At 61.2% G+C, this 115,343-nt stretch carries 88 protein-coding genes and 3 pseudogenes (1 of these 91 running past the window's edge); 43 read left to right on the top strand and 48 right to left on the bottom strand.

All coding sequences use genetic code 11. The features are described 5' to 3' along the window. Window positions 1–417: the end of a glutamine-hydrolyzing GMP synthase gene (gene guaA / locus FJ492_RS13750; protein ID WP_140504550.1), read on the top strand. 1,146 nt of this gene lie to the left of the window's left edge; 417 of the gene's 1,563 nt are visible here — the last part of the coding sequence; its start codon lies off the left edge, out of view; its stop codon occupies window positions 415–417. Between the two features lie 294 nt (window positions 418–711). Continuing rightward, window positions 712–931 (top strand): annotated as a pseudogene (locus FJ492_RS13745) (Arm DNA-binding domain-containing protein); the annotation flags it as partial. A 125-nt stretch (window positions 932–1,056) separates the two neighbouring features. On the opposite strand, the gene FJ492_RS13740 reads toward FJ492_RS13745, so the two are convergent. Continuing rightward, window positions 1,057–2,091, bottom strand: coding sequence for a LacI family DNA-binding transcriptional regulator (locus tag FJ492_RS13740; protein ID WP_140748422.1), 1,035 nt, complete (start codon window positions 2,089–2,091; stop codon window positions 1,057–1,059). Between the two features lie 192 nt (window positions 2,092–2,283). Here FJ492_RS13740 and FJ492_RS13735 point away from each other — a divergent pair, with 192 nt between their 5' ends. The 12 genes from FJ492_RS13735 (at window position 2,284) to FJ492_RS13675 (ending at window position 13,405) form a co-directional block, all read left to right on the top strand. Continuing rightward, window positions 2,284–3,330: a sterol desaturase family protein gene (locus FJ492_RS13735; RefSeq protein WP_140770361.1), complete on the top strand. Its 1,047-nt coding sequence runs from the start codon at window positions 2,284–2,286 to the stop codon at window positions 3,328–3,330. 95 nt (window positions 3,331–3,425) lie between these two features. Continuing rightward, window positions 3,426–4,391 (top strand): sugar ABC transporter substrate-binding protein, encoded by a 966-nt coding sequence (locus tag FJ492_RS13730; RefSeq protein WP_181165940.1) that lies wholly within the window; start codon window positions 3,426–3,428, stop codon window positions 4,389–4,391. A gap of 211 nt (window positions 4,392–4,602) precedes the next feature. Then, window positions 4,603–5,541 carry an ABC transporter permease gene (locus tag FJ492_RS13725; protein ID WP_246676028.1) on the top strand — a complete coding sequence of 313 codons (939 nt, stop codon included), beginning with the start codon at window positions 4,603–4,605 and terminating at the stop codon, window positions 5,539–5,541. A 5-nt stretch (window positions 5,542–5,546) separates the two neighbouring features. Beyond that, the gene (locus FJ492_RS13720; protein ID WP_140770537.1) at window positions 5,547–6,566 is read left to right on the top strand and encodes an ABC transporter permease; all 1,020 of its coding nucleotides are present in this window, start codon (window positions 5,547–5,549) and stop codon (window positions 6,564–6,566) included. A gap of 78 nt (window positions 6,567–6,644) precedes the next feature. Continuing rightward, the gene (locus FJ492_RS13715; protein ID WP_140504538.1) at window positions 6,645–7,490 is read left to right on the top strand and encodes an ATP-binding cassette domain-containing protein; all 846 of its coding nucleotides are present in this window, start codon (window positions 6,645–6,647) and stop codon (window positions 7,488–7,490) included. Window positions 7,491–7,552: 62 nt separating this feature from the next. Further along, window positions 7,553–8,557, top strand: coding sequence for a Gfo/Idh/MocA family oxidoreductase (locus FJ492_RS13710; protein WP_140770357.1), 1,005 nt, complete (start codon window positions 7,553–7,555; stop codon window positions 8,555–8,557). Then, the gene (locus tag FJ492_RS13705) at window positions 8,554–9,513 is read left to right on the top strand and encodes a sugar phosphate isomerase/epimerase (protein WP_140748431.1); all 960 of its coding nucleotides are present in this window, start codon (window positions 8,554–8,556) and stop codon (window positions 9,511–9,513) included. The genes FJ492_RS13710 and FJ492_RS13705 overlap by 4 nt, the downstream gene beginning before the upstream one ends. Before the next feature lie 11 nt (window positions 9,514–9,524). Then, window positions 9,525–9,833, top strand: coding sequence for a MocE family 2Fe-2S type ferredoxin (locus FJ492_RS13700; RefSeq protein WP_140504532.1), 309 nt, complete (start codon window positions 9,525–9,527; stop codon window positions 9,831–9,833). 3 nt (window positions 9,834–9,836) lie between these two features. Next, window positions 9,837–10,622 (top strand): TIM barrel protein, encoded by a 786-nt coding sequence (locus FJ492_RS13695; RefSeq protein WP_140770355.1) that lies wholly within the window; start codon window positions 9,837–9,839, stop codon window positions 10,620–10,622. Window positions 10,623–10,626: 4 nt separating this feature from the next. Further along, window positions 10,627–11,451: a 3-methyl-2-oxobutanoate hydroxymethyltransferase gene (locus tag FJ492_RS13690; protein ID WP_140770352.1), complete on the top strand. Its 825-nt coding sequence runs from the start codon at window positions 10,627–10,629 to the stop codon at window positions 11,449–11,451. A 660-nt stretch (window positions 11,452–12,111) separates the two neighbouring features. Continuing rightward, window positions 12,112–12,996 (top strand): formyltetrahydrofolate deformylase, encoded by an 885-nt coding sequence (purU, locus tag FJ492_RS13680; protein ID WP_140770349.1) that lies wholly within the window; start codon window positions 12,112–12,114, stop codon window positions 12,994–12,996. Window positions 12,997–13,078: 82 nt separating this feature from the next. Continuing rightward, window positions 13,079–13,405 (top strand): MurR/RpiR family transcriptional regulator, encoded by a 327-nt coding sequence (locus FJ492_RS13675; RefSeq protein ID WP_140748440.1) that lies wholly within the window; start codon window positions 13,079–13,081, stop codon window positions 13,403–13,405. 388 nt (window positions 13,406–13,793) lie between these two features. Here the strand turns inward: FJ492_RS13675 and FJ492_RS13665 are convergent. Further along, a pseudogene (locus FJ492_RS13665) lies at window positions 13,794–14,081 on the bottom strand (transposase); the annotation flags it as partial. A gap of 123 nt (window positions 14,082–14,204) precedes the next feature. Here FJ492_RS13665 and FJ492_RS13660 point away from each other — a divergent pair. Further along, complete coding sequence (locus FJ492_RS13660; protein ID WP_246676025.1) at window positions 14,205–14,858, top strand: phage integrase N-terminal SAM-like domain-containing protein; 654 nt, start codon at window positions 14,205–14,207, stop codon at window positions 14,856–14,858. A 95-nt stretch (window positions 14,859–14,953) separates the two neighbouring features. Here the strand turns inward: FJ492_RS13660 and FJ492_RS13655 are convergent, their stop codons facing one another. The 4 genes from FJ492_RS13655 to FJ492_RS13640 all read right to left on the bottom strand — a co-directional run bounded on the left by FJ492_RS13655 (window position 14,954) and on the right by FJ492_RS13640 (window position 18,479). Beyond that, entirely contained in the window at window positions 14,954–15,922 is a 969-nt protein-coding gene (locus tag FJ492_RS13655; protein WP_140504520.1) for a quinone oxidoreductase, read from the bottom strand. Continuing rightward, window positions 15,919–16,710, bottom strand: coding sequence for an alpha/beta hydrolase (locus tag FJ492_RS13650; RefSeq protein WP_140504518.1), 792 nt, complete (start codon window positions 16,708–16,710; stop codon window positions 15,919–15,921). The genes FJ492_RS13655 and FJ492_RS13650 overlap by 4 nt, the downstream gene beginning before the upstream one ends. Window positions 16,711–16,930: 220 nt before the next feature. Next, window positions 16,931–17,992, bottom strand: coding sequence for an alpha/beta hydrolase (locus tag FJ492_RS13645; protein ID WP_140770347.1), 1,062 nt, complete (start codon window positions 17,990–17,992; stop codon window positions 16,931–16,933). A 70-nt stretch (window positions 17,993–18,062) separates the two neighbouring features. Continuing rightward, entirely contained in the window at window positions 18,063–18,479 is a 417-nt protein-coding gene (locus FJ492_RS13640; RefSeq protein WP_140748449.1) for an organic hydroperoxide resistance protein, read from the bottom strand. 404 nt (window positions 18,480–18,883) lie between these two features. Between FJ492_RS13640 and FJ492_RS13635 the strand changes: the two genes are divergently transcribed. Continuing rightward, the gene (locus tag FJ492_RS13635) at window positions 18,884–21,745 is read left to right on the top strand and encodes a winged helix-turn-helix domain-containing protein (RefSeq protein ID WP_140770345.1); all 2,862 of its coding nucleotides are present in this window, start codon (window positions 18,884–18,886) and stop codon (window positions 21,743–21,745) included. A gap of 142 nt (window positions 21,746–21,887) precedes the next feature. On the opposite strand, the gene FJ492_RS13630 is transcribed toward FJ492_RS13635, so the two are convergent. Next, on the bottom strand, window positions 21,888–22,967 hold the full coding sequence (locus FJ492_RS13630) for a RelA/SpoT domain-containing protein (RefSeq protein ID WP_246676024.1): 1,080 nt from the start codon (window positions 22,965–22,967) through the stop codon (window positions 21,888–21,890). A gap of 624 nt (window positions 22,968–23,591) precedes the next feature. Here FJ492_RS13630 and FJ492_RS13625 point away from each other — a divergent pair. Next, window positions 23,592–24,659, top strand: a complete 1,068-nt coding sequence (locus tag FJ492_RS13625) for a cyclic nucleotide-gated potassium channel (protein WP_140748452.1) — start codon at window positions 23,592–23,594, stop codon at window positions 24,657–24,659. 173 nt (window positions 24,660–24,832) lie between these two features. On the opposite strand, the gene FJ492_RS13620 is transcribed toward FJ492_RS13625, so the two are convergent. After that, entirely contained in the window at window positions 24,833–25,462 is a 630-nt protein-coding gene (locus FJ492_RS13620; RefSeq protein WP_181166656.1) for an antitoxin Xre/MbcA/ParS toxin-binding domain-containing protein, read from the bottom strand. A 329-nt stretch (window positions 25,463–25,791) separates the two neighbouring features. Further along, window positions 25,792–26,424 (bottom strand): annotated as a pseudogene (locus tag FJ492_RS13615) (site-specific integrase); the annotation flags it as partial. A 540-nt stretch (window positions 26,425–26,964) separates the two neighbouring features. On the opposite strand from FJ492_RS13615, the gene FJ492_RS13610 reads away from it, so the two are divergent. Then, complete coding sequence (locus FJ492_RS13610; RefSeq protein ID WP_140504500.1) at window positions 26,965–28,131, top strand: porin; 1,167 nt, start codon at window positions 26,965–26,967, stop codon at window positions 28,129–28,131. A gap of 334 nt (window positions 28,132–28,465) precedes the next feature. Here FJ492_RS13610 and FJ492_RS13605 read toward each other — a convergent pair whose 3' ends face one another. The 3 genes from FJ492_RS13605 to FJ492_RS13595 all read right to left on the bottom strand — a co-directional run bounded on the left by FJ492_RS13605 (window position 28,466) and on the right by FJ492_RS13595 (window position 35,795). Then, window positions 28,466–30,142, bottom strand: coding sequence for a sulfotransferase (locus tag FJ492_RS13605; protein ID WP_140718329.1), 1,677 nt, complete (start codon window positions 30,140–30,142; stop codon window positions 28,466–28,468). Window positions 30,143–30,237: 95 nt separating this feature from the next. Next, a complete protein-coding gene (locus FJ492_RS13600; protein WP_246676023.1) occupies window positions 30,238–32,640 on the bottom strand; it encodes a mechanosensitive ion channel family protein in 2,403 nt (800 codons plus the stop codon). Window positions 32,641–32,897: 257 nt separating this feature from the next. Further along, window positions 32,898–35,795, bottom strand: coding sequence for a glycosyltransferase (locus FJ492_RS13595; RefSeq protein WP_246676022.1), 2,898 nt, complete (start codon window positions 35,793–35,795; stop codon window positions 32,898–32,900). Window positions 35,796–36,514: 719 nt separating this feature from the next. Between FJ492_RS13595 and FJ492_RS13590 the strand changes: the two genes are divergently transcribed. Genes FJ492_RS13590 through FJ492_RS13575 form a run of 4 tightly spaced genes read left to right on the top strand, consistent with a single transcriptional unit; the run spans window position 36,515 to window position 41,832 of the window. Beyond that, complete coding sequence (locus tag FJ492_RS13590; protein ID WP_031240461.1) at window positions 36,515–37,180, top strand: hypothetical protein; 666 nt, start codon at window positions 36,515–36,517, stop codon at window positions 37,178–37,180. Between the two features lie 6 nt (window positions 37,181–37,186). After that, entirely contained in the window at window positions 37,187–40,252 is a 3,066-nt protein-coding gene (locus FJ492_RS13585) for an OmpA family protein (RefSeq protein WP_140770337.1), read from the top strand. 11 nt (window positions 40,253–40,263) lie between these two features. Next, on the top strand, window positions 40,264–40,758 hold the full coding sequence (locus FJ492_RS13580; protein WP_140504490.1) for a Rab family GTPase: 495 nt from the start codon (window positions 40,264–40,266) through the stop codon (window positions 40,756–40,758). A 3-nt stretch (window positions 40,759–40,761) separates the two neighbouring features. Further along, a complete protein-coding gene (locus FJ492_RS13575; protein WP_140748461.1) occupies window positions 40,762–41,832 on the top strand; it encodes an adenylate/guanylate cyclase domain-containing protein in 1,071 nt (356 codons plus the stop codon). Between the two features lie 126 nt (window positions 41,833–41,958). Here FJ492_RS13575 and FJ492_RS13570 read toward each other — a convergent pair whose 3' ends face one another. Further along, entirely contained in the window at window positions 41,959–42,639 is a 681-nt protein-coding gene (locus FJ492_RS13570) for a redoxin domain-containing protein (RefSeq protein WP_140748464.1), read from the bottom strand. Between the two features lie 19 nt (window positions 42,640–42,658). After that, window positions 42,659–45,958 carry an adenylate/guanylate cyclase domain-containing protein gene (locus FJ492_RS13565; RefSeq protein ID WP_181166655.1) on the bottom strand — a complete coding sequence of 1,100 codons (3,300 nt, stop codon included), beginning with the start codon at window positions 45,956–45,958 and terminating at the stop codon, window positions 42,659–42,661. Between the two features lie 237 nt (window positions 45,959–46,195). On the opposite strand from FJ492_RS13565, the gene FJ492_RS13560 reads away from it, so the two are divergent. After that, window positions 46,196–47,959 carry an adenylate/guanylate cyclase domain-containing protein gene (locus FJ492_RS13560; RefSeq protein WP_140770335.1) on the top strand — a complete coding sequence of 588 codons (1,764 nt, stop codon included), beginning with the start codon at window positions 46,196–46,198 and terminating at the stop codon, window positions 47,957–47,959. Between the two features lie 22 nt (window positions 47,960–47,981). On the opposite strand, the gene FJ492_RS13555 is transcribed toward FJ492_RS13560, so the two are convergent. The 3 genes from FJ492_RS13555 to FJ492_RS13545 form a co-directional block, all read right to left on the bottom strand. Next, window positions 47,982–49,175, bottom strand: a complete 1,194-nt coding sequence (locus tag FJ492_RS13555; protein WP_246676021.1) for a hypothetical protein — start codon at window positions 49,173–49,175, stop codon at window positions 47,982–47,984. 384 nt (window positions 49,176–49,559) lie between these two features. Continuing rightward, window positions 49,560–50,081 (bottom strand): GNAT family N-acetyltransferase, encoded by a 522-nt coding sequence (locus tag FJ492_RS13550; RefSeq protein WP_140770330.1) that lies wholly within the window; start codon window positions 50,079–50,081, stop codon window positions 49,560–49,562. Window positions 50,082–50,151: 70 nt separating this feature from the next. Then, window positions 50,152–51,147 carry a hypothetical protein gene (locus FJ492_RS13545; protein ID WP_246676020.1) on the bottom strand — a complete coding sequence of 332 codons (996 nt, stop codon included), beginning with the start codon at window positions 51,145–51,147 and terminating at the stop codon, window positions 50,152–50,154. 34 nt (window positions 51,148–51,181) lie between these two features. On the opposite strand from FJ492_RS13545, the gene FJ492_RS13540 reads away from it, so the two are divergent. Beyond that, the gene (locus tag FJ492_RS13540) at window positions 51,182–52,597 is read left to right on the top strand and encodes an adenylate/guanylate cyclase domain-containing protein (protein WP_140748476.1); all 1,416 of its coding nucleotides are present in this window, start codon (window positions 51,182–51,184) and stop codon (window positions 52,595–52,597) included. 124 nt (window positions 52,598–52,721) lie between these two features. Here FJ492_RS13540 and FJ492_RS13535 read toward each other — a convergent pair whose 3' ends face one another. The 8 genes from FJ492_RS13535 to FJ492_RS13500 form a co-directional block, all read right to left on the bottom strand. Beyond that, window positions 52,722–53,201: a class I SAM-dependent methyltransferase gene (locus FJ492_RS13535; RefSeq protein WP_140770328.1), complete on the bottom strand. Its 480-nt coding sequence runs from the start codon at window positions 53,199–53,201 to the stop codon at window positions 52,722–52,724. 203 nt (window positions 53,202–53,404) lie between these two features. Continuing rightward, on the bottom strand, window positions 53,405–54,586 hold the full coding sequence (locus tag FJ492_RS13530) for an ABC transporter permease (RefSeq protein WP_140748479.1): 1,182 nt from the start codon (window positions 54,584–54,586) through the stop codon (window positions 53,405–53,407). After that, complete coding sequence (locus tag FJ492_RS13525) at window positions 54,583–55,581, bottom strand: ABC transporter permease (protein WP_140504472.1); 999 nt, start codon at window positions 55,579–55,581, stop codon at window positions 54,583–54,585. Before FJ492_RS13525 ends, FJ492_RS13530 begins: the two co-directional genes overlap by 4 nt. 2 nt (window positions 55,582–55,583) lie before the next feature. Next, complete coding sequence (locus FJ492_RS13520; RefSeq protein ID WP_140770326.1) at window positions 55,584–57,482, bottom strand: ABC transporter substrate-binding protein; 1,899 nt, start codon at window positions 57,480–57,482, stop codon at window positions 55,584–55,586. Next, a complete protein-coding gene (locus tag FJ492_RS13515; protein WP_140717529.1) occupies window positions 57,479–59,374 on the bottom strand; it encodes an ABC transporter ATP-binding protein in 1,896 nt (631 codons plus the stop codon). Before FJ492_RS13515 ends, FJ492_RS13520 begins: the two co-directional genes overlap by 4 nt. A 161-nt stretch (window positions 59,375–59,535) precedes the next feature. Beyond that, window positions 59,536–60,876 (bottom strand): adenylate/guanylate cyclase domain-containing protein, encoded by a 1,341-nt coding sequence (locus FJ492_RS13510; protein WP_140504465.1) that lies wholly within the window; start codon window positions 60,874–60,876, stop codon window positions 59,536–59,538. A gap of 260 nt (window positions 60,877–61,136) precedes the next feature. Then, entirely contained in the window at window positions 61,137–62,480 is a 1,344-nt protein-coding gene (locus tag FJ492_RS13505; RefSeq protein ID WP_140770324.1) for a nucleotide sugar dehydrogenase, read from the bottom strand. A gap of 114 nt (window positions 62,481–62,594) precedes the next feature. Then, a complete protein-coding gene (locus FJ492_RS13500) occupies window positions 62,595–63,755 on the bottom strand; it encodes a DUF3095 domain-containing protein (protein WP_140504761.1) in 1,161 nt (386 codons plus the stop codon). 92 nt (window positions 63,756–63,847) lie between these two features. Here FJ492_RS13500 and FJ492_RS13495 point away from each other — a divergent pair, with 92 nt between their 5' ends. Both FJ492_RS13495 and FJ492_RS13490 read left to right on the top strand, forming a co-directional pair. Next, on the top strand, window positions 63,848–64,936 hold the full coding sequence (locus FJ492_RS13495) for a glycosyltransferase family 4 protein (protein ID WP_140770322.1): 1,089 nt from the start codon (window positions 63,848–63,850) through the stop codon (window positions 64,934–64,936). Next, window positions 64,933–65,718 carry a polysaccharide deacetylase family protein gene (locus FJ492_RS13490; protein ID WP_140770319.1) on the top strand — a complete coding sequence of 262 codons (786 nt, stop codon included), beginning with the start codon at window positions 64,933–64,935 and terminating at the stop codon, window positions 65,716–65,718. The genes FJ492_RS13495 and FJ492_RS13490 overlap by 4 nt, the downstream gene beginning before the upstream one ends. Here the strand turns inward: FJ492_RS13490 and FJ492_RS13485 are convergent. From FJ492_RS13485 to FJ492_RS13475, 3 genes are all read right to left on the bottom strand, one after another. Beyond that, the gene (locus FJ492_RS13485) at window positions 65,698–66,552 is read right to left on the bottom strand and encodes an MBL fold metallo-hydrolase (protein ID WP_140770317.1); all 855 of its coding nucleotides are present in this window, start codon (window positions 66,550–66,552) and stop codon (window positions 65,698–65,700) included. The genes FJ492_RS13490 and FJ492_RS13485 overlap by 21 nt on opposite strands. A gap of 168 nt (window positions 66,553–66,720) precedes the next feature. Continuing rightward, window positions 66,721–67,170 (bottom strand): cyclic nucleotide-binding domain-containing protein, encoded by a 450-nt coding sequence (locus FJ492_RS13480; RefSeq protein WP_140661343.1) that lies wholly within the window; start codon window positions 67,168–67,170, stop codon window positions 66,721–66,723. Window positions 67,171–67,249: 79 nt separating this feature from the next. Beyond that, window positions 67,250–69,964, bottom strand: a complete 2,715-nt coding sequence (locus FJ492_RS13475; protein WP_140770315.1) for an ABC transporter ATP-binding protein — start codon at window positions 69,962–69,964, stop codon at window positions 67,250–67,252. Window positions 69,965–70,140: 176 nt separating this feature from the next. On the opposite strand from FJ492_RS13475, the gene FJ492_RS13470 reads away from it, so the two are divergent. After that, window positions 70,141–70,812: a class I SAM-dependent methyltransferase gene (locus tag FJ492_RS13470; RefSeq protein ID WP_140504453.1), complete on the top strand. Its 672-nt coding sequence runs from the start codon at window positions 70,141–70,143 to the stop codon at window positions 70,810–70,812. Between the two features lie 119 nt (window positions 70,813–70,931). Here the strand turns inward: FJ492_RS13470 and FJ492_RS13465 are convergent, their stop codons facing one another. The 3 genes from FJ492_RS13465 to FJ492_RS13455 are packed head-to-tail and all read right to left on the bottom strand — an operon-like array spanning window position 70,932 to window position 74,585. Continuing rightward, on the bottom strand, window positions 70,932–72,128 hold the full coding sequence (locus FJ492_RS13465; RefSeq protein WP_140770313.1) for a glycosyltransferase family protein: 1,197 nt from the start codon (window positions 72,126–72,128) through the stop codon (window positions 70,932–70,934). Further along, window positions 72,125–73,369: a glycosyltransferase gene (locus tag FJ492_RS13460; protein WP_140770311.1), complete on the bottom strand. Its 1,245-nt coding sequence runs from the start codon at window positions 73,367–73,369 to the stop codon at window positions 72,125–72,127. Before FJ492_RS13460 ends, FJ492_RS13465 begins: the two co-directional genes overlap by 4 nt. Before the next feature lies 1 nt (window position 73,370). Next, window positions 73,371–74,585, bottom strand: coding sequence for a glycosyltransferase family protein (locus FJ492_RS13455; protein WP_140717511.1), 1,215 nt, complete (start codon window positions 74,583–74,585; stop codon window positions 73,371–73,373). 1,318 nt (window positions 74,586–75,903) lie between these two features. On the opposite strand from FJ492_RS13455, the gene FJ492_RS13450 reads away from it, so the two are divergent. The 3 genes from FJ492_RS13450 to FJ492_RS13440 all read left to right on the top strand — a co-directional run bounded on the left by FJ492_RS13450 (window position 75,904) and on the right by FJ492_RS13440 (window position 79,045). Next, complete coding sequence (locus FJ492_RS13450) at window positions 75,904–77,481, top strand: HD domain-containing phosphohydrolase (RefSeq protein WP_140770309.1); 1,578 nt, start codon at window positions 75,904–75,906, stop codon at window positions 77,479–77,481. A 90-nt stretch (window positions 77,482–77,571) separates the two neighbouring features. Beyond that, the gene (locus FJ492_RS13445; RefSeq protein ID WP_140504443.1) at window positions 77,572–77,844 is read left to right on the top strand and encodes a hypothetical protein; all 273 of its coding nucleotides are present in this window, start codon (window positions 77,572–77,574) and stop codon (window positions 77,842–77,844) included. 73 nt (window positions 77,845–77,917) lie between these two features. Further along, window positions 77,918–79,045: a substrate-binding protein gene (locus tag FJ492_RS13440; RefSeq protein WP_140770307.1), complete on the top strand. Its 1,128-nt coding sequence runs from the start codon at window positions 77,918–77,920 to the stop codon at window positions 79,043–79,045. A gap of 344 nt (window positions 79,046–79,389) precedes the next feature. Here the strand turns inward: FJ492_RS13440 and FJ492_RS29220 are convergent, their stop codons facing one another. Next, window positions 79,390–79,773, bottom strand: a complete 384-nt coding sequence (locus tag FJ492_RS29220; RefSeq protein WP_246676019.1) for a hypothetical protein — start codon at window positions 79,771–79,773, stop codon at window positions 79,390–79,392. 122 nt (window positions 79,774–79,895) lie between these two features. Between FJ492_RS29220 and FJ492_RS13435 the strand changes: the two genes are divergently transcribed. Next, window positions 79,896–80,870, top strand: coding sequence for a recombinase family protein (locus FJ492_RS13435; protein WP_246676018.1), 975 nt, complete (start codon window positions 79,896–79,898; stop codon window positions 80,868–80,870). Window positions 80,871–80,955: 85 nt separating this feature from the next. Here FJ492_RS13435 and FJ492_RS13430 read toward each other — a convergent pair whose 3' ends face one another. Beyond that, window positions 80,956–82,074 carry an FAD-binding oxidoreductase gene (locus FJ492_RS13430; RefSeq protein ID WP_140770305.1) on the bottom strand — a complete coding sequence of 373 codons (1,119 nt, stop codon included), beginning with the start codon at window positions 82,072–82,074 and terminating at the stop codon, window positions 80,956–80,958. Window positions 82,075–82,311: 237 nt separating this feature from the next. Between FJ492_RS13430 and FJ492_RS13425 the strand changes: the two genes are divergently transcribed. The 5 genes from FJ492_RS13425 (at window position 82,312) to FJ492_RS13405 (ending at window position 89,032) form a co-directional block, all read left to right on the top strand. Beyond that, the gene (locus tag FJ492_RS13425) at window positions 82,312–83,211 is read left to right on the top strand and encodes a LysR family transcriptional regulator (RefSeq protein WP_140770303.1); all 900 of its coding nucleotides are present in this window, start codon (window positions 82,312–82,314) and stop codon (window positions 83,209–83,211) included. Window positions 83,212–83,300: 89 nt separating this feature from the next. Next, window positions 83,301–85,379, top strand: a complete 2,079-nt coding sequence (locus FJ492_RS13420) for a hydantoinase/oxoprolinase family protein (protein ID WP_140770301.1) — start codon at window positions 83,301–83,303, stop codon at window positions 85,377–85,379. A 4-nt stretch (window positions 85,380–85,383) separates the two neighbouring features. Beyond that, the gene (locus FJ492_RS13415) at window positions 85,384–87,369 is read left to right on the top strand and encodes a hydantoinase B/oxoprolinase family protein (RefSeq protein ID WP_140770299.1); all 1,986 of its coding nucleotides are present in this window, start codon (window positions 85,384–85,386) and stop codon (window positions 87,367–87,369) included. Continuing rightward, complete coding sequence (locus tag FJ492_RS13410) at window positions 87,366–87,668, top strand: (2Fe-2S)-binding protein (protein ID WP_140504429.1); 303 nt, start codon at window positions 87,366–87,368, stop codon at window positions 87,666–87,668. The genes FJ492_RS13415 and FJ492_RS13410 overlap by 4 nt, the downstream gene beginning before the upstream one ends. Further along, the gene (locus FJ492_RS13405; RefSeq protein ID WP_140770297.1) at window positions 87,665–89,032 is read left to right on the top strand and encodes an FAD/NAD(P)-binding oxidoreductase; all 1,368 of its coding nucleotides are present in this window, start codon (window positions 87,665–87,667) and stop codon (window positions 89,030–89,032) included. The genes FJ492_RS13410 and FJ492_RS13405 overlap by 4 nt, the downstream gene beginning before the upstream one ends. A gap of 47 nt (window positions 89,033–89,079) precedes the next feature. Here FJ492_RS13405 and FJ492_RS13400 read toward each other — a convergent pair whose 3' ends face one another. Further along, entirely contained in the window at window positions 89,080–90,405 is a 1,326-nt protein-coding gene (locus FJ492_RS13400; RefSeq protein ID WP_140770294.1) for an FAD-binding oxidoreductase, read from the bottom strand. 223 nt (window positions 90,406–90,628) lie between these two features. Between FJ492_RS13400 and FJ492_RS13395 the strand changes: the two genes are divergently transcribed. Continuing rightward, window positions 90,629–91,105 (top strand): Lrp/AsnC family transcriptional regulator, encoded by a 477-nt coding sequence (locus FJ492_RS13395; RefSeq protein ID WP_140504424.1) that lies wholly within the window; start codon window positions 90,629–90,631, stop codon window positions 91,103–91,105. A gap of 31 nt (window positions 91,106–91,136) precedes the next feature. Here FJ492_RS13395 and FJ492_RS13390 read toward each other — a convergent pair whose 3' ends face one another. Next, window positions 91,137–92,078: a LysR substrate-binding domain-containing protein gene (locus FJ492_RS13390; RefSeq protein WP_140713557.1), complete on the bottom strand. Its 942-nt coding sequence runs from the start codon at window positions 92,076–92,078 to the stop codon at window positions 91,137–91,139. A 72-nt stretch (window positions 92,079–92,150) separates the two neighbouring features. Here FJ492_RS13390 and FJ492_RS13385 point away from each other — a divergent pair, with 72 nt between their 5' ends. After that, a complete protein-coding gene (locus FJ492_RS13385; protein WP_140770292.1) occupies window positions 92,151–94,226 on the top strand; it encodes an NADH:flavin oxidoreductase in 2,076 nt (691 codons plus the stop codon). 9 nt (window positions 94,227–94,235) lie between these two features. Continuing rightward, window positions 94,236–94,712 carry an Lrp/AsnC family transcriptional regulator gene (locus FJ492_RS13380; protein WP_140504419.1) on the top strand — a complete coding sequence of 159 codons (477 nt, stop codon included), beginning with the start codon at window positions 94,236–94,238 and terminating at the stop codon, window positions 94,710–94,712. Here the strand turns inward: FJ492_RS13380 and FJ492_RS13375 are convergent, their stop codons facing one another. The 7 genes from FJ492_RS13375 to FJ492_RS13345 all read right to left on the bottom strand — a co-directional run bounded on the left by FJ492_RS13375 (window position 94,713) and on the right by FJ492_RS13345 (window position 103,111). Continuing rightward, complete coding sequence (locus tag FJ492_RS13375; RefSeq protein ID WP_140770290.1) at window positions 94,713–96,368, bottom strand: ABC transporter ATP-binding protein; 1,656 nt, start codon at window positions 96,366–96,368, stop codon at window positions 94,713–94,715. Then, window positions 96,365–97,210 carry an ABC transporter permease gene (locus tag FJ492_RS13370; RefSeq protein WP_140770288.1) on the bottom strand — a complete coding sequence of 282 codons (846 nt, stop codon included), beginning with the start codon at window positions 97,208–97,210 and terminating at the stop codon, window positions 96,365–96,367. The genes FJ492_RS13375 and FJ492_RS13370 overlap by 4 nt, the downstream gene beginning before the upstream one ends. Before the next feature lie 2 nt (window positions 97,211–97,212). Further along, window positions 97,213–98,163, bottom strand: a complete 951-nt coding sequence (locus FJ492_RS13365) for an ABC transporter permease (RefSeq protein ID WP_140504414.1) — start codon at window positions 98,161–98,163, stop codon at window positions 97,213–97,215. Window positions 98,164–98,249: 86 nt separating this feature from the next. Beyond that, entirely contained in the window at window positions 98,250–99,860 is a 1,611-nt protein-coding gene (locus FJ492_RS13360; protein WP_140504412.1) for an ABC transporter substrate-binding protein, read from the bottom strand. Window positions 99,861–99,924: 64 nt separating this feature from the next. Continuing rightward, on the bottom strand, window positions 99,925–100,647 hold the full coding sequence (locus FJ492_RS13355) for an HAD-IA family hydrolase (RefSeq protein WP_140504411.1): 723 nt from the start codon (window positions 100,645–100,647) through the stop codon (window positions 99,925–99,927). Window positions 100,648–100,884: 237 nt separating this feature from the next. Beyond that, window positions 100,885–102,258: an aspartate aminotransferase family protein gene (locus FJ492_RS13350; RefSeq protein ID WP_140770286.1), complete on the bottom strand. Its 1,374-nt coding sequence runs from the start codon at window positions 102,256–102,258 to the stop codon at window positions 100,885–100,887. 13 nt (window positions 102,259–102,271) lie between these two features. Then, entirely contained in the window at window positions 102,272–103,111 is an 840-nt protein-coding gene (locus tag FJ492_RS13345; RefSeq protein ID WP_140770284.1) for a GNAT family N-acetyltransferase, read from the bottom strand. Window positions 103,112–103,430: 319 nt separating this feature from the next. Here FJ492_RS13345 and FJ492_RS13340 point away from each other — a divergent pair, with 319 nt between their 5' ends. After that, on the top strand, window positions 103,431–104,099 hold the full coding sequence (locus FJ492_RS13340; RefSeq protein ID WP_140770282.1) for a haloacid dehalogenase type II: 669 nt from the start codon (window positions 103,431–103,433) through the stop codon (window positions 104,097–104,099). A gap of 16 nt (window positions 104,100–104,115) precedes the next feature. Continuing rightward, window positions 104,116–105,390 carry an FAD-binding oxidoreductase gene (locus tag FJ492_RS13335; protein ID WP_140770280.1) on the top strand — a complete coding sequence of 425 codons (1,275 nt, stop codon included), beginning with the start codon at window positions 104,116–104,118 and terminating at the stop codon, window positions 105,388–105,390. A gap of 22 nt (window positions 105,391–105,412) precedes the next feature. On the opposite strand, the gene FJ492_RS13330 is transcribed toward FJ492_RS13335, so the two are convergent. From FJ492_RS13330 to argE, 6 genes are all read right to left on the bottom strand, one after another. After that, window positions 105,413–106,870, bottom strand: coding sequence for an NAD-dependent succinate-semialdehyde dehydrogenase (locus FJ492_RS13330; RefSeq protein WP_140770278.1), 1,458 nt, complete (start codon window positions 106,868–106,870; stop codon window positions 105,413–105,415). A gap of 17 nt (window positions 106,871–106,887) precedes the next feature. Next, complete coding sequence (locus FJ492_RS13325) at window positions 106,888–107,931, bottom strand: tartrate dehydrogenase (protein ID WP_140770276.1); 1,044 nt, start codon at window positions 107,929–107,931, stop codon at window positions 106,888–106,890. Between the two features lie 10 nt (window positions 107,932–107,941). After that, window positions 107,942–109,405: an aldehyde dehydrogenase family protein gene (locus FJ492_RS13320; protein ID WP_140770274.1), complete on the bottom strand. Its 1,464-nt coding sequence runs from the start codon at window positions 109,403–109,405 to the stop codon at window positions 107,942–107,944. A 138-nt stretch (window positions 109,406–109,543) separates the two neighbouring features. After that, window positions 109,544–109,897 (bottom strand): cupin domain-containing protein, encoded by a 354-nt coding sequence (locus FJ492_RS13315; protein ID WP_140713581.1) that lies wholly within the window; start codon window positions 109,895–109,897, stop codon window positions 109,544–109,546. Window positions 109,898–109,920: 23 nt separating this feature from the next. Continuing rightward, window positions 109,921–110,844, bottom strand: a complete 924-nt coding sequence (locus tag FJ492_RS13310) for a glyoxylate/hydroxypyruvate reductase A (RefSeq protein ID WP_140504395.1) — start codon at window positions 110,842–110,844, stop codon at window positions 109,921–109,923. 11 nt (window positions 110,845–110,855) lie between these two features. Continuing rightward, window positions 110,856–111,980: an acetylornithine deacetylase gene (gene argE, locus FJ492_RS13305; RefSeq protein WP_140504393.1), complete on the bottom strand. Its 1,125-nt coding sequence runs from the start codon at window positions 111,978–111,980 to the stop codon at window positions 110,856–110,858. Between the two features lie 235 nt (window positions 111,981–112,215). On the opposite strand from argE, the gene FJ492_RS13300 reads away from it, so the two are divergent. After that, window positions 112,216–113,112: a GNAT family N-acetyltransferase gene (locus tag FJ492_RS13300; RefSeq protein ID WP_140770272.1), complete on the top strand. Its 897-nt coding sequence runs from the start codon at window positions 112,216–112,218 to the stop codon at window positions 113,110–113,112. 945 nt (window positions 113,113–114,057) lie between these two features. Beyond that, the coding region (locus FJ492_RS13295; RefSeq protein ID WP_210241536.1) for a VCBS domain-containing protein at window positions 114,058–115,343 on the top strand (1,286 nt) is incomplete at its 3' end.

Below are 115,343 nucleotides of genomic sequence, written 5' to 3'. Positions count from 1 at the left end.
GGCAAGGAGCTCGGTCTGCCCGAAAGCTTCATCGGCCGCCATCCGTTCCCAGGCCCCGGTCTTGCCATCCGCTGCCCTGGCGGCATCACCCGGGAGAAGCTGGAGATCCTGCGCGAGGCCGACGCCATCTATCTCGACGAGATACGCAAGGCTGGCCTCTATGACGCGATCTGGCAGGCCTTCGCCGTGTTGTTGCCGGTGCAGACCGTCGGCGTGATGGGCGACGGCCGCACCTACGAATTCGTCTGTGCGCTGCGTGCAGTCACTTCGGTCGACGGCATGACGGCTGATTTCTATCACTACGACATGGCCTTCCTAGGTGCCGCCGCCACCCGCATCATCAACGAAGTGCGCGGCATCAACCGTGTGGTGTACGACGTGACCTCGAAGCCGCCTGGCACAATCGAGTGGGAATGATTTAGGCCGATCCGAACGCCGCCGAAAACAGGCCGCAGCACGACTCAAGCCCTTGTAATTAAAAATAAATACCATTTTAGGATATTCGGCATCTATCGGCACGCAGAGTTTGGCGTGGACGGACCGCCTGACGGACCTCGGCCATATTGCTCCGACCAATTTTTCAAAGTACCGTCACCGCCAATGAGGCTCTTGACGGTACTTTTTTCTTTTTAACCCGTTGAAGGATAATAGGAAAATCCTGCCGCAGGCCTCCGAGATTTCGCTGACGGTACTTTTCAAGAGGCTGCAGGCATGCTGACGGACACCGCCATTAAGGCATTGAGACCAAAAGACAAAATGTACAAAATTGCTGACCGCAACGGGGATGTACATTCGCGTCATGCCGAGCGGCGCAATCTCATTTCGGCTGGATTACAGGCTCAATGGCCGCCGGGAGACCGTCTATCTGGGCAAGTACGGACGCGACGGCATCTCGCTTGCCCTTGCGCGAGAGAGGTGCCTCGATGCAAGACGAGACACGACGCGAACGGCAGCCTTGCGCCCAATTTCGGACGTTGAGGTCCCTTTGTACGTCACCCGAAAGCGGACATTCCTCATCGGGTCGAAGGATGCCCGCGCCCGTAGATGACATGTACGTCAAATATTCTCCGGTGTGACAATCTCAAAAGGTATAGATCGCTGGAGGGTCGCAAATGGTGCTTGCGGTCCAATGACATCGAGCATCGTTTGGACAAGCAGGGCCGAGGTCGCTTCGAGAGGGTGGCAAAGAGCTGCGGTGATCAGGCCCTCAGAGAGCCCCTTTCGAGTTTCGGGTCCGATGTCACGGCATACCACTTTGACACCCGACCGCCGCTCAGGAGACACTTCCCTCAAGGCATGAAGTACACCGGTTATTCCGCCTCCGACGATCAGAATGCCGACAACATCGTCAGCTGATTTCAGAAGCTCGGTGACCATTCGATAGGCCTCACTGGCTTCCTCGTGGGTGGGGCGGCTTTCCTCTACCGTGAGCCGTGGAGCGTGCTCGCGCAAATAGGAACGGAAACTGGCGTCGGACACGTCTTGGCATTGATACCGATGGTTGCCGATGAAGACAGCAATCCGACCAGGACCTTGGGTCGTTTGCGTAATCAGGAAGGCCGCGGTGCGCCCAAGCTTCCAGTTATCGGTGCCAACATAGGCCGCTCTTTCCGGCGCGGATTGATCCGTGATGTAAGCAACAACCGGTTTGCCCATCTCCTTCAGCGAACGGACGGCCTGGCCAATGATCGGGTGATCCGCCGCGACCACCGCGACAGCGTCGCAGGATTCGCCGAGGGCAATGAGATGGGCCGAGATGGTCTCCGGCGTCAAAATATCTACGAAGTCGACGACGGGCTCGATGACTTCGTCCCGACGCTCGCGACAGGCGGCAACGATCTTCTTTCCGAATAGCTGATAGAGGTCACGGGTCGACTGCTGGAGCAGGAAACCCAATCGGTAATGCGGCGATATTTTACGAGCCCGATCGTCAATCGCCCCGATACCGTAAAAGCCAATTTCTTCCGCAGCACCTTGGACGCGTTGGATAGTTTTCGGCCGCACGGAAACAGTGCCGCCCAAAATTCTGTTCACAGTCGCCACCGATACGCCTGCCGCGGTAGCGAGATCTTGGATTGTCGGCCGCTTCATGAAGCCATCCCTTAGCTGTATCATCATGATTGAATCTAAATGATACAAATGCAATTTTGATGTTATTTCTGCCTTCTCCGAATATCAACCCTCCGATATGAATTGCGCCGAACAGGGGCTCGATCGGCTGAGCCCTAGGGGGTCCGAACCCCACGGACACCAGACCGATCCGGGCGAGGAGGCGCTGTTACGATGGATGACCTTCAGTATGGAACACGCGACAAGCGCGGGAATTGGGCCCCGCACCGGCGCGCCGAGCCGGCGCCGATCTGGCACCGTCCGTTCAATGCAAAGAAGGTGGTTGCATGGATTCCTGAATTTTTCTGGCCATGGAACACGTTCCATCTCGCCACCGCGCTCATTTGGGTAAATCTGCTAATCCCGAGCTGGCAGAGCCTCGCGAGCTTCTCACTACTCAACTACCTTTGGCTGTACGGCCTCAACGCCGCGGGGATTTTTCTTTTCTACGGCTTCTTCGAGCTGCGCTATTACTTCCAGCGCAAGCAACAAAACCGCTTCAAATACAATTCAAAATTCCCTTCGGACGCGCCGTCGGACGTGTTCTGGTTTCAAAGCCAGAACATCGACAATTTCACCCGCTCGTTTTTCGTCACGATACCACTGTGGACAGTGGTCGAGATCGTGATGCTGTGGGTCTATGCAAACAGCTGGGCGGTTTGGCTGCCATGGACGACGAATTGGCTTTACCTCTCGTTCCTGGTGCTTATCGCGCCGGCCATGCATGAGGTCTATTTCTTCTTCCTTCACCGGGCGATCCACTGGCCGCCGCTCTACAAATGGGTGCATTCGGTCCATCATAACTCGATCAATCCGAGTCCCTGGTCTTCACTGTCAATGCATCCGGTCGAAGGCTTCCTCTATCACGCCGAAGCCTGGCTGCACCTGCTGATCCCATCCAACCCGGTCTGCGCCTACTTCACGCTGCACGGAGCGGGATTTGGAGCAGTGAACGGCCACCTCGGCTTCGAGACATTCGAAATCACCGACAAGGTTAGCCTCGATAGCCATTCTTACGTGCATTACTTGCACCACAAGTATTTCGAGGTGAATTACGGCGGTGACGGGCTGGTACCCCTCGATAAGCTATTCGGCACTTGGCACGACGGCAGCAAAGAAGCCGATGAGGTCATGAAGGCTCGCTTCCGCAAGAAGAAGGAAAAAATGCGGGGCCGGCACGAAGGCCGCAGCGATCCCGCCTCTGGAATGCCGGCGGAATAACCAACCAAAAACTGTTTCGACTGCGCCTGTGAGGAGCGGGCTCGGGACTGCAAGACTTTTGTTGAAACCCCACGGGGTAAATTGGGAGGAAGACTATGAAGCTTTTCAAGACACTCGTGTCGACAGCGATGCTGATTGGATTCAGCGCAGGCGCGACGCTCGCCGCCAATATCTTCGTGGTCGGCGGCAAACCGGACGATCCGTTTTGGTCGATCGTCAAGCGCGGTGCAGAAGACGCCGGTAAGGTGGTCGAAGCCCAAGGCGGCAAGGTCACTTGGCTCGGACCGCAGAACTACGACAATCTCGGTGTCGACGCCGCCGAGTTGATCCGTCAGGCGATCGACCAGAAGGCCGACGCCATTGTCGGCCCAGACTGGGTGCCGGAAGCGATGGACCCTGCGTTCAAGGCAGTGAAAGATGCTGGCATTCCCCTGATCATCTACAATGCCGGCGGGCTGAAAGCGGCCGATCGTCTCGGCGCTATGAACTATGTCGGCTCGGACGACTACAAAGGCGGTGTCGCGGCTGGCGAGTACCTCACCAAGGCCGGGAACAAGAAGGGCGTCTGCATCAACACGCTGCCAGGCGCTGCCAATATCGAGGCCTTCTGCGGCGGCTTCAAGGAGGGGATGAAGAACGGCGGTGGCGAAGCCGATGTCCTGCCATTGCCCGCTACATCCTTCGGCTCGGCGACAGCCGTCGCCCAGGCAGTGAAGGCCTATCTGCTGCAGCACCAGGACGTCAACGCCGTCTTTACCATCGGCAATGTCGACGCCAACTCGGCCATGAACGGCCTTACCCAGGCCGGCAAGGTCGGGAAAGTGCAACTCTGCGGCATGAACTTTGACGAAACCATCCTGAACAACATCAAGGATGGCAAGCAGGCCTGCGCGATCGACCAGCAAGGCTACCTGCAGGGATACCTGGCCGTCGCGATTCTGAATGGCCACGTCAATTATGGCTTGGCGGTGCCCACCCGCGAGATCCTTACGGGACCAGGCATCATCGACAAGACAAACGTCGACGCCACCATCGCTGGCGTGAAAGCAGGGACGCGATAATCCTCCCGCCTGGGCCGCCCTCGCTTTACAGCGGGCGGCCCTTTTTCCCTCTCTGTGCGCGGCGGCCCCATCGCGGCCGGCCGCGTGATCGCGGATTACCCTAATGGCACATCCCGTGACATCCACTTCAACTCCGCTGGCGGATCGCAGGCAGTCCGGATTGGCTTTCGGCAGGCTGGCGCGTCGACCGGAATCGGGCTCGTTCCTTGGCATGGTCGCAGTCCTGCTTTTCTTCGGTCTGTTCGGCGGCAGTGGCTTTATGTCGGCAGCGGGCACGGCCAGCTGGTTGAATATCGCGTCTGAGATCGGGATCATCGCGCTGCCGATAGGGTTGCTTATGATCGCCGGGGAACTGGACATCTCGGTCGGTGCGGTGATCCCCGCAGCGTCTCTCACCGCTGCTATCGTGTCAGGCCACTATGGGCTGCCCGACTGGCTTGGCATAACGGCCGCGCTTGGCCTCGGCCTCGCTGTCGGCTTGCTCAATGGTCTGCTCGTGACGAGAACGACCATCCCGTCGCTCATAATCACCATTGGCACCATGTTCCTCACGATGGGTCTGACCCTAGGTCTCACCGTCAAGATCGCCGGCAGCACCGGCGTCTCGCTTGTGCCGGAGCCGCTCACCAAGGCAATCTTCGGCGACTATCTCGGCGGCATGTTCCAGGTCACGATCCTGTGGTGGGTGGTGTTCGTGATTGGCCTGTTCTGGCTGTTGCACATCTCCCCGATGGGCAACTGGATCTATGCACTCGGCGGCGACAAGGAAAGCGCGCGCAACGTTGGCATCCCGACCAAGCGGCTGACCATCGGTCTGTTCATGCTGTCTGGCTTCAGCGCTGCTTTCGTCGGAGTCAGCGAGGTGATGGTCTACCAGAGCGCGCAGGTTCTGGCGGGCCAGTCCTTCATCTTCAATTCCATCATGTGCGTGGTCATTGGCGGCGTCTTGCTCACAGGCGGCTTCGGCTCGATCGTCGGCATCGTGTTTGGCACGCTCACTTTCTCGATCGTGAACCAGGGCATCTATTTCACCAGCCTGGATCCCAATGTCGGGAGCATCATCATCGGCGCGCTTCTGCTGATTGCGGTGTTGACCAACGACACGTTCCGGCAATTGGCGCTCAGCTATTCGTCGAAGAAGGGGGGATAGTCATGATGGACGCAATCAAGCCGTTGTTGCGCCGTCCCGAAGCCGGCTCGATCCTCAGCCTCGTCGGCGTGGTGCTGTTCTTTGTTCTGTTCGGCGGCGCCAATCTGGGCACGCTGGTTGGCGCGGCGAGCTGGGTCAATTTCGCGGCTAATCTCGGCATTGTCGCCATTCCCGTCGGGCTGCTGATGATTGCTGGCGAACTCGACATTTCCATCGGCGCTTTGATCCCGGCGGGTTCGATGACCACCGCCATCCTGTCCGGTTACTACGGACTGCCCATAACGGTAGGGATCGCCGGCGCGCTGGCGGTCGGCGTCGCGGTCGGCCTGGTCAACGGCCTGCTGACCATCCGCACCTCGGTGCCCTCGCTGATCATCACCTTGGCGACGCTCGTCGCCATGCAGGGCGTGGTGCTCAGTGCTTCGGTGCTCCTGACCGGCAATGCCAGCGTGGCGCTCACCGCGCCGGACTGGGCAAAATTCCTGTTCGGACAACTACTCGCTGGCAGCCACCAGGTCACCATCGTCTGGTGGATCGCGTTCGCCGCCATCATGGGTTTCGTCCTGCACAAGACGCGTTACGGCAATTGGCTCTTTGCCATGGGCGGCGACAAGGTCAGCGCCCGCAACGCCGGCATTCCGACGAACCGCATGACAATTGCACTGTTCGTGTTGTCAGCAGTTAGTGCCACATTCGTTGGAATCTGCCAGGCGATCCTGTTCAACTCCGCCCAGGTCTCCGGCGGCATGAACTTCATCTTCAACGCCATCGTGTCCGTCGTCGTGGGCGGCGTGCTGCTGACCGGCGGATTCGGCTCGGTCCTGGGCATCTTCGTCGGCACCATCACATTCGCGATTGTGAGCCAGGGCATCTACTTCACCCAGATCGACCGAAACTGGTCGAATCTGATCATCGGCGTGATGCTCCTGCTGGCCGTGTTGATGAACCAGTCATTCCGCGACCTGGCACTGTACTTCAGACCGGGGCGCAAGCGAACCCTGCCACGGGAGCCGGCAAACCCTTGAGAGATGAATTCCTTGACAAGCCCCACTTCGGTGAACGCCACCTTCGCGCAGCCGAATTGCAGATGAAGAGATGACGCCATGAACGACAAACCTGCCATTCTCGAACTGAGGAACGTCAACAAGTCCTTCGGACCGATCGACGTCCTGCACGATATCTCGCTGAGGGTGCGCGCAGGCGAAGTGCTTTGCTTGCTCGGCGACAACGGAGCCGGCAAGTCGACCCTTATCAAAACCCTCGCCGGGGTCCACAAACCCAGCGGCGGCGAGATACTGATGGATGGTCAGCCTGTGACGTTCGTCGGTCCGAGTGACGCGCAGGGACGCGGAATCGCCACGGTGCACCAGTTCGGCGGCACGTTCCCACTGATGAGCATCGGGCGGTCTTTTTTCGTCGGCGTCGAGCCGACCAAAGGGTGGGGACCGTTCAGGATCTACGACCGCAAGCGCGCCAACGACATCGCGGTGAAAGCGGTACGGGATTTCGGTATCACCCGTATTGATGACGGTGACCGCTTGGTTGGCGGCCTGTCGGGCGGCGAGCGCCAGTCGCTCGCCATTGCCCGCGCCGTGTATTTTGGAGCGCGCGTGCTGATCCTGGATGAGCCGACAGCGGCGCTCGGCGTCAAGCAGGCCTCGCATGTGCTGCGTATCGTCAATGAGGCCAAGAGGCGCGGCCTGGCGGTGGTCTTCATCACCCACCAGGTCATGCACGCCATGGCCGTCGGCGATCATTTCGCAGTGCTGATCCGTGGCGCCATCGCCGCCGATTTCCGCAAGGGCGAAAAGTCCCGCGAGGAGATCACGGATCTAATGGCCGGCGGCGAGACCATGGCTGACCTCGAAGCCCAGGTGGAGGGTTACATGGAGACCCATGAGGGGCATCCGCCGCCCCCGCAGGTGCTCGAGGTCCCAGCGGCTCACTAGACTTTCCTTGGGAGGCTATCACAGCGGCCCCGTAAACTCGAAAAGTAAAAAGCAGGACAGAAATGACAGTTCGCATTGCAGTGATCGGCGCCGGCTTGATGGGTGCGGATCATGCCAAGATAGTTGCCGAGGAACTGCCGGGCGCAACCCTTCAATTGGTTTGCGACATGGATGAGCAACGCGCTCGTCGCGTCGCCGATGCGTGCGGGGCCTTCGACATTGCCGCCGATCCCGAGGGCGCCATCGCGCGGCAAGACGTTGACGCCGTGATCATTGCGAGTCCCGATTTCACGCATGCGCCGCTTTCGATGGCCTGCATTGCCGCCGGCAAGCGGGTTCTGTGTGAGAAGCCCCTTTCACAAGCATCGGCCGACTGCATCGGGGTGATGGAAGCCGAGCAGAAGGCCGGGGCGAAATTCGTCCAGCTCGGCTTCATGCGCCGGTACGACCGCTCCTACCAAGAGATGAAGCGGGCGCTGGAAGACGGCCGTCTCGGCCGGGCGTTGATGATGCACAATTTCCACCGCAATGTTGAAACGCCTGCGGCCGATTTCACCGGCGCTATGGCGATCACCAATTCAGCCCCACACGAATTCGATGTCGTGCGTTATGTGCTCGGGACGGAATATACCGCTATTTCCGCATTCCAGCCGAGCCGCTCGGATGCGCGTGTCGCGCCCGTCGTCATGGTGCTGGAAACAGTGGATGGCCAGCTCGTCAACATCGAGATCAACAACAACGCCGCCTACGGCTATGACGTCCGTGCCGAATTGATCGGTGAGAGGGGCAGCGTGGCGACCAACAATGTTGCCTATACCCGCACCGAGTCGGCGCTTACCCAAAGTACAGGTTACGACGCCGATTGGCGGACACGCTACTACGATGCCTACCGTCACCAGAACCGCGACTTCCTGCGCTTCGTCACGACCGGGGAGTTTCCGCTGACCGCCTCGGATTGCTGGGATGGATATTGCGCTGCCGTCGTTGCCGAGGCTGGCGTGAGGGCGTTGAAGGACGCCCGTCGAACGCCCATCCAGATGATTGCAAAGCCGGAGTTTTACGCGTGAAGCTGGGTTTCGTTTCAGACAGTCTCGGCGATTTGCCATTCGAGGCGGTGCTCGATCACGCCCAGCTCATGGGCGTATCCGGCATCGAGGTGAATACCTGTGGCTGGTCAACCGCTCCTCATTTCCGGCTTTCATCCATGCTCGGCAACAAGGAAGCCCAGAAGCGCTTCAAAGGTGCGTTCGAAGAACACGGGTTGGAGATCATCAGCCTGAACGCCAACGGCAATCCGTTGCATCCGACCGATCGCACCCAAGGCGAAGGGTTGAAAGATACGATCCGTGTCGCCGGCGAGATGGGCATTCGCACGGTCTGCACCATGAGCGGCCTGCCGGCCGGCAGTCCCAGCGATAGCATGCCGAACTGGGTTGTGTCCTCTTGGCCGCCGGAAACACAGACCATCCTCAAATATCAATGGGAAGAAAAGCTGATCCCCTTCTGGACCGAAATCGCTGCCCTGGCGAAGCAAAACGGCGTCGAGCGCATCGCGCTCGAGCTGCACGGTAATCAGTGTGTCTATAACGTGCCCTCGCTCCTGAAACTTCGAGCAGCGGTCGGACCTGTCATTGGCGCCAATCTGGACCCCTCGCATCTGTTCTGGATGGGCGCTGACCCCCTCGCTGCCGCCGAAGCGCTGGGCGCGGCCGTTTATCATGTTCATGCCAAGGACACGCTGCTCAACCGACCCGTTCAGGCAACGACTTCGTTGCTTGAGAATGGCAGCCTCATGGACATTCCAGCGCGGTCCTGGAGCTACATCACCCTTGGGTTCGGCCATGGCGAGGAGTGGTGGCGACAGTTCTGCTATCGGCTCAAGATGGCTGGCTATGACGGCTGGCTTTCCATCGAGCACGAAGACGTACTTCTCAATTCGCTGGAGGGGCTGGAGAAGTCGGTCGCGCTACTCCAGGGCGTGATGCCGTCGGCCCCCGCAGATTTCAAACCACAAGATATCTGAAGAGGTATTCAATGCCCTGGGTCGACGCTTGCGCCGCAGATGAAATCGAAGCCGAGGAAGCCAAACGCTTCGAGAACGGCGGCCGCACTTTCGCAATCTTCCGCAACGACGCGGACGAGTATTACTGCACGGACGGGCTTTGCACGCATGAGAAGATCCACCTTGCTGACGGTCTCGTCATGGGGAACACGGTGGAGTGCCCCAAGCACGCTTCTGTTTTCGACTTTACGACCGGGGAAGTAGAGACGCCACCGGCCTGCGAGAACATCAAGACCTACAAGACGAAGGTCGAGAATGGCCGCGTCATGGTCGAGGTTTAAGTCATGACAGGTCAACGCTTTCAGCTCGCTGCCTGCGCCGAGATGCTTTGGCGTGACAAGCCTATCGAATGGCGCGCCGCTCGCCTGCACGAGATGGGATTCCAAGTCGGGCTGTGGAACTGGCGAGACCATGATCTGACAAAGCTGGAGAAATCAGGGGCGACCTTCTCCATCATGAACGGTTACCTGCGCGGCCGCCTGACCGATGACGAGGGCGCGACCGAGCTGCTGAAAACCGCGCGCGAGACGGCACAGGTGGGAAAACGCCTTGGTGTCGAGCGGCTGAACCTCCACGGCACGGGCCTCGGGGAAGGTGGTCTGCCCGTCACACCGGTCGAGGTGGTCTCTGGCGCCATGTGGCTGAAGGCGCGCGATACTCTCAGCAGGATCGCGGACATGGCCGAGAAGGAGGGCGTCACCTTCACGTTGGAAAACCTCAATCTTCCTGTCGATCATCCTGGCGTGCCCTTCGGACGCGCGGAGGATACGCTGGCGCTGGTCTCATCGATCGACCATCCGCGCCTGCGCCTCAACCTGGATCTCTACCATGCGCAGATCGGCGAGGGGAACCTGATCGAACTCTGCCGAGCCTCCCTGCCGTGGATCGGCGAGGTGCAGGTCGCGGATGTACCTGGGCGCATGGAACCTGGCACCGGCGAGGTGAACTGGCACGCCATAGCCAAGGCACTGAAGGCGATGGGGTACTCAGGGCCAGTCGGGATGGAAGCCTTCGCCTCTGGCGATCCTGAAGCAGCGCTCGAAGCATTCCGCAACGCGTTCACGGTGTAAGACAATGGTCCACAGAAACACCCGCCCCACGGTCGCCGACATTCGTGCCATGAAGGCGCGAGGGCAGAAAATCTCAATGCTCTACGTTACCACCATCGAAGAGGCCGCGGCGGCGAACGCGGCAGGCATCGACATGCTCTCCATCGAGGGCCGTTTCTTCTCCGCCGAAATGCGCGAAGCGGCTGGACGTTGCTTCGTGCAGGTGGGGCTACCTTACGGCGGCTGGGGGACTTTTGACGGCCGCCCCTTGGCAACGGCCGAGGACTATCTGCGCGCAGCCTTCCACTTTGCGGCCATGGGCGGCGACTGCTTCTATTGCGCGGCCGCCTACGACATTCAAAAGGCACTCTGTGACAACCATGTGCCGATCGTTGCGCATGTCGGACTTGTCCCTTCATACATCACCTGGACCGGGTTCCGCGCCGTGGGGAAGACTGCCCAGGAAGCTCTCAAGGTCTGGCAGCAGGTGAAGCAGCTTGAAGCGATCGGCTGCTTCGGGGCCGAGCTTGAGGTCGTGCCAGACCGGATCGGCGAGTTCATTTCGAGGAACACATCGATGATCATGCTTGGCATGGGGGCCGGCCCAGGCGCCGATGCGCAATATCTGTTCGCGGAGGACATACTGGGCCACACCAATGGGCATAAGCCACGTCACGCCAAGACCTATCGCAATTTCGCGGCCGAGTTTGCACGACTCCAGCAAGAGCGGATTGCGGCATTCCAGGAATTCATCGCCGACGTCGGTTCCGGCGCATACCCGCAGCCACAGCACAATGTTTCGATCGCGGAGCCGGAATACGGTGAGTTCCTGGAGCAGGCAAAAGCTTGAACCAATTCCAGAAGCCTCTTTCAAATCGGGAGGGACGGCCTCGCCCCCATCGGTGGGCAGGTGCCTTCAAGGCTTTTCTCGCTGATTTAGAAGATCACCAGGCACAGCAAAGTTAGAGGACAACCATGCTCAAAGTCGGCCTTCTCGGTGCCGGACGTATCGCCGGCGTTCGCGCGACGGCTATCTCGTCGCATCCCGACAGCACGCTCATCGCGGTATCGGACATCAACACCGCAGCCGCGGAAAAGCTCGGCGGGCGTGACCGGGGCCAAGCCCACCTACTTCTTCCTGGAGCGCTACATGCCCGCGTAGGCGGCCGAATGGGCGGCTTTTGTCAGCGCGATCACGGAAGAAAAAGGCGCCTCCAGTTACCCTGAATGACGGTGTTGCCGCCCTGGGGATGGCCGAGGCCGCGACGCTATCGGCGAAGAGCGGCAACCCTGTCACCCTGGCGAGCGTGCTGGGCTGACGGTGTTGGCGCGTCGTCGGCAACCCGCTCGCAGGATCAAACTGACACCATCGGCCGGGCCCGCCGCACAGGCAACGCGAAGGAATGCAAGCAACTCACGTCGGCCTAATGACCATTGCATGCCTGCTTTCCAACACCTGACAGCGTCTCGCCGACGGCTTCATGCGTAACTTCGCTCAGGAACAGAGCCAATGATGAATTTTGCACTTCGCGTCGAATGCCGCTCGACCAGGGGGATCGTCGCGGCGATCTCGACCTTCCTCGCGGACCAGTCCTGCAACATTACCGACAGTGCGCAGTTCGATGATGCCGACACCGGCAACTTCTTCATGCGGGTGAGTTTCCGCTCCGAAGGCGGATCGGGGCTGGAAGGACTCCGTTCGGGCTTCAAGGCAATCGCCTCGCAGTTCGGCATGGAAGCGGAGTTCTTCGACGAGGGCGTCAAGCGCAGGGTCATCATAATGGTCTCGCGCTTTGGCCATTGCCTCAACGATCTTCTCTATCGCTGGCGGATCGGTGCGCTTCCGATCGATATCGTCGCAGTGATTTCCAATCACATGGACTACCAGAAGGTCGTGGTGAACCACGACATCCCGTTTCACCTCATCAAGGTGACGAAAGAGAATAAGGCCGAGGCCGAAGCGCAGCAAATGCGCGTCGTCGAGGAGACGGGCGCTGAACTGGTCGTGCTGGCGCGATACATGCAGGTGCTGTCGGATGAGATGTGCCGGAAAATGTCGGGCCGCATCATCAACATCCACCATTCCTTCCTGCCGTCATTTAAGGGCGCCAATCCCTACAAGCAGGCGCACGACCGGGGCGTGAAGCTGGTCGGGGCCACGTCGCATTACGTGACGGCCGATCTGGACGAGGGGCCAATCATCGAGCAAGACACGATCCGCGTGACACATGCGCAGTCAAACGAGGACTATGTCAGCCTCGGCCGCGATGTCGAGGCACAGGTGCTTGCCCGAGCAATTCACGCTCATATCCACCGTCGGGTTTTCCTAAACGGGAACAAGACCGTCGTATTTCCTGCGTCGCCGGGGTCGTTTGCCTCAGAACGCTTGGGCTGACGAGGGTCGTGATCGCCAAATGGCACGGACTGAGTTTTGCGGGCATCTGGCCGCCGGTTCTTCGAAGTGTGGGAGCTTTCGAATGAAATCGCTCGGACTTAAGGACAAACCGAAGTCTCTTCACGAAATCAAAACGGCGATCGCGAAGCGCGAGGTTCGATTGAGCCCAGCCCTGGAGAAGGTGGCTCGGCAGGCACTCGAACGACCCGAGATAGTTGCATTTGAAAGCGCAGCCGAGATTGCCAACCGTTGCTCTGTTAGCACAACCGCGCTGACAAGACTTGCCCGTTGTTTTGGCTTCTCTACTTTTCGGGAAATGAAAAAGGTGTTCCAAGACAATCTGCGCTCTGGCAGTGCAAGGTTTGCCACCCAAGCTCCGAAAATTGTCCGCAGCGTTCAACCCGGTTAGCACGCCTGCAATTGACGAAAGTGGGCCGCGCTAGACTGGGCGCAAAGGTCGGCTACTAACCTGGTCATCGCGAAACCGGACGTTCCGTTTGCGTGAAGAGTTTCGGGCGCTGGCAGGCGTACGAAAGTCCCCGAGGAAGGAACCCGCGGGCCGCAGGCGATGGCTATGGGGATTTCGATCTGCGGCTGGTGTCGGCGATGGCGCGACCGCCGCCGGGAGACGCCGCGATTGATACGGGCATGCCGCATTGTTGCGCTTGCGCGCGATGTTGCCGGCTCGGCGCAGGTCCGGACGCGCCTTTCGGCGACGGTAGTCACCATGGACTCGCGTGGATACGTCGCCGGCGGCTGAGCGCCTGCAGCTGAAGGCTCGACCATGCCATGCCGGGTCATGGGACGTTCTCCCGGTTCGTCGCCGTTGCGTCCGGCGGTCCGCGCGGTTGCCTCCACCGTTCGAACGTCTCGATGACGATCATGCGTCCGCCGCAGCAAGGGCACGGCGGGCGGAAGTTGTCCGGATCGTCGAGGTTATCGTCATCGGGCGGCGCGGCGACGTCCAGGAATTGGCGGGCGAGCGCGAGGCAGTCCTTGCGAGAGCCGCCTGCGAGCAAGCCGTAGTGACGGATGCGATGGAAGCCGCGCGGCAGGACATGGAGCAGGAACCGACGAATGAACTCGTGAGGCACGAACCCGCTTCGCGGGAGGGTGCGAGCGGTGAGGTAAGTGTGATTGTTTAAGGCTCTGGGCAGGTAGAGCGTGCGATCCGACCATGGAGTTCCCTTCAACGAGAGGAACTTGCCATGGCTACCTTGTCGACCGACGCTCCGATCACGCCGCTTCGCCAGCGCATGCAGCAGGACATGCTGATGCGGGGCTTGGGACCGCATACGCAGCAGGATTACGTTCGTCAGGTCCGGCGCTTCGTCGCGTTCCTTGGCCGCGCTCCCGACACCGCCAAGACCGAGAACATCCGGCGCTTCCAGTTGCATCAGCATGAGAGTGGCGTCGGACCGGCGACGATCAACGGCGCGGTCTCGGCGCTGCGCTTCCTGTTCACGGTGACGCTGAAGCGGCGGGATCTGGCCCGCGCGCTGGTGATCACCCGATGTCCCCGCAAGCTGCCCGACGTGCTGAGCGTGGAGGAAGCGGCGCGGCTGCTCGAAGCTGCCCCAGGCATCAAGTACAAAGCCGCCCTCGGTGTCGCCTATGGCGCGGGACTGCGCGTGTCCGAGGTCGCGCACCTCAAGGTCGACGATATCGATAGCACACGCATGCTGATCCGCGTCGAGCAGGGCAGGGACGCAGGGACCGCAACGCGATCCATCGACGCTCGCCGGCTCCGTTTCGAGCCGGCGATGCGCTTCAGCGGGTCGGGCACTCTGGGCGGCGGGCAGATGATCCGCGGTGGGTCTGGCAGGTGCGCCGGGCTCAGTTGCTTGTCCTCGACGAATTGATCGAGGCCACGGAGCCGGGTCTGACCGCCATGACCGCGCTCCTGCGCGCCCCGGTGCAAACGCGGCAGTCCTTGGGGCTGACTTCGTTCGCGGTTCTAAGGTATGAGCAGCAGCTTTCCAGTGGTCGTTCGGCTTTCCATGTCGGCATGGGCATTCGCCGCATCCGCCAGCCGATATTCGCCGCCGATCCTGATTTTGAGCTTGCCCTCGACGATCCAATGGAAGAGTCGGATCGAACGCGAGCGAAGCAGTTCCGGTGTATGGATATGATCAAAAAAGGTGGCGTAGCCGATCTTGATGCTCTTCGGCAGCGCCATAATGTCGATCGGGCCAGGACCGCCCAGGACGGGTCCGTACCAGCAGAAGGTGCCCGATCGGCGGAGCGCATCCAGCGAGCCTTGGAATGTCTTGGGACCGGAGCCATCATAGACCACATGCACCCCTTCGCCGCCCGACAGGCGAATTGCTTCGTCGGCGAATTGCCCTTCGGCATCTACAATGACGTGATCGGCGCCCGCCTCCTTGGCGATCGCCAGCTTGTCTGCCGAGGACACGCGGCCGATGACATGGCCGCCCCTCAGCTTGATGATTTGGGTAAGCAGCAGACCGACTCCACCAGCCGCGGCATGGACAAGCGCGATGTCGCCGGGCTGCACGGGATAGAAATCCGTCGCGAAATGGCTGGCTGTGAGGCCCTGCATCATCACAGCCGCCGCCGTGCGATCGTCGATCGCATCCGGTATCGGCACCAGCGCATCGGCCCGTATCACGGTCCTCTCGGCATAACTCCCCGGCGAATACACCCAGGCGACACGACGGGTCGGCCAAAGATCGCTGACCCCATCACCGACCGCGATCACGCGGCCAGCGCCCTCTACGCCCAAAATCTTCGGATCCGGCACGTCGGTCCAGGCAAGTCCGCGCCTAACGCCCGTGTCCATGAAGTTCACGCCAGCCGCAGCGACTTCAACCAGGGCTTCTCCCGGACCTGGCGTTGGCTCGAGCATGTCGACAAACTCGATGACGTCCGGCCCGCCCCATCGGTTCATCACGACGGCTTTCATCGCGATGCCTCCGCTGCTGCCTTTTCGATCAGCCGAGCGACAGGTTCAGGGTTCGAAACCATCACCGCATGCGAGGCGCCTTTGACCACCACGGTCTTGCGCGCGTGCGCTCGTTCGGCCATGAAGGCGGAAGCTTGGGGTGGGATGTTCTTGTCCTTGTTGCCGTAGATGAACCAGCTCGGAATCTTCTTCCACGCCGCCGCGGTCTGGGCCTCGTTCAGCGCCGCTTCCGTGATAGGCCGTTGCGTGGCAGCCATCAGCTTTGCCTCGGGGATAGAAACGTCGGTTGCAAACTGGTCGCGGAACTTCTCCTGCCGGATGTAGAGATCCTTGCCGCCGCCTGACAGCGGAACGGGTGGAGCGAGCGTGGGCGCAAGAGTGCTGCCTGGGAACTTGCCCGCAAGCCCGGCGGCCGTCTCGCCGACCTCCGGTGCAAACGCCGCAACATAGACGAGCGCCCTGACATTGGCATGGCCATCGGCGGTTTCGCTAATGACCGAGCCGCCGTAGGAATGTCCGACCAGAATGACAGGCGATGTAATGCCGGATACGATATCGGCAACATATTGAGCGTCAGTGGCGACACCCCGCAGGGGATTGGCAGCGGCCACAACGGGGTAACCATCCTTCTCGAGGATCTTGACGACTCCGTTCCAGCTCGATGAGTCGGCGAACGCGCCGTGAACCAGAACGATGGTGGGCTGAACAGTGGTGGGCTTTTCTGACTGCGCGTAAACGCTGCCTGATACGGACATGGCGATTGCCAATCCTGCGAGCAGTCTTGTCATCTCACATAACCTTTCGATGGTTTTGTTGGTGTAGTGCCATTGCGATGGTCGCAGGGCTAAATATTTGGGTCTTTCAGAGAGTTCTTTAGCTAAGGCTGCGGCGAGCCGACCCGCTGCGGAATATTCATCCGGCATCGCTGCGAAGACGGATTACGCAATGGTCGCAACCACACACCGCAGGCGGTGGACAGGTTTCATCGGGAAGCCGCTTGACAGGTTGTCAAAACTTGCCGACGTCGATGACCGCCTGCGCAAAGGCCTGTGGAGCCTCCTGCGGCAGGTTGTGACCGATGCCGCCTGAGATCAGCCGGTGTTCGTATTTGCCGGAGAACTTCTTGGCGTAATTTGCCGGATCCGGATGCGGCGCGCCGTTTGCGTCGCCCTCCATCGTAATCGTCGGTACACCGATCGCCGGAAACGCCGCGAGCTTTTGTTCCAAGCCATCATATTTTGGCTCACCTGGCGCCAAACCGAGTCGCCAGCGATAGTTATGGATAGAGATCGCGACGTGGTCGGGGTTGTCGAACGCGGGAGCGGAGCGTTCAAAAGTTACATCGTCGAAAGCCCATTTTGGTGAGGCGAGCGCCCAAATGAGGCGCGTGAATTCGCGGGTGTATTTCTCGTAACCCGCCCGTCCCCGTTCAGTGGCGAAGTAATATTGATACCACCATTGCAATTCGGCCTTCGGCGGCAGCGGCGCCTGGTTCACCTGCTGACTGCCGATGAGATAGCCGCTGACTGACACCATGGCCTTGCAGCGCTCAGGCCAGAGCGCGGCGATGATGTTGGCTGTGCGCGCGCCCCAGTCATAGCCGGCGATGACCGCTTTCTGGATGTCCAGCACATTCATCAACGCAACGATGTCGGACGCAAGCGCCGCCTGCTGACCTTTCCTAGGTGTTGCGTCCGACAGGAACCGCGTCGTACCGTAACCGCGCAAATATGGCACGATGACCCGGTACCCTGCGTTGGCAAGCAGCGGCGCGACATCGACATAGCTGTAAATGTCGTAGGGCCATCCGTGCAGAAGGATCACCGGCGGGCCGTCCGCAGGACCGTCCTCGGCATATCCGACGCTCAGCAGATCCGCGTCGATCTGCTTCATTGAGGAGAACGAGGTCCGTGCCTTCAGCATGGGGGAGACTGTCCTTTTAGACCCGTCGCCCTGCGCCTCCGCAACCCCGATCGCGCCAAGTTGTGCCGCGGCGATTGTCGCGGCAGCAACGCCGAAGAGGCGACGCCGATGGTGATTGATTTCTTCCGGGTTTTTGATCGCGTTCATTGGTACACCGCCCTGTCGTGATGACATTTTGCCGAGAGTGACATGCAAGATCGATCGATGTGATCGGTAGCTAAGCGAGGCTGATTGCGACTTCGATATTGCCGCGCGTGGCCTTCGAGTAGGGGCAGTTCTGATGTGCTGCCTCTACAACAGCCTTGGCAACGTCGCGGTCGAGCCCGGGTACGCTCACATTGAGGCGCGCGCCGAGGAAGAAGGCACCGTCGGCAGTGTTCAGATCCACCTCTGCGTCAATTGCGAGGTCGGCGGGCAGCCTGACGTTCATTTTGCGGGCGGCAATTGCCATTGCGCCCTCGAAGCAGGCCGACCAGCCGGCTGCGAACAGCTGCTCCGGATTGGCGCCGCCGCCCGGTCCGCCGGGCGTGGAAAGCCTGACGTCCAGTCGACCGTCGGAACTGCGGGATGTGCCGTCCCTACCGCCAGTGGTGCGGACCTTGGCGGTATACAGGAGCTTTTCAGATTGGGTCATGATGTCTGGGTCCTTCGCAAAAGGGCACTTTGAATTCGATTTGGAAATTGGCGCGTGGCTTCGCTCTCCACGAGCATGGAAAACGCACTTAAAGGGCTTGCGGCCCAAGCAAGTTTTGCGGCACGAGCGATAGCGACACTGCAAGCATGATCATTCTCCCTGGGCCGGTCAGCAAACGTTCTTGCTGCTTCCACACATAGAGAGAGATCGCCCGGAGCACCCGTTATACACTATGATGCGGTGTTAGCGCTCGCCAGTGCCGCCCGTCCTGGAACTGGGCCTGAGCTGCTTTCCTGTCCTGCCCCAATCGTCCCTCGGGGCCACGAAATCGACTTTTTGCTACATAGGTAGTGGACTTGGAACCGCGTCTGACCACCCAACAAAAAGCAATAAAGAATGATGCTATGATATCGCCAGCCGCGCAGACGAGCGACAGGATATCGTTTGGTCCCTTTACGCTGGCGGCGGGCGAGAGGCTCCTGCTGCGGCAAGGCGCGCCTGTCAATCTGGGCGCGCGCTCTTTCGACATCCTTACAGCCTTGGCTGCGCGCCCCAACGAAATCGTCAGCAAGAAGGACCTGCTGGCCCATGTCTGGCCTGACGTTACCGTCGAAGAAGGCAGTTTGCGGTTTCAAATCGCCAACCTCAGAAAGGCGTTGGGCGATGGCGCGGACGGCGCGCGCTACATCGCCACTCTGACGGGGCGCGGCTACTGCTTTGTGGCCCCGGTCTCGCGATCGGATGGTCAAGACAATGGCCAAAGGGATGTCGTCGCCAGCTATCCGCAAGCCAATCTGCCAAGCCGCCTGCTCCGGATGGTCGGCCGGACTGACGACACTGTCCGACTTTCAACTCAACTGGCCGAGACGCGTTTCATTACGATCGTCGGCACGGGTGGTGTCGGCAAGACCGCTGTTGTTGTGGCGGTGGGCCACGATCTCGTCGAAGCATTCTCGGGTGCCGTGCATTTCGTCGATCTCGGGGCGGTGAGTGATCCGGGCTTGGTTGCGACGACCGTGGCCTCGATGCTAGGGCTGTCTCTTCAGTCCGACGACGCGACCCCCAGTCTGCTCGCCTACCTTGCAGACAAGCGGATCCTCCTGATTCTTGACACTTGCGAGCATGTCATTGACGCCGCGGCGGACTTGGCGGCCCGCATCTTCGCCGCCGCACCGCAAGCCCACCTGCTGGCAACGAGCCGCGAGCCCCTTCAAGTCGAAGGGGAGCACGTTTACAAGCTGGAGCCGCTCGCATACGCGCCTAGCGATCTGGAACTCACCGCGTCCACTGCGCGCCGCTTCCCTGCGATCCAACTGTTCCTGGAACGCGCTGCCGCGAGCGGTGCCGGGCTTGATCTCCAAGATGCGGATGCCGCCATCGTGGCCGGTATCTGCCGCAAGCTCGACGGCGTGCCGCTCGCGATTGAGCTGGCGGCTGGACGGGTTGCGACTTATGGCCTGCAGAAGACCGCCGAACTTCTCAACGAACGGCTGACGCTATTGTGGCCGGGACAACGTACCGCGCCGCCGCGGCAAAAGACCCTCCAGGCCACTTTGGACTGGAGCTACGGACTGCTATCGGAGTTCGAGCGTCTTCTGCTTCGCCGCCTCGCGATCTTCGTTGGCCACTTTTCGATCGAGGCCGCCCTGGAAGTTGTGACGAGCGCAACCGTCGATGACGCACTCGTATTTGGCGCTATCGACAGCCTGGTCGCCAAGTCGATGATAGCGGCAAGGCCTGCCGGGGCAACGATGCGTTACCGCCTGCTCGACACGACGCGAGCCTACGCCCTTCAGCTCGACGTCGACGATGCCGAGCACGCGAGCCTGGCCGCGCGTCACGCGACGCATTATCTGCGCTGGCTGGAGGAGACAGGAGCCGAGTGGCCTACTTTGTCGAGCGGCGCACAACGGTCATTTCACCTAGCGGGCCTTGCCAATGTGCGAGCGGCTCTGGACTGGTGCTTCGGACTTGACGGGAACACTGACGTCGGCGTCCGTCTGGCTGCCGCGGCGGCCCCCTTTTTTCTATCGATGTCCTTGCTCACCGAATGTCATCGCTGGGCGGCGCAGGCGGTTGTTACTCTTGACGATACTACTAGAGGCGGATTGGAGGAGATGCATCTTCAGGCAGCCCTTGGGGTCTCCCTGATGTTCACGCGTGGTGGAAGAGATGCGGCGCGCGTGGCATTGAACAGAAGCCTGGTCATTGCCGACCGACGTGGCGAGGCGCTCGATCAGCTTCGGATTCTAGGCCCGCTGCAAATGTTTCACCTGCGTACGGGAGAGTTCAGGACCGCGTTGCATTATGCGGAGCGCTGTTCCGTCATTGCCGGAACGCTTGAGGATTCTGTCTCCACCACTTTGGCGCATTCCTTGATGGGGATTTCGCTTCACCTCAGCGGAGAGCTCGGCCGTGCCCAGACCGCGCTCGAAGCGGCGTTGCGATACGGGCCGTGCTCCAACCGAACCACGACGAACTATCTCGGCTTTGACGGCAAGATTCTGGCGGGATCGATTTTGGCAAGGACACTGTGGCTGCAAGGCCATCCTGATCGGGCCGCGGAGCGCGCGCTGCTGACGATTGAGGAGGCGGAAGTCCTGAACCATCCCCTGTCTCTCTCCATTGCACTTGTCTGGGCGATTTCCGTGTTCCTCTGGATCGGCAAGCTGGAGCTCGCTGAGAAACATATCAATCGTCTTTTCTCTCGTGCCGAATTTCATTCTCTCGGGCCCTATCTCGCACTGGGAGGCGGCTTCACAGGGGAGATCGCCATTCGTCGCGGCAGCCCAAGCAGCGGTGTCGAAGGCCTTCGACGCTGCCTTGCCGAACTCCACGCCGCGCCTTACGAACTGCTCACCACGCCGCTCAATATCTCGTTTGTTCTGGGCCTGGCTGCGGCGGGCCGATCCGCGGAGGCACTTTCACTGATCGAGGAGACGATCCGTGACGTCGAGGCAAGCGGCGATCTTTGCTACATGCCGGAACTGCTGCGCGTAAAGGGAACCCTTGTTCTCGCGGCCCCGCGCCCTGGCGCCGACGAAGAGGCCGAAATGTGTTTTCGGCGGTCGTTGGAACTCAGTGATCGTCAAGGCGCGCGGGCATGGGAGCTGCGGACCGCTGTCGACCTTGCTTCCCTGTTGGCCGCTCGGGGACAACACAGGGACGCACGGGCTCTTCTCCTGCCGGTTTTCGCACGATTCGGGGAAGGCTTGGAGACAGCAGACCTGCAGTCAGCCGCACGCGTGCTGGCAACACTGAAATAGGTGTGAGCTTTCGGGAGATTGTCCGTTCGGACCGGACCCAGGAGACTGTCGAGGAAGGCCAATGGTCCGGCTCCTTCAAACGGAAAGCGACGCTTGGCCAACCATAGTCGGGCGTTCCTTCGGAGCTACCATCCGGTGTGGGCTATTCTGTAGACAGTGACTTTCCCGAGCATATGGATTTCAGACTGCGGGCGAACAATGAAACGTTCCCAAAGTAATTCGGGTATATGTCGACAAGCTTTTCGACCTTATCCACCTCGACCAAGGCAACCGTCCAATCAATTCCCCTTAGCGCGATTTTCTTCTCTATTTCTTCCAATTTCCACGCCCCCATGATGAGAGTTCGGAATGGTTGAATGGTAACGTTCTGATCCGCTCTATATTGTACCAAATGATGCCGAAAATGTCCCGTTGCCTGTACTAAGCTCTCTGAGCGGAGGGTAAGATTCGTGATATCTGCCAATATACTTGTTGCACCTATACGCCTGTTGATATCCCGCAGTTCCCGCACTCGGTCATCGCGATCCGGAACACCGACATGAATGGGACACTGCTCAACCTGCGCGAATTCCGCCGACATAAGCTGGAAAAGACGTAGCCAATCCTGCTCGCCGTTTCCGTGCTTCAAATCCTGGCGCTGGAACAGCCCGACGGCCTCAACTGCAGTTGCCCATGAGTGCTGAAGTGTGGTCCGAACTTGCAATTCGATGCGTCGTCCCTCGAAAGCCTGGGTGTGGGCAGCTCTGGGTCGGTACTGGAAAACAATATGGTGACTTCGATAGCCGTCCGGCTTCGGCTCATCGATATAGTTAAATTCCCGACAGTGTATCTCATGGGGGAACTTGTCTCGCATCGATTCGAGAAGCAAGCGGACGCTTTTGATGTCGGGCATGATCGCTCGGCAGCCGCCGATATCGTTCATGGTGTCCAAATTGGTGGTGGACTCTCGAAGCTTCCGACAAATGGATGCCAGACGCTTCGGACGCGATGCCATGTCGCCCTTCAATCGCAGGGCTTTCATGTGGTGACCGACAGAGAATCGAACGCTCCGCATCGGCAGAAAGTGCGAGTCGCGCCAGCTATTGGCGATTGAGAAGATTCGCACCGTGTCCACGTACTGGCCGGCAGTGGTGTCTTGTCCGAGCTGCATAGGTTTTGCCAGCCGGTCGCCTGCCTTGCGAACGGCTTGCATACTGTATTTGAGGCGCGGGTACTCAGTCATTGGGCCACAAAGTCAAGGTAGGCCGCCTCATTCTGAACTGGGCGGGACGACCGCAGGAGAATCGGATCTCATGTATCGTACCGCTTTGTATCCCTCGAGTCCGCTCAGAGCGGCTGGATCGAAGCCACAAGACCTCGACGGTGCCTCCTTGAATTGCCTCTGCGGTGACTCACCGGCCCCGATAGCTTGGGCGCACGCAACGTCGCAACCATGCAGTTGCCGTCGCGTACTAAATGGGCCTCTCGAGTGTCCTACCTGCCGCCTGTGGTGCCGCACATGTTTTGGGTAGTGGGCGAAGGGCCGGGGGGAACTCACGCTCGTGACACCAGGCGGATTGGAGCGTTCTTCTTGGGTGTCGCCGCCGGCAGCGTCACCATTGCCGCCGACAGCCGGCCGTCTTCGAGCCGGGCATCTCTACGGCCTTGAACTCGTCGGCCCGGCTCCTTCGAACGGTTGAAACCTGTTGCAAATGCCCGGATGGGCCATTCTCGGTTGCGGCTTGTCGGTTCACGTTCAGGCCATCTGAGTTCACCTCGTGATGAACATCCCAGCGAAAGCGCCACCTTTGCGCTTGCCTTGAAGGCATCCTATTCTGGAGGAATAGCATCCGCTCGTGGGCACAGAATGTCGGTACTGCCTTTCTTGAGAATTCACGCGCCGCTAAACGCGGTGCTGGCTGCGCCTGGGCTACTGGCGGTGGCCGCGCTCACCATGCCGGACATGTCCGCACGAAGCAGGCTGGCTCTGACTGCCGTGCTGGCGGTCATTTGGGGCGCTTATCTCCTGCAGATGGCCGAGACTCTGATCAAGCACTGGGCGGGAGACCTTCGGGACAGGACGCCGGCAATCGCCATTGATATGCTCGCGGTTTTGGTTCCACTCGCTGCATTTCTGCTCGAAGGCACGCCCGACCGGAGCCTCTACTGTGCTATCTGGCTGCTCAAACCGCTGCGCGACTCGACCTTCTTCCCGGTACTGGGCAGGGTGCTGGCCAACGAAGCGCGTAACCTGATCGGCGTCACCACGCTTTTCGGCGTCGTTCTGTTCGGTGTCGCGCTCGCGGCCTTTGTCATCGAGCGCCACATCCAACCGGAAAAGTTCGGCAGCATCCCTCAGGCAATGTGGTGGGCGGTGGTCACGCTGTCCACCACCGGTTATGGCGACGCCATTCCGCAAAGTTTCGCCGGCCGCGTCCTTGCTGGGGCAGTCATGATGTGTGGCATCGGCGTCTTCGCGCTGTGGGCCGGCATTCTTGCCTCCGGCTTCTATCAAGAAATCCGTCGCGAGGATTTCGTCCGCAATTGGCAATTGGTCGCCGCTGTGCCGTTGTTTCAGAAGCTGGGCCCGGCCGCGCTGGTCGAGATCGTGCGCGCCTTGAGGCCTCGTAGTTTGCCGGCCGGCGCCGTGATCTGCCGAAGGGGCGAGACCGGGGATCGGATGTTCTTTGTTGTGGAGGGGCGGGTGAGCGTCGTGATGTCGAACCCAGTGGAGCTTGGCCCTGGCGCCTTCTTCGGCGAGATGGCGCTGATGAGCGGCGAACCGCGTACGGCGACCGTCAGCGCCGCAACGGCGGTCTCACTCCTGTCGCTGCACGCGGCGGATTTCCAGATGCTATGCAGCAGTAGCCCGGAAATCGCGGAAATAATCCGCAAGACCGCGCGCGAGCGGCACGGCACGGCACCGACGGCTTGACCGTACCAAGGTGTTCGTCAGGAGGAGGGCGCGATGGCAAGGCTGTCCAACTGCTTGTCGAGAATGGCTGGCTGGAAGGGTCGTCATTGAGACGACGGGCCGCGGGCAGCCGCTTGGGGTCATGTTGCGTTGCGCCAAGTTCTCAACTGAACGACCGCCACCAAATGCCGGGGCTAAACATCAGGTGCCTCCCCCAAGGCCAGGCGCGCGGCAGCAACAACATTGGCGAACTTACCAGTTAACAGAGTATCTATCGGGGGGTTCCCGCCAAGCTTGTCCGTCGGCGCCATCAACCATTTCCAGGCAAGCCGATGGTCGCCAAACATCGCGATCAATTCGGCTATCCCATCTGCAGGGCGAGCATCGACAAACTGCTTCAATGGAAAAACAAACCTGCTGCTTCCGGATTTAAATGCGATCACCTCATCGCGTTTCTGCCACCGAAAGAGCGTCGACCTCGGTATCCCAAAATGCCTTTCTGTCACTGTTGGCCCAGCTACCGGCCCCGCCCAATCACTCGCCGCACTGAGAGGCGCTTGGGGGACCGCCGGTGGCGGTACCGCTTTGAAACGCTGCAGTCGTGGATCAAATCGGCCTTGTGCCTCTGCCACTATATGCCCGATAAATATCTGAGCGAGGTTTTCAACGTCATCCTCAATGGTTGGGAGGGCTCGCTGAACAGCCTGAGTTTGAACAGTGATTGCTGAAGATATATACCCTGCCAATTTCGCGGCAATTCTAAGGGCCGGCTTGCCGATTGTCGGATCGTGCTCAAGAAGAATTTTCGACACGGCGGCAGCCACCGTATTTTCCAGTCTCGGTCGGCTGGCCTGCTTAACAAGGTTTCCGCCTCGTGAGAATCGCCGCCTAGTGACCATGCAGATTACCTCATTCAAATGCACCCAAGTCGCGTGACCGCTGTTTAGCCGAGGAGACCTAGTACGTCAGTGCGTTCCGGAGGTCATAGAAGGCAAACACAATGCACAATTGGCAACGTTCCGTCCAGTGGAGATGATGACGTTGCTTGGAGTAATGCTTGGCCTACATTGTGTTCGAGCACGACCAAACCTAAACTCCGCGAAAAGACCCCGGTCGCTGGCGCTTTTGCGCGCGGTTCCTGACGAGACCTTCATCATGACCCGGTTTCATTCTTGATCTCCTGCGCTGCCGGTAGCAGCCCTTCGAGCACGGTGACGCAGCCATCGAGATCGTTGACGGCCAGATGCGCGTAGCGCATCGTCATCGACAGCGTCTGATGACCCAGCCACATCTGCACACGCCTGATGTCGATGCCGCCCCGGACGAGGCGCGCAGCACAGGTGTGACGCAGGATGTGCGGCACGACCTGGTGGTCGGCGCCAAGTCCGACCTCGGCTTTCGCCTCGTTCCAGATGGCACCGAACTGTGCCTGGCTCAACTTGGTGAACGGGCCTTTCGGCCGAGAGCGTCCGTTCGGAGGCAGCTTGATCACCTCCTTGACCCGCTCGGTCATCGGGATGGTGCGGCTGCGACCGGATATGATGGTCTGGAAATTGACGCGATGTTCCTTGATGTCGTTCCAGGTCAGCCCGAGCGCTTCGCCGAGACGGCAGCCGCTATCGACCAGGAAGACGGAAAGCCTGTAAGCCTCCTCGCTGCGGCTCTTGATGGCGGCGAACAGCCGCGCCTCTTCATCCCTCTCGAGAAAACGAATCCGTCCCGCCCGCTCTTTCTGGCGGCGGAACTCGTGCAGGCTCTGGAGATCTCCCATGCTGTAAGCCTTGCGGAACAGTGGCCGGGAGTTTCGGATCAACCAAAAGATTGAGCCTCCCCTAGCAGGGCAGCGCCTTCGACCACTTGGCCGCCTCTGCGTTGCGCCGCTGGATAAAGAAAAGCGCCGGCACAATCAACAAGGCCCTTGTCACTATATGGAGAAGGGTGAGCGCGCCGAACATTTCGGCCTTTCGTCGGGTGCGGCGGATCTGCGGCAATTCCCTGGCTGGCGACTCGCGACCTCGCCATGATTCCGTCCTCCGATCGCTGGATTCGGCTGGAAACAAGCGGTTGCGGCGGCCCCGATGGTTAACGAGAGCTTTCCAAGTGAGGCCAAATCGTGACGTTTCTGCAACACAGGTCGGGGATAGCAGCCGAACGGCCCTTTCGCCGGTACGATCGTTGTTGAACGCCGCTGGCTCATGGGTAATGTCGGTTTCGAGGAAGCGGCGCGGTGCGCATCTTTTTCGGTAGTGGGGATGGGGCAGGGAACGCTGTCCTTCAGCAAAGAATACCCAGACCCGTTTTTTAACTTTTGACTGGAGGTCAGAAAATGAACATCAAGAGCCTTCTCCTCGGCTCCGCTGCGGCTCTGCTCGCAGTTTCCGGTGCGCGCGCCGCCGACGCCGTCGTCGTCGCCGAGCCGGAGCCCGCTGAATACGTCAAGATTTGCGACGTCTACGGCGCTGGCTACTTCTACATCCCCGGCACCGAAACCTGCCTGCGCATCGGCGGCTATGTCCGTTATGACATCAGCGGTGGCGACGTCGGTTCGTTCGATGGTGCGAAGTCCCGTGACGTGGAGTCCGGTGACGAACAGGAGACTTGGCGCAAGAAGGCCCGCTTCACGCTGAAGACCTGGACCGGCCAGGAAACCGAACTCGGCACCTTGAAGACCTACACCGAGACCCGCTTCAACTTCAACAATCGCAACGGCTATGCCACCTACAATGGCAATCCTGCCGGTAACTCGGGCGCCTCGCTGAACTTCGCCTGGATCCAGCTCGGCGGCCTGCGCGTCGGTAAGGACGAATCGGCCTTCAACACGTTCATCGGTTATGCCGGCAACGTGATCCAGGATACGCTTGTTCCTTACGGCGACTTCGACACCAACGTCGTGCAGTACTACTTCGACGCCGGCAACGGCTTCTCGGCGGTGGTTTCGCTTGAAGAAGGTTCGGGCGCAGGCTCTCCTGGTGCCTACGGCGTTGGCACGATCGACAGCTACGTTCCGCATGTCGTCGGCGGCGTGAAGTGGACGCAGGGTTGGGGCGCCATCACCGGTGTCGTCGCTTATGACAGCAACTACGAAGAAGTGGCCGGCAAGGTTCGCTTGGACGTGAATGTCTCCAGCGCACTGTCGCTGTGGATCATGGCTGGCTACGGCACCGACGACAATTACAACGATCCTACCTATGCGCTCCCGGCTGGCGGCCGCGGCTTCTACAAGCAGTGGGGCGGCAACTGGGCAGTGTGGGGCGGTGGCACCTACAAGTTCAACGAGAAGACCTCGTTCAACGCCCAGGCTTCGTATGACGACTGGAAGAACCTCGGCATCGCGGCGAACATTGCCTATGACATCGTTCCTGGCTTCACGGTCACGGCCGAAGTCGACTACCTGCACGCAGGTCATTTCGACGATGTGGGCTTCTCCAACTGGACGAATGCCGACAAGAAGAACAGCGTCGGCGGTATGCTCCGCTTCCAGCGCTCCTTCTAACAGGCGCTGCCTGATTGAAATCGAAGAACCCGGCGGGCAACCGCCGGGTTTTTTCATGCCGTCTGTATGGAAGTTCGGACAGCCGATGGCATGGCCGCCCGCCTGCTGCCACGCTTGCAGACGTGGAAGAGCAATCCTCGCAGCGAAAGGAAAGAAGGAGCCAAAACTGCTTGGCAAAACGACGCGCGAAGGCGGGAGGCTCTGTGGCCAGGATTACGCAGGCGGGACAGAGCGGGTGTGAAGGAACTCAGCCTGAGGAAACCCTCCCGGCGGAAAGCGTACGCCAGCGGGATAGGATGCAACCTAAGATGCGCGTAGCATCAAGCACTACCTGTCAAACCTCGGCAAGATCGCCCAAGGCTTCGATCAACGGCTGAATCTCGCTTTCGTAATTCTTCCAACGCTTGACGGACGACGTATAGATCGGCTGGCGGACCTGCCAATTGCTGTAGGTATTTACGGAGCCGCCCCTGTCAAAAAAGCGCAGGCAGGCATCGTCCCACGGCAGTCCGAGATAATCTATGAGCCGGCGCGACTGCTGCTCCTGATTTTCGATCAACGTCTCGTAGCGATTTTCGAAAATACGACCCGGGAAAACACTATCCCAATGCCGCATCAAGCGATCATATTCCCTGTAGTAAAGCCCCAGCGTCTCAAGATCGGCACTGTAGCTGTGGGCTCTATTGAACTGCAGGACGAAACAGGAGATGCAATTGTCGATGGCGTCGCGACGACAATGAATAATACGCGCTTTAGGGAAAAGAACGCCAACCAGGCCGATCATCTCGAAATTGTGAGGCATCTTGTCAACAATTCGCAGCGAGTCGGGAGCCCGCTCGCGCAGATAAGCAAGGTGCTCTTCGGCCAAAGTCCTGGTCAGATCGGGAGTAATCATCGCGATCGATTGACCGAGGCTCGCGTTGGAGCCGTCTACGACACCGAGTCCACTGGCTATTCGCCTAAGCTTGCTGAGCTCGCCTGCGCCATGAACATTGGGGTGGCTGGCACAGATCTGCTCCGTCAATGTCGTGCCCGAACGGGGCATGCCGACGACGAATACAGGCGCCTCCGAGGGATTGCCGTACGCGGCTCTTGAAGCGACCAGTTCCGGCGTGAAGGTTTCGATCATGACATCGACCCAGCGACGGTAAGATTGCAGATCGAATGTATGGCCCCCGGCTTGATTCCCCCTCTTGAAGTGATCCATCGCCTCCTTATAGCGATGGAGGTCGTTGAGAACCTTTCCCGCGGCGTGATGAAGCGCTGCCGCTCCCTCCGGTCCATGGCCCGGGTCTTGAAGCTCCGTCAGGATTGCCCCGAGTTCTGGCGGCTCTCCAGCGAATTTGCGCGTGTGTACAAGTGCATTGTGGGCAGCCGGTACCGCGATGCGCCGTTCTATTGCCTCTTTCAGATGAACCCCGGCTTCGTCCATACGGCCGAGGCTTGCGAGCGCGCGGGGCAGCCCCAACCGGGCTACGGGATGATCTCGGTCGACCCTGAGCGCCTTCTCAAAGAGCGGCAGCGCCATTTCCCCCTTGTCAAACGCATTGTATGCATCGCCCAAGGCGCAAAGCGCTTCCACCAGATCCGGCTTCAAGTCCAGGGCATACTGAAGGTGCCTGATCGCCGGCGTAAATTCGCTGACCTTCAAATAGGTCTCGCCGAGGCTGAGATGGTAGTAGGGGTTCTGCGGATCCTCTGCCACCGCCCGAGCGAAATATCGCAGTGACTTTTCGTTATCGAAACCGACCCCGAGCGTTCCCAGGATATACAGAGCTAGGGGATGGTTTGACGTGCGAGCCAGGACCCTGAGGCACAGTTCCTCAGCCTCGGACAGACGTTCGGCCTGCTGCAACTCGAGCGCCTGCCGTAAAAGCAAGTCGTCGGCGTGGCTGCGGTGGGGGCCTGCCTTAGACTGCGCTTTGAGTGGCGTAGCCTTCGGTGATGCCGCCTTCGGCGAAGGTTGGGTCTTGAGGTGCTTTGCCCATGCGGGCGGCAATCGGTTGCTCATCCTGTCTGGCTAGCAAAAGGGGCTTGGAGAATCCAGCCTAGATAGCCGTTTTGCGCAGAGCGCCGGCGTGGCCCATCGATTGACGGCGCTCTTTGCTATTCCATTGTGCTGGCTTTTTTTCGGCGACGAATGGTGTGCGATTGCGCGGCGGCCATTTTTAACGCGGGTGTGATGTCCAACGGCGCATTCTCTGCCCCATGTGGGTTCTGTAGCCCCTGGACCTGGACGGTTGGGAATGGGAGTTCGATGCCCTGCTCCTTGAAGACCTGGCGGAGGCGTACATAGAATTTGCGTTTCATAGCGAAGGCGCCTCCCGGTCTGGTTGTGGCCTTGACCCTCAATACGATGCCGTACTCGCCGAACTCCTGCACGCCCTGCATTTTGATCGGGTCGAGCACCCAGTGTTTGAACTCGGGATCTTCCGCCAATTCGAGGCCGATCCGCTTGATCAGCTTGCGAGCGAATTCGATATCGGTGTCATATCCGACGGTGATGTTGAATTTGTCGATAACCCAGTCACGGCTCTGGTTCTGGACGGCCCCGAGTTCACCGAAAGGAATCGTAAACAGCGGACCCCGATGGTGGCGCAGCTTCACCGAACGCAGCGAAAAGCTTTCTACAGTGCCCTTGTAATTGCCGGAGGAAATATATTCGCCGACACGAAACGCATCGTCGAGCAGAAAAAACACGCCCGAAATGATGTCCTTGACGATGGTTTGTGCCCCAAAGCCCACCGCCACGCCGACAACGCCAGCGCCTGCGATCAGCGGGCCGATCTGAATACCGAGCGAGGCGAGTATCATAAGCACCGCCATCACGATGATCGATGCGAGCAGAATGTTCTGGAGGATCGGCAACAGCGTGTGCAGCCGCGCCTGCTGCGGATCGAGCATCGGGGCCTCTTCGTCGCTGATGACAGGGTGTGGTGTTTCAATCCCCAGCTTTCGTTCGATCAAGGCCTTGATGATCGACCAGCCGAAATCGGCCGCGAGGGCAATGACCACAACATTAATCAGGCCGCGCAATATGAAGGTCGTCGTATCGCTGTCGCGCATGGATTGCATGTCCAGACCCCAGACACGCGCGAGAAAGTAAGCCGCCGCCAGGATAAAAATCATACGGATCCCGCGATCGATGACAGCGATCGCCACCGCCGGGATCGTAGGTCGGCCGAGATCTTCCGAACCTGGCCGCAGGACGAAATTAACTCCGCGCTGCGTCATCACGATCCCCAACGGCAGGAAGAATGCGGCGAAGGTGAACCAGAACATTACATAAAGCCCGGCGATGCGCTGCAGGAACAGGACGACCAAATAAGCCGTCAATAGCCATGTCGCTTCCGTGTGAACGCTGTGGCGCGCACCGTCTCGCTGCGTTCTTGGCCGACGCCAGATGGCCAGCAGCAAAAGCAACAGCAGCACGAAATCGGCGCCAAGCGACAGGACCATCATTCCGTCCTGATCGATGCCGAGACCTGGCAAGAGGATGAACGCGGCGGCGAAGAAGGCGAAGACGCCAACGATTCGAGGTAGCCAATAGGACCAATGGTCAGCCGCTTCGTTGGTGATCGGCAAAGCACGAACTTCTACAGCGTTCTCGACGTTCATGAAGGAAGGGACGAGTATGGCCATGACGTACATGCGCACACCCCATGTAATGACTGCCGCCATCAGAAATGTCAGTACAATCTCGCGGATAAGCATTGGCCAGTCGAACAGCATGAACGCGCCGGCGCTGCCCAGTGCGAACGAGACGATCAGCATGCTGGAATAAAGCATGCGACCGCCGATTTTCTTGGCCCGCCCAACGGGCGTACCCTTCGGTTGCGCGATAATCCAGAGACGAAATGGACGGGTCAACTTGTATGTTGCCCAAGTGAACGCCAGGCCGGCAGCGATGAACATCGCAATCAGCAAGAGTACACCGGCAGATCCCTTGCTGGACATGTCCTCCATGGTCTCTGCCCGAACGCGCGCGAACTGGCTTGGCAGCAGGGGCAAAGTGTGCACGATTATTCCGATATGATGCCTGATCATATCGAGCGTCGAGGATGCCATCGTATTCATCTGGCCTGGTGCGGTCGCTGCGCCGGACGGTGCGTCGGCCGGAGAAGCTCCTGTCTCCGCAGGCGCTCTCGTTGACCCAGCGTCCTGATTTCGCTGTTCGGCCACCCAGGCCTTCACTGACGCATCGTCGAGCAGCTCGAATAGCTGTTTGACCCTTTGAGGCGGGACGGTTGCCGGCGCCTGCGCCTGCGCTGGACCAGCCAATAAGAGAATGATGCCAAAGATGAGCGGCCTGGAAACCAGGACGAACATCGCGCCAAGGTGTCGGCGACGTTGTGCCGGGCGCGCCAGGTTCCTGGTTCCCAATCGTCGAATCATGAGTGGCATCGTGCTGTAAACTTTCCGGTCAAATCGGCAAGCGACGACATCTATGCCCGCCATTGCTCCTACCTTGAAGAAGCCGATGTTGTGGTACAAGACGTCATCGTTCAAGCTAGACCATTGCGCAGGGTCGGTCGCGCAAATCATGGATGTGATCCGTAATTCGAAGACGCTGGGCGTCACCGGGGCTTCTGGTAGAGCAGAACGTATGCCGCGTTGAGCATCGCCGACCCCATCGTGGCAGCCAAAAGCGTCACCGTGTGCGTCTATTGCCACTAGCGCAATAGACAGTCGCATCGCCCTCTACACCTGGCGTCTTTCGATCTTGCGCATTGTGAGCGGAAATACGACATGAACAAAGTTCACGTTCAATTGAGAACGGCCTCGACGATGGCAACAAAGTCATCGAGCGAGCGATCCCCACGAATCTCGATGCGCGGAAGGTCGATGGGATCGCTATTGAGCTCCGCCGGCCCGTGCCTGGCGCCGAAGCCGATCCGATAGCCGGACTCCTTCGCCAGCCTGCCGAGCCGTCGATCGGTGACAGAGAAGGGTGCCGCGAACGCCGAGGTTGGCCGGCCGGTCCACCGTTCGATGAACATACGAGACCGCAGGAGCTCGGCGGCCAATTCAGAGCTCGACAGACCATCGATGGGGCGGTGCGTCGCCAGGTGGCTGCCGAAGAAAGCACCTTCGGCGGCGAGGCGACGCACCGTCCCGGCGTCCATGAGCGGGGCCGGTGGACCAAAGTCGGCATCCCACCGCGCGCTTTCCCCCACAAGGTCCGTCACCAGGAAGACCTCCGCGGTCAAGTCGTTCGCTCGCAAGATCGGCCAGGCATGGTCGGCAAAGTTCTGGAATCCGTCATCGAAGGTGATGAGCACCGGGCGGCCAGCGAAAGGCTGACGGTTGGCGATGGACCATTCCAGTTGCTCGGACATGATCGCGTGAAAGCCATTTGCGCGCAGCCATGCCATCTGGCTTGCGAATGCAGCGGGCGTGAGCCGGAAACGGGCGAGCGCGGCCGGACCTTCATCGGCGACGCTGTGATACATGAGGACAGGGATACGTTGCCGCCGCTCGTGACGCGCGACGTCGCGGCGTAAGACCCGCGCCCCGCCCCAGACGATATTACGCGCGACGCCGATTGCCAGGGATGCGCGGACCGGCACATGATCAATCACCGGCTCCGTCGCCACGTGATCCGGCGACAGGCGGCAGAAGCGATCTATCCGATAGAGTTCGGTCTGGATCGATTGCGTAAGGACGAGGCCTTCGGTCTCTGCCAGGGTTTGCGAGATCGTTTGTGCACCGAATGTGTTCCAGTCGAAACCCGTCCTTTCAATATTGTCGCGTAGCACGAATGCGTGTGCGTTGATGAAACTCCCGCGAGGCGCCAGTGCCTCAACGAATTTTTTGGCGATGCGCCGCAACCCGGCGAGATCATCGAGGTAGTAGAGCACTTCCGAACAGACGATCAGATCCATCTCATTGGGCAGCGTGTCCGCAAAGAAATCCAGTACGCCGAACTCGACATTCGGTTGGTCGATGCAGCGCGCGCGCGCCCGCTCGATGGCTACGGCGGAAATGTCGGTGGCAGTCAAATGGCCCACTCGGGGCGCCAATTGGCGCGTGAAATGGCCTTCCGCACAGGCCAGTTCAAGCGCCCGTCCGATGGGACCGGCCGGCAGAATTTCGAGCTGCCGCTCATACTTTTCCTGTTCGTAGGGCGAGCTGTAGTTCCAGGGATCCTCTGTCGCGAAATACCGGTTCCAGAACGACGTACGATCCTTGTTGTGGCCATTCGAGGCCGGTGCACGGCGCGGCGCCGGAAGCGGCTGCGTTGCTTCGGCGCTTGACCGAACCAGTTCCCGCGCTTCCGACATCAATTGCGCGAGTTTACCGAAGTGGCTGTCCGGATCAGGCCGGCGTTCCGCTGTGGTCGACAGTGCCTCGGCGGCCAGCGTGCTTGATGTGTCGGCACCGTCGTCCTTTTGTTTTAGGAAATTCCGGATCAGTTCAATCCAATGGCGCCTTGTCACTTTCCCGAGTACGCCGAACTGCACGACAGCCTCGATCTGGCTATCCATCATCAGGTAGGCATAGATTTGATCGATTCCTTCCGGAAGCTCGGTCGAGGCTGGATTTCGAGCGTCGACGCGAATTCCGAGGGTGCGCGCCAGCCTGCGGGGAGCGGCAAGATCGTCGGCATCGAGCAGCATTTGCTCGAGATGATACTGGACCCGACGACCCGCAACCGGGTCGCCCCAGACCTTGCCGAGTTCGATGATCAACTCGGTGATGGCGCCGCCAAACCTGTCCCACAGGGCAGCCATATGGGCTGGCACCGATAAGCTTCCTACCATCAGGCCGTCGAAGGCCACCTTGGCGATCTCGCGCGCCCACTTACGCCTTGCCGGGAGCGCGCGCAGGGATTGCGGGTTGATCAAGCCGCCGTCGCTGCCGCAATCCGACGCAGCGTTCCACAAGGCAAACCACGCCAGTGCTTCGGAAGCGGTGCGGCCGTCCGCCGAGATCGCCCCATTGGCATGCGCCGGCGCGGGGTGCCTGACCCTCGGGTCGGTGGAAAAACCGCGGGCGACAACGATTTCCGCGTCTTCCAGCATTTGCTTCGCATTGCGGGTAAGCGCGTTGGGGCTGGTCCGATAAAAGGCGAGCGGCTCGTCCACCATCACCCAATTTTTGCCCAGACGTGCGACGCGCTGCCACAGATCCCATCCCTCGCAGGTGGAAAGCGACACATCAAAACCGCCCAACTCCACAACCGTCGCCCGATCGACCAGCAGCGCGTGAGTGGCGATGGCACATCGGCGGGCGAACGTTTCGAAGGGCTGGCTTGCGACCTCGGGCGCGATGCTCGCCGGGGTGAGTGCTCCATTGGGCATCACGCGCCGCGAACCGCAATAGGCGGCCACTGCATCAGGAGCGGCTTTCAGTGCGGCCAGCATTTTCGTAAGGAAGCTGGCATCCACCCAGTCGTCGGCATCCAGGAACATCAGCCAGTGGCCGCGCGCCGCCGAAATCCCATTGTTACGTGCGCCGGCGGGGCTTTTCGCGCAAGAACTCAAGGTCCGAAATCGGGCATCCTGTTCCACATAAGCGGCGATGATCGCGGGGGTGCGGTCCGTGGAGGCGTCGTCAACGATGATCGCCTCCCAATACGCGGTTTCCTGATCGAGAAGGCAATCGAGTGCGCGCGTCAGCGTTACCTCCGCGTTGTGCGCAGGAACTATGATTGAGACCAATGGACTATACGCCACGTTGTCTCACCCGCGCCCGGTTCGTAACAGGTAGAACAAGTTGCGTTGATCTTTGTCGGCGCAGGCCGGCACGATCGATGCCGATCCATTCGAGCCCAACGTCGACCATGACTATACCCAATATCCGGCAGGTCTGCCGGCGAATGCCGGCATGCATTGCGCCGATGTTTTGCTCGACATTGAACATCGGTACCACACCCTTGCGGTAGCATTATTCTGGATCATTGAGCTTTCGTTTTCTTCTGCAAGAGTTGGGAATGTCGAAACCCGATACCGGAATCGGATGGCAGCACTGCCCTGTCAAGATCGGGGCCAATTAGGGTAGCAAAAAAAGACCTGAAGACAGGCGTGAATGGCAGGCGCTCATGCCCGAGCCTTAGTGCTGCGCCGCCCGGCAACAAAAGATGGTCACGGGCGAAGACGCGAGGGCAAGCTGATCCTGATCGAACTAATCGGAACCGCGGCCGAACTGCGAGCGCGCCGCAGTTGCTAATCATAAATCCAGGGCGCCGCCAATCTACGCACATGATAACGCAAAAGGGTCTGTTCACTGGGCAGATTGTCGAGCTCGAGCCGTATGTCAAATTTACGCGTGAACCGGCTTAGGCGGAGAAGATTCCGGCTTGCGAGCCGGGTATTTTGCTGACATCTTTACTAGTTGCTAAATTAGCACGCTGGTAGCTGTTTAAATGAAGGGTATAGGGATGGCCAAGGAATCTTCGAGTACCGCTTCTCCGGCAAATAAAGCGGACGGAAATCTGACAAGTAATGCAGACGCCAACGGGCTCGCCTTCATGGCGGGCCAGGCTCGCGAGAGCGGGACCCCCGGCGACGCTGTAGGTGTCGACAAGATACGTGATCTGCTGTTCGGCAACCAGATGCAGGACTATGACCGCCGCTTTTCCAAGCTTGAAGAACGGGTCTTGCAGCGCTTCAAGGATGTCGAATCCGAGGCCAAGCGCAATCTTGAAATGTACGAGTCAAATGCGAAAAAGCAGATCGACTCGCTTGCGGCGCAGTTGCGGAACGAAAAAGACGCGCGAGCCGACGCCGACAAGGAGATTGACCGAAATCTTCGCGAACAAAATCAGGCGCTTGAAAAGCAGGTGCGCGCATTGTCGGATCAATTGAACGAGCTTGAGCGCGAGATTGCCGACCGGATAAACCGAAACGATCATTTGCTGCGTGAGGAAATCAAGCAAAAGAATGAAGGCATTCAGATGCTGATGGAAAAAATGTTTTCCGATCTCGGCAACGTCAAGACCGATCGAAATCTTTTGGCTGGCCTGTTTGTCGAGGTTGCAAAATGTCTGAATCAGGATCCCGTCGGCAGCAAGAACAACTCGGACCGTAGCTGGAAAGTGAGTTGATCGGATTTGACGTCGACCGTCGACCCAATCAGCCTTCCGCAAAGAACAGCCTCGAACGATACAGAGATTGATCGCGAGGCTCTGGCCCGTCTTTTGATCGAAATTGCCCGGAACGTTGATCCGGACTACCGTGCGCGTCTCGACGGAGTTCCATCCGCCGATCCTCGCATGGAAACGCTGCGCCAGTTGCTGGTCAGCCGCGAAATTTCAGAGCTTTCACGAGTTACGCATCTGCTCGACGAACCGGAGCAGCTTGCCGCAGCAGTGGGCGACGTGCTTCCCAGTGCGGCCGCACGAGCCCCTCATGCGCAACTCGGTGAGGCCCTTGCGCCGGCTGTCGAAAGGGCTGTGCAACGGTCGATCCAGAAGAGCCCGCGCACGCTGACGGATATATTATACCCTGTGTTTCTTCCAGCAATTCGCAAGTCAATCGGGGAAAAGATAGACCAGACGTTTCAGTCGCTGAACGAAACCTTAAGGCATATATTTACCTGGCATGGGCTCAAGTGGAGACTTGAATCTTGGAGAACTGGGGCCAGCTTCTCGGAAGTTGTGCTTAAGCATTCTCTTCTCTATCGTGTTGAACATGTCTTTCTGATTAACCGTACTTCTGGGCTTTTGATAGCGCATGTAGCTGCCGACAATGCGACGAGCGAAGATCCTCAACTGATCTCTTCTATGCTGAGTGCAATCCAAGACTTTGTGAAGGACTCATTCAACGAGAAGGAGCAGAGCGGCCTGGACACTATTCGTTTTGGCGACCTTCGTCTCTGGTCAGAAGTAGGACCGTTCGCGACCCTGGTTTCGGTGATCCGAGGAAACCCCCCAGAAGGACTGCATGACATAGTTCGCGACGTGTTGCTCCGTGTCCATGAGGACTACTCGCAGGCTTTAATGGAGTTTGACGGCGACGGGTCGCAGTTGGCCGGCATAGAGGCGCAGCTGCAGACTTGCGTCGAGCTGAAGCAGGAGGAATCAAACCAGGGATTTCCGTGGCTGGTGGTGGGCCTGGGCCTGCTGCTGTTGGTTCTGGCAGGCGGTTGGTTCTTTCTTTCATGGCAATCCGGGCAGCGCTGGCAGGCTTATGTGTCGCGACTGGAGAGCCAGCCGGGCATCATCGTTGCCGAACAAAAGATACGCAATGGCCAATTCTATATTGCCGGCCTGCGAGACCCGCTTGCCGCTGACCCGCAAGTCCTGCTGTCAGGAACGCAGGTCGATCCCGGCAGGGTCCATTCGCAGTGGCAATTTTATCAGAGCCTCGAACCGGAGTTCGTGTTGAAGCGGCTGACGGCATCGCTGGCTCCGCCGGAGTCAGTACGGCTTGCCATCATCGATGGGCGCATCGTTGCCCAGGGTGAGGCTCCCGACACCTGGATAGATCGGGCGCGCGCAGCGGCCCGACAGCTTTCGGCAGGCGGCCCGGTATTCGATATCTCAAGGGTCCGCGATGTAAGCCCCGAAGCACGCGCGGCAGAGCACTGGCAGGCCTATGTGTCGCGACTGGAGACCCAGCCGGGCATCATCGTTGCCGAACAAAAGATACGCGATGGCCAATTCTATATTGCCGGCCTGAGAGACCCGCTTGCCGCTGACCCGCAAGCCCTGCTGTCGGGAACGCAGGTCGATCCTGCCCGGGTCCATTCGCAGTGGCAATCCTATCAAAGCCTTGGACCGGAGTTCGTGCTGAAGCGGCTGACGGCGTCGCTGGCTCCGCCGGAGTCCGTACGGCTTGCCATCGTCGATGGGCGCATCGTTGCAGAGGGTGAGGCTCCTGACACCTGGATAGATCGGGCGCGCGCAGCCGCCCGACAGCTTTCGGCGGGAGGCCCGGTATTCGATGTCTCAAGGGTCCGCGATGTAAGCCCCGAAGCACGCGCGGCAGAGCACTGGCAGGCCTATGTGTCGCGCCTGGAGAGCCAGCCGGGCATGATCGTTGCCGAACAAAATATACGCGATGGCCAATTCTATATTGCCGGCCTGCGGGACCCGCTTGCCGCCGACCCGCAAGCCCTGCTGTCGGGAACGCAGGTCGATCCCGGCAAGGTCCATTCGCAATGGCAATCCTATCAGAGCCTTGAACCGGAGTTCGTGTTGAAGCGGCTGACGGCGTCGCTGTATCCGCTGAAATCGGTTCGGCTTTCGATCGTCGACAATCGCATTGTGGCCGAGGGTGAGGCTCCCGACACTTGGATAGATCGGGCGCGCGCCGCGGCCCGACAGCTTTCGGTAGGCGGACCGGAATTCGACATCTCCAAGGTTCGTGATGTGAGCCCCGAAGCACGCGAGGCGGAGCACTGGCAGTATTATGTGTCGCGACTTGAGGCCCAATCGGGGATCATCGTCGCCCAGCAGACGGTTAGGGGCGGCCAATTCTACATTTCCGGCCTGAGAGACCCGCTTGCCGCCGACCCGCAAGCCCTGCTGTCCGGAACGCAGGTTGATCCCGCCCGCGTTCATTCACAGTGGCAATTCTTTCAGAGCCTTGATCCAAAGTTCGTGGTGAAGCGGCTGACGGCGTCGCTGTCCCCGCCGAAATCGGTTCAGCTTTCGATCATCCAAGGTCGCATCCTAGTCGTGGGGGAGGCTCCTGCCGGCTGGATCAACCGGGCGCAGGCCGCCGCCGAACAGCTTTCGGCGGACGGAGTGGTTCTGGATGTCTCGCAGCTGCACGAGCTGAACCTTGCGGACCTTAATTATTTGAGAGAGGCCATCCAGACGACCGATATTTTCTTCTCTTCCGGCAAAGTTGTGCCGGGACCTGAGCAGTTGCCGGTTCTCGACAGGTTGGCGAATCAAATAAAGGAATTCGCCCAAGATGCCCGCAAGTCAGGCGTAACAGCACGGTTCATGTTGACCGGGCATTCGGACGCCACTGGCCGTGAGACGGCCAACGCGTCGATCAGTGCAGCCCGCGCCGAGACCGTTCGTGCGCTTCTCAACAAACGCGGCGTCGCTCCGGAACTGCTGCTGGTTCGGGGCGCGGGCACTTTTGAGCCGCTGGTGCCTGAAAACAGTCAAGCCGGGAGCTCCACCAATCGCCGGGTTTCGATTACGGTAAACCTGGACTAGGGGGGCCCAAGATGGTGCAAAAAAAGATCTGCATGCTGGGCGGGTTCGCTGTCGGAAAGACGAGCCTGGTTCGCAGGTTTGTGCAAAGCATCTTTTCAGAAACCTACCTGACCACGGTGGGAGTGAAAATCGACAAGAAGAATGTCGCACTCCCGGATAAAACCGTCGATCTGATTTTGTGGGACTTGGCCGGCGAAGACGACATCGGCTCATTCCGCGTCAGCTATGTTCGAGGTGCAACCGGGCTTGTGCTAGTCGTCGATGGAACCCGCGCTGCGACGCTTGCCGTGGCGCTCACGCTGCGCGAACGGGCCGAGGCCGAATTTGGCCCAATGCCGTTCGTAGTGCTGATCAACAAATCCGACCTGGCCGATCGGTGGGCAATATCGGATAGTGATATCAACGAACTCAGGCAGCGTGGATGGCAAATCTATCTCACGAGTGCGCTGTCGGGTGAGAATGTCGATGATGCGTTTCGTCAACTTGCCTTGATGGTAACCAAGTAGACCATGCGCGGATTGCCCAAAGAAGTTAGCAGTTGGATTTTCAATTTCTTCTACAATGGGAACTCCGTCGCGTATCTGAAAATCGACACTCAGCTTTGCGTGGCTGCGAAGGGCGGTAATGTTGAGCATTACGGGCTCTCATCGCTTCGCATTGGCGAGCCTGTTGCCGAGCAGCTTGAATTCATGGAAGGTTTGCTGCCTTGCCCGGAGCTTCCTTTTCACATTGCCATGGTCGAACTGCCCAGCGGGCGTGTCGCTGACCTTCATTTTTTTGCTGACAGTGCCTGCGTGTGGCTGCTCTTTCTTGACGCGACTGCCGAACGCGACAATAGGCAGCGGCTTCAACAAAAAGCTTATGAAATGACACTCCTGCAAGAGAGGGAGCGTCAACTCAACGAGAAATTACAATCGACGAACGAGGCGTTGAGGAAGAGCCAGGAGGGATTGGCGCGTGAATACCAGCGCGCCGAAACCCTGCTCCTCAACATTCTTCCGGCGTCGATCGCGGAGCGGTTAAAAGCGCACAAAAAAATTGCTGACAACCACGCAGAAGTGAGTGTGCTTTTTGCCGACATAGTCGGTTTTACAGAACGAGCGCGGAGCGTCGGAGCCGTGACGACGCTCGCTATTTTAAATTACTTCTTCAAGGCGGCGGATCGTCTCTCGGAACGATACGGCTGCGAAAAGATCAAAACAATCGGCGATTGTGTGATGGTAGTCGCTGGCCTGCCCACCGCGCGAGCCGATCATGCGAAGGCACTCGCGCGCTATGCACTTGAGCTGCGTAAGGCGGTCAAGCGCGAACGCTTCGCAGGAGAACCGCTGAGACTCAGAATTGGAATTCACTCAGGGCCAATCGTCGCCGGCGTCATAGGCAAGAGGCGGTTCGCCTATGACCTGTGGGGCGAGACGGTTAATCTTGCCTCGCGTATTCAAACCTCCGCGGAGCCCGATGAAATCCGCATTTCGGATGCAACTCGCCAAATGCTTGGACCAAATTTTGCTTGCGACCCACTCGAGGAAACGGAATTGCGTGGTACAGGTCGTGTGCGAATGTGGCGGCTCCCGGCCTGATTGCCGCGCAGCAGTACCGATCCTGGGCCCATGCATCTCAGGCCCCAAGCTGTAACGCGAAGTTTTGACCGATTGTGGCCTTCATTGTCCGCATTGCAAATGGCAGCAATCCAGTCTTCCGACAACTTATTGGACGACTTGGGACACGGCTGACATCAGCTCTTGCGGGTTTGGCGCCCCAAACATGTATCGTCCACCTTCTGGCACCTCCGTGAAGCTCCAGCGGACGATCCCTTGCCGGTCCAGTAGGAACTGACCGATCAGTTGTCCGTGTCCCGTCGCCATCATCTGCTCGTCGGCTTCGGTCACTTCGTAATTGTCCTTCTTGTCGAGGAATTCGCTGGCCGCAAAAGGATCCATGGGACCGGGCAACTCGCCTGGCATGTCGACCCGCATATCCTTTGCCGCTGCGATCGAGACCTTGTACGGCCAGTTCGTCTCGTTTTGGGTGAATTCGAGATTGGGCAGCCCAAAAGCACGATGTGAAGCGCGTTCAGGATCTGAGGCCGCAAGCAGAGTCGGCATCGGGTGGTAGCGGAAATAAAGACGCGCCCGTTCGATCGGTGTGTTGACCACCGTCAGGCTCTCCACGCCCTTTTCGCGCAGCTCCGGATCAAGCCGCGCCTGAGCGGCGATATGGCGCCGGCAAAACGCACAATGCAGACCTCGAAACAGACCAACCAGCACCGGTTTTTGTCCGCGAAAGTCGTCAAGCGCGATCTTGCCATCCTGGGTAATGGCGTCGAGGACCAAGTTCGGCGCACGGTCGCCCGGTTGAAGCGGTACCAAGTCACTACGCGCGGACATTTCCAACCTCCAACCCCGGCTAATCGAGAAAGGGCAGCACCACAAGCGTTTCCGGGTCGAGCCCGTGCTGGGCGCATATACCCTGCGCCAAGGAAAAGTAGCGTTCGGCCTCGGCAAGATTGTCGAAGTCGAGATTAAGCGTTGCCAGACCATCATAGCACGGAAACAGCAGTTGGGGCTCGCCCGTTTCGCGCGCTACCTCCAGTGCTTCGTGGAACAAGCCAAGGGCCAGTTCCGGACGGCCGTTGCATTGGTGGATTTGCCCAAGCACAATCAATGGCACCGGCAGGTGCTCTCGCTGGTCGAGTGCGCGGTCGATCTCGATGGCTTTCTCGGCAGCAGGCACGCCCTCTGTTGGACAGCGATCCGTGAAAGTACAACAAGCGACCGCCAGATTGGCGAGAAGGCGCGCCTGGAAGCCCAAATCCCCAATATGGCGCGCGACGTCAAGACCGCGTCGACAGACCTCCATCGCCTGTGCGGGATCGATGGTCGTGTAAAGCACGCCTAGATTGGTGTAGCCGCGACAGGCCGCGCCCAGCAGACCGGCGGCTTCGGCCAATTCAATGCTATGCTCGACCTGACGCACGGCTTCACGGTTTCGCCCAAGGCGAGCCAGTGCGACAGCCTTGGTATTGAGTGCCTCGGCGGTCACGAGAGTGGCATCACGCCCCACCTCGGAGACATGCTCCGTAGTCCGCGTGCGTACGCAATCCAACGCCGCGTCTGCCCATTTTGCCGCGAGAGCGTGATCTCCGCTACGGAACGCCTGTCGGCCACGTTCTTGCCAGAGATGCGCCTGCTCGACCGGAGCATCCGCTCCATCGAGGAGCGCTGCCGCTTCAGCGTAGCGGAATTCTGCTTTGTCCCGCTTGCCGACGTCCCAGAGCAGCCGACCGATTTTACGCAAAACGCGCGCAGAGGCTACGCGATCAGCCGACTCACGGTATGCCTGCAAGGCCGCCTCGTAGTGGTGGTGCGCGATCTCGCGGCGGCCCGCCGAGCCGCTCAAATCGGCAATGCGCTCGGCAATTGTCAGTTTGAGCGGTGTTTGCCCGGTCGCCTCCAACGCAGTCAGTGCTCGCTCGTAGAAACGAAGGGCGTCGTCGTTGGCGTATATCATGCGGGCGCGATCGCCGGCCGCCTGCAGGTAACGCGCGCCCTTCTCCCGCTCGGCGCTTTGTGCGAACTGGTGACCGAGCACGGTCAAGTCCTCGAGCCGTTCCGGATTATCGCCGCACAGTTGCTCCAAGGCAGCACCTATCCGCCCGTGGATTTCGGTCCGGCGTTGCCGGAGCAGATTCTGGTAGATCACGTCCTGCAGCAAGGTTTGCGTAAAGCGGTAGCTTTGCGACGAGACGGAGCCTGATCCGGCAACTTCCTCGATGATTTCCGCATCGCAAAGCAGTTCGCAGCCTGCTTCTAGCCGGGCGGGGTCGGCTGTCACGGTCTTCAGAAGGGTGGCATCGAAGCGCGCGCCGATTACCGCGGCTTCCTGGGCCAACCGACGCACCTCTTGTGGCAGCCGGTCGACGCGAGCAAGCAACATTGCCTGGATAGTGGCGGGAATGTCGGTTGCGACTTCGCCTGCTACGGTCCGCCATCGCTGCCCCTCGCGCACCAGTACACCGCGATCAACAAGGCCGCGAACAATCTCCTCTACAAAAAGAGGGTTGCCACCCGCTCGGTCGAGGATTTGATCGACGAGCCCTGCTGCGGAGCTTACCCAGCTCTCGCCGAAAAGCGCCGCCAGCAGGCTGCGTCCTTCATCGCTGTTGAGCGGCGAAAGCCTCAGCGCCGTGTGACTGACCCGACTTGAGTCGAGCTGGCCGCTCTCCGGTGCCGAGCGATGCGTGACCAGCACCATTAACCGCGTGCGTTCCAACCTGTCCATCACGAAACGTAGTGCCTCGAGCGAAACGGCGTCGGCCCAGTGCAGGTCTTCGACGACAATTAACAGCGGCGACAACGCAAGCCGTCGTTCGATGATGGTGCGGACCGCGTAGAAAATTTGCCGCCGTAGCTGCTCGGGTTCGACATGCTGCAAGGTGGCATCCGGGTCGCCAAGCCCAACCACATGGTAGAGCAAAGGCATCAGCCGCTTCGCCTCCTCGCCCTGCAGGCCGAGATCGGCAAGCAAGCCTGAGAGCTTCCCCCGCATATCGTCCCCATCGTCGTTTTGCATCATCGCGGCAGCACTGCGCACCACTGCGCCCAAGGCGCCAAATGATTGTTCGCCCAGTGGTGAGCACGTGGTCTGTCGCACGGCGACGTTGCGAAAACGGTCCTCGTCGCCGACACGGGCGACGAACTCCTTCACCAGCCGCGATTTCCCGATACCGGCTTCTCCGACGAGGCGGACAAGTTGGGCCGTGCCGCCGCACGCCTGGTCAAGGCTCGCCAGCATTCTGTTGAGCTCCGCAGCACGACCTATCATCGGCGCGCTGAGGCCGAGCGCCTCGAGCCCACGCGCTGCACGCGGCACCGCAAGCGGTGCATCCAATCGATGGACGAGCACACTGCCAGCCTTGCCGCGAAGCACGACATCACCCATCGACTCGTAAGAGAAGGCATGCCGGGTCAGCCTGTGAGTGAGTTCGCCTACCAGCACTTCACCCGGTGCGGCCAGCGATTGCAGGCGTTGTGCTGTATTCACCGTGTCGCCGGTCACGGAATAGGATTTGGCGGTGCCGATGCCTAATCGTCCAGTAACGACGGGGCCAGTGTTTATGCCAATATGAAGTAATAGAGGCGAGCCGGAGTGGGGGGTGCTTTCGCCGAGCCGCGCCGTCCGGGCGATCATGTCGAGAGCGGCGCGAAGCGCACGTTCCGGATCGTCCTCATGCGCGACCGGCGCACCGAACAAAGCGAGCAGTGCATCGCCGATGAATTTGTCGACGAACCCACCAAAATTTCGCACCGCCGCCGTCAATTCCTTGAACAGCTCGTTCTGCAGCGTTTGCATGACCTCGGGGTCGAGCTGCTCGCTGAGTGTCGTGAAGCCGCAAAGGTCGGCAAAGAGGACGGTTACCGTCCGGCGATCGGCGTCAGAGATGGGCTGCAGCCCTTCGTCGTTATCAATGTTCGCAAGCAGCGACGGAGTTCGAGAGGGCGGCACAATGGTTCGGCTTGGTGTCGGAGCAAGCCGTTCGACGGCTTTTGCGGGCGCACCGACGCTTGCCCCACATTTCGGACAGAACCCGAAATCAGATGCGCAGGGATAACCGCAACTGGCGCATGGCACGGGCTGGCGCTTGCCACACCTCGGACAGAAAGCGTAACCGCCCTCAACCTCGAAACCGCAGCCTGCGCAGTCCATCGAGCCAGACCTCACTAGGGGCCGTGACGGCGTGTTCTCCCTACGCATTTCCCGGCCGGTGTATTCACAAGCATGAACCCATAGCCGTCGATGGGCAAGCGGCAGCGCAAATGGGCATCGGCGATCGGGTGGGGCCTGTGACAGCGCGCAGCCAATTCGGTTCTGCGTGGCTGTCGATTGCGAAAGTTCCCTCTTGGTTCGGTCTTCCTGCTATCGTGAAGATAAGGAGACGGACCCTTGAGCGAGAATCGTAAGCTAGCCGCAATTCTAGCTGCGGATGTGGTCGGATATAGCCGGCTCGCGAGCGCGGACGAAGATCGTACATTGGCGAGGTTGCGGGCACTGCGCAGCGACCTGATCGATCCGATCATTGCAGTGCACCACGGCCGGGTGATCAAGCGCACTGGCGATGGGGCGCTGGTTGAGTTCCGCAGTGTGGTGGATGCCGTGCGCTGCGCCATAGAGGTTCAGAATGGTATGGTTGAGCGCAATGCAGGCGTGCCGCAAGACCGCCGTATCGAGTTCAGAATCGGCATCCATCTGGGAGATGTGGTCGAAGAAAGCGACGGCGACCTGATGGGCGACGGCGTCAACATCGCTTCGCGTTTGGAGGGACTCGCGGCGGCCGGCGCCATCTGCCTGTCCGAGGATGCCTATCGCCAGGTCAAGGCCAGGCTCGACCTCTCCGTCAGCGATCTCGGCAGCACACAGCTCAAGAACATCGCCGAGCCGATCCGGGTCTATTCGCTACAAGTTGGCAGCGCCGGGACCGCGATCCCGGAAAGCGCAACTAGCCGGCCGGCTACGGCAGTGCCGCCGAAGCTGTCGATCGCCGTGCTGCCGTTCGCCAACATGAGCGGTGACGCCGAACAGGACTACTTCGCCGACGGCATCTCCGAGGATATCATCACGGCCCTGTCCAAACTGTCGCAGCTCTTCGTCATCGCACGCAATTCGTCGTTCACCTTCAAGGGCCAGAACGTCCGTGTGCAGGAGGTGGGCACGAAACTCGGCGTGCGGTATGTTCTTGAGGGTAGCGTACGCAAGTCGGGGAACCGGGTGCGCATCACCGCGCAGCTCATCGACGCAACCTCGGGCGGCCATCTTTGGGCGGAGCGGTTCGATCGCGACCTGACCGACATATTTGCCGTGCAGGACGACGTGACGCAACAGATCGTCGGCGCGCTGTCGCTTAATCTGACCGCGGGTGATCGGCAGCGGCTGGCGCCCGAGTACCCGCGCAATACGGAGGCGTATGACTATTTCCTGCGGGGCAGGGAGCTGTGGCACCGGCTGACGAGGGAGACGAACGTCGCGGCTCGCAACCTCTTGCAACGTGCCATCGAACTGGACCCGAAATTTGCCTCTGCCCATGCATTCCTGGCCCTTACCCACGGCATCGATTACCTGAACCGGTGGGGTGCGTCGCCCCCCGAATCGATGGCGCAAGCGGAAGAGGCCGCAACGCGGGCGGTAATGCTGGACGGCAGCGATCCCTGGGCGCACTGGGCGCTTGCTATTGTCATGCTGTACACACGGCGACACGATGGGGCCATCGACGAGGCCGAGCGCGCGCTAGTCCTCAACCCGAACTTCGCCGAAGCGCACGTTGCCCTCGGCGAGGCGTTGTACTATTCGGGCAGATCCGAAGACGCCCTCGAGAGTTTTGCCCGGGGGAAAATCTTGAATCCATATTTCCCGGATGTGCTTCTCCACTTTCAGGCTTTGGCTTTGTTTCAACTTGGAAGGTACGAAGAGGCCGCTGACCTCTTGATGCAGCGGCTGGCTCGCAACGCTGTCACCGACGTCTCGCGGGCGCTTCTGGCCGCCAGCTACGGCCATCTGGGCCGTTTCGCCGAGGCCCAGGCGGCATGGCAGGAGGTGCTTCGCGTCAATCCCGACTATTCGCTGGAATACCGTCGCAAAGTCCTGCCCTACAAGAACCCTGCCGATTTCGAACTCATGGTGGAGGGGCTCCGCAAGGCCGGTATAGAGCAATGACAGGTGAGGCCATGCGGCCGGATCAGACGCTGTAGGCTTGACCGATCTTGCGCCATCGCGCATTTTCGCGAATCAGTTTCAGGTTATCGGTGGCCTCGGCAAATGTCCGCGAACGGTATTGCCGGAGCAGGTCCGCGAAGAGCGCCCCTTCCGGTAGGCGGGCAAGCTGCTCGCGGACTGAAATCTTTTCATCGATGACCCGGGTGCCCCAAGCATTTTCCCTTACCTGCAGCTCCGCAACCAGATCACGCTCTTCCGGTGTGGTTTCGTCCAACGCAGCTAGGAGGATCGAGTGGAAAAGCGCTACATAGCCAATCTGTCTCAGGCCGCCGACAACCCGGACCCGCGGCAAGATGGCGAGAACGAGGAACGTCAGGAACAAGTTCGGCAGCAGCACGCCGTCAAGCAGCGCCTGCTTGAGATGTGGCCGCTCGAACGGGATGGACAGACCATGCGGCTTGTCAAGCTCGATCAGGTTCCCGTTCTCAAGAACGAGCTTGCGCACGCGCTCCTCGCGGATGCCCCAGAAATAGTCCGTGGCATTGGGCAGGAACCTGCCGAATGGGCCCGATGCGGCCTCTTGCAAGGCATGTTCGAGACGCCGGCGTCTTGCGGGTTCGATGAGCAGCCTGGAAATAAGACTGCCGTCATATTGTAGATGCCGCGCCATGGCAGCCGCGGCGAGCCGATCATCGATGAAAACCGGTAGGGCCATGCCGGAGCGATCCCAATTGGCGACCAGATCCTCGTTGAGCGCTGTCATGGCATCGGCGGCGGTTCCAAAGACCTTATCCTGGCGGGCAAGCAGTGTACCTAGCCAGCGGCTGGCATCCGTTTCATCGCCCACCGCTTCGAGCGCGCGCTTGTTGAGGGTGACTGGACCGGCCGCGCAGGCGCTTTTGCGGCACAACTTGTGGCGCCCCATGCCAAACAGGTTGACCTTGTCGTCGCCGACATCGAGCCATCCGGGCCCCTCCCGGCCAATTGTCTCCATGGTCATCGTCGTTCCCATGAAGCCGACGAAGGCTGACAGCTCGTTTTCGACCGCGCCGAGCCAGGCGAACAGGAGGGCATCGAAGGTGATCCGGTCCATCAGAAGCAGGCAGTGCAGACCGGACTGGATCACCGGTTTGTACTCGAACTCGTCGAGGGCCTTGCCGATCTCCTCGGGCTGCATAATTGCACCGAGGCGCTGATGCAGGACTTCGCGCAGCATCGAGCGGGCAGCGATCGCCGGGCCCGACACAGGCTTTGCGACCGGCCGCCACAGATGGCGGGCGTAGTCGGAAACCGAAGCATTCCAGTTCTGCTCGATGTCACGCACGACTTCCGGGCAGAGCAGCGACAGTACAGCCAGAATTTCCGCCGGAGGCGCAGGGGTTGGATCAAAGACGTCGGTCATCGGTCCCGTCTAGCCGCTTGCGGGGCAAACGCCAAGTGAGAGCGGATCCGGCACGAATTGTCTACGTCAACGCCATAAACTGGGTTGTGGGGGACGATGCAATGAGCCTCAGATTGCGTGTTGTCGCTGTCCCGGCGCTCCGAGGATACCTGCTGTCGACCGCGCTCGTGTCGCCAGCAGCGTTGATAAAAGCGGATCTCAGAACCGCAGCCGGGCCATACTCAGGAGGTCGCGGTACTGGCCGTCGGTAAAACCGGCCTTCACATGCCGGCCTTCGACCTCGAAGCCGTGGCTGGTGTAGAGGTGGATGGCCGGTTCGTTGTCGACATAGACGCTCAATTCGACCCGCTTCAGGGCGCGCCAGTTGTCGGCCACGTCAAGCAGCGCGCCAAGGATGGCAGAGCCGATACCTTTGCCAACAAAGCCATCGTCCAGGCCGATATTGATTTCGCCGATATGTGAACGGCGCGGCGAGCTTTGTACGACCAGGCTGCCATGGCCGACGACCTTGCCGTCCAATTCGGCGACGATCCAGGTGGTTTCCTGGCCGGACTTGGCGATGCGCCGCTCAACCTGGTCCACCGTCTCGAAGGGCATCCTGAACGTGCCCCAGCGGAAGCCCGGCATGTTGAAGATCGCGCAAAGCGCCTCCGCATCGCTTGCCCGGACGGCCCGGAGCTGCGGCTGGATCTTCTCGGATGGCGAGGTCGTGCTGGTCATGGCTTCCTGGCGAAATGTATCGGCCCCGCACGATGCACCGGACGTCACCTGAAAATCCAGCCGTCTCCGCCTATGCTGTCGAATGCGAACCAAAATACCGGGAGGCGGTGTAGAGTTTGAAGGCGCCGCTGATGCCGATCCAGCCGAAAAGGGCGAGCCAGCCCAATGTAGCGGCCGCCGTCCAGTCGATCCGGTGCACCGCGGCGTTGGTGATAACGAGGCCAAGAATGGAAAGCAGGCCGACCAGAAATTGCGCCAGGCCTAGCACCAGCAATTCTTCGCGCGGCGCACTTTTCCAGACGAGATAGGTGCCGCCAGCGCCGGCGAGGAAGATGGCGCTGTAGACCTGGGCGTGGAAGGGATCGACCGGCCATGGCCAGGTGCTGCTGACCATCAGGGGAAACAGCAACATGCCGAAGCCATAGACCCCAAGGATCGCCGTTTCCGCCAACATGTAGCTGCGCCATGCGGGGCTTAGGGTCACGCCTTTTGCTGACGGACGGGCCCTTGCCCGCCACAGGAACAACCCGGATACCGCGACCGAACCAAGATAGACCAGAAACCAGAGCCAGGTCGCTTTGCGCCCAAAGTTGAAATAGCCGAGATTGATCAACGAAACCGCCGACACGATTGCGGTGAAGATGAGAGCCATGACCAGCACGAGCCTGCCCGGCGACCAGCGATTCCAGACCAAGAGCGCCGCCATCACTGCCATTTCGGCGGTGTAGAAGCCGCCGAGAAAGCGGGCACTGAATGGCGTGACGGGCCAAGGCCAGCGCGGCTTGACCAGCGCAGGCGCGAAAAACAGGCCGGCGCCGACGATCAGGACGATAATGACCCCTGCCGAGAAAAGCCGCAACGCCGCGGGAAATGGCGGGTTGTCGGGTGTCGGCACGGGAGAAAGCCCCAAAGATGAATGCGCCATGCACCCATCATAGTGTCGCTTGCGGCCGGTGAAAATCCGCCGCATGCAAATTGAGCTGTCATCAGATCTATCCATTCGAATGGCCGTTTGATTCCTTTCGGCGTAAGATGGGGTGCGCGGACCGAAGCCCGGTCCGGCCAATACGCCTCGGGGCGCATTTTCCGGAGCCTGCACGATGACCGAAGCTCAGGATCTGTTCTCACTTCTGCGGCAATCGACCGATCTCGATCCGCAGGCAATCGATGCGATCCGGCGAACCATCGCCGAGGGCAAGGACCGCGAGCTTTGCCGCATCAATGCGCTAGCCTTCGCCAGCAAGAATGGCATCGACGAGGAACGCACCATCAGCGCCTTTCTGCATGCGGCGCGGGTGGGCATCTTCGACATTTCCTGGAATGTTCTGTGCCCCGGCTGCGGCGGCGTGCTCGACACCAACGCCACGCTGAAAACCATGCAGAAGGACGAATACACCTGCGCGCTGTGCTCCGACGGCTATTCGCCAACCCTCGACGAGATGGTCGAGGTGACATTCACCGTCAGTCCACGCATACGCAAGATTGCCGCCCACACTCCACACGAACTGCCGTTGGTGGAATATTTCCGCCAGATCTACTTGGCGTCCGGCGCCGATCTGCCGGAAGAGGATTTGGCGGAGAAGATGGAAGCGTTCTCCCTGGAGGATATCGAGCTTGCGCCCGGTGAAAAGGCGGTTCTGCCCATACAGCTTCCGCCTGAATTCGTCATCGTGTTCGAGCCGGTCACGCATTCAGCGCAGTTCATCGATGCTAAGGGCGAACCAACAAAGGAGCGCCGAAGCCTCTCCTTGGTTTTCGACCGCGACCATGTCCAGAACCAGACGTTGGAGATGCAACCAGGCCCTTTGCGCATTTCCCTGGAAAACAGGACCGACACCCGCGTGCTGCCGACGGTCTTCATCGCCGGCCACGCATTGCATGATTTCCTGGGCAAGCGCCGGCCCTTCCTGACCGCCAAGCGCTTGCTCACCAACCAGACGTTTCGCGATCTCTATCGCACGGACACGCTCGATATCAACCAGCGGCTGAAGATCACCAGTCTGACCTTCCTGTTCACCGACCTGCGCGGATCGACCGAGCTTTACGAGCGGGTGGGCGATCTGTCAGCCTTCGATCTGGTGCGCGAGCATTTCCAGGTGCTGCACGAGATCGTCGCGGCCGAGGCGGGCGCGGTGGTGAAGACGATCGGTGATGCGGTGATGGCGACCTTCGCGACACCTGATCGTGCGGTGGCCGCGGCCCTCAGGATGCGCGATGCCATGCGTGGGCTCAATGGAAAAAGCGGCCGCGAGGACCTGCTGCTCAAGATCGGAGTCCATGCCGGCCCTTGCATCGCCGTGTCCATGAACGAGCGGCAGGACTATTTTGGCCAGACGGTCAACATTGCTTCACGGGTCCAGAACCTGGCCAACGCACAGGCGATCTTCGCCACCCGCGCGGTGGTCGACGACAATCTCACCGCCGATCTGTTGCGCAGGAACGCGCTGACGCCCGTGCCTCACGAAGTCTCGCTGCGCGGCATTGAGCGGGAGATCGCGGTATATACAATCCCCTGAGGAATTTCAGAGCAATTCCTGGACAAGCGTGAAATGGTTTCCCGCGAGAATGGCTACGATTTCGCTTGGCGATCGCGTTAAACAAGGAGCTGGAGCAGCGTTTCCGTGAGGCGCTCTCGGCCGCTCACAAGCGCTTACAGAGGAAATAACGATCGGCAGGCTCCGACGTCGGCGCCGGAAGGCGTTGCAGCAGCGGGTGATCGAGCGGCGTGCCACTGACCGCGAATCCGCCAACGCGAAGCAGGCTCGCAATCAGATCGGGAAGCCAGGTAGCGGTCACTGAATCGCGATCATCATAGCCGGTGCCGATGTCGGCATGAACAAGGGCGGCTTCGATGCCAATGAATTTGCGGCCGGTTTCGCGTATTTCACCGAGCACGAGGTTTTCAGCTTCGGGAATTGAGCTGGCGTGTGCGCCGACTTCGCGGTCGAACACCACGATCCGGCGCCCGGGCAGGCGCTCGCGCAGATGGTGGAATGTCCGACCATTGCCGAGGCCGAGCTCGAGCACAAGCCCCTCCATCTTCGCCACCTCGGTGCAGACGTGATCGAGAATGTCACGCTGTGCGGTCATCCTGCTGATGAAATTCTCGAGACGACTCATATGCTTTGTGTATCCTGAACCAGATCAAGAGATCGGCTATGCCCGCGACACGACCTGTTCACGAGTGCATCCCTAAGGCGACGCGCTAAGCTCGATTGAGTGTCGGCACATATAAGGGCGGACGATGAACACTGCAACAAGTACGGGCGCAGGGATCATAACGGGTGGAACAGGCGGCACAGCGTGCCGCCTGAATAGCGATCTCACTTGTAGGGGTCTGCGGCGTCCCGCAGGCCGTCGCCGAGGAAGTTGAACGCCAAGATGACGAGAACGACCGGGAGCATCGGCAAAAGCAGCCATGGATAGAACGCGATCACGCTGACGCTGCGCGCCTCGGTTAGCAGGATGCCCCAGCTGGTTGTCGGTGGCCTCAGGCCCAGCCCAAGGAAGCTCAGCGCCGTCTCGCCCAGGATCATGCCGGGTATGGAGATCGTCGCCGTCGCGATCAGATGCGACATGAAACCGGGAATGAGGTGCCGCCGGATAATGCGGCTGCTGCTGGCGCCCATCAATTGCGCGGCCAGAACGTAATCCTCCTCGCGCAAGGCCAGAAGCTTTGAACGCACGGCCCGCGCCAGTCCGGTCCAGTGGAGCAGCCCGAGGATGACGGTGATGCCGAAATAGATCAGGATTGGACTCCAGGTTATCGGCATGATCGCCGCCAGAGCCAGCCATAGCGGAATGCTGGGGATCGATTGCAGAACTTCGATTATGCGTTGAACGATCAGGTCGAAGATACCGCCGTGATAGCCAGCCAGTCCGCCTATGACAATGCCGAGCAGGAAGCTGAAACTGATGCCGACAAGGCCGATTGTCAGTGAAATGCGTGCGCCATAGATGATACGCGAGAGCACATCGCGCCCCAGCCTGTCGGTGCCGGCCAGAAAGAGCTGGCCGTTTTCGGCAGGACAGACAAAATGCCAGTCACCTTCGACCAGGCCCCAGAACCGGTAACTGTCGCCCTTGCAGAAGAAACGAATCCGCTGAACATCATCCTGTTTGTCGATGTAGTTCCGCTTGAGTGTGTCCATATCCAGCGTCATCTGGCGACCATAGACGAACGGCCCGACAAGCTGGCCGTTATGGAACAGGTGTACCCGCTGCGGCGGCGAATAGATGTAGTCCATGTTGCGCGTGTGCAGATTGTAGGGCGCCAGGAACTCGCAGATCAGTATCCCGAAATAGAGCGCTGCCAGAAATATGCCGGATACAAGGGCAAGCCGGTGCCGCCGGAATTTCCACCACATCAGCCGCAACTGCGACGCCTGAAAGACCTTCGACTGCTCCGCCGTCATCGCCTCGATCGATTGCAGGTCAAAGGGTGCGATGGAAACGAAGTGTTGCAGTGGGGCACCCGGAGCGGGCAGGGGCGATTCCTTGTTCATTTGGTGCTGCCGCCCTGCAAACGAATTCTTGGATCAAGCAGCGCCAGCGCCAGGTCGGAAATCAGCACGCCGATGACCGTCAGGAAGGCGAGGAACATCAGGAAAGACCCTGCCAGATACATGTCCTGGCTTTGCAGCGCCTTGATCAGCATCGGCCCCGTCGTTTCCAAAGACAGCACGATCGCCGTGATTTCGGCACCGGAGATGATGGCCGGCAGGATGGAGCCGATGTCGGAAATGAAGAAATTGAGCGCCATGCGCAGCGGATATTTGACGAGCGCCCTGAAGGGATGAAGGCCTTTGGCGCGCGCGGTCACGACATATTGCTTGTGAAGCTCATCGAGCAGATTGGCGCGCAGCCGCCGGATCATGCTTGCCGTGCCGCCGGTGCCGATGATCAAGACCGGGATCCAGAGATGGGCGAGGATCGACTTCGCCTTGGCCCAGCTCATCGGCTCACTGAGATATTGCGGGTCCATGAGATGGCCGATGGAGGTGCCGAACCAGATATTGGCGAAATACATCAGGATCAGTGCCAGCATGAAATTCGGAATGGCAAGGCCGAGAAGGCCGAAGAGCGTAAGGCCATAGTCGCCCCAACTGTATTGATGCGTGGCGGAGTACATGCCGATGGGAAAGGCGATGAGCCAGGTGAAGATGATCGTGACGAAGGAAACCAGCACGGTCAGCCACATTCGGTCCCCGACGACGTCGCGAACCGGCAGCTCATACTCGAAGGAATAGCCGAAATCGCCGTGCAGCATCCCGCCGACCCAGTAGAAGTAGCGAATGACCGGCGGCTGGTCGAAACCATATTCCTTCCGCATCATTTGGATGCGATCGGAATCCACCGCTTCGCCCTGAGCCCGAAGCTCGGAAACATAGCTGTCGAAATAATCGCCTGGGGGAAGTTCGATGATCGTGAACACCAGTGCCGATATGATCAGCAGCGTTGGAACCATCACAGCGATGCGCCAGACAATATATCGAAACACGCTCAGGACTCTCCAAGCCAGAATGTATCCGGCATGTAGACTCCGAAATAGGCGGTCGGGTCATAGCCGTAGAGCGCCTTGTCAGGCAGATTGCGCAGCCGTGAGGACACCAGAACCGGCTGATGCGTTCCGTTCACCGTGCCGATCGAAAATACCTGATCGGTGTAGATCGACAGCATCGAATTCCAGATCTCGGCGCGCTCCGCGGCCTCGGTCGATGCATTCCAGCGCTTGAGCAAAGCCATCAACTCGACCACAGGGGGAAGATCGGGCGCCTCACCCATCGTGCCATGGGACAGATAGTAAGTGCCCCAGAGCGGCCATTGCAACTGGTCGTCGATGGTGGGGGCCAACTGGTACGGATTCATGTCGGAGGTCGGCACGCCATTGTCGATGCCCGACCACATCGACATCATGATCTGGCCGCCAAGTGCGCGGCTGCGGAAGATGTCGCGCTGCGAAGTCCGGACGAACAGGGCGATGCCGATCTGGCGCCAGTGATCGGTGATGAGTTCGAGCGCGTCGGTTTCCAGCGTGCTTTCGCCGGCCGTTTCCACTATGATCTGCGCCGGGCGTCCATCGGGAAGTACCCGCAGGCCATCATCGTCGCGCGCTTGAAGCCCGACCTCGTCGAGCAGGGCGTTGGCCTGGTCTGGATCATGGGCGATCCATGCCTTCGCGAATTCCGGCCGGTAGAGCGGGCTCTCCGGCAGGACCGTATCGGCGCTTTCCTGCGCCAATCCGTAGAATACAGCCAAATTGATCTCGCGCCTGTCCACAGCGAGGGAAAGTGCGCGGCGCACGCGCACGTCACGAAAAAGGCTACGCCACACCTGGTCGCCACAATTCAGATTGGGCAACAGCGCCAGCCGCGAACCCTGTGTGCGTTTCCAGAGATGCATCTTCACGGGGTAACGCTTCTCCGCATCCTTCAGAAAAGAGTAATCGGCGAAGTCAATTCCCATGCTTTGCAGATCGCTCTCACCCGCACCGGTCTTGGCGGAAATGATCGCCGACGAGCTGACATTCATAACAATCCGGTCGACATAGGGCAGTTGCCGGCCATTCTCGTCTATTCTATGAAAGAACGGGTTTCGCTCGAAGATGAACTGCTCAGCCGGCGGCTTGGTCCGGTTCTGCCAGGGATCGAGCGTGGGCAGATCCGGGTTCTCCGGGCGATACTGCCGCGACATGCGGATATGCAGGAGCGTCCATTTCTGGACCCGGTTCTCCTTCATCAGGCCGGCGAGCCGGAATGGATCCTGGTATTTCTTGTGGAACTGCTTGAGATAGGCGGCCGGCAAAACAAGCGGTGTCGGCGAAGCAGCGGCAAGCTTGGGCAGGAAGTCGGGATTGGGCGCCTCCCAACTATAGCGGACAGTCAACGGATCGACGATCTCGAAACGTGGCGGCTTGCCGTCCGCCAGCAGGGCAGGGGCGAGCCCGCCTTGCGAAAGCTCATCATTCAGCCAGACATCTTCCCAGCAATAGCGAAAATCCTCCGGCGTCAGCAGGCTGCCATCGGACCATTTATGCCCTTCCCGAATCTTGAACGTGAAGACGCGATCATGCGCCACCTCGAAACTTTCGAGGATGTCGGGTTGCATTTTAAGCTTTTCGTCATAGCCGACCAGGCGGGCATATCCGTAGATCGTCATCATCCGGATATCTTTCTGACTGCCGATGATGGTACGCAGCGTGCCGCCATACTGGCCGGGTTGCCGGCCCATCGCAGCGAGGTTCAACGCGCGCGGGCTCTTGGGCAGGCGCTCTGCGAGTGCCGGCAGAGCCCTGGCTTTCAGCTGCGGCTGAAGAAAATCCGGCTCCAGATCGCCAGCGCGCGACGTGCCCGGCAGAAGTGCCGAAGCCATGAGTCCAAGGAGGGTGCGACGGCTGATCAATGGCGCAACTCACTGACATCGGCCGAACGTCGGGCCAGCACGAGGTGGCCGCCGCCAAGATCGATCGGCGACAGCACATCCTCTTCGCCCTCGTCGTGGAATTGAGGTCCCCATGCGCTGGCGTCGGAAGCGCCGCCGAGCTTCAGCGTCTTGAAATCCATCGGCCTGTCGAGATCGGGAAACGGCACTGCGGCGACCAGTGAGCGCGTGTAGGGGTGGACCGGTTTCCTGAGCAGAATTTCGCGCGGCGCAAGCTCGACGATACGCCCGCCGCACATCACTGCGATGCGGTCCGCCATGTAGTCCACCACCGCCAGATTGTGGGATATGAACAGGTAGGTCAGGCCCAGTTCCTTCTGCAGGTCCTTCAGGAGGTTCAGGATCTGCGCCTGGACAGAGACATCGAGCGCCGAAACCGGCTCGTCGCAGATCAGGAGTTCTGGCCCCAGGGCCAACGCGCGCGCGATGCCGATACGCTGACGCTGCCCGCCGGAGAAACTATGAGGATAACGCTTGATGAAGCGCGGATCGAGCCCGATTGCCTGCATCAGGCTCTTGACGGTGGCTAGTCGGGACGCGGCATTGCCACGTTGATGGATTTCCAGCGGCTCGCTCAAGATATTTTCCACCGTCATGCGAGGTGAAAGCGACGAAACCGGATCCTGAAAGACCATCTGGATTTTCGCGCGCAGCAGGCGCAGGGCGTCTCTGTCGCCTCCCAATACGTCGATCGGTCCATCGCGGCCATTGAAGATCACAGAGCCGCCGCTAGGCGTGACAGCCCGCATGAGCATCTTGCTGACGGTGGTTTTGCCGCAACCGCTTTCGCCGACCAGGCCCAGGCACTCGCCCCGCCTGATATCGAAGCTCACGCCGTCCACGGCGCGAACAGAGGTTTGACGATCCCCGCCGAACCATCCGGACTTGCGGGTGGTAAAAACCTTTGTCAGATCCCTGACCGACAACAGGATGTCGTCCGGCCCCTTCGATGCCGGCGCCGTCTGCTTGCCCAGCAGGGTGCCGACGTTCACCGGTACCTCGCGGAGCGCCTTTAGCCTCTCGCCCGGCTTCAGGTCGAAATGCGGAACGGCTGCCATCAGGCCCTTCAGGTAAGGGTGACCTGGCCGGCGGAATATCGCCTCGACAGGTCCCGCCTCCATGATCTCGCCATGATACATGACCACCACCTCGTCGGCGACATTGGCGACAACACCGAGGTCGTGCGTGATCAGCAGCATCGCCATATTCAGCTTGGCCTGAAGCCCGCGCAGCAATTGCAGGATCTGCGCCTGGATGGTGACATCCAACGCCGTCGTCGGCTCGTCGGCAATCAACAGGGCGGGCCGGCAGATAAGCGCCATGGCGATCATGGCGCGCTGACGCAATCCTCCCGAAAGTTCAAACGGATACATGTCATAGGCGCGCTTGGGATTGGGAAAGCCGACAAGGCCGAGCATTTCCTCGGTCCGCGCCTTGCGCTCTGCCCGAGCCATGGGCGTATGTATCTGCAGGGATTCGCTGACCTGGTTGCCGATCGTGTGCAGCGGCGAAAGCGATATCATCGGCTCCTGAAAGATCTTGCCGATGCGGCTGCCCCTCAACGCCCGGATTTCGGGTCCATCACGCGGCATCTGCAGGATATCCTGTGTCGTGCCGGGCTTTTCAGGATCGGAAAATAGGATACGGCCACGAACATGGGCTGTGTTCGGCAAAATGCCCATCACTGCCTGGCTAAGAACCGATTTTCCGGAACCAGACTCGCCCACAAGCGCGGTAACCTTGCCGGGAAGGACGCGAAGATTTGCACGCCTGACGGCGTGCAACGGTCCCCCGATAATGGCAAAAGAGATGCCAAGATCTTCGACCCGTAGTAGATCAACGCCCGAATTCATTCTCACACCAGCCCCACTCCTGCCGGCCTGCCCGGGCGGCAGACCCAGAAAGCGAGACTAGCGCATTGCCAGCCTAGAGCAACTTGGATTCGAAACGGTCGCCAGCGGCGAATCCGGCGACCGGACTGCTTACCAAAGGCGTTCGTATCAGATTGGGGTGGCTACTGGAGCTTCCTCGGGTCGCCCGCCGACTGCCGTGCGGCATCGCGATGAAGCAGCATGACCTGCTCGGCCTCCGATCTCCGGTCGTAAATCGGCTCCAGCGCACCGTCTTCATCGAGTGCGAGAGCGCCCGACAGATCGGGTGAAAGCACCGTCAGCTTCTGCTTGATCCCCGCCAGTTCCTCGCTGCCGAGCGTCAGCCAGCTGCTGGCGCCGCAATAGCTGGCGAAGTCTTTGCTGGCGAGAACGCGGTGCGGATATTTCTTGGTCAGGGTCTGGAGGCGCTGGACCTCGTTTACAGCCGAGCCGAAGACAGAGAATGTGAGCCGGTCGGTAAGCCCGACATTGCCGAACATCACGTTGCCGACATGCAGGCCGATGCCAAATTTTATGTCGGACAACCCCTTTTCCTTCCTTCGCAGATTGAGATCCACCATGCGCGCAGTGGCCTTGTGCGCTGCCGCCAGAGCAGACTGGCAGGCGGTCTCGGAATGCGAGCGATGTCTTTCACAAGGGTAGACGGCAATGAAGCCATCACCTATGAAACTCATGATCTGCCCGCCTTTGCGATTGAAAGGTGTAGCAATGGCATCGAAAAACTGGTTCAGCGTATCGATGTAGATTTCGCGGCCGGAAGTTTCGGCAAGCCTTGTCGACCCGCGCATATCGGCCATGACCAGTGCGGCCCGGATTGTGTCGCCCTCGCCGCGCTTGATCTGGCCGTCCAGCACGCGTCTGCCGGCGTCGCCGCCGAGATAAGTGGTCATCATGTTGTCGGCCAACTTGGTGAGCACCGCCATTTTGGTTGCGATGGCGAGATGATTTTGGATACGCAGCAGCGCCGAAATCATGCCCTCGCTGAAACCTGAAGCACTGTCGGTGGACCAGGACCCGATCATGCCCTGACTGGTATTGCCGTTGAAGGGATGGACGAAAGCCATGTAATCGGTCACGCCCATAAGCCTGAGTTCATCGAAAACAGGAAATTCCGACGGGACCGACGGGTCGAGCCGACGCCGCAGATGGTCGAGCTTGTTGCTGAGCAGATAGTAGTATGGGCTGGTCAGGAACCTGTCAGAATGAACGCCGTCCTTTTTGCGGAAGCCTTCCACTTCCATGCCTTGGCCGCGAATCCAGGTGAAGCCAAGCGCGTCATAAAGCGGATGAAGCATCGAAAAGCTCAAATGCACCCGCTTTAACGGCAGGCCGGCAGCAGCCAGCCGTTCGCAAAACCCCTTTACCAATGTTTCCAGCTCATTGCCGGCCAGCGCCGACTGAGTCAGCCAGTCGGCAACCTTATCCATGAGAATTGTGGAAATTTCTGCTTGCGCCGTGCTCATACTACCTCGAAACCCGTCGAAGACGGAGCCATTATCCTTCGATCCGCCATAACACAGTCCGCCGGCGAGCCAAAGATGCCCAAAGTCAACGGGGTCGGCTTCGGCGGCAGAACGGCGAAGGAATTGCCCGAATGACTGTCCTTGCAACCAAGGAACAGGCTTAACTGCAGTCATGTCTTGTGGCGTTATGTGGCGAAGCTGCGGCCAGAGTGCAATCTCGATCCTGACATCGGGCAAAAAATTTGCCGGCTGGGACGTCGTCAGGCCTTCACCACCGTCTCTCGGAGCAGCCCGAGACGGCCAAAAACATTGCGTGTGTCGACGATCAGAACGGCGTGATCAGCGATTGTCTGATAGTCGATCGCGTCATGGTCGGTTGCAACGACGACAGCATCGAAATCCTTCAAGGCCGCCTCGGTCAATTCGACCGAGCGGCGCCCCTTGATCGCCATATGCTCTCGTGTGGTCGGGATCTCGGGAACATGCGGATCGTGGAATTCCGCCTTGCCGCCCCATTCCTCGATGAGTTCAATGAGCCGCAATGAGGGGCTTTCGCGGATGTCGGGCACATTCTTCTTGTAGGCGAGCCCGATGATGAGAATGCGCGAGCGGCTGAGCGCCTTGCCGCAGCGCCGGTCCAACGCTTTCGCCAGTTCATCGACCACATGACGCGGCATAGCGGTGTTGATCTCTGCCGCCAGCTCGATGAAGCGGGTCGGCAGTTCATGCTCGCGCGCCTTCCACGTCAGGTAGAAGGGATCGATCGGAACGCAGTGCCCGCCCAATCCGGGGCCAGGATAGAAAGGCATGTAGCCGAAGGGCTTGCTCTTGGCCGCCTCGATCACCTCCCAGATGTCGATGCCCATCGCGCCGAGCACGACCTTCAATTCGTTGACGAGCGCTATGTTGACCGAACGGAAGATGTTTTCCGTCAGCTTGACTGCCTCGGCGGTCGCCGTGCTGGAAACCGGAACGACGGTTTTGACCACGCCTTGGTAGAAAGCCTGCACGAGCGTCGCCGCTTCAATGCCGTCACCTGCCACGACTTTGGGGATCGTCGCGACTTCAAAGCTGCGGTTGCCGGGATCCTCGCGTTCGGGCGAGAAGCCGAGGAAGAAGTCTATCTTCGACTGCAAACCGGTTTCTTCCAGTATGGGCTTGATCACGTCGTCGGTGGTGCCGGGATAGGTGGTAGATTCCAGCACGATGAGCTGGCCGAGACGCAGATGCTTTGCGATGACGCCAGTCGTGTTCCTGACAAAGGAGAGGTCCGGCTCACGGTTTTTCGTCAGCGGCGTCGGAACGCAGATGATGATGATATCGCAGACGGACAGTTCGGCAAAATCCGCCGTGGCGCGGAACCGTCCACTCGCCACGTGGCCGGCAAGGGCTGTCGACGTCACCGCCTCAATGTAGGATTGGCCGTTGTTCAGGCTCTCGACCTTCTGGGCTTCGATGTCGAAGCCGAAAACCGGGAAGCCGGCGCGTGCGACCGCAATTGCCAGCGGCAACCCGACATAGCCCAATCCAATCACGCCGACCTGCGCGGCGTGCGTCGAGATACGGTTCAGCAGACGGTCATATGCCGATCGTGAAGCGTCCAAAAATCTGCTTTCCCGTTAATTCGGATAGCCTGGCCGCTGCCAGGCGCGGCTTACCATGGTCCCAGGAACCATGGCCGAGGCATATTGCGGAAAATGGATTCTCGCAAGCCGTCATCAGACCGGCAACTTTGCCTTCAAGGTTGCGGCAGCCATCGCATAGCCGCCGGCGGCACCATCTATGAAATGAACGTGATCGCGCTGCAGCGGCGAGGCGACGAGGCATGTCATCAAGGCCGATTTCTGGCGGTGCAGGCCATAGTTGCAGATGCCCGCCTCTTCCGCCTGTTTCAGCCGGTTCTCGATCCGTTGCAACACATCAGCGTCAACGTCGATGGTCATCTTCAAGCCGTCGTCGAATTTCCGGAAATCCGAATTGCTGGCCACGTCGCGTTTGTAGATCTTCGGATCGAAACTGCCGATCGTCCAGCCGTATCTATCGGTGACGGCCGTAAGCGTCATCAGGAACACTATCCACAGCTTCGACAGCCACCGCCGTCCTGCCGGCGCCGTGGCCCGCGCCTCGATATCGAGGCCGGCGGGCAGCAAGCTGTAATCCGGCCCGTTCACCGGCACAGGGTGGCCATCGCGTTCCTGCCTGCCGGCAAGGGCGATGATGTCGGATGCCAGAAACTGAAAACCGCGCAGGTCGCGCGACGCCCCCGGTATGGCTATGATCGAGACGATTTCGCCATGCCGGGTTTCGATCGGGTTCCAGCGGCAGGAGAGGCCGGTCAGATCCGGCCGTGCGCCGGCCGGAGCAGGATCGATGCGGTAGCGCCCCGCTTTCATCTCGGCTTCCGCCCAACTGCCGCCACCGCCGGCGAACATGGCATAGAAGACCGCATCGGATGCTTGGAACCTTGCCACGCGAACGTCGAGGCCTTGCGCTCGAATATCCTTTATCGGCACGATTGCGGCACGCAGGGTTAGGTCCAGTTCGTCCGCCACCCATCTCTGGACAGCCGCCAGCGCGTTGCGGGTGGTCTCCACCGCCGAGCCGGGAAATGCGACGAGCGCCCCGTCGCCGCCGAAGACAAAGGGAAGATCTTGCCGACCCAGCGCATTGAGCAGGGCCGAAATGACACTGGCGCCAGCCATATTGACCGTTTTGTAGCGTCCCGTCTCGATCGCCTTGGTCGAGCCGACAATGTCGGCGGTGGCCAGCGCCCAGCCATCGGGGAGAGGCCGATAGTTGTCGATATCGGCAACGCTTTCGAACTTTGCGAAGACCGGCAGAGAAGCGACAAACGGGTCCGAAGCGGCAGCTGTTTCCATGAGCATCAGATAGCACATTCCACTGCTTGAAGGTGAAGTCGATGATGCTTCGAAATTGACTTGCGCATGCTTTCCGATGATAGGGTCGCGGAATGCGAATTGCCTTCTACGCGCCGCTGAAGTCACCCAATCATTCCATTGCCTCCGGCGACCGCCAGATGGCACGCACGCTGGTCAAGGCGCTGGAGCATGGAGGACACAGCGTCGAACTGGCATCCGAATTGCGCTTCTATCTACGCGAACCGGAGCCGAAAAGTTTCGATGCGCTCAAGGTAGAGGTCCGAGAGGAAGCCGCGCGGCTGACCAGGCTTTGGGATCGTGACGGCAAGCCCGATCTATGGTTCTGCTATCATCCCTATTACAAGGCGCCCGACCTGATCGGGCCCGGGCTGGCGTCGACCTTTGCTGTCCCATATGTGACAGCGGAAGCTTCCTATTCGAGGCGGCGCAATGCCGGTTTGTGGGCCGATACGCAGGCGTTGGTGGTGCGAGCCGTCGAACAGGCGGCGCTGAACATCTGCTTCACGCAAAGGGATCGTCAGGGACTGGCAGATGCGATACCCGGGGTCGCTCTTGATATGTTGTCGCCCTTTATCGACACATCGGTATTCAAGGAAATGCCGGCACGAGGTTGTCCGACGCGCCTCGTTGCCGTTGCCATGATGCGCCCGGGCGACAAAGTCGAAAGCTATCGCATGCTGGCGCAAGCTCTCGGTCTGATCGGCCACTTGCCCTGGACCATGTCGGTTGTCGGCGACGGGCCTGCCCGTGACGAGGTCAAGGCGCAATTCGCCGGCTTTGCCGCCGACCGTATCGAATGGCTCGGCGCGATGGAGCCAGCCGCCGTGCCGGATGTCCTCTATCGTGGAGGAATTTACGTCTGGCCGGGTTACGGCGAGGCCTATGGCGTTGCCTATCTTGAAGCACAGGCCGCCGGCCTTCCGGTGGTGGCTCAGGACATCGCCGGCGTGCCGGAAGTCGTGCGAGATGGCCAGACCGGGTTTCTCACCCCGCCGCGCGATGTGGCGGCGTTCGCTTCTGCCATTGAAAGGCTTCTGGCCCGTAACGACGAAAGAACCATCATGGCTGTGGAAGCCAGACGTTTCATCCTTGAAGAACGTTCCCTCGGCGTTGCAGCGGCGCATCTGGCCGAACTCCTTCCGAAGGTCCCGGTTTCATGACATCGTCCGATCGGATCTGGCAACCCTTGATGGAAGAACTGGCGGGCCGGCAGCGGGCCGGTCGTAAGGCAGAGTTCTGGCTGCGCGACGATGATGCCGTGGATCCGACGCCGGCGCTTGATCGGCTGCTCGATCTCACCGGTGAATTCGCGGTTCCGGTCACTCTGGCCGTCATTCCGGCCCGCACTGATGAGAAGCTTGTCGCCCGGCTTGACGAGGCGCCGCATGCCACGGTCGCCAGCCATGGCTGGGAGCACCGAAATCACGCGCCCGAGGACCAGAAAAAGCAGGAGCTCGGCCCGCATCGGCCACGCGAAGCGGTGCTCGATGATCTGGCTCGCGGGCTGGCGCACGTAACCGGTCTGCACGGCGCACGTGCCGTTCCGATCCTCGTGCCCCCCTGGAACAGGATCGACGCCGGCCTGGTATCCGACCTTGGATCGATAGGATTTGCGGCATTGTCGGTCTATGGGCCGCCGAAGGCGGCTCCACTGGCGGTCATCAACAGCAATGTAGACATCATGGATTGGCATGGCACGCGCGGCTGCCGCGATCACGGCCTATTGGTTCAGGCTATCATCGCGCACTTGCAGCATGCATTCGACGACGAACCGGTCGGCCTGCTCACCCACCATCTCGTACATGATGAATCGGCGTGGCTTTTCCTCGAACGGCTGTTCGCAGTCACCACACGGACTGAAGCCTGCGCATGGCTTCCGATCAGGACATTGATCGCGCGCAGCGCCGGTAGAAGAAATAGCTCAGCGCTTTTTATGCGATGAGACTGGAAATTCGAGGGTCTGGCCATCCCGCGCGGCAAACGCGCCGGCAAACCTGTCCTTGGCCAGTTTCTCCATCTCGTCCAGTTGCTCGTCGGTGCGTGCTGGATCGTGGTGAAACAGCGCGAGCCCCCGCGCACCGGCCGCCTCACAGAGCTTGACGCCCTGTTGCCATGTCGAGTGGCCGTTACCGCGGCGGCGTTCCAATTCCTTCTCGGTATAGGTGCAATCGTAAATGACGAGGTCGGCATCGTCGATCAGGCCGAGCACCGACTGATCGAGTTTGCCCGTCTCGTGCTCGGTGTCCGTGATCACCGCCACGACGCGGCCGCCCCATTCGACTCGGTAGCCTATGCAGCCGCCCGGATGGGTAAGGCTGCCGGTCCGAACCACCACCCCTTCGCGCGGCCGAAGCACGTCTCCGGACACGAAATCGCGGCAGTCGAGCTTTGCCTTGCAGACGTCCATTTTCACCGGAAACCACGGCGGCCGGATGAACTCATCGACCATCTGTCGGGTCGTCATGCGTCCTGCAAGATGCCCGGACCAAACGGTAAGCTTGACGCTCGGGTCAAAGATCGGCGCAAAAGCCGGCAGCCCGATGATATGATCGTAATGGCAATGAGTGAAAAGCAGGTCGAAATCGGTCACATCCGCCGCCTGAAACGCCCTGCCGGCAGGCCGCAGGCCAGAGCCCGCGTCGAATAGAAGCGTATGCTTGCCGCATCGCATCTCAATGCAACTTGTGTTGCCGCCATAGCGAACGAATTCCGGCCCGGATACCGCAATGCTGCCGCGCACGCCCCAAAACCTGACCAGGAAAACGTCGTCGTCCATGGTAGCCCCTTCGCAGTCCCGTTGCTCATCGTAGCCAAACAACTGCCGCTAGAGCACCAGGAAAAGTGTGAACCGTTTTCCGCCCGAAATTTGCCGATTTCCTCCAGTGACCCTCTCAGCCAGAGGCTTGCGCTATCATGACGGGGAGCGTCGACCGCATCTCATTGGCTATTTGGCACTTCGTGCATCGATCAGATCGGCGGTGGTGTGGCTTAGGCGATCGGCAAGAACCCGCAATATCTCGATGGTCATTTCCGGGGACTCCTTCATGAGCCTCAGGAAATGATCCTTGCGGATTCTCAAGGCTTCCAGCTGACTTGCCGCTCTGACGGTGGCTGTGCGCGAGCTGTTGCACAGTATGGCGATCTCCCCAACAATCGAATTTGGCGCCATTTCGGCTACTTTTAACGGCCCTCTATCGGAATCAACCAGAATATCTGCCTTGCCTGAAAGGATGACATAGGCGGCATCTCCCTCGTCGCCCTGCCGGAAAAGGATCTGGCCCGCGCCGTAGCTGACGCGATCGGATGTGAACGCAAGCAGTTTGAGCTTTGTCAACTCAATGCCAGAAAACAAGGGAACGCGTTGCAGCATTCCAACTTCATCCTTGAGCAGCATTGTCGCAAACCTCAAAATTCGCGTTTGCCAGACTAGAGCAACGCGCGCCCAGATGGAATTGGTTCCGTATCTCGTCGCTCTACGACACCAGTTCCTTGAAGACACCGTTGCCTGCCAAAAGTGTCTCGTGTGTTCCGTCTTCCACCAATTCACCCGAGTCGAACACGATGACGCGATCGAACATCATCGCCATGGACGGATTCGTCACCACCCAGACAATTGCCGGCGAATGGCCGTCGCGTCTGGCTTCCTCGAGAACGTTCCGCAACACCTTATCTTGCATGCGTTGATCGAGCGCCGACAGCGGCCGGTTGAGAATGAGAAAATCGGGACGCTTGAGCAGCGCTCGGGCAACATCGAGCTTCTGTCGCTGTCCACCGGTCAGCCGCCTGCCGCCGGCGCCGACGTTGAAATCCAGGCCGACATTGAGAAGTTCGCCATAAAGCCCCAGCTCATCAAGAAGGTCATAGAGGATGGAGCGTATGCGGTCCGGCGCGTCGGGGTGGTTGTTGCCCACACGCCCGAACAGCACATTATCCATGACAGTAGCCGCGGCGATGTATTTGCCCGGATCATACCGTTCGATCGCGTCATGCAGCTCGGTCGGCAGGTTTTCATAGAACCGGTTGCGGGCAGTGACGATCTTGCTCATCAGCTCATCGCTTAGCAGGCCGAAGCGGTGCCGGGGCTCGATATAGGCAAAGCTCAAGCTAACGATCATGGCGCGGTCGGTCTCCGAAACCGCCTCGTAGGGACGGTTCTTGAGCCGTTGCAGCAAGGTTTCGTAGGCCGGTATCTCCTCGGCGCTCATGAAGGCGAGCTGCTGGAAGAACTGGTGATCGGCTGGCAGGTCGGCGAACAGCTCGATCGCCTGTTCGGCGATTTCCATGCCCATTTCGTAGAGCGTGCGGTCGAGACCGGCTTCATTGAGCACAGAAGCAAAATAGGGGTTGGCCGCCAGCGCCCTATCCGCCAGTTCAGGGCCGGCCGCAGCGCCGAAGAGCAGGTTCTGGCCGATCGTCGCTTCCTTGTTGTAGGCGCCCGGTTCGAAAGGAACCACTAGTCCGCTCAGCCCTTCCTGTTCAAGCCGGGTTCGCAACGCCGCACGCAGTTCGACGATCCGCCTGGCAAGTTCCGTGTGACGCTTGAGGTCGGCCGAAGAGCGCAAGCCAAGGTCCAGAATGTCGCGCGACAGAATAACCGCGTCGAGCACCCGGCGCACGGCTTCAAAGAGGTCGTGCGGGCCGGTGGCGCCGGCGGAAGCATAGTTGATCCAGTCGCTGCGGATATCAAGATCCGGATTGCCGGACCGGCGCGCCTCTTCGATGTTCCAGCGGTGTTGGTCTGCCGCTGCACCGTCATAAGTCACCGGTGTCAGCGGCGCATGTTTCAACCCGTAGAGCAAGTTATCGCGGAGGCTTGCCTGGAACAGGAAAACATCCGACGAGGCATACGACATGCGACGTCCGGTCACCGCTTCGGGGAGTTCAAGCAGGTCGTCGGTGCCCGAAACGATCCTTCCGCTGTCGGGCCAGTTCAGCCGCGCAAAGGCTTCTGCAAGCGCTTCGGCTCCGCCTGTTGCGGTGCTGACCAGCGCTACCGTCTCACCCGGCTTGACCTGGAAGGAGACACGGTTGAGAAGGATCGCACCGCCATCGTCTGCTATGGACAGACCGATTGCCGACAGGGGGGCGGTCATCGGATCGGGATCGTCGATCGCCAACGCCCCGATTGTAGGCGCAATGAGACTCTCCACGGTGAACTGTTCAACGACCTGCTGATATTTGACCTGGACATCCTGCCGATCCTGATCCCAGTCGATCAGTTCCTTCATCGGTCCGGGCAGGTCCTTGTAGGCGCCGATCACGGCCACGAGCTGGCCGACGTCCAGCCGACCCTCAATGGCCAGGTAACCGCCGATCATGTAGAACAGAAAGGGCGTGAGCTGCGCGAGAAAATTGTTGAGGAACTTTACCATGAATTTCCATTGGTAAAGATCGAAGCGGATCTTGAATATGAGCCCGAGCCGGGCAGCTATGTCGGCGCGCTCATAGTTTGATGTATCGTGGACGTGAACCGCGCCGATGCCATCGACGATTTCGCCAACACGGCCCGAAAGCGCGCGCGCCGTCAATTGCCGTTGGCGCCCGAGCACGAGTAGCCGCCGCCGCATTCGCGGGATGAGCACGATCTGGATCACCACGATCACGACCGCTATCATTCCGAGCCAGACGTTCTGGACCATGATGAACAGCATGGCCGTCAGCGCCTGGCCGCCGAGCAGCACCGGCTGCAGGAAAGCATCGCCGATGAAGCCGCCCAAGGGCTCCACCTCGTCCTTCACCATGGTCGCCACTTCGGCGGATTTCACCCGCTTGAAGTAAATCGGCGGAAACCGCAGCACACGATCGACAAGATCGAAGCGGATACGCCGCAGCATGCGTTCGCCGAGACGGCCCTTGTAGGTGTTGATGTAGAGTTTGAACAGGCCGTTGATGACGACCAGCAAGAGGAACACAATGCTCAGGGCAAGCAGCGTCGCCTTGCGGCCGAGCTGAAAACCGGAGAAGAACAGGACCTCGCCAATAAACGGCAGGTTATAGTGCAACCTCATGAATGGCAGGGTCGCGCCGGGTTGCTCGAAGCCGCGGCCTTGGATCGGGCCGTTGACGATCAGCTTCGGCAGGTTGAAGGACATGAAATACGGGATCATCGAGATCACGACGATCAGCAATATCCAGACCTGCTGCTTCTTGGTGTGCGTCCAGATATAGCGGGCTAGGCTGGGTTCCATATGCGACTGTGGACCTCAGTTGGAAGGATGGATGCAAAAGCACCTGCTGGCGAATGGCGTATCGGCAATTTCTTCGTCGCCAATGACAAGCTCGAAGCTGCAGTGCACGGAAGTAGTGCTGCGCTCAGCAAGATTGCGTTGTGTCGCCCGAAATCCCAACATACAAGGCGAATATGATGGATGTCACGCAACCACGCAATGCCGGCATGGACGGGCACGAGCAAGCCTTGGACCTCACCCGAGGAATTGCGGCCTATGTCAAAAGCCCTCTCGTGGCAGGGCTGGCGCGCGTCATCGCCAAGCACCCGAAGGCCGATATCGCCAACGCCTTCAACCACAAGCAGGTCGCCTGCAAGATGTGGGCGCTCGATAGGCTGTTCGAAAGCTGCGGCGGCCGGTTCGGGCGCATATGGGTTCTGGGTGGATGGTACGGCGTACTGCCGGCAATGCTTTTCAGCGATGCCCGCTTCGACATCGCGGCGGTCGACAGCATCGACATCGATCCCGAAGTCGCGCCGGTCGCCCTGACCCTCAATCGGGAAGCCGGCGACCGGTTCCGGGCGTTGACGGCAGATATGTATGCACTCGACTATGCGGCCGGGCGTCCCGACCTGACGGTCAATACGAGCTGCGAACACATAGCCGATCTGCGCGCCTGGCTTGCTCTGCTTCCGCGGGGCACGAATGTTCTGCTGCAATCGAACGATTATTTCAGCGAGCCGACGCACGTCAACTGCGTGGCTTCGCTGGCGGCCTTCGAAGCAATGGCGGCGCTACGGGAGGTGCGGTTCTCCGGCGAACTGCCGACAAAAAATTATACGCGCTTCATGCTGATTGGAACTGTCTAATGCATTTCGCCCAACAGTGCGTGGCGCTTTTGGGGCTGCGACATACATAAAAACCACGGCTTGACCCGCGTCGCACGAGATAGAGCGGTTCTGCGTTTTCCGTGAAACGATGAACCGCTTTAGGATCCATCGTCTGTTTGATCATGAGCTTCTCTGAAACCGGGCCCCCTTTTTAGGGACCATGTTCGATACCGGTCGCGCAGGATTTGCGCCGAGTGGCGGGCGCCTTCCAGATCGAGACGATGCGCGGATGGTCTCGGTGCCACAAGCACCTCTTCGATCGCTTGCGCCAAACCTTCAGGCGTTAGGTCCTTTTCCATCAGCACCGTTGCAAGACCGAGTTCTTCGAGCATCAGGGCGCGAACCGTCTGTTCGCTTTCCCCGCCGGCTGCAAATGGAACGAGCAGGGAGCGACAACCCGCGCGCAGGACATCGCAGACCGTGTTGTAACCTGCCTGCGAGACTGACAGGCGGGCGCCGGTCAGCAGGCTGGCGAAATCCTCTCGGAACCGGAAGATGGACAGGCCCGGCGTGACGTCGTGTGCGATCGCGTCAAACTGGTCTTTGGGCAGGTTTGGGCCGGTGATCAAACACCATTTCCAACCGTTCTTGGCATTCCGCGCCGCTGCGATGGTGGAGCTTACAAGGCTGCTTCCGGCAGCTCCGCCGCCAACTGACACCAGAACGTCGAAGCGCTCGGAGGCCGCGGGCGAGGGCGGCGCGGCAACGAGCCCCGTGTAGGTGACATCGGCCTTGATCGCCCCGGCCAGTGGAAATGTCTTGTCGACGGTTGCAAACGCCGGGTCGCCGTGGACCATAACAAGGTCGAAGTGCGTATTGACGAGATCAACCGTTTCCTCGTTTCGGCCCGGCTTGACGCGCTCCTGAAGGATGTCACGGATGGACGTCACCAGCAGCGGTCTGGGCGACGTCGCGTCGATGGCCTCGATCAGCGGCAAGAGTTCGAAACGCATCTGCCGACGTCCAAATGGAAACGCCTCGACAATCACGATATCAGGCCTGCAATCCTGGAATGCCTGCAGCAGCATCTCTGAACGGCGTTTCTTGAAATCATCGTCGATGGGTTTGCCCTGCAGGTCGACAAGTCCGGAAAATCCTTCATCGCCGGAGGTGACAGGTGGCAGGGTGACAGACTTTACCCCCAGTCCCGGAAACCCCGCGACCGGCGCTCCGCCGGTCACGATCGTCACGTCAAACCCGTCATCGACCAGAGCCGCCGCGACGCGGCTGGTGCGTGCGAGATGCCCGATACCGAGCAGGTGCTGGACATAGAGGAAGGCACCCAGTTGCTTCAATCGACGGCCCGCCACTCGCGCTCGAACAATTCCTTGAGCTGTCCAATGCTCGCCACATGATCGAAATTGCCGCGCACGTGCCGCTCTGCGGCGTCGCCTAGGCGGGCGCGCAGGACGGGATCCCGGATCAGGCGCTCCAGCGCCTGTGCCAGGGCGATTGGGCTGTTTGTCGGTACCAGCAGCCCGGTTTCATCGGGCGATATAAGCTCCGGCACACCAGAAACATCGGTGGACACGCAGGCAAGCCGCTGGCTAGCTGCCTCCACAAGAACATTTGGCAAGCCGTCCCGGTCGCCATTTGCCGTGATCCTGCAGGCCAGGGCGAAGATGTCGGCGCAGCGGTAGTGCTCAAGCACCTGCTCCTGCGCAAGCGCGCCTTTCCAGGCGACGCGATCATCGAGTCCGAGCTTTTGCGCCAGCGCCTTGAGCCGTTCCAGTTCCTCGCCGTCGCCGATATGCTCGAAACGCCAGGCCAAATCGCCAGGCAAGAGGGCAAGCGCCTCGAGCAAGGTATCGTAACCTTTCTTTTCGACGGCGCGCCCGACACTCAGAACGACAACAGCTCCGCCGCGCTCCGAGCCGTCATGCTGTTGTCGCGCGTCGCCAAAACTGCCGAAGCGATGAAGGTCGAGCCCATGATAGCTCAGATGCACAGACGAGTTGCCTTTGGCGAGTTTTTCCAGTCGATCGAAGCCGGTTTTCGTGCAGGTGACTGTCCAGCGGGCCGAGGAAAGCTTGCCAGCCAAATCCCAGTCCGCCGAAGTCCAGATGTCCTTCGCATGGGCTGAGCAGCTCCAGGGCAGGCTACGTAGCTGGCTGGCGTAGCGCGTCACCGATGCCGGCGTGTGCACGAAATGCGCATGCAACCATCCCGCTCCTTCCGGCCATTCGGCCGCCAGCACGAGCGCTTGCCCGAAGCGGCGTGCGCGATTGCGCGTAAAGTCGCGGGAGATATCGGCTACCAGCGATCCGAGCGCGCGCCAGAAGCTCGGCCGAGGCAAATAGGCACAAAGCGAGCGAAGCACGCGTAGCGGCTCGTCATGCAGATATTCCGGCAGGTAGTGGACCGGCGCTTTGATCTCGTCATGTACGGGGTGCCGTTTTGCGTCGGTGGGCCGCCTGAGTGCGACGAGTATCAAATCGAACCCCGCGCGTTCCAGACCGAGCAGTTCCTGTGCGATAAAAGTTTCCGACAGCCGCGGATAGCCCTTCAGGACCACGACGATCTTGCGACGTTGCAAGTCAGTTCGTTCCTTCAACGACAGAAAGGTGATGGCCGGCCCGCCGGTCGAGCAATTCCGCGACAATCTCGGAAATGTGAGGCAGCCCTTCCAGCGTCAGATGCGGGTTACTCTGTGAGGGGCGGGACCGCTCCGGCAGCGCCACTAGTGCATCGGCGAATCGCTGGGAGTCCTTGGCTTCGTGCGGCAAAAGCAGCTCGATGAGGCCGAGTTCGGCTGCGCGCCGAGCGCGAATCAGTTGTTCCTGGCGTGGCTCGATGCGCGGCACGATCAGCGCCGGCTTGTCGAAAGACAATATCTCGCAATAGGTGTTGTAACCGCCCATGGCCACCACCGCCTTGGCGCCGGCAATCAGGTCTTCCATGCGGTTGTCGAACTCGATCATCTTGATGTAGGGGATCTTGGCCCCCTTTTTGAGCAGCTTGTTGCGCTTGCGGGCCGGCATGTAAGGCCCAAGCACGATCAGCGCCCTGTGCTGCAGTTGCGGATCCTGCTGATAGACATCGATGACGTCGTGAATCAATTCGGCACCGTCGCCGCCGCCACCGGTGGTGACCAGGATATAATCGCCCTCGGGCCGGTGGCCGGGCAACTCGTTGCGCTGCAAGCTTCGTTGCAGGAAACCGACGAAACTCATCTTTGCCCTGACAGCCGGCGGCACATCCAGGCCGGTCAGCGGATCGTAGAAATCCGGCGGGCCGTAGACCCAGACCTTGTCGTAGAACAGGCCAATCTTGCGCATCACATCCCTGCGCGCCCACTCTGCCTCGAGCAGGTGCGGCGCATCCATCACCTCGCGCAGGCCAAGCACCAGCGTGGTGCCACGCGTCTTGAGGTAGGACAGAGTATCCTCAATCTCACCGCGCAGGCCGAGCGGTTCTTTGTCGACGATGAAGATATCCGGCCGGAAGGTCTCGGCTGTGTGGCGGATGATCGACTGGCGCATTCTCAGCGTCTCATGCAGATCGATATCCTTTTCCAGCGAGGTGTATTCGCCGTTGCGCAACTTGATGACGCTGGGGATCTTCACGAAGTCGACACGGGCTCGGTAGTCGAACGCGCCAGCGATAGTCGCACCCGAAATGATAAGCACCTGAAGTCCGCGGAAGTCCTCGACCAGCGAATGCGCGATTGTTCGGCAGCGCTGCAAGTGGCCAAGCCCGAACGTGTCGTGGCTGTACATGAGAATTCGAGCGTTTTCTGCGTGCTGGGTCATTGTTGAACGTCTCTTAGAATTCTCGCCTTGAGGGACCGTGAGCGACGCGCCGGCTTCGAAACCATCTTGGCTTTGAAATATGAGGTCGCCATTTCAATAATGTACTACTTCTGTGGAATGCCTGTCAGACCGGCCTTCCGATTGTCTAACTCCGAAACTTGACGGGTAGCGAATATAGCCTTGCGGGCCGAGACTCCCTGTTGTCGTTTTGGGAGGGATGAAGGGGAATGTGGTATCCAAAAGATCGGCAGAAATCATCCCTCTTGCTTCCAAAAAGTTCCGGTGTCTCCGAACTCCATCGGTTGGAAGCGGTCAAGGCGAATTCCGCTATTCTGCCCATATAGCCAATTGGTTGGTCGCCAGGCGTCGCTCGGCCCATATCTGTTGTGGGACGCACTTCGTGCGCCATTGTCCTCGGTCTTGGGGGGCCAAAGGTGCTGCCCATCAATCTCTTGACGGGCGGTCTGATTGTGATTCTCCGACCAGAACTGAGTCATCTGTCGCCAAGCTAGCCGGAATTTCAGCAAGAATCGAGTGGATGCCAGCGCTGACAAAGCACCGCCCCGGAAGTGAGCGTGTGCAAGACCAGTTGCTTTGTTGATTGCGATGGGCCTCGAATCCAAACGGCGGTGATTTTCCCAATCACCGCCGTTGATGCACCCAAGCCACAGGGAAGGACGGGCTAGGCACATGAGAACGATCACCAAATTAGACCTAGCGGCGAGTCCGTCAAGTCGTCCTGCGGCCTTTCACAGGAAAATACCCGATGGCCGGGACATCCAAGCGTCAATTGTCACGAACCGGTAACGACGCCCCACACCGCCGCGTTCAAGGCTTGGGCGGGAAGGGGCACGTCTCTATTGGTGGGGAGCGGAGGTAATTGCTGCGACCTTGGGAGGCGCGAGCAAGTATGAAGGACCTCGCACCTGCGAGACTTGCCTTGCCCTTTCGAATCTAGCTGTGAGCCTTCAGGAGGGTGCCCATTCGGCCCCGACCGAGAAAGCTGAATCCGGGCTGTCCGCAATGAGGGTGCAGCCGATTGCGGTGTTGGCTGGGCCTTGACCTTCGCTGAGCACGAAGCTTCTCAAAATGGAAGTCAGGTGTGAGAAGCCGTTCTGTCCGCCTCGCGGTTCTGTCGCTTAGATCAGCCCTCCTTTTAACGGGCCTCTCTATGATCTGCCGCCTGAAGGCCCATCGCCCGGAGACTGCCCCAAACGGTCGCTGCCCCGCCCTCTCCAGCATGCACATCCGGCTCGCGGCTTTTGCCCTTGGTGTTAGGGGCGCGCTAGGATAGCATATCTGCGGAGTGGGGTATGCGATGGCAGAAGTCTCGATACGCCGAGCGGACTTCATGATGGTCCTCGCTTATGCATCGGACCTCGCGACCGGCCATTCCCGCGATTTTGCGCTGAAGTCCTGCGTGCTTGCGATGCGGATCGCCGAGTTTGCCGGCGTTTCCGATGAGGTTCGGCGCAATGCCTACCACCAGTCGATGCTGCGCTATGTCGGTTGCAATGCCGACACCGACCTTCTGTCGGCCACCTTCGGCGATGAAATCGCGCTCCGCCAGGATCTCGTCGGTCTCGACATGGGCAACCGGGCGGAACTGGGCAGGGTCTTCGTGCAGGCCTTCAAGCGGCTTTACTATGATCTCGACCCCGATGCGCAGGCCAAGGCGATTGAGGCCGCGATGTCGCAGGCGCTCGCTGTGGCCCGCCCGGTGCTCACCGCCCATTGCGAGGTCGCGCAGCGGATCGGCGTGCGGCTCGGCCTGTCCGGCGAGATCCGGCGCAACCTTGGACAGATATACGAACGCTGGGACGGCAAGGGCCTTCCGCGCGGGCTGAGCGGCGAGGACGTCCTGCCGGCCGTGCGCCTGATTACATTGGCACAGGATGTCATTGCGCTCAGCGAGGCCGTTGGCATCGATGCGATGGCCGAAACCATCGCCAGTCGCGGCGATGGTGCCTACGAAGCGGAGCTGGCCCGGCTCGTCTCCACCAACGCGCCCGCGCTTATGGAGGGCATCGGCGCGACGGTCGATCGCGAGACCATTTTGGCACTGGAGCCCGATCCGCCGGTGACGCTGGACGAGGCGGCTTGCGACGAAGCTTTCCTCGCCATCGCCGACATGATCGACATGCGCATGCCGTTCACGCAGGGCCATTCGCGGATGGTGTCGGAACTGGCCGAGGGCGGAGCACGACGGCTCGGGCTGCCCGAGCCCGACATCCGCGCCCTGCGCTGGTCGGGCTGCATCCATGACATCGGCGAACTGGTGGTGCCAGTGGCCACCTGGATGCGCAACGGTCCCCTGTCCGCCCGCGAGCGCGACGCGGCACAGTTGCACGCTTATTACGGCGAGCGGGCGCTGGCTTCGTTCGGCCGCGACGGCGACGCCATGGCCGGGATGGTGCTGCGTCATCACGAACGCCTGGACGGCTCGGGCTATCACCGCAAGGTCGGCGGCTCCGACCTGTCCCCGGCGGCGAGGATCCTGGCCGCCGCCGAAGCGTTCCAGACGTCGCGGGAGGAGCGCCCTCATCGCAAGGCGCTCTCCAGCGAGGCGGCGGCGACGCAGTTGCGGGCCGCCGTCCGCGAGGGGTGCATCTGCCCCGACGCCACCGAGGCGGTACTGTCCTTCGCCGGAAAGCCGTCGCGACGGCCGCCCCCGCGTTCGCTGGCCGGCATGACGCCGCGGGAGATCGAGGTGCTGCGCCTGATCGCCGCCGGCCTGACGGCGAAGGAAACGGCGCGCAGGCTCGACATTTCGCCAAAGACCGCGGACCATCATATCCAGAGCGTCTACTCCAAGATCGGCGTGGCCACCCGTGCGGCCGCCGCGCTCTATGCGGTCGAGCACGGCCTCGTCAGGCCAGGCGAAACGCAGCCATAGGGAATACACCCCATGTGCGTCGGCCGCGAGGCGCGCATCGTGATCCTGTCGACGGACCGATAGTGGCCGCGACCGACAGGAGGAAATCAGATGCTTCTCGCAACGACCAAGGTCGCGGACGTCGACCACTTCATCCATATTTTTTCGACCAAGGGCGCCGACAAGCGCCGGCTGCACGGCTCGAACGGCGCAACCGTATTCCGCGACCCGAGCGAGCCCGACCGCGTATGGGCGATCTTCGACTGGGACGCCGAGGGCTGGAAGAACTTCGTGTCGGATCCGGAAGTGCCGGCTATCCTGCAGGAAGCCGGCCATGTCGGCAAGCCGCAGGCCGCACTGCTGCTCGGCCACTACGAGGCTTGACCTTCGCGCTGCGCGCCGTCTGCCATCCGTGCGGCGGTGCGCCCGACGAACCCCACAATATCGGAGAGATCAGATGAACCAGAATCCCATCAAGATCGGCCTCATCGCCGAACTTACCGGCCCGTTGTCCTTCATGGGCATCGCCAACGCCAACCTCACCACCATACTTGTCGACGACATCAACGCCAAAGGCGGCCTCCTCGGCCGGCCGGTTGAGCTTATAGTCGAGGATGGCGAGACCACCGACAGCGTCGCCAAGGCAAGGGCCGCGAAACTGATCGACATCGACGAGGTCGACCTGGTCGTGGGCGGCATCTACAGCTCGACCCGCCTCGCCATTAAGAGCGAGGCGGTAACCCGGGGTCGGACGCTCTACATCTACACCGAGCAGTATGAGGGACAGGAGAACGACCCCTTGATCTTCTGCACGGGTCCGGTGCCCGCGCAGCAGGTCGAACCGCTGATACCGTGGCTGATGAAGACCACAGGGGCGAAAAGCTTCTATCTGCCGTCGGCCGACTACATCTGGCCCCACCTCTTGAACAAGGCGGCGAGCCGGGTTGTGCGCGCCAACGGCGGCGAGATTGTCGGCGAGGAGTATTTTCCGCTCGACACCGTCGATTTCCGGCGCACGGTGCAGCAGATCATGGCGAGCGGTGCCGAGGTGGTGTTCAATACGATCGTCCCACCGGGTCTGACGCCGTTCCTGGAAGAACTGCACAAGGCCGGCTTCGGCAAACGCGGCGGCAAGATCGTCTGCACCTATTTCGACGAGAACTTCCTCAACCTGGTGCCGTCCGATCAGATCGAGGGCCTCTACAGCTGCCTCGACTACTATCAGGAACTCGACGATCCGTTCGGTCGCGCGCTGTTGCGCCGCTACAGCGAACGGTTCCCCGGCAGCGCGATGTTGACCGCAGGCAGCGGCTGCACCGGCCACTACCGGGCGATCAGGATGTGGGAAGCGGCGGTGAGGGAAGCCGGCACGGTTGAGCGCGACGCGGTCATCCCGGCGCTCGATCATGCCCGGATCAACGAGGGCCCGGGCGGCCCGGCCGAGATGGTACGCGGCCAGCACCATGTTCGAATGAATATGTACATTGCGCGGGCGGAGGGCGGTCGCTTTCGGGTCGTCAGCAAGCTCGGTCCGATCGATCCGGACGAGCGCGTGCTTACCGAAGAACTGAGCACCGTGAGGTGAACTGCGCAGACCTCGATTACTGTTGTTCCAACCGGCGAGGGCGGCTCGATGATGGCCTCGCCATCCACGCCCCGCGCCTCGGTCAAAGAGGCGACCGACCGACTCGCGCACTGCTTTATATAAATCTATGCAACGTGCCGCGAAGTTATTCCCAGCTGTGGGGAAAGTCTCTGTCGGTGTAGCTATCTCGATCGTGGCTGGCAGGATCTGGATAGGCACGTTCCGGATCGGACTAGCGGCGCGATTGACAATAGGGACTGCAATCGGCGGCGTGAATTAAGCGGCGTGTACACGGCGTTTGTTGGAGAACAATCGTAGAAGGTCACCAAGACGCGTGTGAAATCTCAAAGGGTATGGGCGAACGGCAGGTCCGCAAAATCTGAACCGGGCAAGCCTCTTCGACAGCTGGCCCATGTTTGGAGTGTCGAACAGGCCGCTTCAATGCCGGCCAGGATGAGGTCGATGCCTGCGAGGAAATGATCGCGGCACTCGAGCTCCCCTAGCTGCCTCGCTGGGTGATGCATGAACGGATGGGCGCTCGGTCTAGGGTTGGAGGCTATCGAGGGCAACTGTTGGCATGATGCGATATGGAAGACCTTGCCGGCATTCACAAACGCCTTTCGTTTCTTGGCATCGAAATTCGTGCCGTCCACGAGGGTGTAGTGAACACAGTCTTGGTCGGACTTCGCGGGCTTGTTGGGCAACTCTATCGAGAGGACATCGCTCACAAAGTCCGTCGGGGTCAGGCCGGCCGAGTGAGCAAGGGGCTCCATGCCGGTGGATTGACCTACGGCTACTCCTACGTGCTAGGCGACCCTGGGAAGCGACTGATCGCCGGGAAGCGGATATCGTGCGTCGTATCTTCAGGGAGTATGTTGATGGGCAGACCCCGCGTGATATCGCCCACAATCTAAATAGAGACCGCATAGCACCGCCTCGTGGCCGAGCCTGGAATGCATCTACTATCAATGGAAGTGTGCAGAGAGGGACGGGGCTGCTTCACAATGAGCTTTATGCTGGCCGGCTGATCTGGAACAGGGTCAGAATGATCAAGGATCCTGATACGGGGAAAGGTGTCTCGCGTCCAAATCCCAAGGGTGAATGGCGAGTGGTCGCGGTACCGGACCTCGCCATTGTTTCGTCCGACCTGTTCGACGCAGCACAAGCACGCGAGAAGGCGCGTGCAATCACCCATCCATGCTATCAACGTCGACCACGGCATATGCTGACTGGGCTCCTGAGATGCGGTGCCTGTGGTGCGGGAATGTCGTCAAAAGGCATGGACAAGTCCAAGCGCATTCGCATCCGTTGTTCATCGGCGACGGAAAGCGGAATATGCGCTGATCCGAAGACCTTCTACTTGGATACGGTCGAAACTGCAGTTCTGAACGGGCTTACCGCCGAGTTGCGCCACCCCGAAGTGATTGCCCAGTACGTCCAGACCTACCACGAAGAACGGAAGCGCTTGGCAGCCGACACCGATGCTAGGCGCACCCGTTTGGAGCGACGGCTTGAAGAGCTAACTCGGGAGATCGAGCGGCTGGTCAACGCCATTGCCAAAGGCCACGGCGACCCAGCTGTACTGGGACCGCAATCAACAACACTGAATGAAGAGCGCAAGTGCATTTTGGCAGAGTTGGATCGGGTACCCGCTGCGACCGGAGTGATCGCGCTGCACCCTGCGCTGCTTTTATTCCAAACCCATTTGGTGAGCTCACTATGGCGCGAAAGAAAAAATACTCCCCAGTTCGATTCTTCACGGCCGATGGCGTCGAGGTGCAAACCATTCTCGATTTGGCCGGCCCTCACAAGGATTAACTGTTGAAGCGAATCGTTGAGGCGCTGGCGCGAGACGCGGCGAGGCGGGATTTTATCGCCGAGCCTGGTCACATACCGTGAGCTCAATCCCTTCAGGCTGCGCGGCCGAAGCGATCGACCCTGAGATCGTCGAGTGGCGTTTCACAACGGTCGGTCGCGATGAGCTCGGCCATGGCGTCGCCCACTCCCGGACCAAGCTGGAAGCCGTGTCCGCTGAAGCCGAAGGCGTGGAACAGGCCGGGTGTCGTCGCCGAGCGTCCCATGACCGGCAGCATGTCCCTGACGTAGCCCTCGCAGCCGGACCAGGTGCGGATGACGGTGGCGTGCGCGATTGCCGGCAGCAGCCGCGCGACGGCGCGCAATTGCATCTGGAGGCGTGTGGGGTCGGCGACCGCGTGGCCCGGATCGAGGTCCACCGCGACCCTTTCGGCCGCGCCGCCGAAGATGATATTGCCCCGTTCGACCTGGCGTAGATAGGCGCCATGATCCTTATCGCGCGTCCAGATGCCGACCACCGGCAGGATCCGATGCGGCAGCGGTTCGGTCACGCCCATTTGCGGGCCGCGGGCGTCGAGGGGGACTTCTTCGCCGAACTCAGCGGCGATGCGCGCGCCCCAGGCTCCGGCGGTGTTGAGCAGGCACTCGGAGGCGAATGAGCCCTTCGAACTGGTAATAAGGAAACCGGAGCCCGCATAGGTGATCTTCTCGACCTCGGCTCCCTCGATGATTTGCGCCCCCAGTCTGCGGGCCGCCGCGGCAAAGGCCGGCGCGATCAGCCGCGGATTGCCGCTGCCGTCATGCGGAGAAAATGACGCGGCGATCGCGTCGGTGCCGAGGCCGGGAAAGCGGGCGCTAATCTCGCGTGGCCCGAGTTCTTCCAGCTCGAGGCCCCAGGGCTGCGCGGCTTGGGCATAGGCCCGCATGTCGGCAAGGCTTCCTTCATCGAAGATCAGCCGGACATGACCGGTGGCGCGGAACTCGACGTCGCGGCCAAGCATCTTTTCGGCTTCGCCCCACAGTCGGAGCGAGCGGTGGGCGAGTGGAAGCTGGGACAGATGGCGTCCCGTGCGCCGGATGTTGCCGAAGGAGGCGACTGTCGCTCCAGTGCCGACCCGATTGCGCTCGATCAGCGTCACGCGCGCGCCGCGCCGGGCGAGGAAATAGGCCGAAGCCGTCCCCATCAGCCCGCCGCCCAGCACGATCACATCCATGGTTATTCCCTAGAGCATGATCCCGAAAAGTGGGAACCGGTTTTCTCGGACAAACGGTTTCCGTTTGTCCAGGAGATCATGCTCCAACAAAGAGCTAGATGATGGCTATTCGACCAAATGTCATCTTCATCTCGCGCGGAGCGAACAATCCCTGAAGGCGCCGATCTTGTCGGCATCGCGTCATTGCGTCAAAGATGGGTTTGGACAACAACCATAAGCTAAGCCTATGGAGTGGCAATGCGTGCCCGTCAGCTCGAAGTGTTCATCGCCGTCATGCGCGCGGGCACCGTGACCGCCGCGGCGCGGACGCTGAACATCTCCCAGCCTGCGCTCAGCCAGATCCTGCTCCACACCGAGGATGAACTCGGCTTCACGCTGTTCGAGCGGGTGAAGGGCCGGCTGCGGCCGACCCCGGAGGCACTTGAGATCTTCGCCGATGCCGAGAGGCTGTCGGCCGGGCTCGAGGGCTTGCGCCGAAAGACCACCGACCTGCGTTTGGGCCGGACGGGGCTGGTGCGGGTCGCGGCCTCGCCGCCGCCGGCCATGGCTATCTTGCCGCGCGCATTCACCAGCTTCCGCGCGCAGCATCCCGATATTCTGCTGCGTTCCCATAGCGCGCCGATCGCGGCGATCGTCGACATGCTGCGCGCTGGCGATGCCAGCCTCGGCGTCGCGTTGGACGACCGGCTGCCTCCCGATATCGACGCAGAGGTGATCGGCAGCGTCGGCTTCGCCTGCCTGCTGCCCGCCGGGCATGCATTGGCCGGAAAAACCGAGTTGACCCTCGCCGATCTCGCCGGGGAAGAGTTGATATCCTATCGCGGAAACACCCGCCCCGCCGACGAGTTGGCCCACGCGGCCCGCGCGCAAGGTCTGGCGCTTTCGCCGTCGCTCGAAATCGATGTTTCCATCTCGGCAGTCGGCTTCGTCCAGGCCGGCCTGGGTGTCGCCCTGGTCGACGCGCTGCTGCCCTGGCACCAGTTTGCCGGGCTTGCCGTCAGGCCGCTCGCGAATGGGCCGGAATTTCCGATCGCGCTGCTGACGTCACGCACACGCGCTCTCTCGCGGGCCGATGAGATAATGCGCGACCAGATCCGGGCCGCCTGTTCCGTCGTGCTGGGCGGCGCCAGGTCATAAGCAAGACTTATATCATTCCTCTCCATACGTCTTGGACCATGGCCATCCTGTCGTGTCAGCTTTGGTTGGCAGACAGGAAGGGACGCATCATGGATGGTGTCATCGCGGCCAACGAGGCGCGGAACGAAACCGACTGGAAGGTCGGCGTCGATATCGGCGGCACATTCATCGACTTCTGCGCGCTCGAAGCCCGCTCCGGTCGCGTCGCCTCGCTGAAAGTGCTGACGACGCCGGAGGATCCGGGCGCCGAGCTTATGACGGGCCTCACGCTTCTGGCCGAACGCGAAGGCTTTGATCCTGCCCGTATGACGCGCTTCGTGCACGGTACGACGGTTGGCATCAACACGATCATCCAGCGCAAGGGCGCACCGCTCGCGCTGTTCACCAATGCCGGCTTCGAGGACGTCATCGAGCTGGCGCGGCTGCGCATGCCGGACATGTATTCGCTGTTCTGCGCACGGCCGGAGCCGCTGATCTCGCGCGACATGGTTTTCGGCATTCCGGCCCGCATGCGTGCCGATGGGAGCGAATCCCGGGCGCCGGACATGGCGGCGGTGGAAAGGGCGGTGGCAGCGGCAAAAGCGAATGGAGCGCAAGGCATCATCGTGTCCTTCCTCCATTCCTGGCGCAATGTCGCTCAGGAAGCTTCAGTGAAGGCGACGATCGCGCGTCTTGCGCCCGACCTCTTCGTCTTCTCCTCGGCCGAGGTCTGGCCGGTCATCCGCGAATACGAGCGCAGCTCGACCGCCATCCTCAACGGCTATGTGCATCCGCGCGTCTGCGGCTATCTGACGGCGCTGGAACAGCGGTTGAAGAGCCGTGGCGTGCCGGCGCGTCCGATGCTGACGAAGTCGAATGGCGGACTGATGAACGCTGCCGAGGGCAAGCGCGCCTGCGTGAATATGCTTTTGTCGGGAACGGCCTCCGGTGTCATCGGTGCCTCGTGGCTGGCGCGTCAGGCAGGCGAAGACAAAGTTCTTACCCTCGACATCGGCGGCACTTCGGCCGACTTTGCGCTCATCATCGGCGGCGAGGCGCAGTTCGGCACCGGCGAGCTGATCGGCGAATTTCCGCTCCATATCCCCTCCGTGTCGGTCAGCTCGATCGGAGTCGGCGGCGGCTCGATCGCCAGTGTCGATGCGCAGGGAGTGCTGCGGGTCGGACCGGAATCGGCAGGTTCGACGCCGGGACCGGCCTGCTACGGCCGTGGCGGCGAGAGGCCAACGGTGACGGACGCCATGGTGGTTTGCGGATGGCTCGGTCACAGCGAGATGGCCTATGGCCAGCTCAGAATCGATACCGGCCTGGCGCATCGTGCGGTCGGCGAGCTTGCCACCCGGCTCGGCCGCCCCATCGAGCAGACCGCGCAGGCGATCCTCGATATCGCGGTGTCGGAGATGTTCGTCGAGGTCGAGAAGCTCGCCTCGCGCGCCGGCGTCGACTTGCGCGACTTCACGCTGATGCCTTTCGGCGGTGGCGGGCCGATGCTCGGCGCTTTTCTTGCCCGCGAACTCGGCATGAAGCGCGTGATGGCGCCGCGCCGCCCCGGCGTGGTGTCGGCGCTCGGCGGACTGGTGGCGGATTTGCGGGGGGATTTCATTCGCACCATCTTCACCCCGCTCTCGGGCGTGTCGCTCGCCGGAATTCACGAGGCCTTTGAGGCGCTGGCGCAAGAGGGGCGCGACTGGCTTGCGGCGCAGGGGCACGACGCGGCCGCGGATCTCACTTTCTCCTGCGACATGCGCTATGTCGGGCAGAGCTATGAGATCGAGATTGTCCTGTCGCCGCAATGGTTGGCAGATGGTGATGCGGCCGCCATCGCGCAGGCCTTCCATCTCACCCATCAGCAGCTCTACGACTTCCACGACGTTGATGGCGAGATCGAGCTCGTGAACGTGCGGCTGTCCGCAGTGGGCGCGGGGCCGAAGCTCTCCCTCCCTGAGACCGACGAGATCGACGCACAGGCCATCCCGGCGCGCAGTCTTGCCGTCTACACGGGCGCGAGCGTCGAGACCGTCGACCTCCACAACCGGCAGACCCTGGTGCCGGGCAGCACGTTCCACGGGCCTGCCGTGGTCGTTCAGGAAGACACCACCTTCGCCATTCCTGCCGGAGCGCAGGCAAGGGTCGACCGCCATCTCAACCTTCTGCTGACCTTCGCGGAGTGACGTCATGTTTGACCGGACAAACCTTCAGGTTCTGGCGAACCATGCCCGCGCGGCCGCCGAGAACATGGCGCACACGCTGCACCGCACCGCGCACTCCGCTTTCGTCAAGGAGACCCAGGATTTCACGGTGATGCTGATGGACCGTTCAGGCGCGACCTTCGCCGTGCCGATGGAACTCGGTGCCACCTGGTACCCGGGGCTTTCGTATCGCCGCGCGATCGCGATGGTCGGCGACTATCGGCCGGGAGATGTCGCCTTCACCAACGATCCCTATTCCGGCCACGTCGCCACGCACGCGCCAGACACGCATCTGTGGAAGCCGGTCTTCGTTGACAACGACATCGTCGCCTGGACCGGTGGCCATATCCACAACACCGACATGGGTGGCGCGGTGCCGGCTTCGCTCAGCCGGGCGCTGACCGAAATCCATCAGGAAGGCATCCGCTTTCCGCCCATGAAGCTGGTGAATGAGGGCATCATTGACGAGTCGATCCTGCGGATCATGAGCACCAATGTGCGCAAGCCCGACCTTAACATCGGCGACATCAAAGCGCTGGTCGGTGCGCTCAACACCGGCGAGCGCAAGATCCAGGCAATGGTACGAAAGTTCGGCAAGGCCGGCTTCATCGAAGGCGTTTCCGCGCTTCTCGACCAGGCGGAAGCGCAGGCGCGCGACGTGCTGCGTTCCATGCCCGACGGCACATGGGAGTTCGCCGATTATGCCGACGAGGATTCCGTCGAGGCCAATCCGTGCCGGCTGAAGCTGACGCTGACGATCAAGGGCGATGCGGCGGTGCTCGACTTCACCGGCTCCGATCCGCAGCTCGGCTCCTCGCTCAACGTGCCTTCCGGCGGCGATCCGCGACACACCATGCTGCTGGTGGGGGTCTACTACGTGCTCTATACCCTCAACCCCAAGATCCTGCTCAACACCGGCCTGACCCGGCCGTTTACCTGCATCACGCCCCGGGGTTCCGTGCTGAACCCGGTATACCCCGCCGCCGTAGGCATGCGCTCGCTCACCTGCGCCCGACTGCGGTCGGTCATCTTCGGCGCCTTCTCGCAGGTGATGCCTGAACGCCTGCCCGCGGCGCCGGCCGGCAACAACTGCATCGTTAACGTCATGACCACGGACGAGCGCACCAGCCGGACCGTCATCACGGCGGTGAATCCCGTGGTGGGTGGCGGCGGCGCGATGCCGCATCGTGATGGCACCAATGGCTCGGGCGCCGATGCCGCCTATCTCAAGAACACGCCGATCGAGATCACCGAGACCGAGACCCCGGTCGAATTCGTGAAATACGGGCTCGCCAGGGACAGTGGCGGCGCGGGCCGCTGGCGCGGCGGGCTGGCGACAGAGATGGCCTTCCGCGTCTTCGCTCCTGATTCCAGGATCACGGCCCGCAACCGCGACCGCAGCTTCTTCCGTCCCTGGGGCGTGCTGGGCGGCAAGGCAGCCGGCCTGTCGGACATGATCGTCAATCCAGGGACCGAGCACGAGCGGCGGCTGGGCAACATTGACACCACTGTGCTGCAGCCCGGCGATGTGCTTGAGATCCGCTCCGCGGGAGGCGGCGGACGCGGCGATCCACGTCAACGTGAACCCTGGCGGGTCGCACAGGATGTGCGGCGCGGCTACGTCTCGGCGACAGCTGCCGAGCACGACTATGGCGTCGTCATGCACGGCGGCGAGATCGACGAGCAGGCAACGGGGCAACTGCGTGCGCGGCAGGAGCCGGCCGCCGGCCACTTCCATTTCGGTCCGGAGCGCGACGGTTATGAAGCGCAGTGGACTCCGTTGGCTTACGACCGGCTCACCACGATACTGAGGGACTTGCCGATCCATTGGCGGTTCTTCGCCAAGACGGAGATCTTCCGCCGCATGAAGGGGCGCTGGGGACCGGAGGGCGTCCAGGCGGCGTTCGATGCGGTCTGCGAACGGTTCCCCGAACTGCCTCGTCCTGGCACGGTGCGAGAGGCGGCGGAATGATCACCGCCGGCCGCATCGTCAGGCTGGCCGAGTTCAACCGGGCAGAGGTGCATTTCTATCTCGACGGGCAGAGGTGCGGAGCGCTTGCGGGCGACACCGTGCTGACCGCCATGCTGGCGTCAGGGCACGCGTTGCGAAAGTCCGAGTTCGGAGCCGAGCCGCGCGCTGGCTTTTGCCTGATGGGAGCCTGCCAGGATTGCTGGGTCTGGCAGGACGAGGGACCGCGCCTGCGGGCGTGCTCGACACTTCTCAGCGAAGGCATGCGGTTGCGCACGATGCCATCGGAGAGCTGGCTGTGAGCGAGACCCCGCCGCCTCGGATCGTGATCGTCGGCGCCGGCCCCGCCGGCATAAGGGCCGCGGCAACGCTGGTCGAGGCCGGACTCCACCCGGTGGTGATCGACGAAGCGCAACGTGCAGGAGGACAGATCTATCGGCGCCCGCCAGACGGGTTCACCCGCACGCCGGAGCAGCTCTACGGGTCGGAGGCGGCGAAGGCCAGCGCACTGCATGCGCTCTTCGACCGGCTGTCCGCAGAGGGGCGGCTTACCCATTGCGCGGGAAGCTCGGTCATCGCCGTGCAAGAGGGGCGGCTGCACGTGCTGGGTGAGGGGGGCGTGCCGGTGCTCTTCCATGACCGCCTGATCCTTGCGACCGGTGCATCCGACCGTGTCGCTCCGGTCCCGGGCTGGCAGAGCGCCGGAGTCTACAGCCTCGGTGCGGCACAGATCGCGCTCAAGGCGCAGGGCGTGGCGCTGGGGCAGCGGATCGTCCTGATCGGATCGGGGCCTTTGCTGACGTTGGTCGGCGCCCAGCTTGTCAAGGCTGGAGCCGATGTGGCGGCGGTGTTGGATACCTCTTCCTGGCGCCAGCAAATGCGCGGATTCTCTGGACTTGCGGCCCGGCCGTTGGTCGCGCTGCGTGGCCTGGCTCTGCGAGCGAAGCTGGGCCGCCGCTATCATGCGGGCGTGACGCTGGAGCGCATCGAGGCCGACGGGCAAGGTGTCGTGGCCTTGCGCTGGCGTGATGCCGGCGGTGGGCAGCAGCATACGCCTTGCGACATGATCGGCATGGGCTGGCACCTGCGGGCGGAGACGCATCTGTCCGATCTGGCGGGATGCGCCTTCACCTATGACGAGCGGTGGCGGCAATGGCTGCCGAAGACCGACCAGATGGGGCGGGCTGGCAACGGCGTTTATCTGGCTGGCGATGGGGCTCGTCTTCTGGGAGCGGACGGGGCGGAGATCGCCGGGCGTCTGGCTGCAGCGGCGTGCCTTGCCGATCTTGGATTTCCAGCGCCCTCCAGCGCGGCCGATCTGCGGGAGCTTGCACGGCTCGAGCGCTTTGCCTGCGGCTTGGCTTCCGCCTTTCCCTGGCCAGCGGTGATGGCGCGGGCGCTCCCCGACGATGCGGTCGTCTGCCGCTGCGAGAATGTGACCGCCCGAGATGTGCGCGAAAATGTTGATTTTGGCGGCGGCGAAGCAAACAGGGTGAAATCGCTGTCGCGCGTCGGCATGGGCCGATGCCAGGGACGCTATTGCCAGTTGGCCGCCGTCGAACTCATCGCGGCGCAGACCGGCTGCACGCCTGGTGCTGTCGGCCGGTTGCGCGGGCAAGCGCCTGTCCGCCCGGCGCCTATCGGCGCTTTTCTGCGGGACGGCTGATGCGGTTTCACAGCGATCCGAAGTGCCGGAACATGGCGAGCTTTGGGTTAGAAGTCGGCAACCTTTCCCCAGACCGAAGTGTCGAAGCGCCTGGGATCATAGGATTGCGGATCGACGATCGGTTGCGACCCGGTCATCAGATCGGCGACGAGGTGCCCGGCGCCGGGCCCGATGCCGAAGCCGTGTCCCGAGAACCCGGCAGCCAGGAAGAAACCCGGAACGGTATCAATCTCGCCGATAGCGGGCACGCCGTCTGGCGTGCTGTCGATGTAGCCGGCCCAGGTCGCGCTGATCCTGGTCTTTCGAAGGTCGGGCAGAAGTTCGAGCGCCCGGGCATGGGTCAGGCGGATAGTAGCGTGGTCCGGGGTCGGATCGAGGATGCGCATCCGCTCCATCGGCGTCGGCTGGTCGAGCCGCCAGCGGCGGAGCGTTTCGTGGCCCGAGCACATGCCTTGCAGCCCGCCGGGCGCGAGGCTGCGCCACCGCTTCAGGAACATGGGCAGGAACTGCGACGAGAAGCGCAGCTGCTGCGGCGTCACGTCCACGCGGCCGCGTCCGCTTATGGCGAGCGTGTAGCCGCCGTCGCCGCGACGCGTGGCTGAGATCCCTGCCGTGTGCAGCGCATCCGGCAGGCCCTCAGCGCCGGGCGAGACGGACAGGATGGAGGATCGGACCGACGCCTGCGGAAAGCGGAAGCCGAACTGATGGCAGAAGGAGGACGCCCACGCGCCGCCGGCCAGGACCGCCAGCTTGGTCTGGATCGTTCCGTTTTCGGTGACCACGCCGCTCAGGCGCCCGCCCTCGGTCTCGATACCGCGCGCGGCGCAATTCTGGTGCACGGAGCTCCCGAGCTTGAGGATAGCGCGGGCGACCGCGGGCGCGGCCCGCGACGGATCGGCGGTGCCGTCGGTCGGCGAGAAGACGCCGCCTGTCCAGGTCCGGCCGGTGGCGAGGCCCCGCGCTGTGGCCTCGGCACTGTCGAGCATGTGCGTGGTAACTGCAGCGGTTTTGGCGAAATCACGCCAACGCGCCCAACCGGCGAGTTCCGCCTCGTCATTGCTGAGATAAAGCAGGCCGCAGCGCCGGAAGCCGGTGTCTTCACCGGTCTCCGCCGCAAAGCTGTCCCACAGGTCCAAGCTTCTTGTTGCCATCGGCAGCTCGCGGGCGTCGCGGTTCTGCTGGCGGCACCATCCCCAGTTTCTGCTGGACTGCTCGGCGCCGACTCGCCCCTTTTCGACAAGCGCGACCTTCAGACCGCGCCGGGCCAAGTAATAGGCCGTAAAGACACCGACGATGCCGGCGCCGATCACCACCGCGTCCGCGGACTGCGGCAGTTGCTCAGTCGTTTCGATTTGCTGCAGCGGCGTGCGCATGGTTCTCCCTGCCGTGAAGCGCCAATCTAGCGTGTTGCGCAGGCAGCCGCTGCTGCACTTGTAGCCGTAGCAGAATTTTATTCCGTCAGTCGCGTTAGAATCGGGAGTCCCTGCGTTTCAAGCGGCGTCCACTCGGATGGACAGCCCAGCGGGCTGTGATAGTGTCGACCGTCATCAGCAGGGCAGCATTTTGTGCTGCGGCACGGTTCCTCGGAGGCCACCCGTGAAACTCGATCGGATCGATATCAAGATTCTTCACGAACTGCAGAAGAACGGCCGCATCACGAACGTGGAATTGGCCGAACTGGTGCATCTGTCGCCGAGCCCATGCCTGATGCGGGTCAAAAGACTGCAATCGGAGGGCTATATCGGAGGCTATTCCGCGCAGGTCAATATCGGCAAGCTCGGCCAGACACTGACAGTCTTCACCGAGATCACGTTGAAGAACCACCGCCAGGTGGACTTCGCACGTTTTCTCGCCGTCGTGGACAAGATCGAGCAGGTCATCGAATGTCATCTTGTGTCGGGTGGCTACGACTATTTGATGAAGTTCGTGACCTCCGGCATCGCCGAATACCAGACAATCATGGAGCGGCTGACCGACATGGATATCGGCATCGACAAGTATTTTAGCTTCGTGGTGCTGAAGTCCCCGATCGTCAAGGCGCACATGCCGCTGCCCAGCCTGTTTCCGAGGTAGTCAACGACGAGCGCGCTGCGCTTGTCGCCCGCTACAAGGTGTCCGGCCGCAATATCGGGTGCAGCGCTTTCAATTCGGCTTGCATCTCGGCGATCATCCACCCGCAGATGTCGGAGACGACAGGCCGTACCGGCCTTGAGCGCGGTGCAATCAGCTGATGGATCCGGCCCGTCTTGATCTGTCTGTCCGAGGCCGGGACAAGGGTTCCCTGAAGCAACGCCCTTGAAACGTTGCTGAGCCAGCCGAGCGCTACGCCTTCCCCGTTCATGGCGGCTTGAAGCACGACCGCGTAGTCCGAGAATTCGAGCCACTTTGCCCTGCTGGTCTTGCGGTCCGCCACACTGCCCCATGCGTCCAGCCACTGCTCCTTGGCGTCGGTCAGGTGAAGCAGCGCATGACCTTCCCCGGTTCCGGCATGGATCAACCGACCGTGGGCCGACAAATAGGATGGGCTGCATACCGGAACGATGACTTCCGGCGAGAATGCCCAGTGGTGATAGTGGGTGTCGTCATCGGCCAGGATTCTCGTGGCAAGGTCGACATTCTCGGCTGGTCCTCGCAAAACGCCCGCGATCAGTTCGAACCTCAGGTCGACGTCAGGAAATCTCGTGTTGAATGCCCCTAACCTGGGAACGAACCAATAGGTTGCCAGAGAACTCGAAAGTGAAAGGGTCACCACCGGCTTTGCAGCGCTGTTCTGCTTCATCCTCCGGATCACCTCAGCGATGCCGTCAAATCCCTCCCGCACAGCCGAATGGAGGGCACGTCCTTCTGCAGTCGGGGCCAATCCCGTTGGACCCCGCGTGAAAAGAGGCACACCGAAATCGGCCTCGAGCTGCGCAATGCTGCGGCTGATCGACGGTTGCGTGACGTTGAACTCGCGAGCGGCGGCCGTGAAGCTGCCCAGCCGGACAGCAGCCTCGAAAACGAGAAGTCCGCGCGCGGAAGGAACGAGTTTTGCAAATCCAGCCATACGCCCAGCGTATAACCACCCCAACAATTTTCAAGCTTTCCGCGATCCTGGAAATGGCGAACTATAACCCTTATGAATGGGGCGGAGCAGAACGTGAAGGTAGCGGGATCTCAAGCAGGCAGCACATCCAGCGATCCACTGCTTCAGCCGTTTCGGCTCAAGGGTCTGATGCTCCGCAACCGCGTCGTCAGCACCAGTCATGCCTCGATGCTGGACGATGGCGGCCTGCCGCTGGAGCGCTACCAGCGCTACCATGAGGAGAAAGCGCATGGCGGCCTTGCGATGACCATGGCGGGCGGCTCGGCCATGACCTCGCCCGACTCCAGTTGGGGCGGCGGTCAGCTGGACCTTTCGAGCGATCGCGTCGTGCCTCATCTCCAGTCGCTGTCGCAGCGCATCCACCGCCACGGCGCCGTCGTCATGTGCCAGGTTTCGCATCTTGGCCGGCGCGCCACCGCCTATGCCGGGAACTGGCTGCCGCCCGTAGCGCCGTCACGCGTTCGCGAGACGCGAAACCGGAATTTTCCGAAGGAGATGGACGCAGCCGACATCGACAGGATCGTCAGGGACTACGCCAGTGCGGCAAGGCGCTGCGTGGACGGCGGTCTGGACGGCGTCGAAACCGTCACCGCCGGCCATCTGATCGGGCAATTCCTCTCGCGCAGAACCAACAGACGCACGGATGGCTTCGGAGGTTCACTCGAAAACCGCGCGCGCTTCGGCCTGATGGTTCACGAGGCGATCCGCCGCGCGGTGGGCGACGATTTCGCTGTCGGCATCCGGTTCGTGATCGACGAGGCGGTCGAGGACGGGTCGGATTTCGAGGAATGCCTGGCCTTCGCCAGGCTGTTCGAGCGGGCAGGCCATATCGATTTCTTCAACTGCATATTCGGCCGCATGGACACCGATTTGTCCCTGGCCGAGCAGAACATGCCCGGCATGTTCACCAAGAGCGCGCCGTTTCTGCCGCTGGTTGGGCAGTTCAAACGAGAAACCAGGCTGCCCGTCATCCACGCGGCGGCCATCAGGGATGTGGCCACGGCCCGCCACGCGATCCGCGAAAACCTTGTCGATCTGGTCGGCATGACCCGGGCGCATATTGCCGACCCCCATATCGTCAACAAGGTGATGCGCGGCGAAGAAGAACGCATTCGCCCGTGTGTCGGCGCATCCTACTGCCTGTACAAGAAGGTGCAGTGCATCCATAACCCGGCCAGCGGCCATGAAACGATCGTCAGCCATACCATCCTGCGTGCTGAAACGCTGAAACGTGTGGTCGTGGTCGGCGGTGGTCCGGGCGGGATGGAAGCGGCAAGGGTCGCCGCCGAGCGCGGACACAGAGTGAGCCTGCTCGAAGCCGGGGTGCGACTTGGTGGGCAGGTGCTCGTCGCGGCCGCTGCCGTCGACCGCAAAGATCTCATCGGCATAGTCGACTGGCGTACCGGTGAGCTCGATCGCCTGGGCGTCGAAGTCCGCCTCAACACCTATGCGGACGCAGCGATCGTCCTCGCCGAGAGACCGGACACGGTCATCATCGCCACCGGTGGCATTCCGGACATGGAATGGCTGGAGGGCGCCCAACATTGCGACAGCGTCTGGGACGTCTTGACCGGCGTCGTGCCGGCGAAGGACGACGTGCTCATCTACGATGAGACCGGACGCCAGGCGGCAGTTTCCTGCGCCCTGCATCTTGCCCGTCCGGGGCGCCTGGTCAGCCTGGCCATGGCGGACGACACGCTGGCGATCGAGACGCCCTATCCGGACAGGGTGAGTTTTCGCAAACGCGCCTCGGAACGCGGCATCCGCATCGTCAGCGATGTGCGCCTGGTCAAAGCAGCGCGCCAGGGCAACGGCATCGCCGCCACGTTCCGGCATGAGCTCACCGGTGCGGAGATGGAAATGACCGCCGCCCAACTCATTGTCGAGCGCGGCACCGTGCCAATGGAGGATACCTACCAGGAATTGCGCGCGAGCTCCGTCAACAACGGAGTCACCGACATAGCGCTGATGATGGGAACGGAAACGGACGGGGACAATGGTTCCCAAGCTGCCGGATCGTTCGTCCTGCACCGCATAGGAGACGCGGTCGCCAGCAGGGACATCTACTCGTCGATCTATGAGGCCTACCGGCTCTGCTCGCAATTGTAGACAAGGCCCATGAAACTCGATCGGATCGACATCAAGATTCTGTACGAGCTGCAGAAGAACGGCCGCATCACAAATGTGGAGCTGGCGGAACTGGTCAGTCTCTCCCCCAGCCCATGCCTGATGCGGGTAAAGAAGCTGCAGGCTGAAGGCTATATCGTGCGCTATTCGGCGCAGATCGACATCGCAAAGCTGGGACGGACGCTCACCGTCTTCACGGAAGTCACGCTAAAGAATCATCGTCAGATCGACTTCGCGCGTTTCCTTGCCGCCGTCGATAAGGTTGACGCGGCCGTCGAATGCCATCGCGTTTCCGCCCGTTACGACTACCTCTTGAAATTCGTCACGGGTGGGATTGCCGAATATCAGGCGACCGTGGAGCGGCTCACCGACATGGATATCGGCATCGACAAGTGTTTTAGCTTCGTGGTGCTGAAGTCTCCCATTGTCAAAGCACACATGCCGCTGCCCAGCCTGTTTCCCTTGTAATCAGCGATGGCCGTACTGGCTTACCAGTTCGGGGTCGCGGACGAGGCCATCGAGCCACGTCGGATCGAGCTTGGGCACGGAGGAGAACAGAAGCTTCGAATAGGGGTGGGTGGGCGCTTTCAGTCCGTCGGGCGTGATCTGCTCCACCCGCTCGCCATTGTACATGACCATGATTTCGTCGCAGATTGCTTCGACGACGGAGAGGTCGTGGCTGATAAAAATGTAGGAAAGGCCCAGCTCGCTCTGCAGCTCCTTGAGCAGTTCGATCACGGCCGCCGCCACCACCGTGTCCAGCGCCGAGGTGATTTCGTCGCAGATGATGAGCTTGGGTCCGGCCGCCAGGGCGCGCGCGAAGTTCACGCGCTGCTTCTGGCCGCCCGAGAGCTCCGACGGGCGACGGTAGCGCAGCGTCCTTGGCAGGCGAACCATGTCGAGCAGTTCGTCGACGCGCTTCGAGCGCGCCTGCCGGTCGAGCCCGTGATAGAAGGCCAACGGCCGGGAGATGATGTCCTCCACCGGCTTGGCCGGATTGAGCGCGGTATCGGCATACTGGAACACGATCTGCATCTCGCGCAGTTGGTCCTGGCTGCGTTTGCCTGCGGCGCGCTCCAGTTGCTTGCCCTCGAAGACGATGTCGCCGGCCGCCGCCGGATGGATGCCGGCGATGACGCGCGCCAGCGTCGATTTTCCGCAGCCGGATTCGCCGATGACGCCAAGATTGCGCCCCTGCTCGACGACCAGGCTGACGGAATCGACAGCGCGTATGACCGGCAGTCCATCATCCCGCACCGCGCCATAGCCGGCCGTCACATTGTCGATGCGCAGCAACGGCTTCGCGCCGGCATCCGCGTCCGCATGTGCTTGCCGCGGTTTCGGCTCGAAGGCAGCCAGCAGTTCGCGCGTATAGGGGTGCCGGGGGGCCGAAAGAATCTGGGCCGTGGTGCCGGTCTCCTGCACTTCGCCGCCCTTCAGCACCACGATGTGGTCGGCGATCTGGGCGACGACAGCAAGGTCGTGGGAAACATAGACACCCGCTATTCCGCCAGCCCGCATGACCGACTTGAATGCCTTCAGCACGTCGATCTGCGTCGTCACGTCGAGTGCCGTCGTCGGCTCGTCGAAGATCATCAGCTTGGGATCGCCGATCAGCGCCATCGCCGCCGACAGCCGCTGCAACTGCCCTCCTGAAACCTGGTGCGGATAACGGGCGCCAAGCCCTTCCGGGTCCGGCAGCGACAACGCCCGGAACAGCTCGACCGCGCGCTTTCGTGCCTGCTCGGGCGCCATCAGCCCGTGGATGCGCGTAACCTCGATCACCTGCTCCATGATGGTGGACGAGGGGTTGAAGGAGGCGGCGGCACTTTGCGGAACATAGGCGATATCGGTGCCGCGCAACCTGGCGCGCTGCTTTTCGGTAAGTGCGGCCATGTTCTTGCCGTTTACATTGATCTCGCCGTCGGTAATCCGGCAGCCAGGTCGCGCATGGCCCATCAGCGAGAGCGCGATCGTCGTCTTGCCGGAGCCGCTCTCGCCGATCAGGGCGACGATCTCGCCGTCGGCGATGTCGAGGCTGACGCCCTTGATGATTTCGACAACACGACCGGCATCGGTCGTCGCCTCGATTCGCAGATTCCTGACCTCGACGAGATTGGTCATGCGTCCCTGTCCCTGATCTTCTGCGGAAGGTTGTCGATCAGCAGGTTGACGCTGATGGTGAGGCTGGCGATCGCCAGCGAGGGAACGATGACGGCGGGAGCCGCGAAGGGCAGGCCGCCTATGTTCTCGCGCACCAGCGCGCCCCAGTCGGCGAGCGGCGGTTGCAGGCCGAGCCCGAGGAAGGACAGACCGGACAGCAATAGCAAGATGAAGACGAAGCGCAGGCCGAAGTCGGCCAGCACCGGGCGCATGATATTGGGCAGGATCTCTGACCCGATGAGATAGGCGGTGCTTTCGCCGCGGACGCGAGCGACGGTCATAAAGTCCATGGTGTTGATGTTGACGGCGAGCGCCCGCGCGAAGCGGTAGGCGCCCGGTATGTAGATGACGGCGAGCGTCAGGATCAGCGCCGGGATCGACGAGCCGACCGCGGCTACCACCACAAGGCCGAACAGCTTGCTTGGAATGGAGTTCATGGCGTCGAGGAAGCGGCTGAGGCAGGTGTCGAGCCAGCCGCCGGTGACGGCCGCGATCATCCCCAGCACGACGCCAGAAAAGCAGGCGATACAGACGGCGGCGAGCGATATGCCGACGGTGTAGCGCGCACCCATCAGCACCCGCGAGAGCATGTCTCGCCCCAGATAGTCCGAGCCGAGCCATAGGCCGCGACGCATCGGGCCGAAATAATCGTCGTCGACAATGTCGCCGATCGAATGGGGAATGATGGCGGGTGCGAAGATGGCGATCAGCGTCCACGCCAGGATGACCAGCGAGGCGATTACGCCCACGAGATTGTAGCTGTGGCCCAGCAAGGACCGTCGGGAAGCCGCCACGCGTGCCATCGTCACCTCAGCCTTGGGTTGGACATGATGGCGATGATGTCGGCGACGGTGATGAGCAGGAGATAGCCGAGGCAGAAGATCATTGCGCAGCTCTGGATCAGCGGCAGGTCGCGGGTCGCGACCGCATCGACCATCAGCTTGGCGATGCCGGGATAATTGAAGATGGTCTCCACGATGATGACGCCGCCGACCAGATAGGACAGCGACAGCGCAACCGCGTTGACGATCGGCCCGAGCGCATTGGGAAGTGCGTGCTTGAGCACCATGCGGCCGCGTGAGGCGCCTTTGAGCAGCGCCATCTCGACATAAGGCGTGGACAGCGTTTCGATCACCGCGGCGCGGGTCATGCGGATCATCTGAGCCGAGATGACGAAGGACAGCGTGATCACCGGCATTGCATAGATGCGCACGAGGTCGGTCAGCGTATGCGCCTCATTGACCGAGGACAGCGCCGGCAGCCATTTGAGATAAACGGCGAAAAGCAAAACCGCGAGGGTCGCGACCATGAATTCCGGTACCGAGATGACGCCGATCGCAAGAATGGTGACGGTGCGGTCATAGAGCGAACCGCGCAACATGGCGGCGGTGATGCCGAGCGTCAGCGCTAGGGGCACCGAGAGCAGCGTGGTGATGCCGGCGAGCTCCATGGTGTTGATGAAGCGCCCGCCGATCAGCGCCGCAACCGGCATCTCGTTGGCATAGGAAGTGCCGAGATCGCCGTGGAGCAGGCCGAGAAGCCAGCGCAGGAAGCGCAGGATTGCCGGATCGTTGAGATGCATGGCCTCGCGCAGGCCGGCGACGGCTTCGGGTGTAGCCGCCTGGCCGAGCAGAATCGACGCGGTGTCGCCAGGCAGCATGCTGGTGGCGAAAAACACGGCGAACAGGACGATCAGAAGTGTAACAACCGCGATTGCCAGCCGCTTCAGCACGAGGTTTAGAACCCCAGACGTCATGGAAGAGCTCCTGCGGTTGCGTTCGGCCAAGCCATGTTGTGCAATAGGTGCCAGGGACCGGCTGTCCGGTCCCTGGCAGGCGCCTCTCAGGCTTCGAGCCAGAGATATTCCGCCATTGCGTAGCCCATCATGCCACCGAGTGGGTTCGCCTCCAAACCCTTCACCTTGCTGGAGAGAGCATCCACGTTGGAAATGTAGGCCGGGATGATGGTGCCGGCCTGCTCGGAGACCATGGTCTGCATCTGGCCGTAGATTTCCTTGCGCTTGGCCTGGTCCAGCGAGCCGCGCGCCTCGACGAGCAGCTTGTCGAACTTCTCGGACTTGTACTGGCTTTCGTTCCAGGGCGCGTTGGAGGCGTAGAGGAGCGAGAACAGGATGTCGGGCGTCGGGCGCGGATTGATGTTGCCGAAATGGATCGGCGCCTTGAGCCAGTAATTGTCCCAATACCCGTCGGACGGGACGCGTTGGACATCGAGCTTCATGCCGATATCAGCACCGGCGGCCTGGATGATCACCGCCATGTCGATCGACGACGTCGCGGCATCGGAGGCGACCACGGGGATGGACTGGCCGAGCAGGCCCGACTTCTGGAAGTGGAACTTGGCCTTGTCCGGGTCGAAGGCCTTCGGCTTGAGGTCGGCATTGTGGAAGATGTTCGCCGGCGAGACAGGCTGGTCGTTGCCGATTTCGCCGAGGCCGCGCAATGCCGATTTGACGATCTGCTCGCGGTTGACGAGGTATTTCATGCCGGCGACGAAGTCGGCCTTATTGCCCGGATCCATGTCGAGCCGGATGTTGAGGTCTGTATAGTTGCCCGAGGTGGTTTTCGACAGTTCGAAGCCCTGCTGGCCGCCGATGAGCTTCATCGCGCGCGGATTGATCGAGGCGGCGAAGTTGACGTCACCGGAAAGCAGGGCGTTGACGCGAGCGCTGTCGTCGCTGATGGCGATGAACTCGAACGAATCCAGGTAGGGCTTGCCGGATTTCCAGTAGTTCTTGTTCTTGGAGACGACCGACCGCACGCCCGGTTCGAACGTTTGCAGCACGAAGGCGCCGGTGCCGTTGCCCTTTGAGAAGTCGGTGGTGCCATCCGCCACGATCATGAAGTGATGCAATGCCAGGATGGTCGGAAGGTCGGCATTCGGATCGGCGAGGGTGATTTCGACGGTCGATTTGTCGACCGCCTTGAAGCCGGTCATCTGCGCGGCGATCTTGGCAACCTTGGAGCCGACCGCCTTGTCGAGATGGCGCTTCAGCGAGAAGATGACGTCTTCGGCGGTGAGGTCCTTGCCGTCGTGGAAGGTGACGCCCTTGCGCAGCTTCACGGTCCAGGTCTTGGCGTCCTTGCTGTCGAAACTTTCGGCCAACTCCATCTGCGTCTTGCCATCCTTGTCGAGGAAGGTCAGGCGGTTGTAGAGCGAGCAGCAGCGGACATAGTCGGTCGACAGCGACGCCTTTGCCGGGTCGAGCGTGTCGGCGGTGGAGGACGACCAGCCGGCTGCCTTGAAACTGCCGCCGGAAACCGGCGTGGCGGCGACGGCATTGGTGGCACGGCCAAGCACCACGCTGCCCGCGGCAATCGCGGCGCCGCCGGCCAGCAGCATCTTGAGGAGTTCGCGGCGGCTCGCGCCCCGCCGAATGGCATTCTCGACCATGGCATCGTCTGCGCTGGTCCAGTTCGTTATCTTGTCGGTCATATCATTCCCCTTTCTGTTTGTTTTTCCGGGATGCTCGTCTTGCTGCGGCTTTCCGGGCTTGGGCTCAGGTTCGTTCCTTCAGGCTTTCCCGCACGGCGGCGGCAAGGGCCGCCATTGACGTGAAGTGGTAGTCAGGCGCGGTGAAACGCTCGGGCTCGATCGTGCCGCCGTAACCCTTCTGGGCATGCCGGCGCTCGATCCAGCAATTGGTCATGCCAAGCGCCCGGGATATGCCGATGTCGTGGTACTGGCTTTGCGCCACGTGGAGGATGTCGTCCTTGCTGTCGTCCCTTGAGGCCACGAAATCGAAAACCTTCTGAAAGAAGGCCGGGTCCGGTTTTTCCGTACCTGTATCATCGGCCGTGAAGGTGGCGAAAAAGGGCGAACCGAGTTGCTTCTCGAAATGATCGAGCGCCCAGCGCCGGGCATTGGTCATGGCGATCAATCTGTGCGACTTCGCAAGGTCCGCCAATGCCGCCGCGCTGTCAGCAAAGCCTTGCCATGCACGGGCGGAGTCCCTCAGGCGCACACCGTATTTCTCCTCGGGAGGGAGGCCGAGACGCGGCGCGATGACCGTGTAGACACGCACGAGATCGTCGGGAAACAGGCTCGCATCGGGCATGTAGCGGGCCTGCCGGTAAAGGGCCAGCGCCTCCTCGCCATCGACCGAAACGCCGGCCTCGGCGGCAATTTGCGCCAGGCAGGTCGTGATCCCGCCTTCGAAGTCGATCAGCGTGCCGACGACATCGAAGGTCATGTATTTGAACTCGCTAAAGCCCCTGGCCAAGACTGGGTCTCCTCTGCATGCGGCCGAATTGCACGTGTTGGACAGAACAAAATTCCGTGCTGTCCGGGGCGTCGGTCTCTTTTGAAGGCCTGGAAATCCGGGCTTTCTGGCCTTGTCTTCTCAGCAGTCTGGCACTTCCCCCGCGCTGGATTCGCCGAAAAGGCGTGAGGAGGCGGCACAAAATTGCGAAATGGTCTGCCCCGGCGCTATTTCGAAACACAGGGTATTCGTCTGCCGTCATGCCAGGGCCTGGCGGACATCGGGATCGTCCAGCGTCTGGTCGAGCGTCCGGCGCGTGCGCTCGATGATCGCATCGATATCGCTGTCGGTACAGCACAGCGGCGGCGCATAGCCGAGGACCCCATGCGCGAAGGCACGGATGATGAGGCCATTGTCCCACGCCCTGTCGAAGACCCGCCGCGCCGGCATGGCCGACGCGGGAAGCGGTGTTTTCTTCTGCTTGTCAGTCACCAGTTCGACCGCTGCAAGCATGCCGCGGCCGCGCACGTCGCCGACGAGGGGGTGGCCGCTCAGGCTTGCCAGTCCTGCCATCAGGCGGGCGCCGGCGTTGATGCCATTCTCCAGAAGGCCGTCTTCGTAGAGCTTCAGCACCTCGAGCGCGACGGCGGCGCTGACGGGATGGGCGGAATAAGTGTAGCCGTGACCGACGGCCGAGGCGCCCGCGCCATCGGCGATGACGTCGTAGACATGATCGGCCATGAAGACGGCGCCCATGGGAACATAGCCCGAGGTCAGACCCTTCGCCGTCGTCATGAAATCGGGAACGATGTCCTCATCGGTGCAGGCGAACAAGGGCCCCGTGCGGCCGAAACCGGTGATCACCTCATCGGCGATGAACAGGATGCCGTACTCCCGGCAGAGTTCGCGTATCGCCTTGATCCAGCCTTTCGGTGGAACGATGACGCCACCCGAGCCCTGGATCGGCTCGGCATAGAAGGCGGCGACCCGCTCCGGCCCGATCTCCTCGATCTTGGCCTTCAGCGTGGCGAGCGATGCGGCGATGATCGCTTTGCCGTCCTCGCCGACCGGGTTGCGGTATGGATAGGGGGAGGGGATCTTGTGCTGCCACTCAAAGGGAATGCCGAAACCGGCGTGAAAGGCGGGCAGGGCGGTCAGGCCCGCGCCAACCACCGACGAGCCGTGATAACCCTGCTCGATGGAAATGAACTGATCGCGTTTTGGCTCGGCCCTGGCATTCCAGTAGTAGCGGACGAACCGGATCGTGCTGTCGACCGCGTCCGATCCACCAAGAGTAAAATAGACGTGGTTCAGATCCCCGGGCGCGCGCTCGGCCAGTTCCGAGGCGAGGCGGATCGCCGGTTCAGAGCCGAGGCCGAAATAGGCGGTGGCGTAGGGAAGCTCTCGCATCTGCCGGGCGGCCGCCTCGACGATGCTGTCATGGCCGTAGCCGGCATTGACACACCACAGCCCCGCGAAACCGTCGAGAAGTTGCCGGCCGGACGCATCGGTCACGGTCGCGCCCTTCGCCGATTTCAACACGCGCACGCCGTGCGCCTCATGACCACGGTATGAAGAGACTGGGTGGATGAGATGGGCGCGATCGAGTTCGATCAGGGAATTGGCGAGCATTGTTGTTCTCCGACTATCCTAGCGCTTGGTTGGCGAGGGCGTAAACTTTTGGCCTGGCCTGTTCCGCGACCGTCTTGGGCGGACGGTCCATGGCTACGCCGCCGCCGACATGGGTAAGGCCGATTTCCTCGAGCCAGCCGGCGATGCCGGTTCCGCTGTCGGTATCCACGCGCAGGAAGGCACCGGCGCGCGCGGCGGCGAAGAAGCCGATCAGGGCCTTTGCCTCATCGATACTTCCCGCGATGACTGGACCAATCACCTCGCCGCGTCCGAACGGCCGGATCGCGGCATAGGCCCCGATGGCGCCGTCGCGGCGGATGACGGCGAATTGGCCGCGCTCGGCCAGCGCATCGATTAGAGCTCCACGGTCGGCGCCATAGGCGTCGCGGTCCAGCGCCTTGATTTCCCGGAGATCGGCGGCGTCCGCAGCTTCCACGTCGCCTTGCGCACCAAGCTTGGCAACGCTACCTTGATGTTGCCGGATCGTACCGGACGGCACAAAGCCGAGCTTTTCATAAAGAGGCATGCCGTCCGCTGTGGCGACGAGCCGCAGCGGACGGTCACCGGCAAGGGCGAAGGCCCGATCCATGAGCCGGCGCCCAAGCCCCTTGCCGCGCACAGTCCTGTCGACGATCACCATGTTGATCATGGCGCAATCTGCGCCGTAGGGCGTTACCAGGATAGTTCCGGTGACGCGGCCCTGATCGTCGAGCGCAACCGCGCCGTTCGAGAGCTGCAGGGCCATCTGCCAGTCCTGCGGGCGATGTGGCCAATTCTCCTGGCGAGAAAGCACTACGGCTCCCTCGATATGGTCGGGCCCGAAGGCCCGGAGTTCGATGTCGCCCTGCGGCATGAGGCATCCTTCCGTCTGACGACAAGTTTCGACCATCGGCTCGCCGCAGATCATCTGAAGGCTTTGGCTTCGACAGTATCTTTCGCCGTAGCGTAAGCGGTGCGCCGCATCTTGTGCTGGCGTCATCCACGGCGGGGGCGCCTCACGCCGTGCGCGGCGCCGCAATCGGCACGCCAGATGCCACAGCGTGCCAAACCGGATGGCGGATACGGAACTTTCTGCTTTCAGAAGGCCTATTTCGGTCAGGTGGGTCGCCGCGTGCCGCTCTATGATGAAATACATCCCAGCGCGGATGTGCTTCCACCGGAGATCGACGGACATGGCTTCCTTCAGGCCCAAATACATCACCTTCGACTGCTACGGCACGTTGACCTTTTTCCAGATGGCGGAAGCGGCGCGCGATCTCTACGGCAGCCGGCTCGACGAGCCGCGCATGCAGGAGTTCATTAAGAATTTCGCGGCGTACCGGCTGGATGAAATTCTGGGCGACTGGAAACCTTATGCCGACGTCGTCCACAATGCGCTCGAGCGCGCTTGCAAGCGCAACGGCGTCGCCTTCAGCCCGGACGACGCCAGGATGGTCTATGAGCGCGTGCCGACATGGGGACCTCACGCCGATGTCCCCGCGGGCTTGGCGAAGGTCGCCAAGGAAATTCCGCTGGTCATCCTGTCCAACGCGATGAACGCGCAGATCATGTCCAATGTCGAAAAGCTCGGCGCGCCCTTCCATGCCGTGTATACGGCCGAGCAGGCGCAGGCCTATAAGCCCCGCTTCAAAGCCTTCGAGTACATGCTCGACATGTTGGGCTGCGGCCCGGAGGATATCCTTCACTGCTCGTCCTCGTTCCGCTACGACCTGATGTCGGCGCACGATCTCGGCATCAAGAACAAGGTCTGGGTCAACCGCGGCCACGAACCAGCCAACCCCTATTATGGCTATGTCGAGATACCGGATATTTCAGGCCTTCCAGGCGTGGTCGGTCTCTAAAACAGGCGGATTGCCGATGAAGCTGGTCTCCTACTGGCACGACACTGCCCCCGTCTTTGCCGGCGCGGCGCAAGGCCCGGTCGAGGGTCACTACGATGCCGCCATCGTCGGCGGCGGCTTCACCGGACTCGCCGCCGCCCGCCAATTGGCGAAGGCCGGCGCCAAGGTGGTGGTGGTGGAAGCGGAGCGCGTGGGCTGGGGTGCATCCGGGCGCAATGGCGGACATCTAAACAATGGACTTGCCCACAGCTACCTCTCGGCCAAGGCGGAACTCGGAAAGGAACGCGCGATCGCGATCTACCGGGCGCTGGACGAGTCCGTCGACACCATCGAGGCGCTGGTCGCCGAGGAAGGCATTGATTGCAACTTCCGCCGCGCCGGCAAGCTGAAGCTAGCCTCTAAGCCGCAGCATTTTGGTTCGATCGCCCGCAACTTCGAAGCGATCCATTCCGAGGTGGATCCGGATACGGCGCTGCTGTCAGCGGCCGATCTCAAATCGGAGATCGGCTCGCCTTTCCATGGCGCGATGCTGTCGAAGAAGAGCGCCATGATGCATATGGGCCGCTATGTGGCGGGTCTCGCCACGGCAGCCGCGCGCCACGGCGCCGTTATCCACGAGAACGCTGCGGTGACCGATCACAAGCAGGCCGGCAAGCGGCATGAGTTGACCACGTCGCGGGGTCGCATCAGCGCCGACGCCGTGCTGGTGGCGACCGGTGCCTATACGACGCCGAATTTCGGCTATTTCCGCCGCAGGATCATTTCGGTCGGCAGCTTCATCATCGCCACGCGGCCCTTGAGCGACACCGAGATCGCCGCGACCATGCCGGGCAACCGGACATGCGTGAACTCGATGAACATCGGCAACTACTTCCGGCTTTCGCCCGACAACCGGTTGATCTTCGGCGGCCGCGCACGCTTCTCGGCGACGTCGGACCAGCGCTCCGACGCCAGGAGCGGTCAGATATTGCGGGCAAGCCTGGCGGCCATCTTCCCGCAGCTCGCCAGGGTCGAGATCGACTATTGCTGGGGCGGGCTGGTCGACATGACCAAGGACCGTTTCCCGCGCGCCGGCTACCATGACGGGGTGTGGTACGCGATGGGCTATTCCGGTCATGGCGCGCAGCTTTCCACCCAGCTCGGCATGATCCTGGCCGATGCCATGCTTGGCCGCGAGGACCGCAATCCGCTGAAGGGGCTCGAGTGGCCTGCCATTCCAGGCTATTCAGGCAAGCCGTGGTTCCTGCCGATGGTCGGCCTCTACTACAAGGCGCTCGACCGGATCCAGTGATCACTGATCCGGCGGATGGGGTTTAGCCCAGCCCGCCCATATGGAAGCTTTTCAGCTCGAGATATTCCTCGATGCCGGCCTGCGCGCCTTCGCGGCCGAGGCCGGACTGCTTGACGCCGCCGAAGGGTGCCACCTCCATCGAGACCGAGCCTGTGTTCAAGCCCACCATGCCGAACTCCAACGCCTCGCCGACGCGCCAGGCGCGTTTCAAATTCTCGGTGTAGAAGTAGGAGGCAAGTCCGTAGGGTGTGCCGTTGGCCAGCGCGATCGCTTCCTCTTCCGTCTCGAAGCGGAAAAGCGGCGCGACTGGGCCGAACGTTTCCTCGCCGGCAAGCTGCATGTCCTTTGTGGCGCCCGTCAGCACGAGCGGCGCGACATACTGAGATCCTTTCGGTAGGGCCTGCTTCTCGGTGACGATCGCAGCACCCTTGGCGAGCGCGTCCGCGACGTGGCGGTTGATTTTCTCGACCGCCGCCATGTTGATCATCGGTCCGATGACGACGCCGGGCTGTGTGCCCGGCCCCACCGTCATGGCGTTGACGCGGGCGGAGAGCTTCGCGGCGAAGGTCTCGTAGACCCCGGTCTGGACGAGGATGCGGTTGGCGCAGACGCACGTCTGGCCGCCGTTGCGGAACTTCGAGACCAGCGTGCCCTCGATGGCTAGGTCGAGATCGGCGTCGTCGAAGACGATGAAGGGGGCGTTGCCTCCGAGTTCGAGGCTGAGTCGCTTCACGCTGTCGGCGGCCCCGCGCATCAGCAGCGAGCCGACCCGTGTCGAGCCGGTGAAGGAGATCTTGCGCACCGTCTCATTGCCCATGATTTCGTTGCCGATTTCCGCTGGCATGCCGGTGACGATGTTGATGACGCCGGCAGGGATGCCCGCCCGTTCGGCGAGCAGGCCGAGGGCCAGCGCCGAATAGGGCGTGAACTCGGATGGCTTGATGACCACGGTGCAGCCTGCGGCCAGCGCCGGCGCGACCTTGCGGGTGATCATTGCGTTGGGAAAGTTCCACGGCGTGATGATGCCGCAAACGCCTACCGGTTCCTTCAGCACGATGATGCGGCGGTCTGGGGTCGGCGAGGGGATGGTATGGCCGTTGATGCGGCGCGCTTCTTCCGCGAACCATTTTACGAAGGAGGCTCCGTAGCGGATCTCGCCCTTGGCCTCGTCCAGCGGCTTGCCCTGTTCGGTCGTCAGGATCAGCGCGAGATCGTCCAGATGCGCAAGCATCAGCCCATGCCAGGCCTCTAGCAGGCCGGCGCGCTCGGCGTTGGTCTTCTTCCTCCAATCCACATAGGCGGATGCGGCGGCCTCTATCGCTGCATGGGTCTCCGGACCGGCCATGTCGGGCACTGTGCCGATTGCCGACTGGGTCGCCGGGTCGAGTACATCGACCGTCTTGCAGGAGCCGGCAGCAACCCACTTGCCGCCGATCAGGCCGGCTTCGCGAAACAGACTTTTATCGTTCAGGCTTTTCATCGGAAACGACCTTGCAATCAGGTGAGAGCGGCGTTGACGGCGGCCGTGATGGTCTCCGTTCGATCCTTGCCGGGAATGGTGCCAATGCCGCGCGCGGTAGTCGCTTCGATGGCTTTCATAACTCGACCGGCGGCGGCTGTTTCGCCGAGATGTTCGAGCATCATCGCGCCGGACCAGATGGTAGCGATCGGGTTGGCGATACCGAGATGCGCGATGTCGGGCGCCGAGCCGTGCACCGGCTCGAACATCGACGGCGCCGAACGGTCAGGATTGATGTTGGCGGAGGCGGCGTAGCCGAGCCCGCCCTGGATCGCCGCGCCGATGTCGGTCAGTATGTCGCCGAACAGGTTCGAGGCGACGACCACGTCGAGGGTCTCGGGCGCCATGATCATACGCGCGGCGAGCGCGTCGACGTGATACCTAGTGACAGTGACATCAGGATAGTCCGCTGCCAGCTTTCGCGTGATCTCGTCCCAGAACACCATAGAATATTTCTGTGCGTTGGACTTGGTGACGGAGGCCAGTCTGCCGTGCCGCGCCCGTGCCTGCTCGAAGCCGAAGCGCAGGATGCGCTCGACGCCGGCGCGGGTGAAGATCGAGGTCTCCACCGCCACCTCGTCCAGCGTGCCTTGATGCACGCGCCCACCGGCGCCCGAATATTCGCCTTCGGTGTTCTCGCGGATGCACAATATGTCGAAGCTTTCGGCCCGCAGCGGTCCCGTGACGCCCGGCAGCAGGCGGTGCGGCCGGATGTTGGCGTATTGCACGAATGCCTTGCGGATCGGCAGCAACAGGCCGTGCAGCGAGACGGAATCTGGCACCTCCACCGGCCAGCCGACGGCGCCGAGAAGGATGGCGTCAAAGCCGCGCAGGGTTTCGATGCCGTTGTCCGGCATCATGCGGCCGGTGTCCTTGTAGAATTTGCAGGACCAGGGGAATTCGGTTTCGGCCAGGGCAAAGCCGGCGTGATTGGCCGCCGTCTGCAGCACGGACCAGGCGGCCGCGGTCACATCGCGGCCGATGCCATCACCGGGGATCAGGGCGATCGAATAGGACTTCATCGGCATCTCTCTAGAGGCTGATCAGGACGCTCTTGGTCCTGCGATTGGCGAGGTAGGCTTCGCGGCCGAGGTCCTTGCCGATGCCGGAGCGCTTGTAGCCCCCGGTTGGCAGGATATGGTCGCGCGAGCGGCTGTAACGGTTGACCCAGACGGTGCCCGCCTCAAGCTTGCGAGCGAAGCGGATGGTGCGGGACAGGTCTGACGTGAACAGGCCGGAAGCCAGCCCATAGATCGGATGGCTGGCCAGCGCCAGCGCTTCTTCCTCGGTTTCGAAGGTCTGGACGGTCAGGACCGGGCCGAAGATTTCCTCAACGATCGCGGGATTGGCCTTGTCTACGTCAGCGATCAGCGTCGGCTGGTAGAAATAGCCGGGGCTGTCCATGACGCCGCCGCCGGTCAGGCATACGCCGCCGGCTTCGACCGCAGCCTGCACGATGCCGTCGACACGCGCCCGCTGCCGTTCCGAAATGATTGGCGAATACTGCGTCGCGTCGTCCCAGGTAGGGCCCGGCCGCACCATCTTCATCCGTTGCAGGATCGCGGCCGTCAGCCTGTCGGCCACGCTCTTCTCGGCGATCAGGCGCGTGCCGGCGACGCAAGCTTGGCCGGCGTTGAAGGTGACGCTGCCGGCGATCGCTGCCGCCGCCTTGTCGAGATCGGCATCGGCAAAGACGAGCTGCGGGCTCTTGCCGCCGAGTTCAAGCGTCATTGGCTTGACGCCGGTGCGGGCGATATTCTCCATAATGGCCGACCCGGCGCGGGTCGAGCCGGTGAAGGAGATCTTGGCGATGTCGCGATGGCCGGTCAGTGCCGTGCCGGTCGTTGGACCGTCGCCGAGCACGACGTTTATGAGTCCCGCCGGCAGACCCGCCCTGACGGCGAGTTGAGCCATGTAGACTGCCGAAAAGGGCGTCATCTCGGACGGTTTCAGGACAACCGCGTTGCCAGCGGCCAGTGCCGGACCGAGCTTCCATCCGGCCATCGAGATGGGAAAGTTCCAGGGCGTGATCGCGCCGACCACGCCATAGGGCTCGCTCATGATCATGCCGAGACTGGCATCGTCGGTCGGCACGAGCTCGCTGCCTTCCTTGTCGGCGAACTCGGCGAAGAAGCGGATCTGCTCGGCGGTGATCGCGATATCGCCAGCGACAAGCTGGCCGACGGGTCGGGTCGAGCTCAGTGCCTCTATCCTGGCCAGCGTTGCCGCTTCCGCTTCGATCAGATCGGCCCAGGCCTGGAGTGCCCTGGTGCGCTCGCGTGGCCGGACGCCGCCCCAGTTGCTGGCCGTCAGCGCAGCCTTTGCACTGTCCACCGCTCGGTCGATCAAGTCAGGGCCGGCTACGGGGCAGTCCGTATAGGATTTGCCGTCCGACGGGCGACGCATCTCGATCCCGCCCCCGGCCGGGATCAGTTCCCCGCCAATGAAATGGCCGACGGGGAGGGGAATTGTATCGGGATCGAAGCTCAGGCTCATCGACAACCACTCTGCGGCACCGGATGGAGCCTAGCGCGTGGCGCCACGCAGCATGCGCTGTTCGGCGTTCCGCCACCGACGAATGTTGCGTGCCAGGGATGAGGGACGGCAAAATCTTTCGCGCGGGGACGTGCCTCGCTATCCGACGGTCACGTAGATCTTGCGCACCGTTTCGATGGTTTTCCAGACGCCGGTGAAGCCGGGCTTCATGACGAAGCTGTCGCCGGCGCGGTAGGTCACCCTCTCGCCGGCGTCCGGTATGATCTCGATCACGCCGGAGAGAATGTGGCAGAACTCGAAAGTCTCCCCCTTGATCGAGCGCGTCTCACCCGGCGTCGCCTCCCAGACGCCGGTACGGACGAGATCGCCCTTGGCGACATCCTGCGCCCAGGTCTTGAAGGCAGGGTCGCCGGCGATCAGCCGCTCTGGCAGCGCCCTGGATTCGCGCGGCGAAAAGGTTGGGTTGGTATCGACGGTCTTGAGCAGGGACAAGGGATGGCCTTTCTGGTTGGACTTCAATAGCCGCGCGACCGGTCGACGAGCCCGATCGGCTCAAGGCCGGCACGGTGGCGCCGGATGTTGTCGATAACGGCGCGTGCCGCGGTCTCCGGCTGGGTGACGCTCGCGACATGCGGGGTGAGGATGATCTTCGGATGCGACCAGAACGGATGGTTCGCGGGCAGCGGTTCGGGATCGGTCACGTCGATTATCGCCGCCGAAAGGTGGCCGCTCTCGAGCGCGGCGACAAGCGCCTGATGGTCGAGCTGCGGCCCTCGGCCTGTGTGAACGAGAGCCGCGCCCTCCGGTAATTTGACGAACAGATCGGCATCGAGAAATCCGCGCGTGTCTTCGGTCAGCGGCAGCAGGCAGATCAATATGTCGCTGGCCGCCAGCATCGTCTCCAGCCCAACCTCGCCATGGTGGCAGGTCACGCCGTCGATCTGACGCGGCGAACGGCTCCAGCCGGCGAGCGGGAAGCCGAAGGGTTTCAGCCGGTCGAGGACCGCCTGACCGAGCTGCCCGAGACCGAGCACGCCGATCCGGCGCGAGGCGGCCTGGATCTGCGGGATATCCAGCCATTGACCGGCCCGCTGCCGCGCCAGATAGGCGGGCAGGTTGCGGTGCAGCGCAAGTACGGCCAGCGATACGTACTCCTGCATCATGCGCACGATGCCTTCCTCGACCATGCGCACGATCTTCACCGTCGCGGGCACCGCATCGAAGCGAAACTGGTCGACGCCGGCACCAAGGGAGAACAGGAGCTCCAGGTTCCGGTAGCGGGCGAGATTATCCGGCACCGTCCAGGTGATGAGATAACGCACCGCGTCGGCATCGACCGTCGCGGCATTCATCGCGAAAGGGAGGTCGGGCAGTTCCTTGGCGAAGGCTTCGGCAAAGATCGCGCCGCGCCGCGCATCGGAATTGAACAGGAATGTCATCCGGTTCCCCTTCAGGCGGCGCAATGCACAGCCAGCGCTTCGATCATAAGCTGGCAGGCAGTGAGTTCGCTGGCGAGAATATACTCGTCCGGCTTGTGGGCGCGGCCGATATCGCCAGGACCGCAGATGATCGCATCCATGCCGGCGGCTTGGTAGAGCCCAGCCTCGGTACCATAGCTGACGGCGGCGAGCGGTGCTTCGCCGGTCAGGTGGCTCAGCAAAGCCACCAAGCCTGAATCTTGTGACAAAGACAGTGCCGGATAGGCGCTCATCGGCGTCCACTCGACAAGATACCCCTTCGCGGCAAGGGCCTGGGCCCGCGCCTTGACCGGCGCGAGCAGGCGCGCCGGATCGACGCCAGGTATGGCGCGCGCCTCCAGGTCCAGCGTGCAGGTGTCGGGAATGATGTTGACCTGATGTCCACCCGCCACCACACCCGCCTGCAGCGAGGAGTAGGGCGGCTCGAAGGTTGGATCGAACGGGCCGTGCGTCAGTCGCTCGGCTTCGCTGACAGCCGCGCTCAGCGCCTCGGACATCGCATGGATGGCATTGAGTCCGAGATCGGGCCGCGAGGAATGGCCGGAGCGTCCCTTGATGGTGACGCGGGCGGCCGCCTTGCCCTTGTGGCCGCGCACGGCGCGCATGCAGCTCGGCTCGCCGACGATGACGCCGAGCGGTTTTGCGCAAAGGTCGGGAAGCCGGGCGATGAGATGCGGCACGCCGCGGCACCCAATCTCCTCGTCGTAGGAGAAGGCGAGGTGGATCGGCCTCGCAAGGCGCAGCCGCGACAGGGCAGGCACCGCCGCCAGCGCAGCGGCAAGAAAGCCCTTCATATCCGTGGTGCCGCGTCCGTAGAGGCGTTCGCCGTCCGGACGCAGCACGAAAGGGGATGAACTCCACTGCGGCTCGCCAGCGGGAACGACGTCCATGTGGCCCGAGAGGATATAGCCGGGGACATCTACGGGGCCGATCGTGGCAAAGAGATTGGAGCGGTCGCTTTCCGGCCCCGGGAGCAAGGTGACCTTCGCTCCCTGTTCCGCCAGATAGGCCTCGATCCAGCCGGCAATGTCCCCGTTCGGCTTGCCGGCCACGGATGGAAAGGCGACGAGACGGCCGAGGATGTCGAAGACGTCCATTCCAGACCTCAAGGTATTTTGGGGTTTGGGCATTTGGCATTCCGGTTCGTCGGGCCGATACGGTCGAGAATGTCAGCGTTCCTTCGCGATTGCGTGCCGAAAGCGGAAGTGTTTCAGTTGAATCTTGCGTTGGCGCCGGGCTTTCGAACAGATCATATTGATCCGATTGGTTAGCGTCGGCAGGGGAAGGGTAGGCCGTTGTGGGACCTCTCCATATCGGCAATGTTTCAGAGGCATGGAATTGAAGCCGTCCGGAAGCTTGAAAATCGATGCCTTCTCGATGCGGATCGGCGACATCGAAGGCGTCGAACTCGACCGGTTGCACGCGCACTCTCTATCCGTCGGATGGCCGCATCGCGCCGAGGACTGGCAATTCCTGCGCGAATCGGGACGGGGGATCGTTGCGCTCGACGAGATCGGCCGGGTGCTCGGCTCAGCCATGTGGTTCCCGCATGGCCACGATTTCGCGACGGTAGGGATGGTCATCACCTCGCCGCGGCTACAGACGCTGGGAGCCGGTCAGTGGCTGATGAAGCGGGTCTTCGACAACGTGGTCGGGCGCGACTTGCGCCTCAATGCGACCCGGGCGGCAAAGCGGCTCTATCTTTCGCTCGACTTCAGGCCGGAGAAGACCGTCTACCACTGCCATGGCATTGCCCGCGCCGCCACGGCGGCCGGAATAGACAGGGAGTGTGGCGAGGTGCGTCGGCTGCTGGCCGAGCACTTGCCGGCGATCATCGCACTCGATGCGGTCGGTTTCGGGGTGCATAGAGGGGCACTTGTCGAAAAGCTGTTCGAACAATCTGTTGGCTACGGGCTCTTCGGCGACGGGGCGCTCAAGGCCTTCGCTCTCTGCCGGCCCTTCGGCCGCGGCCATGTCATCGGTCCGGTCCTAGCTGAGCGAGATACCGATGCCATCGCAGTGGTCCGGCCGCACATCGCCGATCATTCGGGCAGTTTCCTTCGGGTGGACACGCATATGGGAAGCGGCGAATTCGCCGCCTTTCTGGCGCACAGCGGAATGCCGGTCTTCGACACGGTGCTGACCATGTCGATGGGCAAACGCCTCGCCGATTTTGTGGTCGATGATGCACCGGCAACCTATGCTCTCGCCAGTCAAACTCTCGGATAGGCAGCCGAGGATGCGGGCGGGCTCCGCACCATCCGCTAACCGGGAACCAGCATCGAAGCAACGTACAGCTTTCTGCAGCTATGCTGGATCAAACGCAGTAGGCCAAACTGCAATTGTCTCTGCCTTTAAGTTGTCTAGGGTGCGCATTTCACCTCGAACAGGAGGGCGTTCAGGCCGGCGCCGCGTAAGGAAGCCGGACGGAGCTTATAGTTGTCGCAGCTAAAGGGCGGCGCCCGCTGATCGCCATCGTATAGTCATGGTGCGAAGCGAGTGGAATGTGGTTGATGATCTGGCGCAGGGAGATTGCGGGCTATGCTCCCGGCGCTGGTCGTCGCCGCCGACTCACGTGGCTGCACTGCTTCATGCCCGCCAAGGACGCAGCGGTCGGACGAACGGGTTCCTGCAGACGCTGAGAGAGAGCCTAAACTCACCTCCATGGCGTCGGTGAGAATGTCAGTTCTCTCGCTCGGCCTTCTTGTAGCTGCTTGGGTGCGAGTGGTGATTGTTGCTGATAGGACAGGCGTCACACGTTCTTGATGCGCTTTCTCAACGAGGGGCGCAGCTTCCGCCGCCGTGGCTTTGCTTCAACATTTAACTATTAACTGTTTTGCAACTACGACGTTGACGTTTCCAGTGTCATAGGGTTAATAATCTCCTAATATAAGCACCGTCTAAAATCTCTTGATCGGAAACCGGCGATTTAGACGATGCAATTGGGTTGGGAGACGTAGCGCTGCGACAACGCCGTCGCAGCCGCCATCATGCGATCATCATCCGCTAGCTCCAGCCGGCACTTCTTGTCGGCGCGCTCGCTGATGGTGCGCCGCACTCGCTTCCGACCCAGCTGCGTGGCGACTTTGGGATCGATGCTCGGACAGAGCGTGGTCGTACAGGACTATCAACAAACAGGCGTTGGGGCGTCTGCTACAGAAACAGGGGTTGAAAATGGCTACTCAGGTCACCGGTGCGGGCGGCACCACGACGTCATTCTCCAATACACCGCAGGCAAAGGACGACACCTTCCTCTATTCGGAAGATGCAACGGGGGTCCTTGTCCTGAACGTTTTGGCGAATGATCTGGGAGGCGCAGCCAAACAGCTCTACTCCATCGATAACGCAGACAGTGCGTCCACCACAACGAAGACATATGCACCGGCAGATCTGCTCACACGTGACGCGACATATTCCACCGATGGTGGGGGAGCCCTCGGAACAACCGACACAAGCCTCTTGGGCGCCAAGATCTGGATAGCCAGCGATGGCACGATTCACTACAACACCGCCGATATCAACACGCTGTTGCAGTCACTCGCGCAGGGCCAGGTTCTTACCGACAAGCTAACTTACGCCATTCAACTCGGCAACGGCACGCTGAGCTGGGCTACGACCACTATTCAGTTCACCGGCACCAACGACAAGCCGGTGATTGGCGCTGCCACGCTTGTCGGCGCCGTCACTGAGGATGCCCACACGCCCACCGAGACCGCGGCCGGCACCATCGCCTTCGGCGATGTCGACTTCACCGACGTGCATCTGATCTCGGCGGTGTTCAAGGGCACCGATTATAGCGGCCAGCTCGGCTCGCTCAACGCAGTCAAGACCATCGATACCACCGGCACGGGCTCCGGCGGCTTGGTCACCTGGACCTTCACTGCTGCGGATTCGGCCCTCGACAAGCTCGCGGCCGGCCAGGTCGTGCACGAAACTTATACCCTCACGCTCGACGACCAGCATGGCGGTGTCGTCACCCGCGATGTCGTCATCACCATCACCGGCACCAACGACAAGCCGACCATCACGGCGCATGACGACGGCACGGTTTCGGAAGGCGATGACAACGCCGCCGCCCGCACCTCATCGGGCACCGTCACCTTCAGCGATGTCGACACCAGCGACACGCACACGCTGTCGGTGAGCGCCGCCGCCAGCCATGGCACGGCCAGTGTCGATGCCGACGGCACCTGGCACTATACTGTCAGCGACAGCGGCGCGGTCGATGCGCTCGCCGCCGGCGAGCATCTGGCCGACAGCTTCACGGTGCAGGTCGACGACCACAATGGCGGCCTCGCCACCCAGGTGGTGACGATCGACATCGTCGGCACCAACGATGCGCCGGAGATCACCTCCGATCCGCAGTCGGGCAATGTCTCGGAGGGCGATGGCCTTCCAGGCTCGGCGCAGAAGGCGACCGGCCAGGTCACCTTCAGCGATGTCGACACCAGCGACACGCA

Origin of the sequence: Mesorhizobium sp. B2-5-4 (assembly GCF_006441095.1) — a bacterium.
Lineage (GTDB): Bacteria > Pseudomonadota > Alphaproteobacteria > Rhizobiales > Rhizobiaceae > Mesorhizobium > Mesorhizobium salmacidum.
This window is presented reverse-complemented; position numbering and strand designations above follow the sequence as displayed.

Bases quoted from the DNA above. Each gene is read 5' to 3' on its own strand.
- FJ492_RS13740 (WP_140748422.1), bottom strand. From the start codon at position 2,091: ATGAAGCGGCCGACAATCCAAGATCTCGCTACCGCGGCAGGCGTATCG.
- FJ492_RS13735 (WP_140770361.1), top strand. From the start codon at position 2,284: ATGGATGACCTTCAGTATGGAACACGCGACAAGCGCGGGAATTGGGCC.
- FJ492_RS13730 (WP_181165940.1), top strand. From the start codon at position 3,426: ATGAAGCTTTTCAAGACACTCGTGTCGACAGCGATGCTGATTGGATTC.
- FJ492_RS13725 (WP_246676028.1), top strand. From the start codon at position 4,603: ATGGTCGCAGTCCTGCTTTTCTTCGGTCTGTTCGGCGGCAGTGGCTTT.
- FJ492_RS13720 (WP_140770537.1), top strand. From the start codon at position 5,547: ATGGACGCAATCAAGCCGTTGTTGCGCCGTCCCGAAGCCGGCTCGATC.
- FJ492_RS13715 (WP_140504538.1), top strand. From the start codon at position 6,645: ATGAACGACAAACCTGCCATTCTCGAACTGAGGAACGTCAACAAGTCC.
- FJ492_RS13710 (WP_140770357.1), top strand. From the start codon at position 7,553: ATGACAGTTCGCATTGCAGTGATCGGCGCCGGCTTGATGGGTGCGGAT.
- FJ492_RS13700 (WP_140504532.1), top strand. From the start codon at position 9,525: ATGCCCTGGGTCGACGCTTGCGCCGCAGATGAAATCGAAGCCGAGGAA.
- FJ492_RS13695 (WP_140770355.1), top strand. From the start codon at position 9,837: ATGACAGGTCAACGCTTTCAGCTCGCTGCCTGCGCCGAGATGCTTTGG.
- FJ492_RS13690 (WP_140770352.1), top strand. From the start codon at position 10,627: ATGGTCCACAGAAACACCCGCCCCACGGTCGCCGACATTCGTGCCATG.
- purU (WP_140770349.1), top strand. From the start codon at position 12,112: ATGATGAATTTTGCACTTCGCGTCGAATGCCGCTCGACCAGGGGGATC.
- FJ492_RS13675 (WP_140748440.1), top strand. From the start codon at position 13,079: ATGAAATCGCTCGGACTTAAGGACAAACCGAAGTCTCTTCACGAAATC.
- FJ492_RS13660 (WP_246676025.1), top strand. From the start codon at position 14,205: ATGGCTACCTTGTCGACCGACGCTCCGATCACGCCGCTTCGCCAGCGC.
- FJ492_RS13655 (WP_140504520.1), bottom strand. From the start codon at position 15,922: ATGAAAGCCGTCGTGATGAACCGATGGGGCGGGCCGGACGTCATCGAG.
- FJ492_RS13650 (WP_140504518.1), bottom strand. From the start codon at position 16,710: ATGACAAGACTGCTCGCAGGATTGGCAATCGCCATGTCCGTATCAGGC.
- FJ492_RS13645 (WP_140770347.1), bottom strand. From the start codon at position 17,992: ATGAACGCGATCAAAAACCCGGAAGAAATCAATCACCATCGGCGTCGC.
- FJ492_RS13640 (WP_140748449.1), bottom strand. From the start codon at position 18,479: ATGACCCAATCTGAAAAGCTCCTGTATACCGCCAAGGTCCGCACCACT.
- FJ492_RS13635 (WP_140770345.1), top strand. From the start codon at position 18,884: ATGATATCGCCAGCCGCGCAGACGAGCGACAGGATATCGTTTGGTCCC.
- FJ492_RS13630 (WP_246676024.1), bottom strand. From the start codon at position 22,967: ATGACTGAGTACCCGCGCCTCAAATACAGTATGCAAGCCGTTCGCAAG.
- FJ492_RS13625 (WP_140748452.1), top strand. From the start codon at position 23,592: ATGTCGGTACTGCCTTTCTTGAGAATTCACGCGCCGCTAAACGCGGTG.
- FJ492_RS13610 (WP_140504500.1), top strand. From the start codon at position 26,965: ATGAACATCAAGAGCCTTCTCCTCGGCTCCGCTGCGGCTCTGCTCGCA.
- FJ492_RS13605 (WP_140718329.1), bottom strand. From the start codon at position 30,142: ATGAGCAACCGATTGCCGCCCGCATGGGCAAAGCACCTCAAGACCCAA.
- FJ492_RS13590 (WP_031240461.1), top strand. From the start codon at position 36,515: ATGGCCAAGGAATCTTCGAGTACCGCTTCTCCGGCAAATAAAGCGGAC.
- FJ492_RS13580 (WP_140504490.1), top strand. From the start codon at position 40,264: ATGGTGCAAAAAAAGATCTGCATGCTGGGCGGGTTCGCTGTCGGAAAG.
- FJ492_RS13575 (WP_140748461.1), top strand. From the start codon at position 40,762: ATGCGCGGATTGCCCAAAGAAGTTAGCAGTTGGATTTTCAATTTCTTC.
- FJ492_RS13570 (WP_140748464.1), bottom strand. From the start codon at position 42,639: ATGTCCGCGCGTAGTGACTTGGTACCGCTTCAACCGGGCGACCGTGCG.
- FJ492_RS13565 (WP_181166655.1), bottom strand. From the start codon at position 45,958: ATGGACTGCGCAGGCTGCGGTTTCGAGGTTGAGGGCGGTTACGCTTTC.
- FJ492_RS13555 (WP_246676021.1), bottom strand. From the start codon at position 49,175: ATGCTGCGCGAAGTCCTGCATCAGCGCCTCGGTGCAATTATGCAGCCC.
- FJ492_RS13550 (WP_140770330.1), bottom strand. From the start codon at position 50,081: ATGACCAGCACGACCTCGCCATCCGAGAAGATCCAGCCGCAGCTCCGG.
- FJ492_RS13540 (WP_140748476.1), top strand. From the start codon at position 51,182: ATGACCGAAGCTCAGGATCTGTTCTCACTTCTGCGGCAATCGACCGAT.
- FJ492_RS13535 (WP_140770328.1), bottom strand. From the start codon at position 53,201: ATGAGTCGTCTCGAGAATTTCATCAGCAGGATGACCGCACAGCGTGAC.
- FJ492_RS13530 (WP_140748479.1), bottom strand. From the start codon at position 54,586: ATGAACAAGGAATCGCCCCTGCCCGCTCCGGGTGCCCCACTGCAACAC.
- FJ492_RS13515 (WP_140717529.1), bottom strand. From the start codon at position 59,374: ATGAATTCGGGCGTTGATCTACTACGGGTCGAAGATCTTGGCATCTCT.
- FJ492_RS13510 (WP_140504465.1), bottom strand. From the start codon at position 60,876: ATGAGCACGGCGCAAGCAGAAATTTCCACAATTCTCATGGATAAGGTT.
- FJ492_RS13500 (WP_140504761.1), bottom strand. From the start codon at position 63,755: ATGGAAACAGCTGCCGCTTCGGACCCGTTTGTCGCTTCTCTGCCGGTC.
- FJ492_RS13495 (WP_140770322.1), top strand. From the start codon at position 63,848: ATGCGAATTGCCTTCTACGCGCCGCTGAAGTCACCCAATCATTCCATT.
- FJ492_RS13490 (WP_140770319.1), top strand. From the start codon at position 64,933: ATGACATCGTCCGATCGGATCTGGCAACCCTTGATGGAAGAACTGGCG.
- FJ492_RS13485 (WP_140770317.1), bottom strand. From the start codon at position 66,552: ATGGACGACGACGTTTTCCTGGTCAGGTTTTGGGGCGTGCGCGGCAGC.
- FJ492_RS13480 (WP_140661343.1), bottom strand. From the start codon at position 67,170: ATGCTGCTCAAGGATGAAGTTGGAATGCTGCAACGCGTTCCCTTGTTT.
- FJ492_RS13475 (WP_140770315.1), bottom strand. From the start codon at position 69,964: ATGGAACCCAGCCTAGCCCGCTATATCTGGACGCACACCAAGAAGCAG.
- FJ492_RS13470 (WP_140504453.1), top strand. From the start codon at position 70,141: ATGGATGTCACGCAACCACGCAATGCCGGCATGGACGGGCACGAGCAA.
- FJ492_RS13455 (WP_140717511.1), bottom strand. From the start codon at position 74,585: ATGACCCAGCACGCAGAAAACGCTCGAATTCTCATGTACAGCCACGAC.
- FJ492_RS13450 (WP_140770309.1), top strand. From the start codon at position 75,904: ATGGCAGAAGTCTCGATACGCCGAGCGGACTTCATGATGGTCCTCGCT.
- FJ492_RS13445 (WP_140504443.1), top strand. From the start codon at position 77,572: ATGCTTCTCGCAACGACCAAGGTCGCGGACGTCGACCACTTCATCCAT.
- FJ492_RS13440 (WP_140770307.1), top strand. From the start codon at position 77,918: ATGAACCAGAATCCCATCAAGATCGGCCTCATCGCCGAACTTACCGGC.
- FJ492_RS13430 (WP_140770305.1), bottom strand. From the start codon at position 82,074: ATGGATGTGATCGTGCTGGGCGGCGGGCTGATGGGGACGGCTTCGGCC.
- FJ492_RS13425 (WP_140770303.1), top strand. From the start codon at position 82,312: ATGCGTGCCCGTCAGCTCGAAGTGTTCATCGCCGTCATGCGCGCGGGC.
- FJ492_RS13420 (WP_140770301.1), top strand. From the start codon at position 83,301: ATGGATGGTGTCATCGCGGCCAACGAGGCGCGGAACGAAACCGACTGG.
- FJ492_RS13415 (WP_140770299.1), top strand. From the start codon at position 85,384: ATGTTTGACCGGACAAACCTTCAGGTTCTGGCGAACCATGCCCGCGCG.
- FJ492_RS13410 (WP_140504429.1), top strand. From the start codon at position 87,366: ATGATCACCGCCGGCCGCATCGTCAGGCTGGCCGAGTTCAACCGGGCA.
- FJ492_RS13400 (WP_140770294.1), bottom strand. From the start codon at position 90,405: ATGCGCACGCCGCTGCAGCAAATCGAAACGACTGAGCAACTGCCGCAG.
- FJ492_RS13390 (WP_140713557.1), bottom strand. From the start codon at position 92,078: ATGGCTGGATTTGCAAAACTCGTTCCTTCCGCGCGCGGACTTCTCGTT.
- FJ492_RS13385 (WP_140770292.1), top strand. From the start codon at position 92,151: ATGAATGGGGCGGAGCAGAACGTGAAGGTAGCGGGATCTCAAGCAGGC.
- FJ492_RS13380 (WP_140504419.1), top strand. From the start codon at position 94,236: ATGAAACTCGATCGGATCGACATCAAGATTCTGTACGAGCTGCAGAAG.
- FJ492_RS13375 (WP_140770290.1), bottom strand. From the start codon at position 96,368: ATGACCAATCTCGTCGAGGTCAGGAATCTGCGAATCGAGGCGACGACC.
- FJ492_RS13370 (WP_140770288.1), bottom strand. From the start codon at position 97,210: ATGGCACGCGTGGCGGCTTCCCGACGGTCCTTGCTGGGCCACAGCTAC.
- FJ492_RS13365 (WP_140504414.1), bottom strand. From the start codon at position 98,163: ATGACGTCTGGGGTTCTAAACCTCGTGCTGAAGCGGCTGGCAATCGCG.
- FJ492_RS13360 (WP_140504412.1), bottom strand. From the start codon at position 99,860: ATGACCGACAAGATAACGAACTGGACCAGCGCAGACGATGCCATGGTC.
- FJ492_RS13350 (WP_140770286.1), bottom strand. From the start codon at position 102,258: ATGCTCGCCAATTCCCTGATCGAACTCGATCGCGCCCATCTCATCCAC.
- FJ492_RS13345 (WP_140770284.1), bottom strand. From the start codon at position 103,111: ATGCCGCAGGGCGACATCGAACTCCGGGCCTTCGGGCCCGACCATATC.
- FJ492_RS13340 (WP_140770282.1), top strand. From the start codon at position 103,431: ATGGCTTCCTTCAGGCCCAAATACATCACCTTCGACTGCTACGGCACG.
- FJ492_RS13335 (WP_140770280.1), top strand. From the start codon at position 104,116: ATGAAGCTGGTCTCCTACTGGCACGACACTGCCCCCGTCTTTGCCGGC.
- FJ492_RS13330 (WP_140770278.1), bottom strand. From the start codon at position 106,870: ATGAAAAGCCTGAACGATAAAAGTCTGTTTCGCGAAGCCGGCCTGATC.
- FJ492_RS13325 (WP_140770276.1), bottom strand. From the start codon at position 107,931: ATGAAGTCCTATTCGATCGCCCTGATCCCCGGTGATGGCATCGGCCGC.
- FJ492_RS13320 (WP_140770274.1), bottom strand. From the start codon at position 109,405: ATGAGCCTGAGCTTCGATCCCGATACAATTCCCCTCCCCGTCGGCCAT.
- FJ492_RS13310 (WP_140504395.1), bottom strand. From the start codon at position 110,844: ATGACATTCCTGTTCAATTCCGATGCGCGGCGCGGCGCGATCTTTGCC.
- argE (WP_140504393.1), bottom strand. From the start codon at position 111,980: ATGGACGTCTTCGACATCCTCGGCCGTCTCGTCGCCTTTCCATCCGTG.
- FJ492_RS13300 (WP_140770272.1), top strand. From the start codon at position 112,216: ATGGAATTGAAGCCGTCCGGAAGCTTGAAAATCGATGCCTTCTCGATG.